The sequence below is a fragment of the Streptomyces sp. NPDC014891 genome (genome assembly GCF_043081085.1).
Lineage (GTDB): Bacteria > Actinomycetota > Actinomycetes > Streptomycetales > Streptomycetaceae > Streptomyces.
In genome coordinates, this window is the sequence record NZ_JBIBWF010000002.1 from 168,489 (window position 1) to 280,654 (window position 112,166).

Sequence of the window (112,166 nt, forward strand, 5' to 3'; positions counted from 1 at the left end):
TCACCGCGCTGACCTGGATCGCCGCCCACACCAGCAGGATCAGGCTGGGCACCGCCGTCGCGCAGATGGCCGCCCGCGCCCCCACGACCACCGCGATGCACGCGCTCACCCTGGACCACCTCTCCGGCGGGCGGGTCATGCTCGGCCTCGGCCTGTCCGGACCGCAGGTCGTCGAGGGCTGGTACGGGCGCCCCTTCCCCCGCTCTCCACTGACCGCGACCCGCGAGTACGTGGACGTGGTCCGCCAGGTCCTGCGCCGCGAGGCCCCGGTCCGGCTCGACGGACGCCACCACTCCCACCCGTACACCGGCCCCGACGGCACCGGCCTCGGCAAGGCCCTCAAGCCGATCACCCACCCGCTCCGGCCCGACCTCCCGATCCTGCTGGGGGCCGAGGGCCCGAAGAACATCGCGCAGACGCTGACCATCGCCGACGGCTGGCTGCCCCTGTACTGGTCCCCCGAGCGCTGGGCCGAGGTGTACGCCCTGCCCGAGCGGCTCCCGGAGGGCTTCCTGGTCGCCCCGATGGTCCGCGCCGCGCTCTGCGACGACGTGGCGGCCGGGCTGCTTCCGGTCAAGGCGATGCTCGGCTTCTACATCGGCGGCATGGGACACGCGGCCCGCAACTTCCACGCCGACCTGATGGGCCGGATGGGGTACGAGAAGGAGGCGCGGCGCGTGCAGGAGCTGTTCGCCGCCGGGCGGCGCGAGGACGCGGTCCTGGCCGTCCCGGACGCCTTCGCCGACGAGATCTCCCTGGTCGGGCCGCGGAAGCGGATCGCCGCGCGGCTGGAGGCGTGGCGGCGGGGTCCGGTGACGGACCTCCTGGTCACCTCACCGGACCCCGCGACCCTGCGGCTCCTGGCCGAGCTCAACGCCTGAGGGGTGCGGCGGTCAGCCGCCGCTGAGCTGTGAGGCGCTGGGGACCTTGTCCACGACCTCGGCCCCGGCGCTCTTGCCCGCGTCCTTGACGCTGTTGATGATGTTCTCGAAGGCGCCGACGTCCGCGTCGCCGGCCTCGCCCTTGCGGAGCTTCGTACCGAGGTCCTTGAGCGAGTCGATGCCGGCCGTGAGCGGTGCGACCGCCTTCGACAGGAGCGGGTCGCCCTTGGCGTTGTTCGTCGCCGCCTTGAGCCGGTTGTACGTGAACGCGCCCGCGAGGCCCGCCTTCACCAGGGCCAGGGTCCGGCCGTCCGCGCCCTTCTTGAACTTGCCCGCGCGGTACGGCTTCACGATCCACTGGTAGGTCGCTCCCGCGGCCAGACCCGCGTTGGCCACGAACCGCGTCTTGGCCAGCCTCTGCTGCTCGAAGCTCGCCGAAGCCGTCGGGGTCGCCGCGCTGCTCGTGTTCTGCGTGTCGTCACCACCACACCCGGCCGTGGTCAGGAGCAGGGCGCAGGAGAGCAGCAGCGCCACGACGCCGCGGGAGACGGGACGCGAAAGGGAACGGGACACGGGTCTGGGCACGGCGGGACCTCCCTGGGGCTGGTGGCGCCAGCCTCACCCCGGCCCCCCGCGCCCGCCACCCGGGCGGCTCCGTCCGGGTGCGTGCGCTCAGGCCCCGCAGCAGTCCGGCTCCAGGCCGGCCGGGAGGCGTTCGCCGCCGAAGACGGCCACGGTGGCCTCCTCGCCGCCGAGGGCCGCCACCGCGAGCAGCAGGGAGCCGGCGGTCCAGGCGGTCTGCTCCTCGGGCCAGACGGCCTTGTCGTCCTCCGTGTCGCCCTCGAAGACGTATCCCGTCCAGTACATGCCGTTCTCCGCGCGCAGGTGCCGGATGTCCTGGAGGACGGTCAGGGCGCGGTCGGACTCGCCCATCGCCCAGAGGGCGAGGGCGAGTTCACAGCTCTCGCCGCCGGTCACCCAGGGGTTGGGGGTCACGCAGCGCACGCCGAGACCGGGCACGACGAAGGTGTCCCAGCCGGCGTCGATGCGGGCCTTGGCCTGGAGTCCGGTGAGCGCGCCGCCGAGGACCGGGTAGTACCAGTCCATCGAGTAGCGGGACTTGTCGAGGAAGCGCTCGGGGTGGCGGCGGATCGCGTGCCCCAGCGCACCGGCGGCCAGCTCCCAGTCGGGCTGGGGCTCCTCCCGGGTCTCGGCGATGGCGAGGGCGCACCGGAGCGCCTGGTGGATCGAGGAACTCCCGGTGAGGAGGGCGTCGGTCACCGGGGTGCCGTCCGCCTCGCGCTTCCAGCCGATCTGGCCGCCGGGCTGCTGGAGCCCGAGGACGAACTCGACGGCCGCGTAGACGGCGGGCCACATCCGGTCGAGGAAGGCGTCGTCACCGGTGGAGAGGTAGTGGTGCCAGACGCCGACGGCTATGTAGGCGACGAAGTTGGACTCCCGGCTGCGGTCGGTGACCCGGCCGGGCTCGCCGTCGTGGTAGGCGGCGTACCAGGAGCCGTCGGCGTTCTGGTGCCGGGCGAGCCACGCGTAGGCCCGGGCGGCGGCGGCGTGCTCGCCGGCCGCGTCCAGGGCCATGGCGGCCTCGGTGTGGTCCCACGGGTCGAGGTGGTGGCCCCGGAACCAGGGCAGGGCGCCGTCCTCGCGCTGCACGGCGAGTATCCCGGCGACGGTCTGGGCGGCCTGCTCGGCGGTCAGCACTCCCGGCAGGACGAGGTGCTCCGCGATCCGCTCGGGGGAGGTCACCGGGAGTCGACCTCGGGCTGGTGGGGCTTGGTCGCGTACGCCACGAAGCTCTTGCCGACCACCGGGTTGAGCAGCTGCTCGGCGACCCGGGTCAGGGCGGGCTTCTTCATGATGTCCCAGACCAGGAGCTTGTGGTAGGCGCGGACCGGCAGCGCCTTGTCGTTGTCGACGCCGAAGGCGCACTTCAGCCACCAGTACGGCGAGTGCAGGGCGTGCGCGTGGTGGGTGCCGTACGGCCGGAGCCCGGCCTGGCGGATCTTGCCGAGGAGCTCGTCGGCCTTGTAGATGCGGATGTGGCCGCCCTCGACCTCGTGGTACGCGTCGGAGAGCGTCCAGCAGACCTTCTCGGGGCCGTAGCGCGGGACGGTGACGGCGATCCGCCCGCCGGGCTTGAGGACGCGGACCATCTCGGCGAGGACGCCCTTGTCGTCGGGGATGTGCTCCATGACCTCGGAGATGATGACGACGTCGAAGGACTCGTCGGGGAACGGCAGGTTGAGCGCGTCCCCCTCCATCGCGGTGGCCGTGGCGCCCGCGGGGGCCTCGCCGGCCTCCTTCATGGCCGCGAACCACTTGGCGACCTCGCGGATCTCCTCGGCGTTCTGGTCGAGGGCCACCACCCGGGCGCCGCGCCGGTAGCACTCGAAGGCGTGCCGGCCGGCCCCGCAGCCCAGATCGAGCACACGGTCGCCGGGGGCGAGCGGGAAGCGGGTGAAGTCGACGGTCAGCACGAGGGCCTGCTTTCGCGGTGGAGGGAAGGTTGTGGGCAGGCGTTCCGCGGGGCGGAACGGGTGGGCACAACCGCCCCACCGGGCCGCGTCCGGCGAACGGCACGAGGTGTCACCGGGCGCCCCCGGGCGCCCCGGCGCCGCGGCGGGCGATCGCCTCGCGGTACAGCTCCGCGGTGCCCTGCGCCGCGCGGGACCAGGTGAAGCGGTCGAGGACCCGGGAGCGTCCGGCGGCGCCCAGCCGGGCGCGCAGCTCCGGATCGCCGAGGACCCGTCCGAGTGCCGCGGCCAGGGCGCCCGCGTCGCCCGGGGGCACCGCGAGGCAGGTCTCCCCGTCGGCTCCCGCGACCTCGGGGATGGCTCCGCCGGTGGTGGCGACGAGCGGGGTGCCGGTGGCCATGCCCTCGGCGGCGGGCAGCGAGAAGCCCTCGTAGAGGGAGGGGACGCAGGCGACCTGGGCGGAGCGGTAGAGGTCGACGAGCTCGGCGTCGCTGATGCCCTTGACGAACTCGACGGCCCCGGCGAGACCGTACCGCTCGATGGCGGCGGCGACCGGGCCGTCCTCGGCGCGCTTGCCGACGACGACGAGGTGGGCGTCCGGGTTCTCGGTGCGGAGCTTGGCGAGCGCCTCGACGAGGTGGACGAGGCCCTTGAGCGGGACGTCGGCGCTGGAGGTGGTGACGATCCGGCCGGGGACCTCGGCGACGGCCGGGTCGGGCGACCAGAGGTCGGTGTCGGCGCCGATGTGGACGACCCGGATGCGGTCCTCGCGCACCCCGAGGTGCTCGACGATCTCCTGCCGGGAGGTGCCGGAGACGGTGAGGACGGACGGCAGCCGGCGGGCGACGCGCTTCTGCATGCGGGTGAAGGCGTACCAGCGGCGGACGGAGGCGCGGCGCTTCCAGTCGGCGGCGGCGTCGAGTTCGAGCTGCCGGTCGACGGTGATGGGGTGGTGGATCGTGGTGACGAGCGGGGCGCCGATCGCCCGCGGTCCGCCGAGGAGCCCGTATCCGAGGGTCTGGTTGTCGTGGACGACGTCGAAGTCGCCGCGGCGGGCGGCGAGCATGCGCCGGGCCCGGAGGGAGAAGGTCAGCGGCTCGGGGAAGCCGCCGGTCCACATGGTGGCGACCTCGAGGCCGTCGATCCAGTCCCGGTACTCGTCCCGCTTGGGGGTGCGGAACGGGTCCGGCGAGCGGTAGAGGTCGAGGCTGGCGAGCTCGGTGAGGGTGGGACCGGCGGGGTCCGTGCCGTCGGCGATCGTGTCGAGGACGGGGTACGGCTGGGAGCCGATGACCTCGACGCGGTGGCCGAGCCGGGCGAGTTCGCGGGAGAGATGGCGGACGTAGACGCCCTGGCCGCCGCAGAAGGGATTGCCCTTGTACGTGAGGAGAGCGATTCGCAACGGTCCGTCACCGGCAGCCGTGACGCCCTGCCGGGGGCTTGCCTCTATGGCCTCAGCGGTCATGCGCGACCCCCTTCGAGCGTGGTTTCGCCGGAGCGTAACCGCTCGCGCTAATCTAGAACAAGTTACAGACTTGATCGTTCTTGATCTTCTGGCCTGATCTTCTTGATCCTTCAAGGAGGACAGAATCTACCGGCAGGTAGCTCTGTGGTGAGAGCCGGAACAGGTGATTCGCGCCACGGCCCGCGCACCGCCATACTGTCGCTCCCCACCGCACGGAACGGGACCTCATGACCGCAGACATCAGAGCGGACCACAGACCCGCGGCGCCGCCCCTCACGGAGCGCCAGGAGGCACGCCGCCGCCGCATCCTGAACGCCAGCGCCCAGCTCGCGGCGCGGGGCGGCTTCGACGCCGTGCAGATGCGGGAGGTCGCGGAGGCGGCCGGGGTGGCGCTGGGGACGCTGTACCGCTACTTCCCCTCCAAGATCCACCTGCTGGTCGCCACGATGCAGGACCAGCTCCAGCACCTGCACACGACCCTGCGCAAGCGACCTCCCGCGGCCTCCGATCCGGCGGAGCGGGTGGCGGAGACGCTGATGCGGGCCTTCCGCGCGCTCCAGCGCGAGCCGCAGCTCGCCGACGCGATGGTGCGGGCGCTGACCTTCGCGGACCGCGGGGTGAGCCCGGAGGTCGACACCGTCTCGCGGCTGACGACGGCGATCATCCTGGACGCGATGGGCACGGAGCACCCGACCCCGGAGCAGCTCTCGGTGGTCCGGGTGATCGAGCACACCTGGCACTCGGCCCTGATCACCTGGCTGTCGGGGCGCGCCTCGATCGCACAGGTGAAGATCGACATCGAGACGGTCTGCCGGCTGATCGACCTGACGGGCCCGGAGGCGGCGGCCCGCCGCTGACGCACGCGCCCCGGCGACCGAGGTGCCGGGGCGCGGGCGGGACCGGTGGATCAGGACGAGGGCGTGGCCTTGTTGGCTCCCGCGATCGCCGCCGCGCACTGCGGGCTGCCGTCGACGGCCACGAACATCACCAGCTTGAGCGGGCCGGCGGAGTGGTTGCTGGCCTGGAGCTGCCAGCTGCTCTTCTTGAGGGACTTGATGACGGAGCCGCTCTGCTCGGTCTTCCGCTCCTCGTTCCAGCCGCCCTCGGCCAGCGCCGCGACCGTGTCCGCGTAGGACTTCGCCGGGTCCTTGGCCTTCTCGGCGTCGGCCGTCCAGCTGACCATGCAGTCCTTGGCCTCGGCCGGGATCTGCTCGCCCGAGGCGTCCTGGGTGAAGCCGGCCGCGGTCGCCGCGTCCGTGAGCTCCTTGGTGACGGCGTCGCCGGTGAGCCGCTCGCCGTCCGAACCGCCGGAGCCGCCCGTCGAGGAGGAGCCGGCCGACGGGCCGGCCGAGGCCGAACCGCCCTTGTCCGCACCGCCCTCACTTCCGCAGCCGGCGACCAGCAGCACCACACCGGTGGCCGCGGCCACCCACGTCAGCTTGCGCACAACACTCCCGAAATCCGCACGTACGACGGCCTCTTGCCCCCGTTTTTCAGGGCACAGTTTTGCACGTGGGAACGGAATGCGTACGCAAGGACGCCGTTCCTCAGCCGTGTTCGGCGTCCTGCCCCAAGGTCGGGGTCCGCCGGCCGGCATGCCCGGCCGGGCCCGCCGGGACGGGCCCGGCGGGGCCGGGCGCCGCGGCCCGCTACTCCTCCGGCGGGAAGACCGGCTCCCCGCCGTCCGCCAGCGTGATCGTGATCGCCTCCACCGGGCACCCCTCGGCCGCCGCCAGCAGCCGCTCGCCCGCGTCCGCCTCCCCGTCGCGCGGGTGCGACTGGCGGGCGGTGTCGAGGCGGAAGCCGTCCGGGGCGTGGTTCACGCACATGCCGGAGCCGATGCAGACGCTCCGGTCGACCTCGACGTGCCAGCGGTCCCCCATCACGCGCCGCCCTCGTAGCCCGCCGGGAGGTGGATCATCTTGTGCTCCAGGTACTCCCCGAAGCCCTCGGGCCCGAACTCCCTCCCCAGCCCGGAGTTCTTGTAGCCGCCGAACGGGCCGAGCATGTCGAGGCTGAAGGTGTTGACGTTGAAGGTGCCGGTGCGCACGCCGCGGGCGAAGTCGACGCCGTGCTCCACGTCCCCGGTCCATACGCTGCCGCTGAGCCCGAAGTCGGAGTCGTTGGCGAGGCGCAGGGCCTCGGCCTCGTCCCCGTACGGCAGCAGGCAGATGACCGGGCCGAAGATCTCCTCGCGGGCGATCCGCATGGAGTTGTCCACACCGCCGAAGAGGGTCGGCTCGACGTACCAGCCCCGGTCGAGGCCGGCCGGGCGGCCGCCGCCCGCGAGGACCTTGGCGCCCTCCTCCTGGCCGATCCGGATGTAGTCGAGGGAGCGCTGCTGCTGCCGCCGGGCGACCAGCGGACCGACCTGGGTGGCCGGGTCGAGCGGGTCGCCGACGACCAGGGCGCCGGCCGCGGCGGCGAAGGCCTCGGCGGTCTCCTCGTACCGGGAGCGGGGGACGAGGATGCGGGTCTGGGCGACGCAGGCCTGGCCGTTGTTCATCCAGGCGGCCGGGACGATCCCGGCGACGGCGGTCGCGAGGTCGGCGTCGGGCAGGACCACGGCGGCGGACTTCCCGCCGAGTTCGAGCGTGACGCGGGTGAGGTTGCGGGAGGCCACCTCCATGACCCGCCGGCCGGCCGCGACGGAGCCGGTGAAGGAGACCTTGTCGACGCCGGGGTGGCCCACCAGGTACTCGCCGACCTCCCGGTCGGCCGGCAGGATGCTGAGCACGCCCTCGGGCAGCCCGGCCTCGGCGGCGATGTCGGCGAGGATGTACGAGTCGAGGGGCGACTCCGGCGAGGGTTTGAGGACCACCGCGCAGCCGGCCAGCAGCGCGGGCCCGAGCTTGGCCGCCGCGGTGAACTGCGGCACGTTCCACGGGATCACGGCCGCGACCACGCCCACCGGCTCGCGGCGGACGAGCAGCGGGCCGAGGACGCCGCCGCGCCGCTCCTCGTACGTGAAGTCCCGGGCGACGGTGATCGCCGCGTCCCAGACCATCATCGCGCCGAGGGCCTGGGCGAGCACGGACCAGGAGTACGGGGAGCCGTTCTGGGCGCTGATGGAGCGGGCGATCTCCTCGTGGCGCACCGCGATCGCGTCCTTGATGCGGCTGACGACGGCGATCCGCTCCTCCAGCGTCGCCCGGGGCCAGGGTCCTTCGTCGAAGGCCCTGCGGGCGGCCGCCACGGCCCGGTCGACGTCGGCGGTGGAGGCGTGCGGGACGCGGCCGATGACCTCCTCGGTGTGCGGGGAGACGACCTCGATGACGTCCTCGCCGAGCGGGTCGGCCAACTCCCCGCCGATGAACAGCTTTCCGTGCTCCACAAGCTCGGTCATGACCGCCGCCTCCATGAGGGGATGGATTCCCTGACGTGCCTGACGTTCCCTGGCGTTCCCCGACGCACCTGACGATGCCTCAGATCAGAACTGATACCAGTTCTAGTTATCGGGAGCAATGCTCCGGACCGAGCCCGCCCCGCGCGCTCCCCCGGTCCGCACCGACCCGGCCGCGCCCCCGCACCCCCGTCCGTCCGGCCATGGCCGAAGCCCTGTCCCCGCGAAGGTCAGCTGACGTATCGTCAGTTGGCGTCCGGCCGAACTTCCGCCCCGCACCGCGGTGGAGAGACGAGGATCCATGCCCGCTCGACAGGGACCCGCCCCGCAGGCGACCGCGCACGGCGGAGGCGTCTGGTCGCTCCGGGTGCCCATCCCGGACAACCCGCTCGGCCACACCCTGGTCCACGTCCTCGACACCGACCGCGGCCCGGTGCTCGTCGACACCGGCTGGGACGACCCGGCCTCCTGGACCGAGCTCACCGCGGGACTCGCCGCGCTGCGGATCGACGTCGCCGACATCCACGGCGTCGTCATCACCCACCACCACCCCGACCACCACGGCCTCTCCGGCAAGGTCCGCGAGGCCTCCGGCGCCTGGATCGCGATGCACGCCGCCGACACCGCCGTCGTACGGCGCACCCGCGACGCCGAACCGGGCACCTGGCTCGACTACCTCGCCCGCAAGCTCGCCGCCGTCGGCGCCCCCGAGGACCACCTCGCCCCGCTGCGGGCCGCCCGCGCCTCCGGCCGGATGCGCACCCTGCCCGGCCTGGGCTCCGCCCTCCCCGACCGGGAGATCGTCCCCGGCGAGCTCCTCGACCTCGCCGGACGGCGGCTGCGGGCCGTCTGGACCCCCGGCCACACCCCCGGCCACGTCTGCCTCCACCTGGAGGAGGAGCACCCCTCCCGGCTCCCCGGCCACGGCCGGCTCTTCTCCGGCGACCACCTGCTGCCGGGGATCACCCCCCACATCGGGCTCTACGAGGACCCCGACGACGACGCCGCCACCGCCGACCCCCTGGGCGACTACCTCGACTCCCTCGAACGCATCGGCCGCCTCGGCGTCGCCGAGGTCCTCCCCGCCCACCAGCACCCCTTCACCGACGCCGCCGGCCGGGTCCGCGAGCTCCTCGACCACCACGAGGAACGGCTCACCGGGCTCCTCGGTCTGCTCGCCACCCCGCTCACCCCGTGGCAGCTCGCCGAGCGGATGGAGTGGAACCGCCCCTGGGACCAGATCCCCTACGGCTCCCGCAACATCGCCGTCAGCGAGGCCGAGGCGCATCTGCGCCGCCTGGTGAAACTGGGGCGCGCCGAAGCGGTGCCGGGCTCGGAGCCGGTGCGCTACATCGCGGTGTGAGGCGCCTCGCACCCGCCGGGCCGCGGGCCTACGGGCCGGTAGAGTGGCCCGGTCGTCATCACGCCCGTACGGGGGGAAGCCGGTGCGAATCCGGCGCTGACCCTTCCCCGAGCTCTCGGCTCCGCTCGAGCAGGGGAGACCCCATCCGTACACGGCCCCTCCCAGGGGAGCCGTGAGTCGGAATGCCCCGTCCGGGCGTGACCGCCGGCACCGTCGAGGAATACGGAGCCGGAGCCTGGTGCCCCTGAGGCGTGCCGGTGCCCGGCCGCAGGAGAGGGCCCCATGAACACCGTCCGCCGCGGCGCCACCGCGCTCGCCGCCGCCACCGTCCTGCTCTGCACCGGAGCGGCCGGGGTGGCGGGAGCAGCCACCGCCGCGCCCTCCCCCACCCCCTCTCCCGCCGCGGTCCCCGACGGTCTGTACGGCACGAAGGACCCGACGTACGACGGGGTGTGGCGGCAGTCGCTCGCCTTCCTCGCCCAGCGCGCCACCGGCTTCCAGCCCTCCGACGAGGCCGTGCAGTGGCTGCTCGGCCAGCAGTGCGCCGACGGCTCGTTCAGCTCCTTCCGCGCGGACGCCGCCGCGCCCTGCGACGCGAAGACCATGCGGGACAGCAACGCGACCGCCCTCGCCGTGCAGGGCCTGCGCGCGGTCCGCAAGCAGTCCGCCTCCCCCGAGACCGTCGACAAGGCCGTCAAGGCGGGCTCCGACTGGCTGCGCACCGTGCAGAACAAGGACGGCGGCTGGGGCTACAGCCCCGGCGGCCCCAGTGACGCCAACTCCACCTCGGTCGTCGTCGGCGCGCTCGCCGCCACGGGCGTGCGGCCGGGCTCCTTCACCTCCGCCGAGGGCCGCACGCCCTACGACGCGCTGCTCACCTTCGCGCTGCCCTGCTCGGACAAGGAGGGCCCGGGCGCCTTCGCGTACCAGCCCGACAAGGCCGGGAAGCTGCTCGCGAACGCCGACGCCACCGCCGCGGCCACCCTCGCGGGGCTCGGCAAGAGCGTCGTCGCCACCAAGGCCTCGCCCGAGCAGCCGCCGGTCTGCAACGACCTGTCGAAGCCGACGGTCGAGCGGGCCGCGCTCAACGGCGCCTCCTACCTGGCGAAGACGCTCGGGAAGACCGGCCACCTGAACCTGCCGCCGATGCCGGGCGCCGCCGACACCGCCGAGCAGCCGGACGTCGGCAACACCGCCGACGCCGTCGTCGCGCTCGCCGCCTCGGGCGCCTCGCAGGAGGCGAAGCCCGCCCTGGAGTGGCTGGAGAAGAACTCCGCCGCCTGGGCGAAGGAGGGCGGCCCCGCCGCGTACGCGCAGCTGATCCTGGCCGCGCGGGCCATGGAGACGGACCCGCGCGAGTTCGGTTCGGCGGACCTGGTGGAGCAGCTGAACGCCACCGGCCCGGCGCCCAAGACCCCCGACACCTCGGCCTCCTCCACGAGCGACGACGAGGGCGGCTTCGACATCTGGTGGATCATCGGCATCGGCACGGTCGTCGGCGTCGGCATCGGCTTCCTCGTGAGCGGCCGCAGGAAGTGACCGGCGCGCGAGGGGACGGCGCGCGAGGGCCCGCCGCCCGGGGCCGCGGAGGCCGTGCCGCGGGAGCCGCCGCCGGGGCCCTGCTGGCGCTCTCCGCGGTCGTCGCCGCGGCGGCCCCGGCCCAGGCGGCCGGCTACCGCTACTGGTCGTTCTGGGAGAGCGGCGGCGGGTCGTCCTGGTCGTACGCCACGCAGGGTCCGGCGACCGCCCGCCCCGCCGACGGCGACGCCGTCGGCTTCCGCTTCGCGCTCAGCGGCGGCACCGACGACACCTCGCGGCCGTCCGCCGCCCCCGACTTCGCGAAGATCTGCGGGGACGTGGCGGAGAAGGACGGCACCAAGCGGGTCGCGGTGGTCGTCGACTTCGGCGGCCCGGCGGACGCCCCGCCCGGCGAGGCCCCGCCGGCGCGGCCGGTCGAGACCGGCTGCGCGCAGGTCGGGGCCGACGCGACGGCCGCGGAGGCCCTCGCCGAGGTGGCGAAGCCGCTGCGGTACGACGGCGCGGCGATGCTGTGCGGGATCGCCGGCTACCCGGCGCGCGGCTGCGGCGAACCGGTCGCGGAGAGCGGCGGCACCGACGGGACCGCGAAGACCCCGGCGCCGAGCGCGTCGGCGGCGGCCGACGGCGAGGGGGGCGGCCCGTCCTTCGGCGTGCTCGCCGGCGGAGCGGCCGTGCTGGTCCTGGGCGGCGCCGCGGTCTGGAAGGCCCGCCGGCGCGGATGAGCCGCGCCGCGAGCCCGGCCTGACCGCCGTGACGTCCCCCGCTCCCCGGACGAAGACGAGCCCCGTATGAAGGTGAGTACCGCCCTCCGCGCCCCGGAGGCGACCCGGTCCAACGCCCTGCACGCCGGTGCGTGGTGGGTGTGGGCGCTCGGCCTGGCCGTCGCCGCCTCCCGCACGACGAACCCGCTGCTGCTCGGCATGCTCGTGGGCGTCGCGGGCTATGTGGTGGCGGCCCGGCGCACGGACGCGCCCTGGGCCCGCTCGTACGGCGCGTTCGTCAAGCTCGGCCTGTTCGTGGTGTTCCTGCGGGTCGTGTTCTCGCTGCTGCTCGGCTCCCCGATCCCGGGCACCCACCTGCTGTTCACCCTGCCCGAGGTGCCGCTGCCCGACTGGGCGCAGGGGGTGCGGATCGGGGGGCGGGTCACGGCCGAGCAGCTGGTGTTCGCGCTGTACGACGGCGCCAAGCTGGCGACCCTGCTGATCTGCGTGGGCGCGGCGAACTCGCTGGCCAACCCGGCGCGGCTGCTGAAGTCGCTGCCGGGCGCGCTGTACGAGGCCGGGGTCGCCGTGGTCGTGGCGATGACGTTCGCGCCGAACATGGTCGCGGACGTGGTCCGGCTGCGGACCGCCCGGCGGCTGCGCGGCCGTCCCACGGGCGGGGTGCGGGCGGTCCTGCAGATCGGCCTGCCGGTCCTGGAGGGGGCCCTCGAGCGGTCGATCGCGGTCGCGGCGTCGATGGACGCCCGCGGGTACGGGCGCACGGCCCACGTCCCCGCCTCGGTGCGCCGGACCACGAACGCCCTGACGCTGGGCGGGCTGCTCGGGATCTGCGCCGGGTCGTACGGGCTCCTCGCGGCGGAGGGCGCCGGGTACGGGCTGCCGCTGCTGGGGGTGGGGCTGCTCGCGGCCATGGCGGGGCTGCGGCTCGGCGGCCTGCGGACGGTCCGCACCCGGTACCGGCCGGACCGCTGGGGCGTACGGGCCTGGCTGGTCGCGGGCTCCGGGGTGGCGGTCGCGGTCCTGATGATCTGGGCGAACGCGTACGCGCCGGAGGCGCTGCACCCGGGAGTGGTGCCGCTGGAGGCGCCGGAGCTGCCGCTCTGGCCGGCGCTGTCGGTCCTGGTGGGTCTGCTGCCGGCGTTCACGGCCCCCGTACCCGCTCCCCTCCGGGGGCCCGCGGCCGATCCCGGTCCCGGGACGGCGTCCGCTGCGAAGGAGAAGGCGTGATCCGCTTCGAGAACGTCTCGGTGACCTACGAGGGCGCCGAGCCGACCCTGCGGGATCTGAGCCTGACCGTCCCCGAGGGGGAGCTGGTCCTGCTCGTCGGCCCCTCGGGCGTCGGCAAGTCGACCCTCCTCGGCGCGGTCTCCGGCCTCGTCCCGCACTTCACGGGCGGCACGCTGACCGGCCGCGTCACGGTCGACGGCCGCGACACCCGGACCCATCCGCCGCGCGAGCTGGCGGACGTGGTGGGGACGGTCGGCCAGGACCCGTCGGCGCACTTCGTCACCGACACGGTCGAGGACGAGCTGGCCTACGGCATGGAGTCCCTGGGCCTCGCCCCGGGCGTCATGCGCCGCCGGGTCGAGGAGACCCTGGACCTGCTGGGCCTCGCGGAGCTCCGCGACCGCCCGATCGCCACGCTCTCCGGCGGGCAGCGCCAGCGGGTCGCGATCGGCTCGGTCCTGACCCCGCACCCGAAGGTGCTGGTCCTGGACGAGCCGACCTCGGCCCTCGACCCGTCGGCGGCCGAGGACGTCCTGGCGGTGCTCCAGCGGCTGGTGCACGACCTGGGCACCACCGTGCTGCTCGCGGAGCACCGGCTGGAGCGGGTGGTGCAGTACGCGGACCGGGTGCTGATGCTCCCGGAGGGCGTGCTGGGCTCCCCCGCCGAGATCATGGCCCTCTCGCCGGTGCACCCGCCGGTGGTGGGGCTGGGCCGGCTGGCCGGGTGGGAGCCGCTGCCGCTCTCGGTGCGGGACGCGCGCCGGCGGGCCGGAGGCCTGAAGGAGCGGCTGGCGGGACGGGTCCCCGAGGGGGCCGCGCCGGCCCCCGCTCCGCCCGTCGACGGCGGACCGCGCCCCCGGCCCTCCGGCGGCGGGAAGGAGTGGGGCGGCCTGCCGTTCCTGCGCCGCCGCCCCCGGCCCGCGGCCGCCCCGGCCGCGTCCCCCCTCGTGCTGACCGAGCGCCTCGGTGTGCGGCGGGGCCGCGTGGAGGCCCTGCGCGCCGTGGACCTGCGGGTCCGGGCCGGCGAGACCATCGCCCTGATGGGGCGGAACGGCGCCGGGAAGTCCACGCTCCTCTCCACCCTCGTCGGCATGATCGCCCCGACCTCCGGCTCCGTCCTGGTCGGGGGCCGCACCCCGCACGGCACCAGCCCGCGCGAGCTGATCCGGCAGGTCGGCCTGGTGCCGCAGGAGCCGCGCGACCTGCTGTACGCGGACACGGTCGGCGCGGAGTGCGCGGCGGCCGACGGGGACGCGGGCGCGGCGCCCGGGACCTGCCGGGCCCTGGTGTCCGAGCTGCTGCCGGGCGTCGCGGACGACACCCATCCGCGGGACCTGTCGGAGGGGCAGCGGCTGGCCCTGGCGCTCGCCGTGGTGCTGACCGGCCGGCCTCCCCTGCTTCTCCTGGACGAGCCGACCCGCGGCCTGGACTACGCGGCGAAGGCCCGGCTGGTGACCCACCTCCGGGCGCTCGCCGCCGACGGACACGCGATCGTCCTGGCGACGCACGACGTGGAGCTGGCGGCCGAGCTGGCGCACCGGGTGGTGATCATCGCCGACGGCGAGGTGGTGGCGGACGGGCCGACGGCCGAGGTGGTCGTCTCCTCCCCCGCGTTCTCGCCGCAGGTGGCGAAGATCCTGGCGCCGCAGCCGTGGCTCACGGTCGAGCAGGTGGAGGGGGCGCTGCTGTGAGCACCCGCCCCGCCCGCCCCGCCCGCCCGCCCCGGCCCGCCCGCCCGGTCCGGCTGGGGCCCCGCTCCGTCACGGCGCTGGCCCTCGTCTCGCTCGTCGGGCTGTTCGCCTTCTGCTGGCCCCTCTTCGCGGACGCCGGTTCCGCCGTGACCTCGCACGCCGGGGACGCGCCCTGGCTGTTCGCGGCCCTGCTGCCGCTCCTGGTCGCGGTGGTCGTGGCGACGATCGCGGACTGCGGCATGGATGCGAAGGCGGTGGCGATGCTGGGCGTGCTGGCCGCCGTCGGCGCCGCCCTGCGGCCGCTGGGCGCGGGCACGGCCGGCCTGGAGCCGATGTTCTTCCTGATGGTGCTCAGCGGCCGGGTCCTCGGGCCGGGCTTCGGGTTCGTCCTCGGGGCGGTGACGATGTTCGCGTCGGCGCTGCTCACCGGGGGTGTGGGGCCGTGGATGCCGTTCCAGATGCTGTCGATGGGCTGGTTCACCATGGGCGCCGGGCTCCTCCCGGGGCCGTGGCTGCGGGGCCGGGGCGAGCTGCTGATGCTGTCCGCGTACGGGTTCGTGGCGGCCTTCGCGTACGGCACGATCATGAATCTGCAGGGCTGGGTGCTGCTCCAGGGCCTGAGCAGCGGCATCTCCTTCCAGCCGGGCGCGCCGCTGCACGAGAACCTGGTCCGCTTCCTGGCCTATGTCACCGCGACCTCCCTGGGCTGGGACCTGGGGCGGGCCGTCCTCACCGTGGTCCTCACCCTCACCGTCGGCGGCACGCTCCTGAAGGCGCTCCGCCGGGCCACGCGGCGGGCGAACTTCGAGGCCCAGGTCACATTCGAGGGCCCCGGGAGGTCCTCCCCGGGTGAGCCGCCCCACAGGACCTACGTCACGTACGACGCGGAATAGTAGTCGGGCGGTATCGGAGCAAACCGCCCACTACCGGGCATGACCTGCGGAAACATCCCGTACTCCCTCCGCGGGACCTCCTGCCCGGGTCCGAACCTTCCTCGTACAGGGGGTCGTTGCATCGGCGTTCCGGCCCTGCTTGTCTGGTGGACGTCGCCAGGCAGCCGGTGCTCACCGCAGCGCCTCGGACGGCCGGTTCCCCCCAGTTCCCGGGTTCCCCGGGCTCTGGTTCCGGCTTGCCGAAATCGCCTGACGCCGTCCTGGTCCCCGAAGTTAGGTAGAGATCTTGATCCGCTCGATCACCACCCGTGTCGCCGCCCGCAAGAAGACCCTCGCCGCCTCCGCGGCCGTGCTGCTGAGCGCGTCGGGTGCGGTCCTCGGCACGACGGGCGCGGCCTCCGCCGCCAGCCCGCAGGACATCGCCCGGCAGATCGTCCCCGCCTCGCAGTACGCCTCCTTCAGCAAGATCGTCTCGCACGAGTCCGGCTGGAACCACAAGGCCACCAACTCCGCCAGCGGCGCCTACGGCCTCGTCCAGGCCCTCCCGGCCTCGAAGATGTCCTCGGCCGGCTCCGACTGGAAGACGAACCCCGCCACCCAGATCAAGTGGGGTCTCAACTACATGAACGAGCGCTACGGCTCCCCGAACGCCGCCTGGTCGTTCTGGCAGACCCACGGCTGGTACTGAGTCACCCGCCGCACCGCGCTCACCCGCAAGGCCCCGCCTCCCGTCAGGGAGGGCGGGGCCTGCGGCGTCTCCGGACGCTTCCGCGCTCTCCCGGGACGCTAGAGCCGCTGGATGATCGTCCCGGTCGCCACGGCCCCGCCGGCACACATCGTGACCAGGGCGAACTCCTTGTCGGTGCGTTCCAGCTCGTGCAGGGCCGTGGTGATCAGCCGGGCGCCGGTGGCCCCGACGGGGTGGCCGAGGGCGATGGCACCGCCGTTGACGTTCACCTTCTCCAGATCCTGGTCGAAAACCTGGGCCCAGCTCAGGACGACCGACGCGAAGGCCTCGTTGATCTCGACGAGGTCGATGTCCCGGAGCGACATCCCGGCCTTCCCGAGGACGGCGCGGGTGGCGTCGATCGGTCCGTCGAGGTGGAAGTGCGGGTCCGCGCCGACCAGGGCCTGGGCGACGATCCGGGCGCGGGGCCTGAGCTTGAGGGCGCGGGCCATGCGCTTGGAGGCCCACAGGATCGCGGCGGCGCCGTCGGAGATCTGGGAGGAGTTCCCGGCGGTGTGGACGGCCGTCGGCATGACCGGCTTGAGGCGGGCGAGGCCCTCCATGGTGGTGTCCCGCAGGCCCTCGTCCCGGTCGACGAGCCGCCACATGCCCTGCCCGGCCGCCTGCTCCTCCTCCGTGGTGGGGACCTGGACGGCGAAGGTCTCGCGCTTGAAGCGCTCCTCGGACCAGGCCCGCGCGGCGCGCTCCTGGGAGAGCAGGCCGAGGGAGTCGACGCGCTCGCGGCCGAGGCCGCGGTGGCGGGCGATGCGCTCGGCGGCCTCGAACTGGTTGGGGAGGTCGACGTTCCACTCGTCGGGGAAGGGCTTGCCGGGCCCGTGCTTGGATCCGGAGCCGAGCGGAACGCGGGACATGGCCTCGACTCCGCAGCTGATCCCGATGTCGATGACGCCGGCCGCGACCATGTTGGCGACCATGTGGCTCGCCTGCTGCGAGGAGCCGCACTGGCAGTCGACCGTGGTCGCCGCCGTCTCGTAGGGGAGGCCCATGGTGAGCCAGGCCGTGCGGGCGGGGTTCATGGACTGCTCGCCGGCGTGCGTGACGGTGCCGCCGACGATCTGCTCGACGCAGTCGGCGTGGATGCCGGTGCGCCCGAGGAGTTCCCGGTAGGTCTCGCCCAGGAGGTAGGCGGGATGGAGGTTGGCGAGCGCGCCTCCGCGCTTGCCGATGGGGGTGCGTACGGCTTCGACGATGACGGGTTCCGCGGCCATGAGCTCGTCCTCTCCTCGACCGGACGGGGCGTCCCGGCATCCCGTCGGTCGGCGTCACGGGGGAACTAGTACGCGTTCTAGTTCTGAGTGCAGTCTTATGACTGCTACCGCGGGTACGCAAGGGTCCGGGAGGCAACACTTCCCGTTCCAGGCCTTGCTACTTGTAGAACTCGTTACTAACTTTCCCGGCAACTTCTGATGGTCCATCAGATATGGAGAGTGTTGCCGATGGCCGCCTGCCCCCACCTCCCCGACGGGCGTCTTCCCGAGGGGTTCGACGCCACCGACCCCGACCTGCTCCGCGACCGCGTCCCGTTCCCGGAGTTCGCCCGGCTGCGGCGGACGGCGCCCGTGTGGTGGTGCGCCCAGCAGCCCGGCGTCACGGGCTTCGCGGACGGCGGGTACTGGGCCGTCACGCGCCACGCCGACGTCAAGTACGTCTCCACGCACCCCGAGCTGTTCTCCTCGAACGAGAACACGGCCGTCATCCGCTTCAACGAGCACATCTCCCGGGACCAGATCGAGGTACAGAAGCTGATCATGCTCAACATGGACCCGCCCGAGCACACCCGGGTCCGCCAGATCGTCCAGCGCGGCTTCACCCCCCGGGCCGTCCGGAGTCTGGAGACCGCGCTGCGCGACCGGGCGCACGCCATCGTCGCCGAGGCCCGCGACGGCGCGGACCCCGACGGCACCTTCGACTTCGTCACCCGGGTCGCCGTCGAACTCCCCCTCCAGGCCATCGCCGAACTCATCGGAGTCCCCCAGGAGGACCGTTCCCGCATCTTCGACTGGTCGAACAAGATGGTCGCGTACGACGACCCGGAATACGCCATCACCGAGGAGATCGGCGCCGAGGCGGCGATGGAGCTCATCGGCTACGCGATGAACATGGCCGCCGCGCGCAAACAGTGCCCGGCCGCCGACATCGTCAGCCGGCTCGTCGCCGCCGAGGGCGAGGGGAACCTCTCCTCCGACGAGTTCGGCTTCTTCGTGCTGCTGCTCGCCGTCGCCGGGAACGAGACCACCCGCAACGCCATCAGCCACGGCATGCACGCCTTCCTCACCCACCCGGACCAGTGGGAACTCTTCAAGCGGGAACGGCCGGCGACCGCCGCCGAGGAGATCGTGCGCTGGGCGACCCCCGTCGTCTCCTTCCAGCGGACCGCGACCCAGGACACCGAACTCGGCGGCCAGAAGATCGCCAAGGGCGACCGTGTCGGCCTCTTCTACTCCTCCGCCAACAACGACCCCGAGGTCTTCACCGCACCCGAGCGCTTCGACATCACCCGCGACCCGAACCCCCACCTCGGCTTCGGCGGCGGCGGACCCCACTTCTGCCTGGGCAAGTCCCTCGCCATCAAGGAGATCGAGCTGATCTTCCACGCGATCGCGGACGCCCTGCCCGACCTGACCCTCGTCGGCGAACCGCGCCGGCTGCGGGCCGCCTGGCTGAACGGCGTGAAGGAACTCAGGGTCCGCGCCGGGGCCTGAACGAGCGGAGGGACGGGCCGGGGCCTGAACGAGCGGAGGGACGGGCCGGCCGCCGGGGAACCGGAACCTCCGCCGGCACGTCCCACCCCGCATGCGGGGGACACACAGAATCCTGACCACCATCGTCGCGCTGCTCGCGCTCCAGCTCGGCTCGCTCGTCGCACCGGCGTACGCCTGCGGCTGCGGCGCCATGATCCCCACCGCGGACCAGCGCATCGGCGTCGACCGCGAGGAGTCGGCCGTCCACTGGGACGGCCGCACCGAGACCGTCGTCATGCGCTTCAACGTCCACGGCAACGCCTCCCAGGCCGCCTGGATCATGCCCGTACCGCGGCGCGCCGACGTCACCCTCGGCGAACCGGAGCTCTTCGACGCGCTCGACCGGCTCGCCGCCCCCGAACAGCGCGACCGCACGTACTTCTGGCCGCGCACCGGCGACTGGCCGTTCGACACCGGCCACGGCGACGGCTCCGCCGCCGGCGCCCCGCCGCCCGGCGCGAGCGGGGTCGGCGTCGTCGGACGCGAACGCCTCGGCCCCTTCGACGTCGCCCGGCTGACGGCGACCGACCCGAAGGCCCTCGGCACCTGGCTGCGCACCCACGGCTTCGCGCTCCCCGAGCGGCTGACCGACGCGCTCCAGCCCTACGTGGAGCGGAGGTGGGAGTACGTCGCCGTCCGCCTCGCCCCCGAGGAGGAGAACACCGTCCTCCGGGGCGAGCTGACCCCGCTCCGCATCACCTTCAGCTCCACCGAACTCGTCTACCCCATGCGGCTCTCACGCCTCGCCAGGAGCTCCCAGAGCCTCGGCCTCTCCATCCTCTCCGAGCACCGGATGGAGCCCCGCTCCGCCATCGGCGGGGACGCCCCCGAGGTGACGTTCGCCGGCCGGATCGAGAGGCCCGACGGCGCCGTCGCCCGGCTGGCCGGGGACCGGCCGGTCCACCTCACCGTCCTGGAGCAGGAGTTCCCGCACCCGGAGCGGATCGACGACGACCACCACCTGCGCGCCGTCGCCGACACCCCGTACCGGCGGGTCGAGTACACCGACCGGCTGCTCACCGTCGCCGGCGGAATCCCCGTGTGGCTGCTGACCGTCGGCGGCGGCCTGCTCCTCGCGGCGCTCCTGGCCGCACGGGTCGCACGGCGCCGCCCGGCATCCGGGACCGGTGTACGTTCGGCGGCATGACGAACCCTCAGTGGAACGAAGTCGACGCCTACTTCACCGATACCATCGCCCCCGCCGACGAGGCGCTGACCGCCGCGCTCGACGCCTCCGCGGCGGCCGGACTCCCCGAGATCGCCGTCGCCCCCAACCAGGGCAAGCTGCTCCAGCTGCTCGCCCGGATGCAGGGCGCCCGGAACATCCTGGAGATCGGCACCCTCGGCGGCTACAGCACGATCTGGCTGGCCCGCGCCCTGCCCGCCGACGGCCGGCTCATCACCCTGGAGTACGACCCGGCGCACGCGGACGTCGCCCGCGCCAACATCGCCCACGCCGGCCTGGACAAGCTCGTCGAGGTCCGGACCGGCGCCGCCCTGGACAGCCTGCCCGTCCTGGAGGCGGAGGGCGCGGGCCCGTTCGACCTGGTCTTCATCGACGCCGACAAGGTCAACAACCCGCGCTACGTGGAGTGGGCCCTCCGGCTCTCCCGCCCGGGCACGGTGATCGTCGTCGACAACGTGGTGCGCGGCGGCAGGATCACGACGCCGGACCCGGACGACCCGGCGATCACCGGCACCCGCGCACTCTTCGAGCTCGTCGCCGCCGAACCCCGCCTGGACGCGACGGCCGTCCAGACCGTCGGCACCAAGGGCCACGACGGCCTGCTGCTCGCCCGCGTCGTGAGCTGACGTCCCGCAGCGCCCGCGTACCCGGCCTCCGAGGACGGGGGGCGGCGCGGCCGGTGCCCCGTCCTCACATCGCCTCGACCGGCGGATGTACGAGACTGCACGTATGCGATCAAGGCTCGGCACAGCGCCCGGCCCGTGCTTCCCGAGAGGTGTCAAGTGCCCAGTGTGGTGAAGATCAACGTCCTGACCGTGCCGGCCGAGCAGCGTGAGGTCCTGGAGAAGCGGTTCGCCTCGCGGGCCGGGGCCGTCGAGGGGTCCGACGGATTCGAGTGGTTCGAGCTGCTGCGTCCGGTGGAGGGCACCGACCAGTACCTCGTGTACACGCGCTGGCGCAGCGAGGAGGACTTCCAGGCCTGGATGAACGGCTCCATGAAGGCCGCGCACGGGGGCGGCGCGGACGGTTCCGAGGACGGCGAGCGGCCGAGGCCCGCCGCCTCCGGATCCACCCTCTGGTCCTTCGAGGTCGTCCAGCAGGCGTCCCCGCGGGCCTGACCCCCGCCGCCCGGAAAACCGGGCGCGCCCCGGGCCGTGCGCGCCGCACAATGGCGCGCATGACCTGGACCTTCTCCCCCGAACACGTCGACACCCCGGACGCCGCCGCGCTGCGCCGCGACTACCTGGACGACGTGGCGAGCCGCTACTGGAAGCGCCCCGTGACGCGGGAGGAGCTCGACGAGGGCCTCACCGGCGACGGCGCCGAGCTGCTGACCCCGCCGACCGGCCGGTTCCTGGTCGCGCGGTACGGGGGCGAGCCGGCCGGCTGCGGCGGCGTCCTCCTCCTCGACGGGGACCGCGCCGAACTGACCCGGGTCTTCCTGCGGCACGCCTTCCGCGGCCGGGGCGGCGCGGGCGCGCTCCTGGCCCGCCTGGAGGACGAGGCGCGCGGGCTCGGCGCCCGCCGGATGGTCCTGAACACGCGCCTCGACCTGGTCGAGGCGCGCGCCCTGTACACCCGGCACGGGTACGGCGAGATCCCGGCGTACTGCACCGGCCCGTACATGGACATCTGGTACGGCAAGGACCTCTGAGGGCTCCCGTCCCGCGGGGCGCCCGGGGGTCAGGAGCGGGAACCGCCGGGCGGGTCCGGGTCGTGGGGCCGTTCGGCGTCCGATCCGCTGAGTTCCGCGGTCAGTTCCTCGACGAGTTTCACCAGGTCGGTGGGCCGGTCCGGTCCCCACCAGTCGCCGAGCAGCTCGGCGAGGGACTCCTCGCGGGCCGCGGCGAGCCGGGTCGCCGCCCCCACGCCCTCCTCGGTGAGGATCAGCTGGGTGCCCTCCCGGAGGACCAGGCTCCGCTCCTCCACCTGGCGTGAGGCCCGGGTGATCACCTCCAGGGGCACCGGCACGTGCTCGGCGAGCCGGACGGGTTCGACGGTGCCGTGGCGGCGGATCCGGAGCAGCAGCCAGCTCGCCGCGGGCAGCAGGTCGAGCCCGGCGCGGGCGGTGATCTTCTCGTAGACCGCCTTGCGGCCCTCGCGGGAGCCGAGGACCGACAGGGCGCGGGCGCACTCCTCGTACGAGGAGCGCTCGACCGGGTTGGACGCGAGCGTCTGGCTGGTGTCGGGCGCGGTGACCGAGCCCCGCAGCTTGTCCTCCTTGAGGAACCAGGACACGACGAAGGCGACCAGGACGACGGGCGCCGCGTACAGGAAGACGTCGGTGATGGACGTGGCGTACGCGTGGAGGACGGAGGGGCGCAGATCCGCCGGGAGCCGTGCGACCGTGCGCGGGTCGGCGGCGACCTGCTCGGGGCCGATGCCGGGCGGCAGGGCCCGACCCGCGGCGGTGGCGGCGGTGAACACCTCGTCGAGTTTGCCGGTGAGCCGGCCGGTGAAGATCGTGCCGAAGACGGCGACGCCGAACGACGCCCCGATGGAGCGGAAGAACGTGGCTCCGGAGGTGGCGACGCCGAGGTCCGCGTACGGGACGGAGTTCTGCACGACCAGGACGAGGACCTGCATCACCAGGCCGAGGCCGGCGCCGAAGACGAAGAAGCAGACGCTCATCTCCCAGGTGGAGCTGTTCTCCGTCAGCCCGTGGAGCAGGAGCAGTCCGATGCAGGTGACGGCGGTGCCCGCGATCGGGAAGACCTTCCAGCGGCCCGTGCGGGAGACGATCTGCCCGGAGCCCGTCGACATGATCAGCATGCCGGCCACCATCGGCAGCATGTGCACGCCCGACATGGTGGGCGTGACGCCCTGCACGACCTGGAGGAAGGTCGGCAGATAGGTCATGGCTCCGAACATGGCGAAGCCGACGACGAAGCTGATCACCGCGACCAGGCTGAACGTCCGGATCCCGAAGAGCCTGAGCGGGATGACGGGCTCGGCCGCCCGTCGCTCGACCCGCACGAAGCAGACGAGCAGGACCGCTCCGAGCACGGCGAGTCCGATGATCTGCGGCGAGTCCCAGGCCCAGGTGGTGCCGCCGAGCGAGGCCACGAGGACCAGGCAGGTGGCGACGGAGGCGATGAGGAAGGTGCCGAGGTAGTCGATGGTGTGCCGGGTGGAGCGGACCGGGATGTGGAGGACGGCGGCGATCACGAAAAGGGCGACGATGCCGATGGGCAGGTTGATGTAGAAGACCCAGCGCCAGGAGAGCTGCTGGGTGAAGACCCCGCCGAGCAGCGGACCGAGGACGCTGGTGGTGCCGAAGACGGCGCCGAAGAGGCCCTGGTACTTGCCGCGCTCCCGGGGCGACACCAGGTCGCCGACGATCGCCATCGACAGGACCATGAGGCCGCCGCCGCCGAGGCCCTGGATCGCGCGGAACGCGATGAGCTGCGGCATGTTCTGGGCGATGCCGCAGAGCGCGGAGCCGATGAGGAAGAGGACGATCGCCGCCTGGAACAGCTTCTTGCGCCCGTACTGGTCGCCGAGCTTGCCCCACAGCGGGGTGGCCGCCGTGGACGCCAGCATGTACGCGGTGACCACCCAGGACAGGTGCTCCATACCGCCGAGCTCGCTGACGATGGTCGGCAGCGCGGTGGAGACGATGGTCTGGTCGAGGGCCGCCAGCAGCATGCCGAGGAGCAGCGCGCCGATCGCCACCAGGACGGTGCGGTGCCCCTGCCCCTGCCCGGGCCCCGGGGCGCCGCCGCCGACCTCGGAGGGGCTGACGTGCTGGGCCATGGGCGCCTCCTCGGGGCGTCGCGTCGGGCGTCCCGCCGGACGCGCCATGGGACGGCGTCTCCATCCTGGTCCGAATGTCCGGATACGGCCTGGCGGAGGGGGCAGCCGGGTGCAGTCCGCCGCCGCTCCGTCCGTCCGGCGGCGGCGCGTCGGCGACCGCCCGCCGACCGGTCGCCCGCCCTCTCACCGGTGTGTTCGTGCGCGGGTCCACCGGCCTGTTCGGCCGCCTGTCCGTTGCCCCGCGGGGGACGGGCTGCATAATCGCCAGCAGTTGTCTCGGGGAGGGGACCCATCATGACCGGACTCATCTGTCCTGAATGCGGTGTACAGAGACCTGGCTGCGCCTGCGCCCAGGCGGAACTGGCTGCGGCGGAGGACTTCGATCCGCTCCGGATCAGGCCTTACGTGACGCTGGACGCGCCGGACGGCGGCGCGGGGGCGGAGGACCCGCCGACGGCACGACTGGCGGCGATCCGGCCGGACGGGGGCAGGGCCGGGGCGGGGGTAGGTTCCGGTGCCGGGGCCGGGGCGGGGGTAGGTTCCGGTGCCGGGGCCGGGACCGGGGCGGGAGCCGGTGGCTCGTACGGCGCCGGTCCGCATGCCGGCGGCTCGTACCGGGCCGGTTCCGATGCCGGCGGCTCGTACGGCGCAGGGAACCTTCCGGCGGCGGGGGCGCACCCCGGGGGCGACCCCTCCGAGACCATGCCGCTCCTGCTGCGCGGGGTCGGCGACGTACCCCCGCCGCCCGGCAGCGGGTACGGGTACGGGCAGGAGGACGACCGCGGCCGGGGGCGGGGACGCCGGCGCGGCGCCCTGGTCGCGGTGGTGGCCGCCGTCGCCGTGGCGGGCACCGCGGCCCTCGCGGCGGCCGCGCTCGGCGGCGGGGAGGGCTCGGACGACCGCGCGGCCGTCCCCGACGTGACCACGAGCGCGTCCCTGAACCTCGGCGTGTCCGAGGCTCCCTCCCCCTCCGCCTCCTCGCGGACTCCGGAGCCGACGTCCTCGTCGCCCACCCCGCGCGAGACCACCGCGTCGGCGTCCCCGTCGTCCACGGCCCCTTCGGCGACCCCGACGACCGCGTCTCCGAGCGGTTCCGCGTCCGCGAGCGGCGCGCCGGCCCCCTCCGCCTCCTCGTCCGCCCCGACCACGGCGCCGACGACGGCCCCGCCGACCGCGACGCCGTCGGCCGAGTCGCCGGAGGAGGGCGGGGAGGACGTCACGACCCTCAGCCTGGGTTCCTCGGGCCACGAGGTGCGGGAGCTCCAGCGACGGCTGGCCGCGGTGTGGGTCTACTTCGGCCGCATCAACGGACGGTACGACGAGGAGGTCCGCGACGCGGTGGCCCGCTACCAGTCGTGGCGGTACATCCCGGGCGACCCGGAGGGCGTCTACGGCCCCGAGACGCGCCGGATGCTGGAGGAGAACACCCCCGACATCTGAGCCGGCGGCGGTACGGGGCCGGGACCCGCGGCGGTCTCCGAGGTCCCGGCATGCGGACCGGTTGGCCAAGTCGGCCCCCGGTTTTGTATCGTGGAAAAACAAAGTGGCCCCGCCCGCACTCCCTGACCGGTGGGCGGGACCGCTTCGTTCTCCGTACCACCCCCTCTGGAGACCCGATGCCTGCCACCACCCCGGCAACGCTGACCGCCCGCGCCCTCCTCCTCGACATGGACGGCACCCTCGTCAACTCGGACGCCGTCGTCGAACGCTGCTGGCGACGCTGGGCCGAGCGACAGGGCCTCGACGGGGACGCCGTGCTCAAGGTGGTCCACGGGCGCCAGGGGTACGCGACCATGGCCGTCCTCCTCCCGGACCGCCCGATGGCCGAGAACCACGCCGACAACCGGGTCATGCTCGCCGAGGAGACCGCCGACCTGGACGGCGTCGTGCCCGTCCCCGGCGCCCCCGCCTTCATGGCCGCGCTCGCCGAGCTGCCGCACGCCCTGGTGACCTCGGCGGACGAGGCCCTCGCACAGGCCCGGATGGGCGCGGCGGCGCTCCCGATGCCGACGACCCGGGTCACCGCCGAGCTCGTCGGGGCCAGCAAGCCGGACCCCGAGGGCTTCCTGAAGGGCGCGGCGGAGCTGGGCTTCGACCCGGCGGACTGCATCGTGTTCGAGGACTCGGAGGCCGGTATCCAGGCGGGCCGCGCGGCCGGCATGCGGATCGTGGGCGTCGGCCCGCGCGCGGGGGCCTTCGCGCCGGACGTGCACGTCGCCGACCTCACCCGACTGCGGGTCGAGCCGGCGGCCGACGGTTCGATCACGCTGACCGTACTGCCGTAACCACCAGAACCGAACGAGACCCCGGGCCCGACGGGCCCGGGGTCTCGTCGTACCCGCACCCACCCGCCGCACCCGCCGCACCCGCCGCACCCGCCGCACCCGCCGCACCCGCCGCACCCGCCGCACCCGCGCATAACTGCTGAACCCGGGCGCGAGTGCCGTACCACCCCATACGTACGCGAGCGCGCCAAGCCACCCCAACCCCGCACCGCCGGGCGGAACCTGGCGCTCCATCAGACACGTCGCACCCCTTGATGTGACGTGCCCATGTCGCCACGCTGTTACCTGGCGCACCCCCCGACGAAACCTCGCGCCGCCACGATGACCGGGCCGCCGCCCGGCACACCCGGGGACGGCACCCGCCAAGGTCCCCCCACATCAAGGGAGTTCCCATGCCCGTCGGCAACGTCTACGCGCGTCGACTCGCCGTACTCGCCACCTCCGCCGCGCTCACCGTCACCGGTCTGCTCGCCACGGCCCCGGCCGCCCAGGCCGCCATGCCGACGCCGGTCAGCGCGTCCACCGCCCGCACCTACCTGGCGTCCCTCACGGTCAAGGCGGAAGGTTCCTCCTCCGGCTACAGCAGGGATCTCTTCCCGCACTGGATCACCCAGTCCGGCGCCTGCAACACCCGCGAGACCGTCCTCAAGCGCGACGGCGTGAACGTCGTGACGGACTCCAGCTGTGCAGCGACCAGCGGCAGTTGGTACTCGGAGTACGACGGTGCCACCTGGACCGCCGCCGCCGACCTGGACATCGACCACATGGTCCCGCTCGCCGAGGCATGGCGCTCGGGCGCCAACGCGTGGTCGACCTCGCAGCGCCAGTCCTTCGCGAACGACCTGACCCGTCCGCAGCTGATAGCCGTGACGGACAACGTCAACCAGTCGAAGGGCGACCAGGACCCCGCCGAGTGGATGCCCTCACGGACCGCGTACCGCTGCACGTACGCCCGCGCGTGGGTGCACGTGAAGTACCACTGGAACCTCAGCGTCGACTCCGCCGAGAAGAGCGCCCTCCAGTCCGTCCTCAACGGCTGCTGAGGACAGCCTCGCTGACTTCACGTCGACAAGGGCCACCGGGAAGTGAACCTCACCACACACGTCCCGGTGGCTCGATGTTGAACTTGCAAGCACTAGTGAGGGAAGCCTAACCTTACGGCCTCATCGGTTTCCGTCCCCACCTCCCGTCCACCTCACGGGGGGTCAGGCCGAAGGAGTCCCCCCATGAACACCCCGAACACCCCCGCCGCCCCCCACGATCAGAGCAGCGCGAACGGCATGGGCGACGCGAACGGCACCGGCGCCCCGAGCGGCGCGGCCGGCCGGCCGTACGCGAAGGCCCCCGGCGGCCCGAGCGGCCTCGCGGGCCGCCTCGACCAGTCCCAGCCGTACGCGCTGGGCCTCTTCCGCATCGTCGTCGGCCTCCTCTTCGCCTGCCACGGCGCCGCCTCGCTCTTCGGCGTCCTCGGCGGCGCGATGGGCGGCGGCACGGTCCCGGCCGGAACCTGGCCCGGCTGGTACGCGGCCGTCATCCAGCTCGGCGCGGGCGGCCTGGTCCTGCTCGGCCTGGGCACCCGCAGCGCCGCGTTCCTCGCCTCGGGCTCGATGGCGTACGCGTACTTCAAGGTGCACCAGCCGGAGTCCCTCTTCCCGCTCCAGAACGGCGGCGAGACCGCAGCCCTGTTCGCCTGGGCGTTCGTGCTGCTGGTGTTCACCGGACCGGGCGCCCTGGCCCTCGACGGCCTGTTCCGCGGCCGGGTGGGCGCGGGCGCCACGGCGAGCCGGACGAAGCAGGAGCGCGAGGAGCAGGCGACCCCGGTCACGGCCTGACGTCGCTGCCCGTCCCGGGAGCATCCGGCACCCAGGTCCCGGCCCGGATACCGCCGGCGGGGCCCTACTCCGCCCGTCACCCCGGTGGGCGCCCCGTCACCCCGGTGCGAGCGGAGCCGGGCTCGACAGGGACGGGCTCGACAGGGACGGGCTCGACGGGGACGGGGGAAGCCGGGTCGCCTACCGCAAAGGTCTGGACCACGCAACGCGCGTTCCGGCCCTTCTCACCGCGCCCCTCACCCGGGACCTGCACCCGACTCCGGCCACGTTCCCGCAAAGTCGCACACGTTCGCGCGGGCCCGTCCGCGCCCGGCACCCACCGGCCGGGCGGGCCACGCCCCCGCGTAGGCTCTGCCCCTGTGAATCTGCTCGACAGCCTGGGCTCGCTGCGGTCGCTCACCGCCGGTCCGTGGATCTACCCGGTGGTGGCGACGTCGATCCTGCTCGACGTCTTCCTGCCCGTGCTGCCGAGCGGCTTCCTGGTGATCACCGCGGCCACGGCGGCGGCGTCGGCCACCGCCGCCGACCCCGACGTCCCCTCCGTCCTCCTGCTGCTCGTCTGCGCGGCCACGGCCTCGGTGGTCGGAGACTTCCTCGCGTACCGGCTGGCACGGCGGGGCGGGGCCCGGCTCGACCGGACGATCGCCCGGTCGCGGCGTCTGTCGATGGCGCAGGAACGTCTCGGCACCGCACTGGCCCGGGGCGGCGGACTGCTCGTGGTCCTCGCCCGCTTCGCTCCGGCCGGCCGCTCGGTGGTCTCGCTGGGCGCGGGCGCGGCGAAGCGGCGCGTGGAGGAGTTCCTGCCGTGGTCGGCCCTGGCGGGCGTGACCTGGGCCTCGTACAGCGTGGGGCTCGGCTGGCTGGGCGGCCAGTGGCTGGGCGCGACGTGGTTCAGCGCGGGAGTGTCGACCCTCGCGCTCTTCCTCGCGGGCGGGCTCGCCGCCTACCTCATACGGCGTCCGGCTGATGCTCCCGCGCCTGCCTCCTGACGCCGGAGTGCCCACCGCGGACCTCCAGGTCGTCGAGGAGTCTCGCGGTCGCCTCGGCGATCTCGTCCACGGCCCGGTCGAAGACCTCGCGGTTGTGGGCCGCCGGGTGGTGGAAGCCCGAGACCTTGCGGACGTACTGCAGGGCGGCTGCGCGGATGTCGTCCTCGGTGGCCTCCTCGGGCAGCGCGGGAGGTCGGAGCGTCTTGATGCTGCGGCACATACCTCCAGTGTGGCGCGCCCCACTGACAACCGCCCCGCACGAGGCGGCCGCGCCGGCCGCCGGGAGACGGCCGGGCCTCAGGACAGTCCGCGCCGGCTCCGTGCGTTGATCTCGGCGGCACGGGCGCGCAGCTCGCGCAGCGGGGTGGCCGGCTGGACGTCGACGGGGTCGGCCTCCCACTCGGCGCCGCCGTGGACGGCCCGGATCAGCCAGCGCCCGGAGACGCTCCCGGCGTAGAAACCGACCCGCCCGGTGGCGGTGTCACGGACGAGGTCACCGACCTCGGGCAGTGGTTGCACGCAACCCCTCCGTCCCGATTCCTGAAGCTGGGGAGAACCAGAGAAGCCCTCCGCCCCCTCCCTGTCAACGTATCTCTAGAGATGTCCCCCGATGGATGGATCGACCGGGCGGGGCGGCGCACACGTGTGCACCCTGGCCTCGGGGTGCGCCGTAGGGTGTCCGCAGATGAAGGGAGTGGTCCACCCGTGACTGACCAGGACAGTGCTCGTCGGCCCAAGTACCAGCGCATCGCCGACGAGTTGAGAACCGCGATCCAGTCGGGCGACTTCGCGCCGGGTGACCGGCTCCCCGGTGAGAACGACCTCATGACGACGTACGCGGTGGCCCGGATGACGGCACGCCAGGCCCTCTCCGTCCTGCGGACCGAAGGCCTGACCGAGGCCCGCAAGGGCGCGGGGGTCTTCGTCCGCGCCTTCCGCCCGCTGCGCCGGCGGGGCATCCCTCGGCTGGCCGGCGAGCAGTGGGGCAGCGGGCGCTCGGTCTGGTCGGCGGACGTGGAGGACCGGGACCTGGTGGTCGACCAGATCGAGGTGGGCGAGACGGAGGCGGGGGCGCGGGTGGCAGGGGCGCTGAACCTGGCGCCGGGTTCACCGGTGTGCGTGCGCAGCCGCCGGTTCGTCCTCGACTCCCGACCGGTGCTGCTGTCGGTCTCGTACCTGTCGGCGGACCTGGTGCGCGGGACGCCGATCGCGGAACCGGACACCGGTCCGGGCGGAACCTACGCCCGGCTGGCGGAGCTGGGGCACCGGCCGGTGCGGTTCCGCGAGGAGATCCGCTGCCGGATGCCGACGGCGGACGAGTCGGACCGGCTGGCACTGGACTTCGGAACGCCGGTGGTCCTGATCGGACGTACGGCGTTCACCGGGCCGGGGGTGGCGGTGGAGCTGAACGAGATGACGCTGGACTCGTCGTCGTACGTGCTGGAGTACGACTTCGAGGCGTGAGGGGCCGGGGGGTTACGAGGGGCGGGGCGGCGGTCCGCTCACCGCACGTCCGACCACCCTCCCGGACAGATCTCCGCCCTGAAGCCTGAGTCGGAACCCGACCGGGGCTCAGCCGGGGCGCCGGTCCGGGAGCCGGGCAGGGAGCCGAAGAGGACGTCGGGAGCGGTGCCGGAGAGGGCGTACGCCGGCGCGCCGGGCAGGACGTCGAAGCGCAGCCCCGGATCGGCATGGGTGATGTCGCCCGCGAAGGTCAGCGCGGCCTCGGCGACGGCCCGGTCGACAGCGCGCATGACGGCAGCCTGCTCCCCCACCCGCCCGCCGCCCCCTCCCGGCGACGGCGCATTCGGATGCGGACGGGACCCGACATGGGTCAGGAGGAGCCGCCCGACCCCGGCCTCGGCCGCGACGCGACCGGCCTGGGCGGCGGAATGGTGCCCGGGGCCCTCGCCGTCGGCCTCGCACAGGAACAGGTCGCAGTCGCGGGCGAGTTCGACGAGCGAGGGACAGGGCTCGCAGTCGCCGGAGTAGACGAGCGAGGCCCCGTCCTGGTCGTCCACGCGCAACGCGAAGGCGGGAGGCCCGTGTTCGACGACGCGGGAGGTCAGGGTCAGTCCCCCGATGCGAGCGACGTGCCCGTCGTACAACTCCTGGACGCGGAAGGCCCTTTCGACGGGGCTGCGCTCGGGGCCGCTGGTGAGAAAGCCGGCGAGCCGGTCGGCGATCCCGGCGGGGCCGAGGAGGGGCACGGGCGGGCGCGGCGCGAGGCCCGCGTAGAGCAGGGCGTAGAAGTAGGTGAGCAGGTCGGCGGAGTGGTCGGCGTGGAGGTGGGAGATCCACACGGCGTCGATGTCGCCGAGGTCCGTGTGCCGTTGGAGTTCGGCGAGCGTGCCGGTGCCGGCGTCGACCCAGACGCGGACGCCGCCGCCTTCGACGAGGTACCCCGAACAGGCGTTGCCGGGACGGGGAAAGGGGGTGGCGGAACCCAGAACGGTGAGCCGAAGGGACCTGTCGCTCATGAGCCAAGATTAGCGGCCTTGAACGCCAACTGTCGGGAAGTTGTGCGGAAGAGGTGAAGAACGTGCGTATCGTGTGTGATCGCCGAGGCCCATCGGCGGGCTCCCGGCAGAAACTGAGGGACATTCATGCTTCGCGCACGCACGTTCGCGGCCGTCACCGCGGCCGCCGCTTCCGGCGTCCTGCTGCTGCCCACGCAGGCACAGGCCGCCGGTTCGGTCCACCTGTACAAGATCTACTACGACAGCCCGGGCACGGACCACCGCTCGAACACGAGCCTCAACGCCGAGTACGTGCAGATACGCAACACGACCAGCGCGGCGGTCAACCTGCGCGGCTGGACGCTGACGGACGCGGCGAACCACAAGTACACGTTCGGCAACTTCGTCCTGGGCAAGGGCAAGATCGTGACGGTCCGCACGGGCCGCGGCACGAACTCGGCCGCGAACGTCTACCAGAACCGCAGCGCGTACGTCTGGAACAACGACCGCGACACGGCGACGCTGAAGAAGTCGAACGGCGCGCGGGTCGACACCTGCTCGTACAACTCGACGCGGGTCGACTACAAGTGGTGCTGACCCGCCACGCGGGCTGACATCACGGGGGGTGACCGTCCGGATCACCGGGTGACCACCGGGGGGAAAGCCCCGCGCAGGACGAGAAACGGCGGCCCCGGGGCACGGACCCCGGGGCCGCACGCGTACGCGGCCGCCCTACTTCACCCCGGCCGCAGGCTCCCGCGCGGCGGGAACCGCGCGCGGCTGGACGTCGGCGGTGACCTGCCCGCCGAGGGTCATGACATTGAGAGTCGCGGAGTTCTCGCCGGCGATGGCCTTCTCGACCCGGGCGACGAGCGTCGCGAAGGCCTCCCGCTTCGGCAGGTCGTGGTACGGCCCGACCCTGGTCTCGAAGTAGACCCGCTCGTGGCCCAGGAGTTGCTCGGTGGACCGGTAGTTCTTCCACTGCTCGCGGTACCGGTAGACGCTCTCCAGCGACACGGCGGCGACGACCACGACGCTCAGCACGGTGGCGGTGACGCGGGCGAAGGTCAGATCGAGGTTCACGAACACGGGCACGAGCGCCCCGCCGACGACGGACACGGTCCGCATCCGCAGATGCATCGCCTTCATCCGAGTCGCCTTGGCGTCGTACCAGTCCTGGTACTGCGAGAGCCGCGTCTCGATGTACCGCTGTGGCGTCATCTCGCCACCCTGCACCCCGGGTTCGGGCGCGTCCCCCACCTCAGCCATGCGTCGAGTACACCGGCCCCACCAGGTCCCCGTCAATTCCCGCCGCACCCACGGCGCGTGGTCCGAATGGGGGGCAGGGAGCGGATCGAGTGGAGGAACGGGTACCCGGAGCCGGAGCATGCTGCCAGGACCGTGCGGCACGAGACAGGGCCTACCCTGCCGAGGTCGAGATCGCGCGGGTGCCGACGCCCAGGACTGCGAAGGACGAGACCGATGCCCCACCCCGACCCCGCACGCGATCCCGCGGAACGTCCCGCGGGCAACGGACGCCCAGCGCCCCGCGCCACACCGAGCCCCCCAGGAACGCGGCCGACCCACGCCACGACCGCAAGGACACGACCGTGAGCGGGTGGACCTGGCTGGCGATCTGGCTGGCGACCCCGTTCGTCCTGGCGGCCCTGTGGATCACGACGATCGAGATCACCCGAGCGATCACCCGCCACCGCAACGGAAGACGCGGGTGATGACACGAGTCCTTGGACAGTCCTCCGGGCACGCGGAACCCCGCTCACCGACTCCGGCGGCGGTCACGAGGGCCGGTCACTCCTCTTCGCCACGCTCCAGAACGAGGCCGAAGGACCCGTCCTCAAGCCCGTTGCTGTCTTCGAGGTGCAGATGCGCCCCGTCGGGAACTCCTTCGCCGGCCAGCACGAGAAGATGTCCGGCAAGCGTCCTGAGGCCGGCGGCGTTCGCCTCGATGACGACCTCGGACCCGAGGTTCCGCACCGTGATCCGGGCATCGGTTGCCCAACTGAAGCGGAGCCCAGTGCCCTCGACGGTGGCGGTGACGTGAGTGGTTTCGATCGGCGCTGACCCGCTTGCGGATGTCATGAGATGCATGATGCCGCTGCACGGAACCAGGCGTCCGCGCCGTCGGCGCGGTGGACGCCCTCCTGCCCGCCGATTCACGGTCGCCGAGGGGCCGACGACTCAGGCCGGTCGTGCACTGGCGTCGATGTCAGACCGGCCTGACATCCTGAGCCGATGAGAATGACATGGGACGACTTCTGGACGCTGATAGCCATCCTGGACGGCGAAGCGACCCAAGAGAGCTGCGGACGCCTCATCGAAGAGCTGAGCAACCGTCCCGTGCCCGAGATCATCGGCTTCGCCGAACGGCACGCCGAGGCCCTCTACCGCCTGGACCAGGAGAAGTTCGGCACCCTCCCCGTGGCCGACATGACTGACCGGGACGGCAGCCCGTTCCCTCAGTCGTCGGACGTGTTCCTGTACACCCGCTGCGCCGTCGTGGCCGCGGGCCGAACCGTCTGGGAGAGCGTCTTCTCCGACGTCGACGCGTACGCCCCGTACACCTCCACCGAGTACGACGGTGAATGGCTGCTCTCCGTACCGGACAGGGCGTACGAACTGGCCACCGGCACGGAATGGAAACGGTCCACTCGGTACTGCGCCGAGAGCTACTCCAACCCCGACGGCTGGCCACACCTACGAGGCTGAACGGGCCACCGCCTGCCGGAATCCACGCTTGACGAGCAGCGACGCAGAACGCCGCCCTTCGTGCCGCCCGCCACGGCACGGCGACGCTCCTCACCGCTGCCGGCGTCCTGCCCCGCGTCGTGATGGAGATCCTGGGGAACGGCCAGATCCGCCGTACCGTGCCGGGCGTCGTGAAGCCGTACGCCCCATGGATCGGCTGCTCAGAAGCCGTCCGCGGGCTCAGGTCCTTCAAGGGCGGCCGCCGGCCTGCCTGATCGGCTACCCAGCGGGGGACGGCATCAAGGAGTGCACCCACGAACCCCTTCGTCTGCTTCCCCTCCCGAAGCCACTCCTTCTGCTGGACGGTCCCAGATGAACGGTAGCGAGTCGAGAGATTCTTCTGGCCCTTTCAGATGAAGGCATTATCCGACCAGCAGCACTCAGAACCCGTAGATGTCCCTGAAGATGGAATCGACTTCAGGCCGAACGGAACTGAGAAGCGTCAACGAGGGAGCCGTCGAAAGTTCTTCGATTACGCGAGATACAAGCCCATCGATTCTCTCCAGCACAGAATCCTCCGGGATAATCACTGGAACCTTCTTCAAGTAGTTTGCAGAATTGTTCACCGTCGGGTTGATCGTCCTGACGAGAGTGTTTCCAGTTGCCGAATTCAAGAAGGCCAGCAGGTACGGAATCAGCCTCGGATCCCTCGGGAAGACTCCGACGATTGATTGGTCGAACAGCTCCTCTTGAATGAGTGCGGCTTTGATCCGGGTCGAGGAAACCATCGGCACGCCGATCCCGCTACGAAAGTAGTACTGAGAATTCTGGTAGCGCGATTTTTTGTCGGTCTTATAGTGATGAACAGCGTCAGGCGACCAGTCCATGTACCACTTATCCACAGTCACGTACTCCGCGGATCCACCTTTGCGAATCGGGACATAGTGCCGAGGCCCAGCGATCCCAAGCATTTTCTCTTCGCTGGATGGCGAGAAATTCACTGACTCTTCATTGATTTGTTCGTAGCGCTTGGCGCTTCGAGCGCCAGGGCAGTTATGACGAAGGAACCGGAGATCATTTCCGGAATAGAAACCGGTGACACAGTCAGCGAGGTCACCCAGCCTTGATGTTGCCGATCCAATAAGCTCTACGACCCCCGGGATGCTATGGAGATGCAGGGCATGATCAGCCGACGCGTAGATATCCCTTTGCTTGCGCAGAACTCTGGTGCCTGAAAACGTAACACCCTCGAGTAGTTCACGAGCATCTGAAAAATCATACCGGATGGACACTTCATGATCCGAAAGACCGTCCAGGATTCCCGCCTTCTCCAAGGTGATGATGCACAGTTTGGCGTACCCGAAATTCACTCCCGGAAAGTAGGCGGACGGGAAGATCGAGATCTCTTGGATTGTGCAGGTTTCCAGGACGAAACGACGCAGATTCTGATGCCGATGCAGAGTTAGAAAAGTCTCGGGGATAATGAACACAAGTCGCCCACCCGGCTTGAGCAATTCGACGCACTTGGCCAAGAATAGGCCATACGTCTCATTCACGTACATGCCGGGGAAGAGGGTTTTCAGGTTGGACCGTTCGCTGTAATCCAACCAAGCACCATACGGCGGATTCCCGATGATTTTATCGTATACCTCAGAACCCTTCTCTTCCTCGCCAAAGGAGCGCTGAAGCAGCGTGTTCGCATGAATCACACTGACCTCGTCGTTGTGGGCGTACTTCTCTTCGAGGTGGAGTACCGATTCCTCGTTGAGTTCGTACGCGTCAATAGACGCACGTGGCTCAGACTTGATGGTCGAATCAATGAGGGCACCCTGGCCGGCCGAAGGCTCTAGAATTCGATCTCCAGGCTTGGGCGACAGCATGCGACTCATGTATTCCATGATTGGAGAAGAGGTCGTATAGTACTCCTGAAATCGCTTCTTTTCCTGCGTCACCACTCTACATATCCCTTCATCCCTGATTCTCGGATCAAATTTGCGGTGTCTTGGTTGAGGTGTTCCAGCCAGTCAACATGAGAATCGATCCACGTCCGCAGATCGAATCCGGTGAATTCCCCGATCTTTTCATAGGCTCCAGGCCCCGAGTAGGCCTCCCAAACCTTGGAATCTCGAAGCGATCTGAAGTAGTGATTATTCTGATCCTCGGGAGATCGCACCAGTAGAAGGCATCGATATTCTTCAACCAGTGTTTTATAGATTGTCGCTACCAACAAGAGTCGATTGGTATTCCCTTTCTCGTTCGAGCCGAATCCACTCTTGAAGTCTACCACTACATTCTGGCCGTCTTGTTCGAAGTGGAGGTCAAGTTCCAGCTTTATCTGGCCGGAGTCTACGAGCAGCCACACCTTGTCATAGAAACCGTGAAGCTGGCTTTTTTCGGCAGCGGCAAGGTCGAGCGAAGATACATACTCTGCAAGCTCTCCCTGTAGTTCTCTCCTGACGTCCTGAAATACGGGTGGAGCGATCAGCTTCAGTTTTCTCAGCGGGTGATCGAAGGCCAGCTGACAGAATCCCTGCCAAAGCTCGCCCATCCGGCGCGAAAAGGCCATGTACTCATACGGCCATATTGCGTTTCGGCCTTCAATCATGGCGACGCAGCCGGTGTAGTGGGCCATGAGTAGCGCCGACAGCCGTTCCGTACCTGCCCAGTCCTGACTGCGCGCGGCGGCGTCGATCATTTGCTTGGCATTACCTATGATCTTGGCAGCCGATTTATTGAACTCTGCGGCGTGCGTCTTATATTGCGAACTTTTGTATTCGAGACCTAGACGGGTTGCCGTGGTGGAGAATTCGTTGCGGAAGTAAGTAAGGAGAACGTGTGGATCTTTGCCGAGGTTGGCATCAAAATGCAGCATGGCGTCCTTCGTCAGGGGTTGCAGTTTCGCCAGAAAGTGGTTGCCTGCGACTACCTCTTGATCATCTTCTGTCTACTCGCGCTGAGTTTGCTGAGAGAGGCTGGCCCGCGTGCAGAAGTGTATGCCTGAGAGCGGTTCGTCTTCGGGCTGATCTGCCCGATACTGCCGTACGGCCCCGGCCTGTTGGACATCAGTGCCAGTCCGTGCGGCCGAGGTCACCGCAAGTGGAGGGCCAGCAGAGGCGAGGGCCGCGCAGCAAGTCGGACGGGCGCCGCGTCAAACTGTGCCGCGGCGGGGCAGGAGGGGCCTGATCTGAAGTCGTGAGGCTCCGGCACGCCTACGACGTTTTCCAAGTCGGCTTTCATGGGTGCCGAATCAGCGCCCACCAACCCCAGTGCCCCGGATCCCATGCCGTCTGCCGTCGACCCTCACACCGTGGAGCAGGCGCCGCGCCGGACGTAGGGCGTTCGTCCAGTTGGACGCACCACCTGCACGCCGGGTGCCGTGTCTGCTCGGCTCTGCCTGGATCGATGGCGGACGGGATGGGACTCCCCATCTCCACACCTCACCGGTCGACACCCGCCCACGGGCCCCTTCAATCCAGGAGCCTGAACGTCCCCGCGGAGGCATCGTCCTGACCTGGGCACTGCGGACTCACCGTGGTCACGTCGTGGTTGTGACCCATCAACTGTGAACGTCTTACCGCGCTGCCGCCACGGGGCGAACGGTTGTGCTGGCACGGCGCCCCTCCCCCGCCTTCCCGGCCGGGCAACGGACAAGGCCCAGGTTCCCGGTGCAGTACCGGTGACCTGGGCCTTCGTCGTTCAACCTGCTGGTGGGCGCGGACGGTTTCGAACCGCCGACATCTGCTTTGTAAGAGCAGCGCTCTACCCCTGAGCTACGCACCCGTGGAAGAGGCAACAGCCTACATGGCGGACCGGTGGGTGCTGCAAACCGATACCCGGGCTGGGGGTAGCCCCACCCCCCGGACGGTGGGTCGCCGGATCGTGGGCGGGGGTGGCGTGGTTCTACGGTCGTCGGACTGTCCTTCCTCGTCTCCGGTTGCTGTGGGGGTCTCGGCGTCATGGGTGTTGTTCGTCGTCCGTTGCGGGTCCTGGTCGCCTCCGGCGGGGCGCTCGTCGCCGTCCTCGCCCTCGCCGGGTGCGGCTCGGCCGATGTCGGGGACGCGCCCGTGGAGCGGAAGTCCTTCGCCTTCGGCGGCGGCGCGCTCACCGTCGACTCCGACGACTCCGAGCTCGTGATCACCCCCGCCGACATCGACGACGTGCGCGTCGAGCGCCAGGTCGACGGGTGGGTGTTCATGGGGTCGGGGCCCGACCCCGAGTGGAAGCTCGTCGACGGGAGGCTGACCCTGCGCCTCGGCTGCCACGGCGTCAGCTCCGACTGCGACGCCGTCCACCGCGTCCAGGTCCCCCGCGACGTCGCCGTCACCGTCGAGAACGACAACGGCCGCGTCACCGCCGAGGGCTTCGCCACCCCTCTGAAGGTGCGCTCCGACAACGGGGACGTCCGCGTCCGCGAGGCCCGCGGCGCGCTCGACCTCGGCACCGACAACGGCGACGTCTCCGTCGACGCCGGGACCACCGCGCCCGAGGTCCTCGCCCGGTCCGACAACGGCGACGTCCGCATCACCCTGGGCGCCGCCCCCCGCCGCGTCGACGTCTTCACCGACAACGGCGACGTCCGCCTCTCCGTCCCCACCGCCGAGTACGCGGTGACCGGCGCCAGCGACAACGGCGACGTCCGCATCGACGTCCCCCGCCGCGACACCAGCGAGCGCTCCCTCGCCGTCCGCAGCGACAACGGCGACGTCTCCGTCCTCACGGCGAACTGACCGGCCCGTGTGTTCGTCCTTACCGGGTGGGAGAATGAACCGGACCGGGCACGGCGGACACAGCACGGGAGAGGTACGTGGCGAGCGACGCGAGGGGGGCGAGCGACGTCCGGCGTCGTGACGCGCCGAACCGGGGGCAGATCCGATCGGCGACCGACACCCCGCCGGGTGTCTCCGGGCTCCGGCTCGCGCTCGTCCTTCCGGTGCTCCTCGGCGCCCTGCTGCCGTACGCCTTCGCCGGCGGCGGCACCCGCCGCTGGTTCGGCGGACGCGGCGAGAGCCAGCGCGCCGAGGCCCAGGCCGCCAAGGACGCCGCCGCGGCCGCCTTCTACGAGCTCGACACCGCCCAGCGCGGGCTCCGCATCTCCATCGAGACCATCACCGCCGTCGACAGCTCCCCCGAGACCCGCCGCGCCGTCGAGGGCTTCGAGGCCCTCGGCCGGCGCATCGACGAGGTCAGCCACGGCTACATCAGCGCCGTCGACGCCCACGACCTCGACCGCGACGAGCTCGACGCCGCGACCGCCACCCGGGCCCGGGCCGAGCTGACCCGCGCCAAGGAGGAGCTCGACCGCGTCAAGGGCGAGCTCGACCGGTTCGAGGCCGGTCTCGCCCCGCTCCTCGGGCGGGCCGAGGTCCAGCTCGCCCGCCTCTCCCCCGCCGTCGAGCGGGCCCGGCAGGCCCTGCGCGGCGCGAGCGACGCCCTCGACTCCGTACGGGCGAGCGGGCTGCGCGCCGACGACCTCGCCGCCCGGCTCGCCGCCCTCGGCCCCGACCTCACCCGGCTCAACGAGGGCGCCGGCCGGCACGGCGTCCCCGAGACCCTCCAGCGCGCCGACACGGTGCTGCGCGACGCCGAGGCCGTACGGGTCGAGGCCGAGCGGCTGCCCGAGCGGGCCGCCGAGATCGACCGGCGCCTCGTCTCCCTCCGCACCCGCACCGAGGCGCTCACCACCCGCACGGGCGGCGTCGAGCCCGTCCTGTCGGAGTTGCGCCGGCGCTTCACCGCGCCCTGCTGGCAGGACCTCCAGCACGTGCCCGAGCAGGCCGCCGACACGCTCCGGCAGGCCGGGGAGCGGCTCGCGGAGGCCGGGGAGGCGCGGACGGAGCAGCGCTGGCCGGACGCCACCTCCCTGCTCTCGACCGTCCGCGCGCTCCTCGACTCCACCGACGAGGCCGTCTCGGCCGCCGGCGACCGGCTGCGGCGTCTGGAGGCCGTCGCCAAGGACCCCAGGGCCGAGATCGACCGCGCCCGCTTCGCGGTCCGCGACGCCCAGCGCCTCGCCATGGCCGGGCGCAGCACCCCCGACCCCCGTCACGCCCGTCCCCTCGACGAGGCCGTCGCCCGCATCGACCGGGCGGTCGCCGGTCTGGAGGGCCGCCACCCCGACTACTGGCACTTCCTGACCGAGCTGGAGGGCGTCCGGAACACGGCCGCCCACGTCGTCGGGCAGATCCGCGAGGACCGGGGCGCCGGCGGTCACTGAGCCCCGCCCCCGCAGCCGCGGCCCCGGCGATGACCCGCGGCCCCGGTCCGGTCCGGTGCCCCCGGCTCGATGACCCGCGGCCCCGGTCCGGTCCCTTCCCACGGCTCGATGACCCGCGGCCCCGGTCCGGTCCCCCTGCCCCCGGCTCCTCGCAGGCTCTAGCCTGTCCCCATGCCTCGTTACGAATTCCGCTGCCGGACCTGCGGCGACACCTTTGAGCTCAGCCGGCCCATGGCCGAGTCCTCCGACCCGGCGTCCTGCCCCGCCGGGCACGACGACACCGTGAAGCTGCTGTCCGCCGTGGCCGTCGGCGGCTCGGCCTCCGCCTCCCCCGCGCCGAGCGGCGGCGGGGGCGGCGGCTGCTGCGGTGGCGGTTGCTGCGGCTGATCCCGGGCCCGCGCCCGCGCCCGGGACGGTCGAGGACGTGGTCGCCGTCAGACGGCGGCGGCCGCCCGGAAGCGGCGCAGGATCTCCTCCCCCGCCGCGACCCCGCGTTCCGCGAGGACGTCGAGGTGGGGGGCCGTCCAGTCGCTGTCGGCCAGTTCGCCGTGGCCTGGGCGCCACGCCCGGTCCGCGGCGAGCAGCAGGTCCGCGTCGAGCAGTGAGTCCCCGGCGGCCAGGGTGAGCGACGCGCCGGTGCGGCGCGCCACCTCGCGGACCGCCGCGCTCTTGGTCAGCGGCTTCGGCACCGCGTACACCTTGCGGCCCTGGAGCGAGACGGTCCAGCCCCGCTCGCCCGCCCAGGCGCCGAAGCGCTCCAGCCAGTCCTCGGGCAGCCGCTCCCGCTCCACGACGAGGTAGGCGAAGAGGTCCTCCGCGACGCGGTGCTTGCGCACCCAGGACAGGTCCGTGGTCGCGGTGAGGTAGGCCCGGACCTCGGAGAGCGGCGCGCACTCCTCGGCGAGCCTGCGCAGCACGGAGGCGTGCCAGTCGGCGTCGGTGACGCCGTCGACGAGGATGTGACCGCCATTGGCGCAGATCGCGTACTCAGGTTCCCTGCCCGGGAGTTGGATGCGCTGGTACTGCTTCCGCGTCCGCGTGGTGGTGGGTACGAAGACGGCCTCGGCGGTGAGCCGTTCCAGGAGTCCGGCCGCCTCCTCGGTCATGTACGAGAGCGGCTTGGACTCGTGGACCTCGACGCAGAGCAGGCGCGGCGCCTGGGCGTCGGGCATGCCGAGGGCGAGCGCCGCGGACGAGTAGATCAGGGTGCGGTCGAGGTCGCTCGCGACCAGGACCGGGGCGACCGCGGCCGGGGCCTGCGCCGTGGCCGTGGTCTGCGCCGGGAGCGGCACCGGGGCCGGAGCCGGTACGGAGGCCTGGACGGGGGCCGGGATCGTCGCCGTCTCCGTGGCCGTCGCACCCGCGGTGACCGGGCGGGTCGCCGTCGTCGTCCGCCCCGCCGCGTCCGCGTTCTCCGCCGTGTTGTTCGTGCTCACTGGGACACCACCGCCTTGCCGTCGGCGCCCGTCGCGCCCCTCGTGTACTGAGGGTGTATCAGACCGACACAGCTGTACGGCAGTTCGTCGACCTCCTCGACCGGTACGCCGCGCTGCTCGGCGAGCAGGCGGACGTGCGCGAGGTCGGCCTCCGCGCCCCGCTTGGCCAGGATCTTCCAGGGGACGCGGCGGAGCAGCACGCGGGTGGTCTCGCCGACGCCGGGCTTCACCAGGTTGACGTCGTGGATGCCGTACTCCTCGCTGATCCGCTCCACGGCGGCCCAGCCCTCCCAGGTCGGGGTGCGGTCGGCGGCCAGGAGTTCCTTGACGTCCGTGTCGACGGCCGCGGCGACCTCGTCGAAGCGGGCGGCGACGGCGTCGAGGAAGACGCCGGAGACGTCCGCGCCGGCCAGCTCGCGGTAGAACTTCCCGCCGTGGAAGTCGTTCGGTCCGACCAGGTCGGCGCGGAGCACCGTGCGGGAGATCAGGCCGGAGACCGTCGAGTTGAGGCAGGCGGAGGGGATGAGGAAGTCCTCGCGCGTCCCGTACGTGCGGACGCAGGAGCCGGGGTCGGCGAGCACCGCGATCTCCGGGTCGAAGCCCGTGATCCCCTCGGTCGCCTCGAACTCCTTGATCGCGTCGGCGAGTTCGCGGGTGATGGCGCCCTTGCCGGTCCAGCCGTCGACGAACACGACGTCCGCCGGGTCGTGATGGGCGGCGAGCCAGCGCAGCGCGTTCGCGTCGATGCCGCGGCCGCGGACGATGGAGACGGCGTAGTGGGGCAGGTCCAGCTCGTGACGGGCCTGCGCCCAGCGGCGCATGAGGACGCCGACGGGCGTGCCGGCGCGCGCGAGCGAGACGAGCACGGGGCGGCGGCCCGGCCGCTCGGCGAGGACGGTCTCGGTGACGGTGCCGACGGCACGGGCGATCCGGGCCGCCGAGGCCTCCAGGGCCGCGTGGAACAGCTCCTGGTAGCGGTCGCTCGGCTGGTACTCGACGGGGAGCGACTCGGCGTAGTGCGCGCCGCCGCTCTGGATGGCTTCCTCGCGTTCCTCGGTGGGCGCCTCGAGCTCGACGTCCGAGAGGTCCTGGAGCAGCCAGCCGACCTCCTCGGGTGCGTACGAGGAGAAGGCGGGGCCGCGGAGGGGCTCGGGCAGCATGGAGCTCCTTTCGGGAGCTTCGGTGGCGTCGGTGACCTCGGGCGTGGCGTCGTGCGGAACGTACGGCGAGGCGGTGGGCGTGTACGAGGGGACGACGGCGAGCACGACGCGCGGGATGTGCGCGGCGAGCTGGGCGAGCAGGCCGTCCGGGGCGTGCAGGGCCGGGGTGTCGGCGGTGGAGTCGACGACGAGGACGACGGCGTCGAAGCCCGCGTCGGCCACGTTGTAGGCGTAGCGCTCGCCGGGACCGTCGGCGGGGTCGTCGTGCGCCGGGAAGACGAGCCGGGTGCGGATCGCGTAGCCCGGGTCGTCGACGGCCAGGACGGGCGAGCGGGTGGTGGTGGAGAAGCGGACGTCGTGCCCGGCCTCCTCCAGTGCGGTGCCGAGGCGCAGCGGCGCGTACATCAGCTCCTCGAAGCCGAGGACGAGCACGCGGGGGCCTGCGGCCGGCCGGGCCGGTCCGGGGGCGGGAGCGGTGGGCCGGGCAGCGCCGGCGGGGGCGGACGGCGCCGGGGCGAACAGCTCCGCCTCGGCAGGGGACACGGGCCGCGCCTCGGCCGGGGCCGCCTGCTGCGCCCCCTCGACCGGGGTCACCGGCTGGTCCTCGGCGGCGGCGGGCCGCGCCTCGTCGGCCGGGGCCGCCGCCCGTACCTCGTCGCCCGGGATCTGCGATACCCGGTCGGCCGGGGCCTGCGGGGCCTCGACGGCCGGGGCCTGCGGCGTCCCGTCTCCCGCGTCCGGCAGCACATCCGCGATCCTGGCCGCCATCCCCGGCAGCGCCGCCTCCAGGCGGTCCCGCTGGTCGGGCGTGAAGCCGTGCCGACCGCCGTCGGGCAGCCCCTCCGGCCAGTCGAGCGCCACCCGCACGTGCGCGTGCCCGCGCCCGGCCGTGGCATCCCCGCGCGCGTCCCCGCGCCCGGTCGTGGCATCGCCGTCCGCCTGCCTCCGGCCGGTCACGGCGTCCGCCCGCCCGGTCGCCGCGTCCCGGCCAGCGGTCCCGCTCACCGGCTCACCCACCGGCGGGCGCGCCGGCTCGTACGCCCGCTCGTGCTCCGCCACCAGCGCCTGGCCCTTCTCCAGGACCCCGTCCGGGAGGCGGACGGTGCCGGCGGCGCCGGATATCAGGTCCACCCGGGCGCCGATCTCCGCCGCGAAGGCGTCCAGGCGGCCCAGGTCGGCCGCCGAGCGCATATCGACGAGGGCGACGACGACGTACCGGTCGCGCGGGTAGCGCTCGTGCAGGGCCCGCACCGTGTTGAGGACGGTGTTGCCGGTGGAGAACTCGTCGTCGACGAGGACCAGCGGGCCGTCGCCGGCGAGCAGCTTCGGGTCCTCGGGCAGCAGCAGGTGCGAGGTGGCGTGCGAGTGGGACTCCTCGAAGCCGCCCGCGCGGGCGACCCCGGCCACCGGCCGCCGGGTGGAGTGGAGGTACGGGGCGAGGCCGAGGCCGTCGGCGACGGCGTGGCCCAGGGCCGTGGCCGTCTCGGCGTACCCGAGGACGACGGCGCGCGCCGCCTCCTCGTCGCCGAGGAGCGCGCGGACGCGCCGGCCCAGGTCGAGGCCGGAGCCGTGGACCACGGACGGCCGCTGGGGCACGTGCTTGCCGAGCACGCTGGAGACGAGCAGGTGCGCGCGCTTGGGATTGCGACGCAGCGCGAGGCCCAACAGGGTCGGTAGCGCCTCGTCGCCGATCAGTTCGACGCCCAGTCGCTCCGCGACCCACGTTCCGGTCCACACCACGTCGTCGACGTCCCTTCGTCAGCCGGCCAGTCCGGCGGTGAGCAGATCCACGAAGCCGACGTCCTCCTTGGCGACGCCGAAGACCTCGGCGCGCAGGAGGGTGCGCTCGGCCCACGCGCGATGCGGCTTCACTTCGTTCATCTTGTTCGTGTAGGCGGAGCGGAGCACGCCGCCACCGCCCTGTTCCGGCCGCAGGATGTCCTGGGCGTCGCTCCACTCCTCGTGGCTGACCACGGAGAGCGCGTGCACCGGCACCACGTGGGTGGGGTGGATGCAGGTCTTCCCGAGCAGGCCGTTGGCGCGGTCGAGTTCGATCTCGCGCAGCAGGCCGTCGAGGTCGTGCTCGATGAGGGCCGTGCGCAGGTCCTCGGCGCTGCCTTCGAGGAAGGGGCTGCGGCGCAGCTGGGGCTTGAACATGCGCTCGCCGGGGCGGAAGTACTCCCAGACGGGGCCGGTGACGGTGAAGCCGGTGCCGTCGGAGCGGCCGAGGACGTTGACGACGTCGGCGATGACGTGCGCGACGATCTTGACGTCGTAGGCGGTCATGTCCGGCGAGCGGCGGAGTCCGTAGGCGGAGCAGAAGTCGGTGACGCCGAGTCGCAGGGCGAGGACGCGGTCGCGGTACTTGTCGGTGATCGCGGCGATGCCGGCGAGGGTCTCGGCCCGGGTCTCCAGGTGGAGGAGGTCGGGAGACTCCAGCACGGGCATGGCGAAAAGACGCCTTCCACTCGTCCGTTCGGCGTGGACCAGCGCTTCGAGGAAGGCCTGCCCGCGTGTCTCGGTGAACTTCGGCAGTACGAATCCGGACAGGAGGCGGACCGTTTCTCCAAGCCGGGCGACGAGGTCGGTGATCTGGTGCGGATCACGGACCCGGATGAAGAGCAGGGGCAGGTCGGCGGCGGGGTCCGTGGCGGGGTCGGCGTCCGTCACGGTCCCGGCGGCGAGGTCGGCGAACTGGCGTACGAGGTTGTCCTCGCCCGCCTCGACGTCGGCGTCGCTGATGGAGTCCTCCAGGCAGAGCACCATGGAGACCACTCCACGGGCCGCCTGCTTGCGCACGTCGGCGGCGAGCCGGGGCCGGGTGGCCGGGCTGTAGAGCGTGGCGCCCAGGGCCACGGCGAGCGTGCGCGCGGGCGAATCCGCCGTGAACACCGCCGGTTCCCGATGGAAGAGACCAGCCCGCGTCGCGGACGGGATGTGCCCGAAATGACGCATATAACTCCCTAGCCTCTCTCTTAGGAACCTGACGACATGTGGCCGGTAATAGTACGTAGGTGCGGGTGTCCGCAGTTCCCTCCATGCATGAAATCCAGGTAACTCGTCGACGTCCGTCACGGCGACCCGGGACGGGTGACGCCCCCGCGTTGTCCGCGAGTCCTCCGGGAGGGCAGGATGACGGTCATGACGCACGCGATGCTGAAGGGCTCCAACGTCCCTCTCGACACCGCGGCCGTACGGGCCGTGCTCCGCTGGACCCCGGGCTCCGGGGTCCCCGACGTGGATGCCTCGGCCCTGCTCCTGGGGCCCTCCGGCCGGGTGCGGTCCGACGAGGACTTCGTCTTCTACAACCAGCCGCGCCATCCTTCGGGCCTGGTGCGACGGCTGCCGAAGAAGCGTGACTCCAAGGGTCTCACGGACACCGTGGAGGCCGATCTCGGCAGCCTCGACCCGTCGGTCGACCGGGTGGTGATCGCGGCCTCCTCCGACGGCGGGACCTTCCGCTCGGTCTCCGACCTGCGGATCCTGCTGTACGACGCGACGGCGGGGCCCGAGGCCGAGGCGCTGGCCCTGTTCTCCGTGACCGCGGAGACGGGCGAGGAGACGGCCGTCATCTGCGGCGAGCTGTACCGCCGCGGGGACGGCTGGAAGTTCCGGGCCGTGGGCCAGGGCTATCCGACGGGCCTGGTCGGCCTCGCCACCGATTTCGGCATCTCGGTCGACGAGGACGCGCAGGACGACTCCCAGGGCGCCCAGGACGGCTCCCAGGAGGCCCTGGGCGGCTTCCGCGAGGTCCCGGGCGGCCGGAGCACCCCCGCCGAGGCCCAGGGGGGCACCGCGGCCACCGTCGCCTCCGGCGGCGACCCGGACCCCGATCTGACCGTCGCCCACACCCCGGCGTCCGTGCCCCCGCAGCCGGCCGTGCCGCCCCGGCCCGACCGGGCCCCCGCCTACGGCTATCCCCAGCAGCCGGCGCACCCGGCCCCGGCGTACGGCTATCCGCAGCCGGTGAACGCCTCCGAGCAGAACCCCGCCCCGGACTTCCGGATGCCTCCGATGGGCCCCCAGTTCGTCCGGTCGTAGGAGCCGCGCGGCTACGCCTTGGTCTTGTAGCCGCGCCCCCACTGCAGGCCCCAGCCGTACAGCCGGTCCAGTTCGGCCTGGAAGCCGTACACGAAGCGGACCTCGCGGCGGACCGTGAGCTCGCCCTTGGCGTTCTCCACGGAGAAGACCGCGCAGGAGCGGGCCTGCGGGGCGCGCTCGTCGAGTTCGATCTCGATCCGGGGGCCGTTGCTCGGATAGAGCGTGATCTTGGCGTGCGTACGGTCGAAGGCCGGCGTCTGGTCGTAGATGTACACGAAGAACAGCAGGCGCTTGATCTCGTCCTTGTGATCCAGGTTGACGAAGATAGTCTCCCCCGAGGAGCCGCCGAAGCGGTCGTCGCCGCTGAGCTTCACGTACGGCGCGCCGTTCAGGTCCCCGAAGAAGCCGCCGAGCGGCTGCACCACGCCCTTGCTGCCGTCGGCGAGCTCATAGAGGCAGCCGAGGTCCAGGTCGACGTTGACCATGCCCTGGGTGTGGGCCTGCACGACCTCGGGCTTGAAGAGCTGGGACGGGTTGCGGAGCAGCCGGCCGCTCTGCCGGGAGCGTCCTTCGAGGTCGGAGGTCCGCATCCGCCAGGAGAGGTTCACCCGGAGGTTGCCGGTGGCCGCCCCCTGCTTGCTGAGCGAGACGGACGGACGCCGTTTCGTCAGATCGATCGTGTTCGACGCGGCGCTGCCCGAGTCGAACTGCGACGCCGCCCTTGCCGGAAACAGGTTGTCCCAGAAGGCCATGCCGCCCTCACCCCCACTGATCGTCGACCCGCCGGCGCCCCGAGGGGTCCGTACCGGCACCGCACATGACTGCGGGGCGGCCGGGTGCTCCGGCCGCCCCGCAGGAAAGCGTTCCTCAATACCGGGGGTGTCACACCCCGGACGGCACCTCGGTCTTGTCCCCCGAGGAGCCGGACCCGCCCTCGGCCGCCGCCAGCCTGCGGTTGCGGCGGACGGAGGACCAGAAGGACAGGGCGATCAGGGCGACGCCGATGAGGCCGGTGACGACCTCGGGGATCTGGTAGCGGATGGTGACCATGAGGATCACGGCCAGCGCGCCGATCGCGTAGTGCGCGCCGTGCTCCAGGTAGACGTAGTCGTCGAGGGTGCCCTGGCGGACCAGGTAGACCGTCAGCGAACGGACGTACATGGCGCCGACACCCAGGCCGAGCGCCATGAGCACGATGTCGTTGGTGATGGCGAAGGCGCCGATGACACCGTCGAACGAGAAGGAGGCGTCGAGGACCTCCAGGTAGAGGAACATGAAGAAGGCGGCCTTGCCGGCCAGCTGCACGGCGCCGACCTTCTTGCCGCTGCGCCTGGCCTCCTCCTCGGCCTCGTGCTCGCGCTCCTCCTCTTCCTCCAGCTTGTTCTCGAAGTAGCCGGAGAGCCCGCCGACGACGAGGTACGTGATGAGGCCGAAGACGCCGGAGAGCAGGACCGTCGCCGCCTTGTCGACGTGCGCGCCGCCGTGCTGGTGGGCCTGGGTCGCGAAGGTCATGGCACTGACGGCCAGGACGATCAGGGCGATGCAGACCGAGAGCATGTCGATCTTGCCGAGCTTGGCCAGCGGCCGCTCCAGCCAGCCGAGCCACTTGATGTCGCGGTCCTCGAAGATGAAGTCGAGGAAGATCATCAGCAGGAACATGCCGCCGAAGGCCGCGATCGACGGGTGCGCGTCGGTCACGAGCTGCTCGTAGCGCTCGGCGTCGTTGAGCGCGAGGTCGACCGCCTCGATGGGGCCGATCTTGGCGCTGATCGCCACGATCACGACGGGGAAGACCAGTCGCATGCCGAAGACCGCGATCAGGACACCGATGGTGAGGAAGATCTTCTGCCAGAAGGCATTCATCTTCTTCAGGATTCCGGCGTTGACCACTGCATTGTCGAAGGAGAGCGAGATCTCGAGGACGCACAGGATCGCGACGATCCCGAACGCCTCCCACCCCCCGTAGAGCACCGCTGCGACCAGGCCGAGCGCCGTGATGGCGAACGACCAGCCGAAGGTTTTCAGAACCACTGTTTGCCCCATCGTGAATTACATGGCTTTACGAGACATTGACCCCGAAGTCTAGAGCGATGCCCCGCAGACCCGACGCGTACCCCTGACCGACCGCGCGGAACTTCCATTCGCCGTTGTACCGGTAGAGCTCACCGAAGATCATCGCGGTCTCGGTGGAAGCGTCCTCGGAGAGGTCGTACCGGGCGAGTTCCTGGCCGTCCATCTGGTTCACGACGCGGATGAACGCGTTGCTGACCTGACCGAAACTCTGACCGCGATTGTCGGCGTCGTGGATCGACACCGGAAAGACGATCTTGTCGCAGTGCGCGGGCACCTTGGAGAGGTCCACGATCAGGGACTCGTCGTCCCCGTCGCCCTCGCCCGTGAGGTTGTCCCCGGTGTGCTCGACCGAGCCCTCCGGGCTGCGCAGCTGGTTGTAGAACACGAACTACTCGTCCCCGAGCACCCGTCCGGCCTGGCACAGCAGCGCGCTGGCGTCGAGGTCGAAGGGGGCTCCGGTGGTGGAGCGCGCGTCCCAGCCGAGCCCGACGAGGACCTGGGTGAGGTTGGGTGCGGCCTTGGAGAGGGAGACATTGCCTCCCTTGGCGAGCGTGACGCCCATGATTCGTTTCCTCCCCGGTGGTGATGAGGCACGTCCGGCGCCGCACGGGATGTGCGGCGCCGGACGGTTCGAGCTGTTCGGCTCAGACGTTGACGCCGAAGTCCTGCGCGATGCCGCGCAGGCCCGAGGCGTAGCCCTGGCCGACGGCGCGGAACTTCCACTCGTCGCCGTTGCGGTACAGCTCGCCGAAGACCATGGCGGTCTCGGTCGAGGCGTCCTCGGAGAGGTCGTACCGGGCGATCTCGGCGCCGCCGGCCTGGTTCACGACGCGGATGAACGCGTTGCGCACCTGGCCGAAGGACTGCTGGCGGTTCTCGGCGTCGTAGATCGACACCGGGAAGACGATCTTGGCGACGTCGGCCGGCACCGTGGCCAGGCTGACCTTGACCTGCTCGTCGTCACCCTCGCCCTCACCGGTGAGGTTGTCACCGGTGTGCTCGACGGAGCCGTCGGCGCTCTTCAGGTTGTTGAAGAACACGAAGTCCTGGTCGTTGCGGACCTTGCCCTCAGCGCTCACCAGGATGGCGCTGGCGTCGAGGTCGAAGTCCGTACCGGTGGTGGTGCGGACGTCCCAGCCCAGACCGACGGTCACGGCGGTGAGGCCAGGGGCCTCCTTGGTCAGCGAGACGTTGCCGCCCTTGCTGAGGCTGACTCCCACGAGTCCCTCCATGTGGTTTCCAGGGGCAGCGCCCCCAGTCGTGCGTTGGCATCGGATCAACGAGTGGATCCTAGTGACGGGTTCCCGCTCGAAACAGTCGATTCGCCCGGTGAATCCGGGTGTCGGGTCAGATCGGGGGCCGGAGCGCGTCGAGGGCCTTGACGTAGTCGCCGAGGTCGCGGGCCTCCGGCAGGCCGTTCACGACGGTCCACCGGACCACCCCGGCCCTGTCGATGACGAAGGTGCCGCGCACCGCGCAGCCCTTCTCCTCGTCGAACACGCCGTAGGCGCGGGAGGCCTCGCCGTGCGGCCAGAAGTCGGAGAGCAGCGGGTACTCCAGGGACTCCTGCTCGGCGAAGACGCGCAGGGTGTGGATGGAGTCGGTGGAGACGGCGAGGAGCCGGGTGTCGTCGTTGACGAACGTCGAGAGGTTGTCCCGCAGCTCGCCGAGCTCGCCCGCGCAGACGCTCGTGAAGGCGAAGGGGTAGAAGAGCAGCACCACGTTCTGCTCGCCGCGGAAGTCGGAGAGCCGCACGGTGCGCCCGTGGTTGTCCCTGAGCGCGAAATCCGGGGCCTCGGCGCCGACCTCGATCGCCATCGCGTACGCATCCCTTCGGCGGGGCCCTGACCTTGGGCCGAATCGGTGAACCCCACCCTACGGCCTGTGTGTGCGGGCCCCCGGGAGGCCCGGCGCGGCGACGCACGAAAGCCCCCGCCGGCGGACCGGCGGGGGCTGATCGCAGCGTGGGGATCAGCGCTTGGGGGCGGTCAGGCGGGTGCCCGTCCAGTCCTTGGCGACACTGATGCTCTTGGTCTGGGAGAGACCAGCTGTCTGCGCGGCATCGTTGATGTCGCTCGGCTCGATGTAGCCGTCGCGGCCGGTCTTCGGCGTCAGCAGCCAGATGGTGCCGCCGTCCTCCAGAAGACCGATGGCGTCCACCAGGGCGTCGGTGAGATCGCCGTCCTCGTCGCGGAACCAGAGCACGACGGCGTCGGCGACGTCGTCGTAGTCCTCGTCCACGAGCTCGGCCCCGATGATGGACTCGATGCCTTCACGGAGATCGTGGTCGACGTCGTCGTCGTAGCCGATCTCCTGGACCACCTGTCCGGGCTCGAACCCCAGCCTGCCGGCCGGGTTGGTCCGCTCCTCCGCGTGGTCCGCGGTCGCGCTCACGGCTTGCCTCCTGCTCATTCGGTAAATGCTTGGGCCGCGCGTATGCGCGCGGCGCTGGCCGTAGTCCACACGTGCCGGGGTGGATCGCGCAAGTACCCGGCCGCGGAGACCGCCGAAACGGTGACGTTTGGGGCCGTCTCGCCGCAACTTCCGGCGCCCCGGTCACCCTGCTCCGTGATCAGGCACACATGATTCGTGCCGGTTTGAGGACTTCTGAGGTTTCAGTCTGCCGAACGCCCGGACGAAACGCATGCGCGGGTTGAGCGTAAGGTTGCGATTTGACCGCACCCAGAGTCGTGGAGGACACCGCCGGGTGTTACCCCTCGGTAAATGTGACGTCTGGCGCACACGGGGTACACGATGGACATCCCGACCACTTCGTGGCCCCGTGGGCACCACCGAACAGCGAAGGAAGAGCGTGGCTCCCGGATCCGATCGCAACCCGATCATCATTGGCGGCCTTCCCAGCCAGGTCCCGGATTTCGACCCGGAAGAGACCCAGGAATGGCTCGACTCCCTCGACGCGGCCGTGGACGAGCGGGGCCGTGAGCGAGCCCGCTACCTCATGCTCCGGCTCATCGAGCGGGCCCGCGAGAAGCGCGTGGCCGTGCCCGAGATGCGCAGCTCGGACTACGTCAACACGATCGCGACCAAGGACGAGCCCTTCTTCCCCGGCAACGAGGAGATCGAGCGCAAGGTCCTCAACGCCACCCGGTGGAACGCGGCCGTCATGGTCTCGCGCGCCCAGCGTCCGGGGATCGGCGTCGGCGGCCACATCGCGACGTTCGCCTCCTCCGCCTCGCTGTACGACGTCGGCTTCAACCACTTCTTCCGCGGCAAGGACGAGGGCGACGGCGGCGACCAGATCTTCTTCCAGGGCCACGCGTCGCCCGGCATCTACGCCCGCGCGTACCTGCTGGACCGGCTGAACGACACGCAGCTCGACGGCTTCCGCCAGGAGCGCTCGAAGTTCCCGAACGGGCTGTCGTCGTACCCGCACCCGCGCCTGATGCCGGACTTCTGGGAGTTCCCCACGGTGTCCATGGGCCTCGGCCCGCTCGGCGCGATCTACCAGGCGCGGATGAACCGCTACATGGAGGCGCGCGGGATCGCGGACACCTCCAAGTCGCACGTCTGGGCCTTCCTCGGCGACGGCGAGATGGACGAGGTCGAGTCGCTCGGCCAGCTCTCCATCGCGGCCCGCGAGGGGCTGGACAACCTCACCTTCGTCGTCAACTGCAACCTGCAGCGGCTCGACGGCCCGGTGCGCGGCAACGGCAAGATCATCCAGGAGCTGGAGTCGATCTTCCGGGGCAACGGCTGGAACGTCATCAAGCTGATCTGGGACCGCTCCTGGGACCCGCTGCTCGCGCAGGACCGCGACGGCATCCTGGTCAACCGGTTGAACACCACCCCGGACGGCCAGTTCCAGACGTACGCCACCGAGACCGGCGGCTACATCCGCGACCACTTCTTCGGCGACGACCACCGGCTGCGGGCGATGGTCGAGGGCATGAGCGACCAGCAGGTGCTGCACCTGGGCCGCGGCGGGCACGACCACAAGAAGATCTACGCGGCCTACGCGGCGGCGAAGGCGCACGCCGGCCAGCCGACGGTGATCCTCGCCCAGACCGTGAAGGGCTGGACGCTGGGCCCGAACTTCGAGGGCCGCAACGCGACCCACCAGATGAAGAAGCTGACGGTCGACGACCTGAAGCGCTTCCGCGACCGGCTGCACATCCCGGTGACCGACCGGCAGCTGGAGGACGGCCTGCCGCCGTACTACCACCCGGGCCGGAACTCCGAGGAGATCCAGTACATGCACGACCGCCGCAAGGCGCTGGGCGGGTACGTCCCCACCCGGGTCGTGCGGTCCAAGCCGCTGGCGCTCCCCGACGACAAGACCTACGCGGCCGCCAGGAAGGGCTCCGGGCAGCAGTCCATCGCCACCACGATGGCCTTCGTCCGCATCCTGAAGGACCTCATGCGGGACAAGGAGATCGGCAAGCGCTTCGTGCTGATCGCCCCCGACGAGTACCGCACCTTCGGCATGGACGCGTTCTTCCCGAGCGCCAAGATCTACAACCCGCTGGGCCAGCAGTACGAGGCGGTGGACCGTGAACTGCTTCTCGCGTACAAGGAGTCGCCGACCGGCCAGATGCTGCACGACGGCATCTCCGAGGCAGGCTGCACGGCCTCGCTGATCGCCGCCGGCTCGGCCTACGCCACCCACGGCGAGCCGCTGATCCCGGTGTACGTCTTCTACTCGATGTTCGGTTTCCAGCGGACCGGCGACCAGTTCTGGCAGATGGCCGACCAGCTCGCCCGCGGCTTCGTGCTGGGCGCCACCGCCGGCCGGACGACCCTGACCGGCGAGGGCCTCCAGCACGCGGACGGCCACTCGCACCTGCTGGCCTCGACCAACCCGGCCTGCATCGCCTACGACCCGGCGTACGGCTTCGAGATCGCGCACATCGTCAAGGACGGTCTGCGCCGCATGTACGGCTCCGAGGCCGAGGACGTCTTCTACTACCTGACCGTCTACAACGAGCCGATCCAGCATCCGGCCGAGCCGGACGACGTGGACGTGGACGGCATCCTCCAGGGCATCCACCGCTTCAAGCCGGCCGAGGCCGGCGCGATCCCGGCGCAGATCATGGCCTCCGGCGTCGCCGTGCCGTGGGCGCTGGAGGCGCAGCGGATCCTCGCCGAGGAGTGGAACGTCCGGGCCGACGTCTGGTCCGCGACCTCCTGGACCGAGCTGCGGCGCGAGGCCGTGGCCGTCGAGGAGCACAACCTGCTCCACCCGGACGAGGAGCAGCGCGTCCCGTACGTGACGCGCAAGCTCCAGGGCTCCGAGGGGCCGTTCGTGGCGGTCTCGGACTGGATGCGCGCGGTGCCGGACCAGATCTCCCGCTGGGTGCCGGGCCCGTACAGCTCGCTGGGCGCCGACGGCTTCGGCTTCGCCGACACCCGGGGCGCGGCCCGCCGCTACTTCCACATCGACGCCCCGTCGATCGTGCTGGCCGTGCTGACCGAGCTGGCCCGCGAGGGCAGGATCGACCGCTCGGCCCTGAAGCAGGCGGTGGACCGCTACCAGCTGCTCGACGTGGCGGCCGCCGACCCGGGCGCCGCCGGCGGCGACGCCTGATCCGACGGCCCCCCGGGACCCCCGGGAAGCCTCCCGGCACCGCCCGGACGGCACAGCGCACCTGGTGAGGGGCGGTGGGACCTCGATCCCGCCGCCCTTAGGCGTTCTCTACGATTCCCCGCATGAAGGATCGCTGGGAAGCCCGTACACAGATGCCGCTGCTCGTCCTGGCCGTGGCCTTCGGCATCGCGTACGCCGTGCCGATCGTGGCTCCCGACGCCGCGCCCTGGGTGCACCGGCTGTGCAACCGGGTCGAGTGGGCGGTGTGGGCGGCCTTCGCCCTCGACTACCTGGTGCGGCTGGCGCTCGCCCCGGCCCGCTGGGCCTTCGTCCGCTCCCACCCCCTCGATCTGCTCTCGGTCCTGCTGCCGCTGGTGCAGCCGCTGCGGCTGCTGCGGGTCGTCTCCACGCTCCTCCTCGTCGGCCGGCGGGCCCGGATGGCCCCGCAGATCACGCTGACCACCTATGTGGCGGGAGCGGTGGTCGGGCTGATGATGTTCGGCTCGCTGGCCGTGCTCCACGTCGAGCGGGACGCTCCCGACGGCAACATCAAGACGCTCGGGGACGCGGTCTGGTGGTCGTTCACGACGATGACCACGGTCGGCTACGGCGACCACGCCCCCACCACGGGGCTCGGCCGGATCCTCGCGGTGGGCCTGATGCTCTCGGGCATCGCCCTGCTCGGTGTCGTCACGGCGAACATCGCGGCCTGGTTCATCTCCCGCTTCGACCGCGACGACGCGGTGGAGCGCCGCCAGACCGAGCTGCTGGAAGCGCTGACGCGGGAGGTCCGCGAACTGCGCGCGGAGGTCGCCCGGCTGTCGGCCCCGGCGGGCGCCGCCGCGGACGGCCCCGCCCTGCCGGCGGTGCCGGCGCCCCCCGCAACCCACGTCCCCCGCGACCCCACCGCCCCGCCCGTCTCCGCGGCTCCTACCGCCTCCACCGCTCCTACCGCTCCTACCGCTCCTACCGCTCCCAGAGCTTGAACGCTCTGACCTCGTAGGGCGTCTGCGGCACCCACGTGCCGCGCCCCGGGTAGGTCTCGAACTCCCCCGTCTCCGCGCACTCGGCGGACTGGTACGTGGTGACGGGCCGTCCCGTGCGGTTGGCGAGGGACTGGGCCGATGCGCCCGGCGGCAGCGCGACACAGCTGTCGATGTCGGTCGTGGCCAGTTCGTGGGTCTGCACCCTGCCCTTGAAGTCGGGCTTGGGCCAGAGGCAGAGCCGTCCCGGACCGCAGGCCCCGAGCGCGGTCCCGGCCGGCGCGGCCGCCGCCGGGGCCGCGAGGCAGGCGGCCAGGACGGCCGCGAGGAGCAGAGCGGTCTTCGTGACCGATCGCGTCGCCGACTTCGCAGTCGCCGACTTCGTATACGTGTACATGCTGATGAACCCCCGCTTGGTGACTCTCCGTAACCGAAAGCATGGCGGAGGTCACCCCGGGACGGAAGAGGGGCCGCCCCCGTTCACGCGATCGGGTGACGGCCCCTGAGAAGGCCCGAGGTCCGGCGTCCCGCGGACACCCGCGGGACGCCGGGCCGGACGTCAGATGTGGCCGCCCATGCCACCGGCCTCGGCGTTCTCGCCGCGCTTGGTGAGCGTGGCGACCAGGGCCGCGACGACGGCGACGACACCGGCGACGGTGAAGGCCAGGCCCATGCCGTCGAGGAAGGTGTCGTGGATGACGCCGGTGATCTGCTGGAAGACGTCGGGGGTCATCCCCGGCGCCTGGGCCAGCTCCGCCGGGGCCATGCCGAACTCGGCGGCCTGCTCCAGCTGCGGGTCGGCCGGGGCCGGGATGCCGGCGGCGACCCAGTTGGACTCGAAGGTGGCGGCGACCTTGGAGGACATGACGGCACCGAGCACGGCCGTGCCGAGCGCGCCGCCGACCTGCATCGCGGCCTGCTGGAGTCCGCCGGCCACGCCGGAGAGCTCCAGCGGCGCGTTGCCGACGATGACCTCGGTGGCGCCGACCATGACCGGCGCGAGACCGAGGCCGAGCAGGGCGAACCAGAGCGACATGACGAGGGTGCCGGTGCCCGACGAGAGCGTGATCATGCCGAACATCGCGACGGCCGTGCAGACCATGCCGCCGACCAGCGGGACGCGCGGGCCGAACCGGGTGATCAGCGCGCCCGCGAGCGGCGAGGAGACGATCATCATCGCGGTCAGCGGGAGCAGGTGCAGACCGCTGTCGACCGGGCTGAGCCCCTTCACGCCCTGGAGGTAGAAGGTCACGAAGAAGAGGCCGCCCATGAAGGCGAAGGCCATGAGGACCATCAGGACCACGCCGGCCGAGAGCGGCACGGAGCGGAACATGGCCAGCGGGATGAGCGGCTCCTTGACCTTGGTCTCCCAGAAGGCGAAGACCGCGAAGAGCAGCACCGCGCCCAGCAGACCGCCCCACGTCTTGCCGCTCGACCAGCCCCAGGACTCCCCGGCCTTGATGAGGCTCCAGACGAGGGAGGCCATGGCGCCGGAGAGCAGCAGGATGCCGAGGATGTCGAAGGAGCGGGGCGCGTTCTCCGCGCGGTGGTCCTTGAGGATGACCAGGCCGAGGACGAGCGCGACGACGCCGACCGGCACGTTGATGAAGAAGACCGACTGCCAGCTGACGTGCTCGACGAGCAGGCCGCCGACGATCGGGCCGCCCGCGGTGGACGCGCCGATGACCATGCCCCAGATGCCGATGGCCATGTTCAGCTTCTCGGCGGGGAAGGTGGCACGGAGCAGGCCGAGCGCGGCCGGCATCAGCAGGGCGCCGAAGAGGCCCTGGAGGATGCGGAAGGCGATCACGGCCCCGATGGAGTTCGAGAGGCCGATGGCGCCGGAGGCCAGGGCGAAGCCGGCGATGCCGATGAGGAAGGTCTGCCGGTGCCCGAAGCGGTCTCCGAGCTTGCCGGCGGTGATCAGCGCGACGGCGAGCGCGAGCAGGTAGCCGTTGGTGATCCACTGGACCTGGGCGAGGGAGGCGCCGAGGTCGGTCTTGATGGCGGGGTTGGCGATGGCGACGATGGTGCCGTCGAGCGCGACCATCATCACGCCGACCGCGACTCCGAAGAGCGTCAGCCACGGATGGCCGCGCAGTCCCTTCGCCGGGGCCGGTACGGGTTCCCGGGCATCCCCCTGACCCTGCGGGGCCTTTTCCACGGTGGTCTGACTAGTCATACGAACGAGGCTAGTGACAGTCACTGACAATTGACAAAGCGATTCACGCGCCGGTAACTGTCACGTAGCTCACAGGTACGCTGAGCAGGAAGAAATGCGTGAGAAACGTGAAGTAGGGGACCCTGACGTGACCTTGCCCGGCCTGCGGGAGCGGAAGAAGCAGCGAACGCGCGAGGCACTGGTCAAGGTGGCCCTCGAGCTCTTCACCTCGCACGGCTACGAGCGGACGACCGTCGACGAGATCGTCGACTCCGTCGAGGTCTCCCAGCGGACCTTCTTCCGCTACTTCTCCTCCAAGGAGGAGGTCGCCTTCGCCGTCCAGCAGATGGTGGAGGAGCGCTTCGTGGAGGCGCTCCGGCGGCGGCCCGCCGGCGAGGGGCCCTTCGACGCGCTCCGCAACGCCGTGCTCTCCGGCTGGGACACCATCGGCGACGCCATCACCGCGGTCGTCCCGCTGGAGCTGTATCTGCGCACCTTCCAGATGATCGAGTCGACGCCCGCGCTCCTCGCCGTCCATCTGCGCCGCTCCATGGAGATGGAGGAGACCCTCGCCGGGATCATCGCCGAGCGGGAGGGCCTCGACGTCGACGCGGACCCGCGCCCGCGGATCGCGGTGGCGGCCTTCAGCGGTGTGATGCGCGTGACAGGGCAGATGTGGGGCCGGGGCACGGATCAGAGCCTGGAGGCCATCCGTGCCTTGACCGAGCGGTATCTGGATCACCTCGGGCCGGCTCTCGCACCCCGCTGGCGCGACGGGGCGTAGGTCACGATCGGTCGGATCGTCCGCCCGCGCCCCGTAGGGTGGCCGCCCGTGACACCCGTCGAAGCCGACTCCCCCTCGCTCGTCGTCCTGCGCACCCTGCTGGCGCTCGCCGTCGTGTTCGTGATGCTCGCGACCACCGGCTGGACGACGATCACGCACCGTCCGGTGCCCGGCCCGTCCCGCGAGGCCGCGCTCGCCGCCTGGGCGCGCGACCGTGTCGACCACCGCCCGCTGCCGGCGCCGACCGCCTCGGCCGGGGTCGTCGCCGCGTACTTCGCCCGGCTCGGGTCCGCGCGCGCGACGGCGCTCGCCGTGCGGCACCCGCTCGTCGTCGGCAATCTCGACGGCGTGCCGGTGGCGCTGCGCTACCGCGCCAACCGGATCACCCTGGGGCGCGCGCTCGACGCCGAGCGGGACCTCGTCCGCGACGCCCGGCTCTCCGCCGAGGGCCGGCACGAGGCGCAGCGGCGCCTGGACCGGTTCGTCTCGCTGCTGCGGCCCGGCCGGCAGGTCCTCGCCTTCGATCCGACCGGTACGGGCCGTACGGCCGAGGTCCTCGGGGATCTGACGCGGGCGCGGCACGTCTCGGTGATCGTGCCCGGCGTCGACACCAACCTCCTGACCTTCCAGAAGACCCACGGCCGGTACGGGGCTCCCGCCGGCATGGCCCGGTCGCTGTACCGCGCCGAGCGGGAGGCCTCCCCCGGCGCGAGGGTCGCCGTGATCGCCTGGGCCGACTACACCGCGCCCGCCGGGGTCGGCGTCGACGCGATGACCGGCCGCCTCGCCGAGGGCGGCGCCGCGCGGCTGGTCCGGCTGACCGAGGGCCTGCCCGGCCACGCGCGCGTGGCCCTGTTCTGCCACAGCTACGGTTCCGTGCTCTGCGGGGTCGCCGCGCCCCGGCTCCCGGCCCGGGTGACCGACGTGGCGGTGGCCGGAAGTCCCGGGATGCGGGTGGAGCGGGCGGCGGAACTCCGGACCCCCGCGCGCGTGTGGGCGATGCGGGACGCCGACGACTGGATCGCGGACGTGCCGCACCTGGAGGTCGGCGGGGTCGGGCACGGCGCCGATCCGGTGGCCCCGGAGTTCGGCGCCCGGCTGCTCTCGGCCCGCGGCGCCGTCGGCCACAGCGGCTATTTCGCGCCGGGCACCGAGAGCCTCGGCAACTTCGCCGCGATAGGCGTCGGCGCCTACGGCGAGCTGGTCTGCGCCCGTGCCGACAGCGCTTGCCACGGGGGAATATCCGGTACGGAAGGGCGCTGACGCGCGTAGATCACGTAATTTCGGGACCTTTCACGGGGGCGACGCACAGGCACACGCCGCATACGATGAGGCGTATGGGTGATGTGCTGGCCGGAATTCATGCCACCTGGGAGTTCGAGAGTGACGCCCTCGTCATCCGCTTCGACCGGGGGAACCGTGCGCCGAGACTCTTCGGCGTGCTGCGCGAACGACGTGTACCGCACGAGGCGCTGGCGTCCGTGACGCTCTCGCCCGGCAAGCGGGGCACCGTCGTGCTGCACGCCGTGCCGAGACCGGGTGCCGATCCGCTGATGGAGGCGGCCGCGGGACAGCTCCCGGAGGCCTGCGACCCGTACCGTCTGGTGCTGCCGGCGGACCGGGAGACGCTCGCCGAGTACTACCGGGACGAGCTGCGGGCCGTCCTCGGGACAGGGGCCTACTCCGGCGACCCCTCGGACGGGCTCGGCGCGGAGCCCGCGGACCGCTTCCTCGTGGCGCCGCCGCAGGGTCCGCAGTCCTTCAAGGCGTACGACGGCAAGGCGAGCTTCGACGGGCAGTCGGAGGTCTCGTTCCGCTGGTCGTGGACGGGGGCCTCCTCCGAGAAGTGGAAGGCCGGCGACCAGTTCTTCCACGTACGGGACCTCTGCGGGATCGAGTGGCGCTCGCCGGACGTCCTGGACGGGCACCTGCGGCTGGTGCCGCGGGGCGGCGAGCCGCGCGCGTCCCAGCCCGACCACGATCCGGCGTCCGTCGTGTTCGGCCTCGGCTACGGGCCGGTGCACCTGTCGCTCCCCTTCGCCGCGGCGGTCCTCGCGGCGATCAGGACCGCGGACCGCGTCCCGGCCCGCACGGCCGCCGCTCCCGGGGCGGTCGCCGAAAGGATTCGGCACCTGGGTGAACTGCACGAGGCGGGACTGGTGACGGACGAGGAGTTCTCCGCGAAGAAGGCGGAACTCCTGGCGGAGCTCTAGGGAGTGTCTCGCCGGGCCAGAGGCACGGGAGCGGACGCGGGAACACCCTGGCCGCGTGCGAACCCCGGCCAGGGCCGGAGCCGGCCCGAGCGCACCCGGAGCGGTCGGGCGCGGGGCCGGCGTCCGGGCCCGGTGTCATACCCGGGTATCAGGCCGGAGCCCGGTCCCCGGTATGACGTCGGGGGCCCGGCCCGCTGCCTACCCTGAGCGGGTCATGGCTACCGAACCGCGGCACGAGCCGCCCACCCCCGCCCTGCGGCGGCTCAGCACCCGGACGCGCGAGACGTTCCGGGGGCTCGGGACCGCGCTCACCACACCCACGGCACCGGGAGCACCGCTCCTCGCCGACGCCTCCTCGCGCTGGGTGCGGCTGCTGCCGTACGCCGTCGCCGTCGCGTTCGTCGCCTCCCTGCTCCCCACCACCGTCCACCTCCTCGCCGAGGACTACGGCGTCCACGGGGCACTCGCCGGAGCCATCGGCACCGCCCAGACCGCGCCCCTGCTGCTCGCCGTCGCCCGCCCGCTCCAGGCCTGGTGGATCGTCTTCACCGCCGACGTGCTGGGCGCGCTCGTGCTCCTCGTCGCCGACGGCCCGCGCGCCGAACTCTGGCCCTGGACCCCGCCGGTCGTCGTCGGCTACTGCGCGCTGATGGTCGCGCTCGGCCTGCGCGAGTCCCGCCGGGCCCTGTTCGGGGTGTGGCTGGCGACCGGGGCGGCCGGCTACGTCCTGGAGGCCTTCCGCCCCTCCGAGTACACCAGCGTGCACACCCTGCTCGTCGTCCTCAGCGGGGTGCTGCTCCTCCTCACCTCGGCGGTACGCGCGCGGGGCGACGCCCAGCGGCGGCTCGTCGAGCAGGAGACCATCAGCGAGGCCGAGCGGGCCCGCCGCACGCTCCTGGAGGAGCGCGCCCGGATCGCGCGCGAGCTGCACGACGTGGTCGCCCACCACATGTCGGTGATCACCGTGCAGGCCGACTCGGCCCCGTACCGCATCCCCGGCCTCCCGGACGCGGCGCGCGAGGAGTTCAGCTCGATCGCGTCGAGCGCGCGCGAGTCGCTGGCCGAGATGCGACGGCTGCTGTCGGTGCTGCGCAGCGACGGCGGGGAGGGCGAGCGCGCCCCGCAGCCGGGCCTCGACCGGGTCCAGCAGCTCGTCGAGGCGACCGTACGGGCCGGGGTGCCGGCCGAACTGCGGCTCGCCGCCGACCTCGGGAACGTACCGCAGGCGGTGGACCTGTCGGCCTACCGGATCGTGCAGGAGGCCCTGGCGAACGTCGTCCGGCACGCCCCGGGGGCGCCGACCCGGGTGTCCGTCCGGGCGGACGGCGGCTGGCTGACGGTCCTGGTCGTCAACGGGCCCTCGACCGAGGCGGGTTCCGCGGTGGAACGCGGCGCGGCCGGCACCGGGCACGGGCTGGTCGGCATGCGGGAGCGCGTACGGTTGACGGGCGGCTCGCTGGACACCGGGCCGCTGCCGGACGGCGGCTTCCGGGTCGCCGCGCGGCTGCCGCTGACCCCGGACCCGGTGCCCGCCGCGGCGGAGCCCGGGAAGCCGGCGCCCGCCCCGCGTGCGACCCCGCCCGCCGTCTCGCCCCCGTCTCCGACCCCGCCCCCTGCTTCGCCCCCGACCGCCGAGGACCCCGAGTGACCATCCGCGTGATCATCGTCGACGACCAGGCCATGGTGCGGGCCGGTTTCGCCGCACTGCTCGCCGCGCAGCCCGACATCGACGTCGTGGGCGAGGCCCCGGACGGGCGGCAGGGCGTCGACGTGGCCCGCTCGACGCACCCGGACGTGGTCCTCATGGACGTGCGGATGCCGGAGCTGGACGGCCTGGCCGCGGCCCGGGAGATCCTCCACCCGCCGGCCGGGGTCGTGCACCGGCCGAAGGTCCTCATGCTGACCACCTTCGACGTGGACGACTACGTCTACGAGGCGCTGCGCGCCGGAGCCTCCGGCTTCCTCCTCAAGGACGCGCCCCCGGCGGACCTGATCGCGGCGGTACGGATCGTGGCCGCGGGCGAGGCCCTGCTCGCCCCGTCCGTGACGCGCCGGCTCATCGCCGACTTCGCGGCCTCCCGGCCCGCTCCGCGCAGGGACACCACGGCGCTGCGCCTGAACGGTCTGACCCCGCGCGAGACCGAGGTCCTGGAGCTCATCGCGCGCGGCCTGTCCAACCAGGAGATCGCGGACCACCTCGTGCTCGCCGAGCAGACGGTGAAGACCCACATCGGCCGGGTGCTGGCCAAGCTGGACCTGCGCGACCGGGCGCAGGCGGTGGTCTTCGCCTACGAGTCGGGGCTGGTGACCCCGGGCACGGCGTCCTGACCCCGGCCTCCCGGGGGAAAACCCCACCCTCCTCCTGGTGTTGTCCGCTCCACCACCCCCTACCCGGGTATCAGGCGGGAGTTGGCCCCTCGGTGTGACGTGCCGTCACCCGCCGTCTTCCTACCTTCCTCTCGCCAGCGAACGAGCGAGTACCGGAGAGGGAGGGCGGCCCCATGCGCCGTATTTCGAGGACCCTGATCACCGCGGCCGTGGTCACCGCGGTGGTCGGCGGGACGGCCGGCTGGGCGTCCGGAGACAGCCAGGAGGCGGTCACCGGGGCGCCGGTCGGGACGGCGGAGTGGCGGGCCGCGGGGCTGCCGGACCCGGAGCGGACGGACCCGGCCGGAATGGCGCGGTTCTTCGCCGGGCTGAGCCCCGCACGGCAGCGGGAACTGGCCCGGACGCACCCGACGGTCGTCGGGAACCTCGACGGGGCGCCGCCGGAGCTGCGGTACGAGGCCAACGCCCGCACCACGCGCGGGGCGTTCGGCGACGCGCGGGTCCTCGCCCACGACGCCCGCGGCCGCGGCCAGGTGGTCCTGGTGTACGGCGACCTGGCGCGGGCCGCGCACGTCGCGGTGATCGTGCCCGGATCGGACGTCGCCGCGGACCGCGTGCGGCCGCTCACCGACATGGCCACCGCCCTGCGGAAGGCCGCCGGACCCGACACGGCGGTCGTCGCCTGGGCCGGGTACACCACTCCCGTCGGCGTCGGCGTGGACGCGGCCACCGGCCGCCTCGCCGAGGCCGGGGCAGACCGGCTCACCCGCTTCGTGGACGGTCTCGCGGCCGTCGGAGCGGCCGAGCCCTCGCTGTTCTGCCACAGCTACGGCTCCGTGGTCTGCGGCCTCGCCGCCCACGACCTGAAGGCCAAGGACCTGGTGGTCTTCGGCTCCCCCGGGATGCGCGCCGCGAACGTGGCCGAGCTCGGCACCTCCGCCCGCGTCTGGGCGGCGAAGGACCCCACCGACTGGATCGACCGGATCCCGAACGTACGGGTCGGCGACCTCGGCCACGGCACCGACCCCGCCGACCCGGCCTTCGGGGCGCGGCGGATCGCGGCCGACGACGCGGCCGGCCACGGCGGCTACCTCGCGCCGGGCACCTCCTCCCTCCGCACCTTCGCCGCGATCGCCGACGGCTCCGTCCGCACGGCCGGCGAGCCCCGTCCCGTCACCGTCCGCGCCGCCGCCGGCGCCCGTACCGGGGGAGAGGTCCGATGAGCGCCCTCGCCACCCTGGCCCGCCGCACCGCCCGGACGATCGAGGCGGGCACCCCCGCCCACCGCGACCGGGCGATCGACGGGCTGCGCGCCCTGGCCCTGCTCGCCGTGCCCACCGGGCACTGGCTGCTCGGCGGCTTCACGCGCTCCGCCGACGGGGCGATCCACAACGCGAGTCCGCTGAGCGGCTTCGCGGGGCTCGCGCCGGTCAGCTGGGTCCTCCAGATGCTGGGGATCTTCTTCCTGGTCGGCGGCTACGCCTCCGTCCTCTCCTACCGGCGCAGAAGCGGCTCCACGCGCGCGTGGCTCGGGGGCAGACTCGCGCGGCTCGGCCGCCCCGTGCTCGGCGTCACCGCCGTCTGGGCGGGACTGCTGCCCCTGCTCCGCTTCGGGTTCGACGTGCCCGTGGACACCCTGCGGACCGCGTCCACGCTGGTGATCCAGCCCCTGTGGTTCGTGGGGGTGTACACGGTGGTCACGGCGCTCACCCCGCTGTGCGTGCGGGCGGCCCGCCGCCTCGGGGTGTGGGCCGCGGCGCCGCTGCTCGGCTCGGTGGCCCTCGTCGACTTCCTGCGCTACGGCCCGTACGCGGACGCCGTGCCGTCCTGGCTGAGCCTCCTCAACATCCTGCCGGGCTGGCTCTTCGCGTACCAGCTCGGCGTCTCCTGGGGCGAGGGCCGGGTCACCCGGCGGCACGCGCGGGCGCTGCTGGCCGGCGGGGCCGTGCTCTTCGCCGTCCTGCTGCTCGTCTTCGGCTACCCGGCGTCGATGGTCGGCGTCCCCGGCGAGGCCCGCACCAACTCCCATCCGCCGTCGCTGCTGGTCCTCGCCCTCGCGGCCGCGCAGAGCGGCGCGGCGATCCTGCTCAGGGACCGGCTCGGGCGGCTCCTGAGGCGGCCCGCGCTGTGGGCGCCGGTCGTGGTCGTGAACCTGTCGGCCATGACGATCCTGTGCTGGCACCAGACGGCGATGCTCGCCGCGGCGGTCCCCGCCGCGTACCTCGGCGAGGTGCCGGGGCTGGTCGGCGCGCCGGACTCGGTGGGCTGGATCCTGGCGCGGCTGGCGTGGATGCCGGTCTTCGCCGGACTGCTCGTCCTGATCGGGCGGTACGCGCGCGGGTTCGAGTCGCCGTGGGCGAAGACCGGGCCGGGGCGCCGCACCCTGGCGGGGCTGCTCGCCGCGGGGTTCGCGGTCTTCGCCCTGGGGCTGGCGTGAGGCGCCCGGGGGCGCGGGATCAGACCTCGCGGGCCGCGGACGTCGAGCTCATGTCCGGGTAGCGGTCGCCCGTCACCAGGCCGGCGATGGGCTCCAGCGCCGCGAGCTCGTCGGCGGTGAGGACGATACGGGTGGCGGCGGCGTTCTCCTGGAGGCGGGAGCGCTTGCGGGTTCCGGGGATGGGGACGACCGTGAGGCCGTGGACGGCGGCCCGCTGCTGCACCCAGGCGAGGGCGATCTGCGCCGGGGTCGCGCCGTGCGCGGCGGCGATCTTGCGGACGGGGTCGAGGAGGGCGGCGTTGCGCTCCGCGTTCTCTCCGGTGAACCGGGGCTGGTACCGGCGGAAGTCGCCGCCCGACAGGTCCTTGGCGGCGTCGGCGAAGGCCCCGGTGAGGAAGCCGCGGCCGAGCGGCGAGTAGGGCACGAAGGTGACGCCGAGTTCGGCGGCGGCGCCGACGGCGCTGCGCTCGACGTCCCGGGAGAAGAGCGACCACTCCGACTGGAGGGCGGCGATCGGGTGGACGGCGTACGCCTCGCGGAGCTCGGGCCCGGTGACCTCGCTGAGGCCCAGGTGGCGGACCTTGCCCTGCCGGACGAGTTCGGCCATGGCGCCGACGGACTCGGCGAGGGGGACCTCCGGGTCGCGGCGGTGCATGTAGTAGAGGTCGATGGTCTCGATGCCGAGCCGGCGCAGGCTGTCCTCGACGGCCTTCCGGATGTAGGCCGGGTCGTTGCGGACGGCCCGGTAGGTCGGGTCGTCGGCGCGGCGCTCCACGGCGAACTTGGTGGCGAGGGTGACCTCGTCGCGGTGGGCGGCGAGGAAGGGGGCGAGGAACTCCTCGTTGGCGCCGCTGCCGTAGATGTCGGCGGTGTCGATCAGGGTGACGCCGGCCTCCAGGGCCGCGTCGAGGGTGTCGCGGGCGGCCGCCTCGTCGGTGTCGCCGTAGAACTCGCTGATACCCATGGCTCCGAAGCCCTGGACGCCGATCTCGGGGCCGTCCTGGCCGCCGAGGCGTACGGTGTCGATCCTGTTCGCGCTGGTCATGAAGGTGTTCCTCCGCATGCGGTGCCGTAGTGGCCGATCTTGATGTCGAGCACGGCGAGCGTGTCCTGGAGCTCGGTGATCCGGGCGAGCACGTCCCTCCTGGTGGCCTCCAGGAGTTCCCGCCGGGCGTCCCGGGTGTGGTCGCCCTCCCGCACCAGCTCCGCGTACCGGACCATGTCCGCGACCGGCATCCCCGTGAGCCGCAGCTTGCCGACGAACGCGAGCCAGTTCAGGTCCTGCTCCGTGAAGCGGCGCTGGCCGGTGTGGGAGCGGTCGACGTGCGGCATGAGGCCGATCCGTTCGTACCAGCGCAGGGTGTGCGCCGACAGGCCGGTCAGCGCGGAGACCTCGCTGATGGTGTGGTGGGTCCGGGGCCGGCTCGGGCTCGTGCTCGCCATCGCGCTCATGCCTCCACGCTAAAACGTTGGAGTGCACTCCAAGCAAGTAGGCTCGGCCCCATGCAGAGCAGCGTGCCGAGTCTGGCGTCGATCGAGAACTGGCCCGTCCCCACCGCGGCGGCCGCCGTGGTCCGCGCGGACGGCACCCTGGCCGGGTCGTACGGCCCCACCGGGCAGCGTTTCCCGCTCGCCTCCGTGACCAAGCCGCTCGCGGCGTACGCCGTCCTCGTCGCGTACGAGGAGGGGGCGGTCGACCTCGACGAGCCGGCCGGGCCCGAGGGCGCGACCGTACGCCACCTCCTCGCCCACACCTCGGGGCTCGCGTTCGACGAGAACCGGGTGATGGCCGCGCCGGGCACCCGCCGGATCTACTCCAACACCGGTTTCGAGGCCCTCGGGGACCACCTGGCGAAGGCGACCGACATCCCGTTCGCCGAGTACCTGCATCAGGCGGTCCTGGAGCCGCTGGGCATGGCGTCGACGACGCTGGACGGCTCGCCCGCCAAGGACGCCGTCTCGACCGTCGACGACCTGGTGCGGTTCGCCGCCGAGCTGCAGGCTCCGCGGCTGCTCGACCCGCGGACCGTCCTGGAGGCGATGAGCGTCGCGTACCCCGGTCTGACCGGCATCCTGCCCGGGTACGGGCACCAGCGGCCCAACGACTGGGGTCTCGGCTTCGAGATCCGCGACGGCAAGTCGCCGCACTGGACGGGCGCCGGGTCCTCGCCCCGCACCTTCGGGCACTTCGGGCAGTCCGGCACCTTCCTGTGGGTGGACCCGGACGCGCGCGCGGCGTGCGTGGCGCTGACCGACCGGCCCTTCGGGGCGTGGGCGGTCGAGGCGTGGCCGCCGTTCACCGACGCGGTCCTGGCCGATCTGCGGGCGGCCTGAGACCCGGTCCGGCAGCGCCTCCGCACCGCCCGACCTCCGCGCACCGGTGCGCGGGCGGGCCGGGGACGGCCGGGGGCGTCTCCGGCTATCCGTCGCAGCGGGCGGTGGGCAGGATCCCGTCCGGGCCGCTGAGCGACACGTCGACCAGGCCGGCCGCGTCCTCGGCGTAGGCGGTGGTGCACACCAGCTGGTGGACGCCCGCCTCGGACAGCTTCTTGACGGGGAACGGCGTCCGGACCCAGACCAGCCGGCGCGTCCTGGTGCCCGTCGCGGGGTCCCCGGTCGAGTCCTGCAGCACGGTCGGGCTCCCCGCGCCCGCCGTCGGCAGGGCGGTGGTGACGCCGGCCGCGGCCTCGTTCGCCCGCGGGCCGGCCACGAGCATGGCGAGGATCTTGTCGGTGGCGGCCCCGCCGCGGCGCAGCTCGTCGCGGGAGATCTCGTAGTCCGGGCCGAACAGGTCGGTCGGGGAGCCCGTCCCCGAGCCCTCCCACGGGGAGCCGTCGGCCGGCCCGGGGACGCCGAGACCGCGGGCCACCGGCATCGAGCGGCCGTCGGGGCCGACGAAGTACAGCACGATCCGTTCGTTCGGCGGCGGCTGGGCCTTGACCGTGGCCGCCCCGCCCGCCTCGACGACGTCGGTCTTCTGTATGCCGCAGCCGGCCACGGCGGTCGGCACCAGCAGGGCGAGCAGGGCGGCGGACGCGCCGCGGCGGCGCCCGTCGCCCCGTGCCGGCCGGCGGCGCCGGGCGCGCGCGGTCCCCGTTCCGGTCACCGTGGCGTCCGCGCCGGTCACAGCGGCATCCGCACCGTGAAGACCGCTCCGCCCTCCGGGGAGTTGGCGGCGGTGACCGTGCCTCCGTGGAGCCGTACGTTCTCCAGGGTGATCGCGAGGCCGAGGCCGCTGCCCGCCGAGCGGGTCCTGGCCTGGTCCGCCTTGTAGAAGCGGTCGAAGACGTGCGGCAGGACGTCGGGGTGGATGCCGGGACCCCGGTCGGCGACCTCCGTCACCAGCTGCTCCTCCTCCGCCCACAGCCGGACCGTGACCGGCGCCGCGCCGTGCCGGAGGGCGTTGCCGACGAGGTTGGCGACGACGACGTCGAAGCGGCGCGGGTCGAGCCGGGCCCGGATCCCCTCCCCGAGGTGCGGGACGACCTGGGCCGGATCGGTCCAGTGCCGGTGCTGGAGGGTCTTGCGGACGCAGTCGGCGGCGTCGACCTCGTCGGTGTGCAGCTCCGCGGCGCGGGCGTCGAAGCGGGAGATCTCCATGAGGTCCTCGACGAGTACGGCGAGCTTCCCGGTCTCGGCGCTGATGAGGCGGACCGCGCGGGCCGTGTCGCTGTCGAGGGCGCCGGCGTCCTCGTCGAGGACCTCGGTGACGGCGAGCATCCCGGCGAGCGGGGTGCGGAGTTCGTGGGAGACGTCGGAGGCGAAGCGGCGGGCCCGGGCCTCGGCGTCGCGGAGCTCCGCGACGGAACGTTCCAGCTCGGCGGCGGACTCGTTGAACGTCCGGGCGAGGTCGGCGAGTTCGTCGCTGCCCGTGGCGTGGATCCGGGTGTCGAGCCGGCCGCGTCCCATGCTGCGGGCCGCGTGGCGGAGCTCGCGGACCGGCCGGAGCACGCCGCGCGCGGCGATCAGGGCGGGGATCAGGGCCACGGCGAGGGCGGGCAGGGCGCCGTCCCGGGCGGCGGTGACCATCGCCTCGATGTTGGCCTCCTCCTCGTCGAGCTCCATGACGGCGTAGAACACGAGGCCGGTGCGCTGCGGCGGGCCCTCGGGCGAGTGGGCCAGGAAGACGGCGGGGACGGCGATGGTGAGGTACGGGGTGCCGTTCCTGACCACCCGCTGGAAGCTGCCGTGCGGGACGGCCTCGTCGTCGGCGGCGCGGGCCCGCAGCTCCGGCGTGATGACGGAGGAGGTGGGCCGGTCGGTGGAGGAGACACGGAGGGTGCCGTACTCGGCGTAGACGCGCCAGGCGCGGGGCTTGCCCTGGCGGGCGACCAGCATGAGCGCGTCCCGCAGCATGTCCGGTTCGACGGGCAGGGTGACGCCGAGGGCGGCGACCTGCTCACGGAAGGCGGAGACGGCGGTGTCCTGGGTCTGCTCCAGGATCGCGTTGCGGGCGGCCCGGTAGGTGAGCGCCGCGGTGGTGCCGCAGCCGACGGCGGCGACGAGCAGGAAGGCGAGGACGAGCCGGGTGCGCAGTCCGAAGGGGTGCGGGCGCAGCCGCGGGCTCCGGCCCTCGCGCCGGGCGGTACGCCCGCGGCGCCGGCGTCCGGCAGCCCCTCGGTCGGGGCCGTGGCCGTGGCCGCCCGACCCGCCGTCATGGCCGTGGCCGGAGTGCCCGCCGGGCCCGCCCTCCCGCCCGGTGTCCTCGTCCGGGGCGACGCAGGCCTTCACTGCGGGCCCAGCGGGCCGAAGCGGTAGCCGAAACCGCGCAGGGTCTGGATGTAGCGCGGGTCGCCCGGGGTGTCCTCGATCTTGTTCCGCAGCCGGCGTACGCAGGCGTCGACCAGCCGGGCGTCGCCGTGGTAGCTGTGCTCCCAGACGTGTTCGAGGAGCTGCTGCCGGCTGAACACCTGCTCCGGTGCGGCCGTGAGGTGGAGCAGCAGCTTCAGCTCGGAGGGCGCGAGGGCGATCCGCTCCCCGGCCTTGGCGACGGTGAGGCCGGCCCGGTCGACGGCCAGCTCCCCGTGGAACTCGACGGCGGCCCGGCCGCCGGCCGGCTCCTCGATGCGCCGCAGCACGGCCCGGATGCGGGCCTCGATGACCTCGGTGCGGGCGGGCTTGACGATGTAGTCGTCGGCGCCGGCCTCCAGGCCGATGACGACGTCGAAGTCGTCGCCGCGGGCCGTCAGCATGATGATCGGCAGCTGGCTGTTCTCGCGGACCCGGCGGCACACCTGGACGCCGTTGATGCCGGGCAGCATCAGGTCGAGCAGCAGGAGGTCCGGCCGGAACTCCGCGAGCGCGTCGAGTCCGGCCTCCCCGGTGGCGGCGGTGCGCACCTCGTGCCCGCGGCGCCGGAGTCCGAGCTCGACGCCTTCGCGGACGGAGGGGTCGTCTTCTATCAGGAGCACGCGGGGCATCTGTGAAGTATCCAAGGTCGAAGGGCCCCTCCGGCCGGAGGGGGTGTGCTCAGCGGCGGTGGGCGAGGCCGCGCAGCCGGCCGCCGCCGGCCCCGATGAGGGCCTGGAGCTCGGTGAGCCGCAGGGGCTTGGCGAGGACGGCGAACACGGTGAGGACGGTCAGCGCGCCGGCCGCCCCGGAGGGCACGGCCCCGGCGGGGCCGGTGAGGTCGGTGACGAGGAGTCCGTAGCCGGCGGCGGGCACGGCGGCGGCCAGCAGCCGCACCAGGGCCCCGGCGGAACCGCCGGAGACCGGGGCGCCGGGCGCCGGGCCGCTCACCCTGAGCCTCCTGCGCAGCACGGAGGCCGTGAGGGCCCAGCCGGCCCAGAGGGCGAGCGAGTATCCGGCGGCCATGCCGGCGACGGCCCAGCGGGTGGGCAGGTACTGGTAGGCGGCGAACGACAGCCCGGCGTTGAGCCCGGCGATCACCAGGTTCAGCAGGAACGGGGTGCGGGTGTCCCGCAGGGCGTAGAAGGCGCGGTTGCACACGTACTGCCCGGAGAGGGCGACGAGGCCGGGGGCGAAGGCCATCAGGATCCAGGACATCGCGCGGACGTCGTCGCCGGTGGTCGCCCCGTACCGGAAGACGGCCGTCAGCAGCGGGACGGCGAGCGCGAGGAGGGCGCAGGCCGCCGGGACGACGGCCGCCTGGCTGGTCCGCAGGGCGTACGAGACGTCCCGGCGGACCCCCGCGAGGTCGCCGTCGGCGGCCGCGGCGCTCATCCGGGGCAGCAGCGCGGTGACGAGGGAGACCGTGATGATGCCGTGCGGGACGGACCACAGGAGGTAGGCGTTGTTGTACGCGGCGAGGCCGCCGCCGCTGACCGTGCCGCCCGCCGAGGTGGCGAGCAGGGTGGTCACCCAGTACGCGCCCTGGTTGGTGAGGACGAGCAGGACCAGCCAGCCGGCCGAGCGCAGCGGTGCGGCGAGGCCGCTGCCGCGCCAGTCGAAGCGGGGCCGCCAGCGGAAGCGGGCGGCGCGCAGCGAGGGCACGAGGGCGAGGGCCTGGAGCACGATGCCGGCGGTGGTGCCCCAGCCGAGCAGGGCGGTCTCGCCGGGGGTGAGGGCGCCGCCGTCGGAGACGACGAGGAAGAGGGTGAAGACGGCGACGACGACCACGTTGTTGAGGACCGGGGTCCACATCATGGCGCCGAAGCGGCCCCGGGCGTTGAGGACCTGTCCGAGCAGGGTGAAGAGGCCGAGGAAGAAGATCTGCGGCAGGCACGCGCGCGTGAAGGCGAGGGTCAGCTCCCGCTGCGCGCCGGTGTAGTCGGTGTAGGTGTCGACGATCAGGGGCGCGGCGAACACCGCGGCGGCGGTGAGGACGGCGAGGGCGAGCACGCAGAGGGTGAGGAGCCGGTCGGTGTAGGCGGCTCCGCCGTCCTCGTGCTCCTTCGCGGCCTTGACCAGCTCGGGGACGAAGACCGCGTTGAGGGCGCCGCCGAGGAGGAGCGTGTAGATGATGGTGGGGACGGTGTTGCCGACCGCGTAGCCGTCGGCGACGGCGGCCGCGCCGAGCGCGGCGGCGACCACGGAGGCGCGGACGAAGCCGGTGGCGCGGGAGACGAGCGAGCCGGCGGCCATGAGCGCGCCGCTGCGGAGCGCCGACGGGCGGGACGCCGCCCGTTCCCTGCCGGGCTGTTCGGCGGTGAGCGTGGCGGTCATCGGCGGGCCAGGTACGCCTGGAAGGCGCGGTACAGCGCGTGGTTGGTCGTGCCCTGCATCGGTGTCTCCCACTCCCCCAGCGTCTCGACGACCTGTCCTCCCGTGCCGAGCTTCCAGCGGAGCAGCCCGTGGGCACGGTCGCCCGGGTCGAGGGTGGAGGGTACCCCGCGCAGGTCGTAGACGGCGGCGCCGAGGGCGTGGGCGTCGAGCATCATGCGCCACTGGAGGGCGTTGGACGGCCGGACCTCGCGGCGGTGGTCGGCCGAGGCGCCGGTCTGGTACCAGACCCGGCCTCCGACGGTGACCATGGTGTGGGCGGCGAGGATCTCGCCCTCGTGGCGGGCGAGGTAGAGCTTCATCCGGCCGGGCTGCTCGGCGTTGAGGACGGCGTACTGGCGCTCGTAGTAGGCGAGGGAGCGGCCGAGGCGGAAGCCGTCGCGCTCCTCGGTGATGCGGAGCAGCCGGTAGAACTCGGGGAGGTCGGCGGCGGATCCGACGGTGATCTCGACACCGGACTTGCGGGCCTTGCGGACGTTGCGCCGCCATTCCTGGTTGAGGCCGGTCCACAGGTCGTCGGCGGTGCGGCCGGCGAGCGGCACCTGGAAGACGTGGCGTGGCTGGGCGTCGGCGCCGTCCTCCGACTCCCCGCCGCAGCGGCGCCAGCCGCGGGCGCGGAGCCGTTCGGCGACGGCGGTGCCGAGGGGGTCGACCTCGTCGGCGAGGACGTCGGACAGCCGGCGGCCGGGGCCGGCGGCGGCCTTGACGGTGGCGGCGTTCCACCGCCGGTAGGCGGGTCCGGGGCCGATGCGGACGGCGAAGGCGCCGCAGGAGCGGAGGTGGGCGAGCAGGGGGGTGAGCCAGCCGTCGACGTCGGGGTCGGACCAGTCGGCGACGGGGCCCTCGGGCAGGTAGGCGAAGTACTTGCGGGTGCCGGGGAAGGGGCGCAGGAGGACGAGGGCCACGCCGGTCGTGCCGCCGGACTCCGGCCCCCAGCCGATGAGCCGGTGCTGCCAGCCGTCCTTGACCTGCGCCCAGGCGGGGACCTGGAGGAAGCTGGGCCCGTCCGCACCGGAGCGGGAGGCGAGGAAGGCGCGGTAGACCTCGGGGGTGACGGGGCCGAGCCGCAGGGTGCGGCGCTCGGCGGGTGCGGCCGTCACGAGCAGGGCTGACACAACGGAGCCTCCTTGTTCCGCCCCTCGGTGGTGGGGCGCACAGCAGGCTCACAGCCGAATTCGACGGAGTCGCGCGTCGTATGTGACCGGACGATGACCGTTGTGCCGCAGCCCCCGTCATACGGGGCCCGGGGCCGCCGCGGGGGGCGGGGAGCGACCTAGAGTCCGAAACATCCCACTCGCTTCCCACCACCCCTGCGGAGGTCTCCCGTGCTGCGCATACGCACAACCCGTCCCGTTCTCGCGGCAGTCGCGCTGGCCGTCTCCCTGACGGCCTGTTCGGCGCAGGCGGCGAGCGGTCCCGGGGGAAGCGGGGCTCCCGCCGCGGACGGGTCGGCGTCCCCGCCGAAGGTGACGGTCGTGGAGCCGGCCGCCGGCGTCCCGGTGACGGTGACCGCGGCGGGCGGCACCATCTCCGAGGTGAAGGTCATGGACGCGGACGGCGGTTCGCTCGCGGGCCGGGCGGCCGGGGGCGGCACCCGCTGGGTCTCCGACCGCAAGGCGGCGCCGGGGACCCGGTACACGGTGGAGGTCACCTCGCGCACGGCCGACGGGAAGGAGTCGACCACCCGGTCCTCCTTCGAGACGGCCCGGGCCGACAAGGTCAACAAGCTGACCCTGGCCCCCGGCAAGAACACCACCGTCGGCATCGCCCACCCCCTCTCGATCGTCTTCGACCTGCCCGTGACGAAGAAGGCCGACGTGGAGAGGCAGCTCAAGGTGACCACCTCGAACGGGACCGAGGGCTCCTGGGGCTGGGTGAAGGACCACTCGGGCCGCGACCGGGCGGACTGGCGGCCCCGGGCGTACTGGAAGCCGGGCACGAAGGTCACCCTGCGGGCGGACCTGAACGGCACGGACTCCGGCGGCGGCTGGTTCGTACGGGACTACCGCACGGGCTTCACGGTCGGCGCCGCGCAGGTCGTGAAGGTCGACCTGGACCGCCACGAGCTGACCCTCTCCAGGGACGGGCGCACGGTCCGCACGATCCCGGTGTCCGGCGGCACCCCGGGCGGCGACAAGCGGTCCTGGCGGGGCACGGCCGTGCTGATGGCGAAGGAGGGCACCATCAACATGAACTCGGAGACGGTCGGCCTCGGGGACGCCTACGACAAGGACGTCGACTACTCGATGCGGCTGACCTGGTCGGGGATGTACGCGCACGCGGCCCCGTGGAACGCCCGGTACTTCGGCAAGGCCAACATGAGCTCCGGCTGCATCGGCATGAGCGACGCCGACGCCGCCTCCTTCTACGGCGCGGTGCACGTCGGCGACCCCTTCGAGATCACCGGCCGGGACACCAAGGGCACGGTCGCCGAGGGCAACGGCTACGGGGCGTGGAACCTCAGCTGGGAGCAGTGGCGGAAGAAGAGCGCGCTGGCCTGAGGGGCCGGGCCCCGGCCGGTCAGCCGAGGGCCCTGCGCCAGTCCCGCATCTCCCAGACCAGGACCTCCGCACCGGTCGTGGCGACGAGGGTGCGGTCCCCGGGCCCGGTGAGGCGGACGGCGTCGCCGGGCCCCAGCGGCTCCTCGCCCGCGCCGTCCGCTCCGGTCTCCCCGCCGAGCGCGACCGTGCCGCGCACGACGTGGACGTAGACGAAGTCGGCGGCCGGTACGGGGATCGTCCCGCCCGCTTCGGCCCGGCGGACGTGCAGCCGCGCGTCCGCCGCCGGGAGGTCGTAGGTGCCGGACGCGCCGGTCCCCCGCACCACCTCGTACGAGGGCTCCCCGCCCGGCGACAGCGGTGCGAGCCACATCTGCACGAAGACGAGCGGCACGTCGCCGTCGTTGCGCTCGACGTGCCGGACCCCGCCGGCCGAGCTCAGCCGCTGGAGGTCGCCGGGGTGGACGAGGGTGGTGTGGCCGGCGGTGTCGTGGTGGGTGAGCTCCCCCTCGACGACCCAGGTGACGATCTCGGTGTGGCTGTGCGGGTGCTCGTCGAAGCCGGCCCCGGGCGCGAGCCGCTCCTCGTTGCAGGCGAGGAGCGCGCCGAAGCGCAGGTTGTCGGGGTCGTAGTGCGGGCCGAAGGACAGGGCGTGCCGGGTCTCGATCCCGGCTGCCCGGTCGCCCCCGGGGTACCGCTCCGCCGCGCGCTGGATGCGTATCACGGGTCCTACGGTAGTGCGCCGGGCCGGAGGCCCCGGGGGGCTGTGCCGGGGCCGGACCGCCGGGGCCGGCGGGGGCGAACCCGCCCCGACCCCGCACGCCGCCGTCCGGATAAGGCAGTCTTGTCCCCGTGCCAGAACCCACGAACGCCCCTCACCCGCACGCCGCGACCCTGAAGCGCCTCGAACAGTCCTCCGGGCGGCTCGCCGCCAACGCCATTGCCCGCATGGACGAGACGCTGCCGTGGTACCGGGCGATGCCGCCCGAGAACCGGTCGTGGATCGGCCTGGTCGCGCAGGCCGGCATCGCCGCGTTCACCGAGTGGTTCCGGCACCCGGAGACCCCGCAGGCCATCTCGACGGACGTCTTCGGCACCGCGCCGCGCGAGCTGACCCGCGCGATCACCCTGCGTCAGACCGTCGAGATGGTGCGCACCACCATCGAGGTCATGGAGACGGCGATCGAGGAGGTCGCCGCCCCCGGCGACGAGTCCATCCTCCGCGAGGCGCTCCTCGTCTACGCCCGGGAGATCGCCTTCGCGACGGCCCAGGTGTACGCGCAGGCCGCCGAGGCGCGGGGCGCCTGGGACGCGCGCCTGGAGTCGCTGGTGGTGAACGCGGTCCTGTCGGGCGAGGCGGACGAGGGCGCGGTGTCCCGCGCCGCGGCGCTGGGCTGGAACTCCCCCGACCACGTGTGCGTGATCCTCGGGACGGCGCCCGACGGCGACAGCGAGCTGACCGTGGAGGCGATCCGCCGCGCGGCCCGGCACGCCAAGCTCCAGGTCCTCACCGGGGTCCTCGGCAACCGGCTGGTGGTCATCGCCGGCGGCAACGACAACCCGCTGGCCGTGGCGAAGGCCCTGATCGGTCCGTACGCGGCGGGACCGGTCGTCGCGGGCCCCGTGGTCCCCGACCTGCTGGCGGCCACGCGCTCGGCACAGGCCGCGGCGGCGGGCCTGAAGGCCTGCTCGGCGTGGCAGGACGCGCCCCGCCCGGTCCTCGCGGACGATCTCCTGCCGGAGCGCGCCATCGCGTCCGACCCTTCGGCGCGCGAGCAGCTGGTGGAGGAGATCTACAGACCGCTGGAGGAAGCGGGCTCGGCGCTGCTGGAAACTCTCAGTGTCTATCTGGAACAGGCCAGCAGCCTGGAAGGCGCGGCCCGCATGCTGTTCGTGCACCCGAACACCGTGCGCTACCGGCTTCGACGTGTGACCGACGTCACCGGTTGGTCACCCTCCGATGTCCGTTCGGCGTTCACGCTGCGGATCGCGCTCATTCTCGGACGCTTGGCCGACGGAGATCCGCAGTCCTAGACTTTTGTCGAACACCAACAATTCCCCCGACGGTTCTTCGTCCCTGTCCCCACGGGCGCTCGAAGCCGTCCGCAAGAGAGAGTGTGAGGGTGCTCGTACTCGTCGCTCCCGGCCAAGGCGCCCAGACGCCCGGCTTCCTGACTCCCTGGCTCGAACTCCCCGGCGCCGCCGACCGCATCGCGGCCTGGTCGGACGCGATCGGACTCGACCTCGTCCACTACGGCACGAAGGCCGACGCGGACGAGATCCGTGACACCGCCGTGGCGCAGCCGCTGCTCGTCGCCGCCGGCCTGCTGTCGGCCGCCGCGCTCGGCGCGGTGTCCCCCGGCGTCGTCGCCGGTCACAGCGTCGGCGAGTTCACCGCGGCCGCGTTCGCGGGCGTCCTCGACGACACCGCCGCGCTGCGTCTCGTCCGGACCCGCGGGCTCGCGATGGCCGAGGCCGCCGCGATCACCCCCACCGGCATGTCCGCGCTGCTCGGCGGCGACCCCGAGGTCACCGTCCCGCACCTGGAGAAGCTCGGCCTGACCCCGGCCAACGTGAACGGCGCGGGCCAGATCGTGGCCGCCGGCACCCTGGAGCAGCTGGCCGCCCTGGAGGCGGACAAGCCCGAGGGCGTCCGCCGGGTCGTCGCGCTCAAGGTCGCCGGCGCCTTCCACACCTCCCACATGGCTCCGGCCGTGGCGCAGCTGGAGGCGGCGGCGAAGGAGCTGTCCCCGGCCGCCCCGGCCACCCGCTACGTGTCGAACAAGGACGGGCAGGTCGTCACCGACGGCGCCGAGGTCGTGGCGCGCCTGGTCGGCCAGGTCGCGAACCCGGTCCGCTGGGACCTGTGCATGGAGACCTTCCAGACGCTGGGCGCGACCGCGCTGATCGAGGTGTGCCCCGGCGGCACCCTGACCGGCATCGCCAAGCGGGCCCTGCCGGGCGTGGCCGCGGTCGCCCTCAAGACTCCCGACGACCTGGACGCGGCCCGTACGCTCATCGCTGAGCACGCGGCCGTCTGACAAGGAGTGTCGAGAAGCATGTCGAAGATCAAGCCCAGCAAGGGCGCCCCGTACGCGCGGATCCTCGGTGTCGGCGGCTACCGCCCCACCCGGGTCGTGCCGAACGAGGTGATCCTCGAGAAGATCGACTCGTCCGACGAGTGGATCCGCTCGCGCTCCGGTATCGCCACCCGTCACTGGGCCTCTCCCGAGGAGACCGTCGCCGCCATGTCGGTGGAGGCCTCGGGCAAGGCCATCGCCGACGCCGGGATCACCCCCGAGCAGATCGGCGCCGTGATCGTCTCCACGGTCTCGCACTTCAAGCAGACCCCGGCCGTCGCCACCGAGATCGCCGACAGGATCGGCGCCGGCAAGCCGGCCGCGTTCGACATCTCCGCCGGCTGCGCGGGCTTCGGCTACGGCCTGACGCTCGCCAAGGGCATGGTCGTCGAGGGCTCCGCCGCGTACGTGCTCGTCATCGGCGTCGAGCGGCTCAGCGACCTGACGGACCTGGAGGACCGCGCGACGGCCTTCCTGTTCGGCGACGGCGCCGGCGCCGTGGTCGTCGGCCCGTCGGACGAGCCGCACATCGGCCCCACCGTCTGGGGCTCGGAGGGCGACAAGTCCGAGACGATCAAGCAGACCGTCCCCTGGAACGAGTTCCACGTCGGCGACGTCTCGAAGCTTCCGCTCGACAGCAACGGCGAGATCAAGTTCCCCGCCATCACGCAGGAGGGTCAGGCGGTCTTCCGCTGGGCCGTCTTCGAGATGGCGAAGGTCGCCCAGCAGGCCCTGGACGCCGCCGGGATCTCGGCGGACGACCTCGACGTCTTCATCCCGCACCAGGCGAACATGCGGATCATCGACTCGATGGTGAAGACGCTGAAGCTGCCGGAGCACGTCACGGTCGCCCGTGACGTCGAGACCACCGGCAACACGTCCGCGGCCTCGATTCCGCTCGCCATGGAACGACTCCTGGCGACCGGCAAGGCGAAGAGCGGCGACACGGCCCTCATCATCGGCTTCGGGGCGGGTCTCGTCTTCGCCGCCACGGTCGTTACCCTCCCCTAGGCACTCCGGTTCTCCCGGACGCCTTTTCACAAGTAATCACAAGAAGGAGCGCCACCATGGCCGCCACCCAGGACCAGATCGTCGAAGGCCTCGCCGAGATCGTCAACGAGATCGCCGGCATCCCGGTCGAGGACGTCGAGCTGGGCAAGTCGTTCACCGACGACCTGGACGTCGACTCGCTCTCCATGGTCGAGGTCGTCGTCGCCGCCGAAGAGCGCTTCGACGTCAAGATCCCGGACGAGGACGTCAAGAACCTCAAGACGGTCGGCGACGCTGCCGACTACATCCTGAAGCACCAGGCCTGATTCGGCCCTCGCTGACTCGGTCCGCCACCCGGCGGTGGCGCCGTATTCCGACCATCACACACATGGAGAACGAATTCCTGTGAGCTCGACCAATCGCACCGTGGTCGTCACCGGTATCGGCGCAACCACACCGCTGGGTGGCGACTCCGCGTCGACCTGGGAAGGTCTTCTCGCGGGGCGCTCCGGCGTCCGGCCCCTGGAGGGCGAGCGCTTCGCCGAACTGCCCGTGCAGATCGCCGCGACCGCCGCCGTCGACCCCGGTGACGTCCTGCCCCGCCCGCTCGCCCGCAAGCTGGACCGCTCGGCGCAGTTCGCGCTGATCGCGGCCCGCGAGGCCTGGGCCGACGCGGGCTACACCGCCCCGGCCGGCGAGGACGCGTCCGTCGCGCCCGAGCGGCTCGGGTCGGTCATCGCCTCCGGCATCGGTGGCGTAACGACTCTGCTGGACCAGTACGACGTGCTGAAGGAGAAGGGCGTCCGCCGCGTCTCCCCGCACACCGTGCCCATGCTCATGCCGAACAGCCCCTCCGCGAACGTGGGTCTGGAGGTGAACGCCCGGGCGGGCGTCCACACTCCGGTCTCCGCCTGCGCGTCGGGTGCCGAGGCCATCGGCTACGCCGTCGAGATGATCCGTACCGGCCGTGCCGACGTGGTCGTCGCCGGCGGCACCGAGGCGGCGATCCACCCACTGCCGATCGCCGCCTTCGCCAACATGATGGCGATGTCCAAGAGCAACGACGAGCCGACGAAGGCCTCGCGCCCCTACGACACCGGCCGTGACGGCTTCGTGCTCGGCGAGGGCGCCGGCGTGGTGATCCTGGAGTCCGAGGAGCACGCGAAGGCCCGTGGCGCCCGCGTCTACTGCGAGGTCCTCGGCCAGGGCCTGTCGGCCGACAGCCACCACATCGCGCAGCCCGAGCCGACCGGCCGGGGCATCGCCGCCGCGATGCAGAACCTGCTCGACGCGACGGACCTCAAGCCGTCCGAGGTCGTCCACCTCAACGCGCACGCCACGTCGACGCCGCAGGGCGACGTCGCCGAGATCAAGGCGCTGCGGAAGATCCTGGGCGACGACCTGGACCACGTCGCGATCTCCGCGACGAAGTCGATGACCGGCCACCTCCTGGGCGGCGCGGGCGGCATCGAGACCGTCGCGACGGTCCTGGCCCTCCACCACCGCCTGGCCCCGCCGACGATCAACGTCGACGAGCTGGACCCGGAGGTCGACGCCGACATCGTCCGTGACGAGCCCCGCGAGCTGCCGCAGGGCACGATCGCCGCGATCAACAACTCGTTCGGCTTCGGCGGCCACAACGTGGTGCTGGCGTTCCGCACGGTCTGACGCGCGACGCACGGCCCGAAGGAGGCCCGCCCCCTGACCGGGGGCGGGCCTCCTTCGCGTTCCCGGGCCCGGTCGGGGCGCGCCTCGGCGACCGGGGGCGCGGTCGGGCGCCGGCCCCGATGGCGGGCCGTGACGGCGGGTCAGACGACCTGGTGGAGCCAGCGGACGGGGGCGCCCTCGCCCGCGTAGCGGAAGGGCTCCAGTTCGTCGTCCCAGGGCTTGCCGAGCAGCCGGGCGATCTCCGCCTCCAGCTGCGTCTCGCCCTGCGCGGAGCGGGCGAGCGCGGCCCTCAGCCGGTCCTCGGGGACCAGGATGTCCCCGTGCAGGCCGGTGACGGCGTGGAAGATGCCCAGGTCGGGGGTGGCGCTGTAGCGCTCCCCCTCGGCCGTGGGGCAGGGCTCCGCGGTGACCTCGAAGCGGAGCATCTGCCAGCCGCGCAGCGCGGAGGCGAGTTCCGAGGCGGTGCCGGTGCGGCCCTGCCAGGAGAACTCGGCTCTCCAGGTGCCGGGGGATGCCGGCTGGCGGATCCAGTCGAGCTGGACCCTCGCACCGAGGACACCCGCGACCGCCCATTCGACGTGCGGGCACAGCGCGCGCGGTGCGGAGTGAACGTACAGGACTCCACGTGTCGTCACCGGGACCTCCAGTGTGGGACGAGGTTCGCCTTTTCCCAGCGGCCTCAGTAAACAGCATCAGGAGCAAAAGGTCACAAACCATCAAAAAGGGGACAGGAAGTGACGTGATGTAATTTACCGGAGCCGGTCGGCAAAGGTGCCTCTGGTTCGACGGGGGAAAAGCTACCGTGCCGCGCCGTCATCGGTGTGACGTACGGTCGGTCCGGGGGCGGGCGAGCACGAGGCTTTCACCCGCCAGGACGCCGAAGGAGGGGGCCGGGGATGCGCGGCCGACGCAGGATCCGTACCGCCGTCGCGGCACTGCTGTGCGCGGGGGCGCTGGCCGGCTGCACCTCCGGGGAGCCCGCGGCGCGGGCCCCGGGGACGACGGCCACGCCGAGGACGACCCCGAAGCCCGTCCCGAGTCCGAGCCCGCTGTGGGACGTCTCCCCCGCGTCCGTCGCGGCCGTCGGCGACTCCGTCACCCGCGCGTTCGACGCCTGCGCGATCCTCGCGGACTGCCCCGAGTCGTCCTGGGCCACGGGCACGGACACCGCCGTGAACAGCCTCGCGATGCGCCTGCTGGGCCCGGAGAAGGCCGCCGCCCGCAGCTGGAACCTGGCGCGGTCCGGGGCGCGGATGGCGGAGCTTCCGGAGCAGATGGCGGCGGCCGCCGCCGAACGGCCCGAGCTGGTCACGGTGATGATGGGCGCGAACGACGCCTGCCGGGCCACGCCCGAGCTGATGACCCCGGTCGCCGACTTCCGGACGCAGTTCGAGACGGCGCTCGCCCGGCTGCGGAAGGGCGCGCCGAAGGCGCAGGTGTACGTGGCGAGCGTGCCGTCCCTGATGCACCTGTGGTCGACGGGGCGGGTCCTCCCGATGGGTCTCGAGGTGTGGAAGCTGGGCGTCTGCGGGGCGATGCTGGCGGACGCGGCGGACCTGGGCGCCGCGGCGGAGCGGCGGCGCGCGGAGGTGCAGGACCGGGTGGTGGCGTACAACCGGGTGCTGTCGGAGGTGTGCGCGAAGGACGAGCGCTGCCGGTACGACGGCGGGGCGGTCTTCGGATTCCGTTTCGACAGGGCGCAGTTGAGCCCCTGGGACTTCTTCCATCCGAGCCGGGACGGACAGGCGCGGCTCGCGGAGCTCGCGTACCGCCGGATCACGGCGGAGTGAGGACCCCGGGGCGGCTGTCAGGTGCCGCCCCGGGGCCGGTCTCGGGGGCCTCCGGGATCAGATCTCGACGGTGGCGGTCAGCCGGGCGTCCGTGAGGGAGCGGGCCGCCACGACCTCGTAGCGTCCGTGGACGAGGGTCCAGGCGCCCTTCTCCTCGTCCCAGATCTCGAAGGCGCGCCGGGGCAGCGCGATCCGGGCCTCCACCGTCTCGCCGGGGTCCGCCCCGACGCTCGCGAAGCCGGCCAGCCAGCGGGCCGGGCGCTCCACGGTGTCGTCCACGGGCGCCAGGTAGACCTGGACGACCTCGCGGCCGGCGCGGTCGCCGGTGTTGGTGAGCCGGACGGACGCGGTGCCGGGGCCCGCGGCCAGGGCGTCGTACGACCAGGTCGTGTAGCCGAGGCCGTGGCCGAAGGCGTACGCGGGGACGGCGGCCGCCCGGTCCCAGGCCCGGTATCCGACGAACAGGCCCTCGGCGTAGTCGAGCCGGCCCCCGGTGGGGGTGGTCTCGGTGACGGGGACGTCGGCGAGGGCGACGGGCCAGGTGGTGGGGAGGCGCCCGCCGGGCTCCTCGGCACCGGTGAGGACGTCGGCGAGGGCGGCGCCGCCCTCCTGGCCGGGGAACCAGCCGAGCAGGACGGCGGCCACGTCCCCGCGCCAGGGCAGCTCGACCGGGGAGCCGGCGTTGACCACCACGACGGTGTTCGGGTTGGCGGCGGCGACGGCCCGTACGAGGTCGTCCTGGCGGCCGGGCAGGGCGAGGTCCTTGCGGTCGAAGCCCTCGGACTCGACCCGCTCGGTGGTGGCGACGACCACGACGGCGGTGTCGGCGGTGCGGGCCGCCTCGACGGCCTCGGCGATCAGTTCGTCGGGGTCACGGCGCGGACCGAGGTGGACGAAGGAGAACATGACGGCCGGAAGCGGGGCCGCGAACTCCTTGTCGAGGGTGTGGAGCAGGGAGACCTCGACGGTCTCGCCCGCGGTGAGCGTCACCTTCGCGCGCTCGACCGGGGAGCCGAAGAAGGCCTCGAAGGGGTCGGTCTCGGGGCCTATCGCCTGCACGCCGTCGTAGAGGGTCTCGCCGCCGACGGCGAGGGTGAAGGCGCCGAGGCCGCGGGTGCCGAAGGAGTGCTCGCCGGACTCGCGCGGGGTGAAGGTGCCGGTGACCTCGATGGAGGCGAGGGCCTCGTGGGTGACGCCGGCCGGGAGGTCGTCGCCGATCCACTGGACCTGGCCGTTGGGCAGGGAGCCCTCGCCGAGCACGGCGCCGGAGGCGTCGCGGCAGCGGGCGCGCAGCGTGAAGCCGGGCGAGACGGAGCCGGCGGGGGTGAGTTCCTCGCTGGGGTCGGCGCCGAGGTGGTAGGTGAGCGCGCCGTCGGCGAGCGCGGCGGTGAGGCCGTCGAGCGGGGACACGACGTGGTCCGGGAAGACCTGGGCGGAGCCGCCGCCGAGGATGCGGGCGTCGCGGGCCGCGGCGCCGGAGAGGGCCACGGTCGCGCCGGGGCGCAGGGGCAGCGCGCCGTTCTCGTTGCGGACGAGGACGAAGCCGCGGCGGGCGATCTCGCGGGCGAGCGCGTCGCCGTCGATCGCGGCCGGCGGCTCGGTGACGACGGGCGGGGCTCCTTCGAGGGCGCCGACGCGGGCGGCGAGCCGCAGGACGTTCCGTACGGCCGCGTCGACGGCGGACTCCTCGGCCTCGCCGGCGCGGACGGCGGCGGCGAGGGCCTCGCCGTAGACGGTCCGGGGGCCGGGCATGGCGACGTCGAGGCCGCCGGCGATGTCGCCGGTGGTGGAGCGGGCGGCCATCCAGTCGGAGACGTTGCAGCCGTCGAAGCCCCACTCGCCGCGCAGGACCTCGTTGACGAGCTGGTGGTGCTCGGTCATGGTCACGCCGTTGACCTGGTTGTAGGCGGTCATGATGCCCCAGGGGCGGGCGTTCGCGACGATGGCCTCGAAGGGGGCGAGGTAGAGCTCGCGGAGCGGCCTCGGGGCGATCCGGTTGTCGACGGTGAAGCGGTCGGTCTCGGCGTCGTTGGCGACGAAGTGCTTGACGGTGGTGCCGACGCCGCCGTCCTGGACGCCCTGTACGTAGCCGGTGCCGATGGCCCCGGTGAGGAGCGGGTCCTCGCTGTAGGCCTCGAAGTGGCGGCCGCCGAGCGGGGTGCGGTGCAGGTTGACCGTGGGGGCGAGCACGACGTGCACGCCCTTGCGGCGCGCCTCCTGGGCGAGGAGGCGGCCCGCGCGGCGGGCGAGGGCGGGGTCCCAGGCGGCGGCGAGCGCGGTCGGGGACGGCAGGGCGACGGACGGGTCGTCGGCGGTCCAGCGGACGCCGCGGACGCCGACGGGGCCGTCGGACATGACCACGGACGTCAGGCCGATCTCCGGCAGGGCGGGCAGGGACCACATGTCCTGGCCGCCGAGCAGCCGCGCCTTGGTGTCCAGGTCGAGCGCGGCGAGCGCCGCCTCGACGGCCTCCTCGCGGGCCGCGTCGGCCGCACCGTCCACCGCCGTGTCCGCTGCCGTGCCCGCGCTGGTCTCCGTCATGGCCGTACCTCCTCGTTGACGTACCGATGACCCCGATGACGCCATCGTGCACCGCGTTACCTGTAGATCGGTAGGTGATGTTACCTCTTCGTTATCCATGGGCGGGGTACGGTCCTGGTGCGGAAGCGACGAGCGGAGAGGGGCAGGGCGATGGCGCGGGCCAGGAGCGAGGAACGGCGGGCGGAGATCCTGCGCGCGGCCCTCGAGGTGATCGCCGAGCGCGGCTACCGGGGCGCCACCCTCGGCTCGGTCGCCGAGCGCGTCGGCCTCACCCAGCAGGGACTGCTGCACTACTTCCCGACGAAGGAGGCGCTGCTGGTCGCCGTCCTGGAGGAGCGCGACCGCTGGGACACGAGCGGCGGCCGGGACCGCGAGGGCTGGCGGCTCGACCTGATCGAGTCGCTCGTCGAGTACAACGCGATGCGGCCCGGCATCGTGCAGACCTTCTCCGCGCTCCTCGGCGAGAGCGTCACGGACGGCCATCCGGCCCGGGAGTTCTTCACCGAGCGGTACGCGCAGGTCCGGACGAACATGGCGCAGGTGCTGCGCCTGGAGTTCGGCGACCGCCTGCCGAGCGGGCTGAGCCCGGAACGGGCGGCGCCGCTCCTGACGGCGGTGATGGACGGCCTCCAGTACCAGTGGCTCCTGGACCCGGCGGCGGTCGACATGCCGGCCGCCTTCCGCGACTTCCTGCGCCTGCTGCGCGGAGGCGCGGACCACGAGCCGCCGCCGGGACGACGGGCGGCATGATGGGGGCATGATCGTCGCAGCCACCCAGTTCGCCCCGGTCGCCGGGGACATCGCCGCCAACGTGGACACCGTCGCCGGGCTGGTCCGGGCCGCCGGCGCCGAGGGCGCCCGTGTGGTCGTCTTCGCCGAGCTCTGCCTCAGCGGGTACGAGCCGACCCTGATACGGGACACCCCCGAGCTGGTCCTCACCGAGGACGACCCCCGGCTCGACCCGGTGCGGGAGGCCTGCCGCGCGGTGTCGGCGGCGGCCGTCGTCAACGGGCCGGTGCGGACGGCGGACGGCCGGCCCGCGATCACGACCCTGGTCGTCGGCCCGGAGGGCGGGCTCCTCGCCCGCTACGACAAGCAGCACCTGTACGGGATCGAGCGGGAGGTCTTCGCCGCGGGGACCGCCGACGGGCGGTTCACGCTCGACGGGGTGCGGTTCGCGACGGCCACCTGCTACGACAACCGCTTCCCCGAGCTGGCCGCACGGGCCGCCGACGACGCCTGCGCGGTGTACCTGGCGAGTTCGGTGCTCGCCGCCGACAACGACTCGTTCACGACGGTGTACCCGGTACGGGCCCGGGACTTCGGCCTGTCCGTGGTGCTCGGCAACGTCCTCGGGGCCAACGAGGACGGTGTGGGCGGCGGTTCGGCCGGCGCCTGGGGACCGGACGGGGCCCGGATCGCAGACGCGGGCGGTACGGAACCGGGGTTCGTCCTCGCCGAGGTCGGCCCGCCGCGCCGGTGACGGACGCGGAGAGCCGGGCGGCCGCGGGACGACGGCCGCCCGGCTCCGGGGAAGGCCGTCACGGAACCCCCTGGTCCGTGACGCCTCCCCGCCCCCGCTACGGGGCGCTCAGGCCCAGCGTGTACGCGCCGGAGCCGCTGTACGCGTGGACGATGTACCGGTAGTAGCCGGCGGTGCCGGTGTAGCTGGTGTTCTCGTCGGCCGTCGCGGTGCCGCCGACGGCGACGTCGACCCAGCTCGCGCCGTTCCACTTCTGCAGGTAGAGGTCGTAGTCCTTGCCGGCCGGGCCGCGCAGGCAGCCGACGTGGGTGCCGGAGGTCGCCGAGTAGTAGTAGGAGCCGTCCGGCTGGACCGCCCGCTGGCCGGAGGTCAGGCTGCCCTGGTAGGTGTGCTCGGAGTTCGCGCAGCCGGCGGGCGGGGTCGTGGTGCCGACCGACAGCTGGTACGTGACCGTGTGGGTCGCGGAGCCCGTGCCGGTGACGGTGATCGGGTAGGTGCCGTTGGCCGTGCCCGCCGCGACCTGGACGGTCATCGTCGACGCGTTGCCGGAGGTCACCGAGGCCGGGCTGAAGGAGACGGTGACACCGCTCGGGGCGCCGCTCGCGGAGAGCTGGACGGTCTGCGCGCTGCCGCCGGTGGTGCTGGTGTTCACCGTGGAGGTGACGGAGGCACCGGGCTGGACCGAACCGGAGGAGGGGTTCAGGGCGAGCGAGAAGTCCGGGGTGGTGGTGCCGCCGCAGTCGGTCTCACCGGACTGGGCGGGTACGCCGACCGCGTTCCAGGCCGCCTTCACCGCGTTGCACTCGGTGCTGCCGTAGGTGTTCTTGGCGCTGGTCAGGGTCGCCCTGCGGGCGGCCAGGTGGTTCCAGGAGGAGGTCTTCATGAGCAGCGCGCCCATGAAGATCTTGCCGGCCTTCTGGATGCCGACACCGGTCACCGAGGACGGACCGCCGGAACATATGGGGCTGCTGGGCTTTCCGCCGCCCGGGTTCGACCCCTCGGCGAGCAGGTAGAACCAGTGGTTCTGCGGTCCGGCCGCCGCGTGCACCTCGGTGCCCGAGTTCAGCTGCGGGTAGCAGTTGGGGTCGTTGCCGACGAGCGAGGGGTTGTACATGTTCCGGATCGGCTTGCCGTCGCCGAAGAAGTTGACCTCCTCGCCGACGGTGTAGTCCGGGGTGTCGTTCGGGTTGTTGGCGTAGTGCTCGGTGAGCGCGCCGAAGATGTCGCCGGTGGACTCGTTGAGCCCGCCGTTCTCGTTGGAGGAGCCGGCGCTGCCCGGGGTCCGGTCGAAGATCTCGTGGCCGTACTCGTGCGCCACGACGTCGATGCCGGTGAGCTGGTTCGAGCCGGTCTGGGCCCGCCCGTAGGTCGTCTTCGTACCGTCGTAGTACGCGTTGACCTCGGAGAGTCCGGCGCGGGCCGGGACCATGCCGCCCTGGCCGTTCTGCCCGTTGTAGCCGAACCACTCCTTGAGCATGGAGTGTTCCTTCTGCGCCGCGTACATGATGTCGACGCAGGCGGTCACGAGGTCGTTGGCGCCGTTGTTGCCCCAGGGCGAGGAGCCCGTGTACGCGCTGCCGTTCTGCCCGCCGCACTTGAAGCCGCCGCGGCTGGTGTCGGTCATGGAGCTCGCGGCGGTGTCGATGGTGACGTTGCCGTTGTGGTAGCCGCGGCCGTCGGCGTGCAGGATCTTGTCGGTGGCGCGGGCCACGGAGCCCGTACGGGCGTCGACGTAGGTGTCGAGGGAGCTCGGGGTGTCCTTCGCGGTCCGGCCGACGACCAGGGTGTGCCAGGTCAGGACGGCCTTGCCGCCCTTGAGCAGCACGGTCAGTTCGGGGGTGCTCGCGCTCTCCACCGAGGCGAGCTGCCCGCGGGCGGTGGCGAGGGCCTCGGCCGCGGTGACCTTCGCCGTCGTGGAGACCCTGATGGCGGGCGCCGGGGCGCCGGTGACCTCGCGGACCTTGCCGGAGCTGTCGGAGAGGACGACCGCGTCGCCGCCGCCGGCGACCGGAAGGCCGCGGTAGGTGCGCTCGTACGACGCGTAGTAGAGGCCGTTCGTCCACGGGGTGACCGAGGTCCGGACGAGCTCCTCGTCGGTGCCGTGCCGGAGCTCGTCGAGTCCGCTGGCCGCGGCGCCGTCGGCGGCGGCGAGCGCGAGGGACCGGCCCTGGCCCGGGGGTACGGGCTGCGCCTTCGGGGCCGCGGTGGCGGTGCCGGCGAGGGCGGTCGCGAGGCTCGCCGAGAGCGCCAGGGCGGCCACGGCCGCCGTGAGTCTGCTGGGGTGCAACGTCTGCTCCGATCGGGGTGGGATCGTGGTGGGGGAGACGGATCGTCGCGCCGAGTATGGGCGTGCACATGACTTGTTCGGGACATCTCATCCGGCATAAGACGCGGGTTATGGTGCGGCCGCGCGGTGCTGCGTACGCTGCTGAAATGCAGCTGGAGTTGAGGCATCTGGAGGCTGTCTGCCGGATAGCGGAGGCAGGCAGTCTGGGACGCGCGGCCGGCCGGCTGGGGGTCTCGCAGCCCGCGCTCTCCGCGCAGCTCCGGCGCATCGAGCGGGTCGCCGGCGGGGAGCTCTTCCTCCGCGGCCGCCACGGCGTGGAACCCACCCCGCTGGGCGAGTTCGTCCTCGCCAAGGCGCGGCTCGTCCTCGGCGAGATGGACGCGCTGGCCGCCGGGGCGCGGGCCGTCAGCCACGACACCCCGCTGCGCCTCGGCTGCATCCTCCTCGTCCTGGTGGACGGGCTGCTGGGGCAGCTGGAGCGGGTGATGGCCGGTCAGGACATCGCGGTGACCGTGGAGCACTCGGCCACCACCCTGACCCGGCAGCTCGGCGCGGGCCGGTACGACGCCGTGCTGTACGGGGAGGTCAACGACCACGAGGTGACCCTGCCCGAGGGCACCACGGCCCGGACCCTGGTCCCCAGGGAGCCGTTCTGCGTCCGCCTCTCGGCCGCGCACCCGCTGGCCGGGAAGGAGCGGATCGCGCTGGCGGAGCTGGCCGGCGAGTCCTGGATGACGCTCGTCGAGGACGACGACGGCGGGCCCGAGGCGCTGGTCGCCGCCTGCGCGAAGGCCGGGTTCACGCCCTCGCTGCGGCACCGGGTCGCCGACCGGAAGATGCACTACGACCTGATCGCCTCGGGCCGGGCGATCTCCCTGAGCCAGCCCACCGCCCCGCACGCCGAGGGCACGGTCCTGCGGCCGCTGGAGGGCGATCCGGTCCTGGGCCGGATCCGGCTGGCCTGGAACAGGGCGGCGGTCCCGGCCCGGCAGGCGGAGCTGCTGTACCGGGCCGCGGTCCACGCCTATCTGGCGAACGTGGACAACAACGCCTTCTACCGGGAGTGGTGGGACGCCCGGCCGGAGCTCCACCCGGTCCTCGACGCCTGAGCCCGGGTCCGGGACCGGACGGACCGGGTCCCCGCCGCGTGAGGGCCTCGGGCGGAGTGCGCGGCGCCCGCGTCACGGCCCCGTCAGCGGGGCAGGTGCGGCACGCCCTTGCCCCCGGGGGCGGGCAGACCGCCGTCCGCGCGGCCGTCCTCCGGGGAGTTCTCGTCCCGGTCGTCGCGGCCGGTCTCGCCGCCCAGCTCGCGGGCCATCAGGGTGGCGCCGGCGACCGCTCCCGGCATCAGGAAGACGGCGACGAAGGGCACGAGGAACGCGAGGGTCAGCGGAACGCCGAAGCCGAGGACGGCCAGCCGGCGGCCGCGGAGCAGCGTCAGGCGCTCCTTGAGCTCGACGCCGCGGCGCTGGAACGCGACGGCCGTCAGCTCCTCGGCGAGGAAGAAGCCGGAGACGCAGAAGCCGAGGACGGGGACGACGGTCTGGCCGACCACCGGGATGAAGCCGCAGGCGAAGAGCAGGACCCCGTAGAAGGCGACCCGCGCCAGGACCCGCAGGCTGTCGCGGGCCGAGATCCACAGCTCCCGCCAGAGCGGCAGCCCGGACTCGGGCACCTCGCCGCCCTCGGTGCGGTCGACCTCCTCGGAGAGGGACTCGTAGAAGGGCTGGCCGACGAGCAGGGTCACGGCGGTGAAGGTGATGACCGCGAGGAAGAGGCCGAAGGCGAAGACCAGCGCGGTCAGGGCGCCGCGGAAGGCCGCGAGCCAGGGGGAGGTCCAGTCGTCGGCGAAGGGGGTGACCCAGGAGACCAGGTCGTCGGCGCCGTAGCCGAGGCCGACGAGCGCGCCCGCGTAGAGCACGAGGGTCACGAGTCCGGGCAGCAGCCCGAAGCCGAACCACCGTCCGTGCGTGCCCACCCACTTCTGGCCCTTTACCAGGTAACCGAAACCCACCCCGAGATCGCGCATGGGGCTCACCCTATCGGTGGACCCCGGAGCGCCCGGGGGTGCGGGGACCCGGGCTCCCGGGGAGGCGGGGGCGCCGGGCATGCGGCGAGGACCGCACCCCGACGGGTCGGGGTGCGGTCCTCGCGGATCGGCCGGTGGCCGGCCGGTGGCTCAGACGGCGAGCTCGACCGTGATGTTGCCGCGGGTCGCCTTGGAGTACGGGCAGACCTGGTGCGCCTTCTCGATCAGGCTCTTCGCCGTCTCGGCGTCCACGTTCGGGATCGACGCCGAGATCTTGACGATGATGCCGAAGCCGTCGTCGTTCTTGCCGATGCCGACCTCGGCGGTGACCGTCGAGCCGGTGATGTCGGCCTTCTCGTTGCGGGCGACGACGCCGAGCGCGCCCTGGAAGCAGGCGCTGTAGCCCGCCGCGAAGAGCTGCTCGGGGTTGGTGCCCTCGCCGGAGCCGCCCATGGCCTTGGGCGGGTTCACGACGACGTCGACCTTGCCGTCGTCGGTGGCGACACGACCGTCACGCCCGCCCTCGGCGGTGGCGACGGCGGTGTACAGGACGTCGGAGTGCTGGATCGGCATGCGAGGTACTTCCTTCATGGGTTCGCCGCGACTCGCGCCCACGATCGCGGCGGCTGAGGGAAGACTAACCGGTCACCGAGACGATCATCTTTCCGGTGTTGTCCCCGCGGAGCAGACCGAGGAAGGCGTCCACGCCGTTCTCGACGCCCTCGACGAAGGTCTCGCGGTGCTTGAGCTCGCCGGAGGCGAGCCAGCCGCCGACCTCCTGGACGAACTGCTGCTGGAGCCCGTAGTGGTCGCCGACGAGCACGCCCTGGAGGCGGAGCCGCTTGCCGATGATCATGGCCATGTTGCGCGGGCCGGGGACCGGCTCGGTGTCGTTGTACTGGGCGATCATGCCGCAGATGGTGGCGCGGCCGTGCACGTTGAGCGAGGAGATCGCGGCTTCGAGGTGGTCGCCGCCGACGTTGTCGAAGTAGACGTCGATGCCGTCCGGGGCGGCCTCGCGGAGCTGGTCCCTGACCGGGCCGTTCCGGTAGTTGAAGGCGGCGTCGAAGCCGAGCTCCTCGACGAGGAACTTCACCTTCTCGTCGGAGCCGGCCGAGCCGATCACGCGGGAGGCGCCCTTGAGGCGGGCCATCTGGCCGACCTGGCTGCCGACGGCACCGGCGGCGCCGGAGACGAAGACCGCGTCGCCCTCCTTGAAGGAGGCGACGTCGAAGAGGCCGGCGTAGGCGGTGAGGCCGGTCATCCCGAGGACGCCGAGGTAGGCGGAGAGCGGGGCGAGCGCCGGGTCGACCCTGGTGGCGTGCTGGGCCGGGACGTCGGCGTACTCGCGCCAGCCGAGACCGTGCAGGACGTGGTCGCCGACGGCGAAGCCCTCGGCGTTGGAGGCGACGACCTCGCCGACCGCTCCGCCGTCCATGGGGCGGTCGAGCTGGAACGGCGGGATGTACGACTTCACGTCGTTCATACGGCCGCGCATGTACGGGTCGACGGAGAAGTGCAGGTTCCTGACCAGGATCCGGCCCTCGGCGGGCTCGGTGACGGGGGCCTCACGGAGCGCGAAGTCCGCGGGGGTCGGCCAGCCGTGCGGACGGGCGACGAGGTGCCACTCACGGCTGGACGCGGGAAGTACGGACATGAGCACGGCCTCCAGAGAGTACGAAAAGCTTCAGATCACAAAAGATTCACTACCTGAAACAACCATGCACCTGGATATTTTACGTTGTCAAGTATCCGGGTAGGATGGCGGGCATGGCCACCCCACGCACGGACCCCCTGACCCTCGAAGTCGTCGAGCTGATCGGCACGGTCGTCGCGCGCTACTACGAGGAGTACGAGCAGGCCGCCGCGCAGCACGCGCTGACCGGCGCGCAGGCCCGCGTCCTCGGCCTGCTCGCCCTGGATCCGCTGCCGATGCGCCGCATCGCCCAGAAGCTGAAGTGCGAGCCGTCCAACATCACCGGGATAGTGGACCGCCTGGAGGCCCGCGGCCTGGTGGAGCGCCGCCCGGACCCGGCGGACCGCCGCGTCAAGCTGGCCGTCCCGACCGAGGAGGGCCGCGCGACGGCGCACCGGCTGCGCGAGTCGCTGGACTTCGCGCGGGAGCCGCTCGGCGAGCTGACCGAGGCCGAGCGGACCCTGCTGCGGGACCTGCTCAAGCGGATGCTGGGCGTCCAGCCGGACGTCTAGGGCGGCCGAAGGGGGCCGGGGCCGGAACCCGTTCGGTCAGGCGGGGACGGACTCCCGGCCGTTCGGTCAGGCGGGGACGGACTCCCGGTCGGAGCCGTCGAAGGGCGGATAGTTCTCGGCGCCCGTGCGCTCGGCCGCGTCGATGTAGACGGCGAGGGCGTCGCGGGACCGGGCCAGCCGCTCCATCTGGTCCTCGATCCGCCCCATCCGCGACCGCATGGCGGCCAGCAGCTCGGGACAGCCCGCCAGCTCCGGAACCTCGCCGACCGCGCACGGCAGCAGGTACGCGATGTCCTCCGAGGACAGCCCCGCGGCGAGCAGGTGCCGGATCTGCCGCACCCGCAGCACGGCGCTCTCGTCGTACTCCCGATAGCCGTTGGCCCCCCGGCCGGCCTCCAGGAGGCCCTGGGCCTCGTAGTAGCGCAGCTGATGGGTGTGGACACCCGTCCGACGGCTCAACTCCCCTATCCGCACAGCAACCCCGCCCTCGATCCCGCACGCGCCCGCTTGACCTTCACACCGGTATCAACGTTCACGATGCTGCCATGACCGACAGAGCAGCCGCACCCGTGAACGCATCCGCCGCCGCACCCGTGACCGTCGTCGGACTCGGCCTGATGGGCCGGGCCCTCGCCGGCGCCCTCCTCGGCGCCGGGCACCCCACCACCGTCTGGAACCGTACGCGTTCCAAGGCCGCCGACCTGGTGACCCGGGGCGCGCACCTGGCGCCCTCGATCGGGGACGCGCTCGCCGCGAGCCCCCTGACGATCGTCTGCCTCACCGACTACGACGCCGTGCACGAGCTGCTGGGCGCGGAGGGCGTGCCGCTCGACGGCACGACCCTGGTCAACCTGACCTCGGGCGACTCGGCGCAGGCGCGCGCGACCGCCCGCTGGGCCGGGGAACGCGGCGCCCGCTACCTGGACGGCGCCGTCATGGCCGTCCCGCCGGCGATCGGCACCGCCGAGGCGATCGTCCTGCACAGCGGCCCCCGGGCGGACTTCGACGCCCACGCTCCCGCCCTCGAAGCGCTCGGCACCGTCAGCCACCTCGGCGAGGACCACGGGCTCGCGTCCCTGTACGACGTGGCCGGACTGGCCATGATGTGGAGCGTCCTGAACGCCTGGCTCCAGGGCACGGCCATGCTGGGGAGGGCGGGCGTCGACGCGGCCGCCTACGCGCCGTTCGCCCGGCGGATCGCCGCCGGGGTCGCCGACTGGCTCCCGGGGTACGCCGAGCAGATCGACGCCGGCTCCTTCCCGGCCGAGGTGTCGGCCCTGGAGACCGACGCGCGGGCGATGGAGCACCTGATCAGCGAGAGCGAGGCGCTGGGCGTGAACGCCGAACTCCCGAAGCTGTTCAAGGCGATGGCCGACCGGGCGATCGCCGCGGGCCACGGCGGGGAGCAGTACCCCGTCCTGATCGAGGAGTTCGGCAGGCCCGGGACGGACTGACGCCCCGCGCTCCCGGCCCGGGAGTGTCCGGCGGGCCGGGAGCGCTCAGACGCACCACCAGAGGAAGGGGGTGCACTCCTCCTCGGTGGGCGTGGGCGAGGGGGTCGGGGCGGGGGCCGTCGCCGTGGTCGAGGCGGTCGGAGTCGGACCGGTGGCGGTCGGCGTGCCCGAGGGGGGCGTCTGGGCCTTCGTGGCCGAGGGGCTCCCGGTGGGGGTCGCGGGCCGGGTCACCGGGTCGGTGGGCGCGGGCGGGTGCTGCGGGGCGTCCCCGCCGCTCCCGGTCCCCGTGCCGGAGCCCGTCCCGGCACCCGTACCCGTACCCGTACCGGAGGCCGTGCCGGTGCCCTTGCCCGCGCCGGATCCCGCGCCCGTGCTCGTGGTCGCGCTCACCCGGCGGGGGCGGTTCGGCGCGGAGGTGACCGGCGACGGGTCGCCGCCGCCCGGGGCCCCGGTGCTCTCCACCGGGTCCGGGGCGAGCGGGGACCGCGTGACGTCGAGTTCCTCCACCGCCGTCGCGGCGCCGGCCCGCTCCGGGTCCTCCAGGGCGAGCCGGGCCATGCTGAGCGAACCGGCCGCGATCACCAGACCGAGCGTGCCCACCAGGACCACCCGGCCCCGGCGGCTCCGTCCCCGGCGCCCCTTCCGCGCGGCGCGGCCCTGCGCGGCGCCGCGCGCGGCACGCCGGCCGCCGGGGGCCGGGCGGGGCGGTTCGAGGACGTCCAGTTCGTAGACGTGCTCGGGAGCCGGCGCCTCCTCGCGCCCGTCCCGCCCGCCGGCCCCGTACGCCGCACCGGGTCCGTCCTGCGCACCGGGCCGGTCCTCGGCACCGCGTCCGTGCCCGGCACCGCGTCCGTCCTGCGCACCGGGCGCGTACGCCGGTCCGGGCGCGTACGCCGGTCCGGGCGCATACGCGGGACCGGATGCGTACGCCGGTCCCGGCCCGTACGCGGGACCAGGCCCGTACGCCGGTCCGGTCGGCGCCGGCGTTCCCGCCGGCGGGAACGCCCGGGCGGGCGCGGCCGGAGGGCCGGGTGTGCGGGGGGTCTCGTACCGCAGTTCCTCGACGGGAGTCCCGCACCCGGCACAGGCGAGGGCCCCGTTGAGATGCCGCCGGCACGCGTGGCAGTAGTCCATGGGGCCCGCAGGCTATGCGGCCCGACACCGCCTCAGGTAGCCACGGACGTGAGGATTCTGTGAGGAAACCGCAGGTCGTCGGCGGTGCGTCGTGAATCTCCCGCTTCGGTACGTGCTGCGAGGCGCGGCGCCGCGGGCCCCGGGCGGCGCAGCCCAGCGCGCGCCGCGCCCCGGACGGCCGGACGATTCCAGGAGGACCGCGTAACGCGAACCCCCCTCGCCCGTGCCAGCACCGCACTCCGGAGGATCCGCCGTGACCGTCAGCCTTGAGCAGCTGCGTCGTTGCCATGTCGCCGTCGACCTGGGTGCCGCCCGCACCCGGGTCTTCGTGAAGGGCGCCGGACTCGTCGTCGACGAGCCGAGCGTCGCCGCCGTCAACACCCGTACCGGAGCGCTGATCGCCGTCGGCGCGCTGGCCGAGAAGATGACCGGCCGCACCCCGGACTACATCAGGGTCGTCCGCCCGGTCTCGGGCGGCACGGTCGTCGACATCGAGATGGCGCAGCGCATGCTCCGCCACCTCCTCGGCGAGAAGCTGCGCCGTCAGCTCCGCCGCAAGCCCCGGCTGCGCGCCGCCGCCTGCACCCCGCACGACAGCGACCCGCTCGCCCAGCGCGCCGCCGTGGAGACCCTCGTCGGTCTCGGGGCCCGCCGCGTCGAACTGGTGGACACGCTGATCGCGGCGGCCGTGGGCTGCGGACTTCCGGTGGAGCAGCCGACCGCGACGATGATCCTGGTGTGCGGTGCGGCGACCACGCAGGTCGCGGTCCTGTCGCTCGGTTCGATCGTCACGGCGGAGCGGATGCCGGTGGGCGGCGACGCCATCGACCACGCCGTCATCCAGCACCTGCGCCACCACCACGAGCTGATGCTGCCGAGCCAGTCGGTCCGGCCGCTGCAACTCGCCCTCAGCGGGAACGGCCTGACGCCGCACGGCCCGGCCTCGACCGAGATCCACGGCCGGGACGTCGCCACGGGCCTGGCCCGCTCCGTGACCGTCGACACCGCCGCCGTGCGGGAGGCCATCCACACCCCGCTGACGGCCGTCCTCGACGGCATCGGGAAGGTGCTGCGGGACTGCCCGCCGGACCTGGTGGCCGACCTCGCGGACCGCGGGATCATGATGGTCGGCGGCAGCGCCCTGCTGCCGGGCCTCGACCAGATGCTGCGCGAGGCGACCGGCATGCCGGTGCACATCGCCGAACGGCCCGACGTCTGCGCGGTCCTCGGCCTGGGCGCGATGCTGGAGGGCAAGGTCCAGCCGATGGTCCTCGACCCGCTGTCGGAGCGGAACCCGCTGGTGGACGAGGACTGAGCCGCCGTCGGACACACCACCGCGAAAGCGAATGATTCGTACGACGATGAGACCATGACGATCATGGACGAGGACACGGACGAGGTCGCGCTCCGCCTGCCCATGCTGCTCGAAGCGGTCCTCAGCGTCGGTACGGACCTCGAACTCCGCGCCACCCTCCAGCACATCGTGGACTCCGCCGCCCTCCTCATCGGGGCGCGCTACGGCGCGCTCGGGGTCGTCGACCCCGAGCGCGGCCGCATCACCGAGCTGTTCACCTGCGGCATGACGGACGCGGAACGGCAGCGCGTCGGCCGCCTCCCCGACGGCCACACCGGGGTGCTCGGCGTGCTCGTCCAGGAACGGCGGCCGCTGCGGATCGACGACCTCGCGGCCGACCCGCGCTCCTCGGGCGTGCCCGCGGAGCACCCGGAGATGCACTCCTTCCTCGGCGTCCCCATCCGGGTCCACACCGAGGTCTTCGGCAACCTCTACCTCACGGAGAAGCGCGAGGGGCGCTTCACCGAGGAGGACCTGTCGCTGCTCCGGGTCCTCGCCTCGCAGGCCGGCATCGCCATCGGCAACGCCCGGCTGTACGAGACCGCCCGGCAGCGGGAGCGCTGGATCGAGGGCGCGGCCGCGGTGACGACCGCCCTGCTCACCGGCGCGTCCGCCGAGAACGCCCTGATGACGGTAGCCGAGCAGGCCCGCATCCTCGCCGGGGCATCGGCCGGCGTCGTCCTCCAGCCCACCCCCGAGGGCGGGATGGAGATCGTCGCCGCCTCGACGACGGACGACCCCGGCGACCTGATCGGGACGGCGATCGCGCCCGGCTCCCCGGTGCTCGTCCAGCTCCTCGGCGGGGAGCCCGTGTTCGTCGAGGACTCGGCGACCGACCCCCGGATGACCACCCACGTCCGGTCCCGCTTCGGGCCGTCGATGATGCTGCCCCTGCAGAGCGGCGGGAAGCTCATCGGCACGCTCGCCCTCCCCCGGCGGCGCGACGACCCGGCGTACACGGCGGTCGACCGGCTGCTGGCCTCGCAGTTCGCCTCGCAGGCGGCGCTCGCGCTGGTCCTGGCGGACGCGCGGCACGACCGGGAGCGGCTCGCGGTGTTCGAGGACCGGGACCGGATCGCCCGGGACCTGCACGACCTGGTCGTCCAGCGGCTGTTCGCCACGGAGATGATGCTGGAGTCCACCCGGCGGCGGGCGGCGGACTCCACCGACCCGTCGGACCCGGCGGGCGACGGAGCGCTGCTGGAGCGGGCCGTGGACGAGCTGGACTCGACGATCCAGGAAGTCCGTACGACCATCTTCGCGCTCCAGCAGCCGCCGGCCGACGCCCCGGCCTCCTTCCGGGGGAGGGTGCTGCGGGAGACCGGCGGGGCGGCGGTCCTGCTGGGCTTCCAGCCGTCCGTGCACTTCGCCGGTGCCGTCGACACCCTGATCGGCGAGGAGACCGCCAACCGGCTCCTGGCCGCCCTGCGCGGGGCGCTCGCGGCGGCGCACCGGCGGCCGGGGATCGGCGCGATCACGGTCGACATCTCCGTCGGAGAACGGGGCGGCGGGGACGCGGAGGGGGACCCGGAGGCCCGCCTGCGGGTCACGGACGACGGCACGCCGCCGACCACGGTGGACTGGCCTTAGGGGGGTGTGTGGCCGCTCAGGCCGGGCTCGCGGGGCCTGAGCGGTGAGACACCCCCAGGGACCTCCGGGCGACCGGGCCGGTGGCGGGGCACGGCGGGGCACCCGTACGGAGCAGCACCGCGCGCCGCGCGTCCGGTCCCGATCTTGACTGGGGGCGTGGACACCGAGACCAAGCCCCCGACCGCGGCGGCCTACCGCAACCTGGTGACGGCCACCATCGGCTTCACGCTGACCTTCTGGGCGTGGGACCTGATCGCGCCCCTCGCCAGCTGGTACGGCGACCGGCTCGAACTCAGCTCCTTCGAGCAGTCGCTGCTCGTCGCGGTCCCCGTCCTGGTCGGCTCCCTCGGCCGCATCCCGGCCGGCGCGCTGACCGACCGGTACGGCGCGAAGCTGATGTTCCCGCTGGTCTCGGCCCTGACGATCGTCCCCGTCCTGCTGCTGATCGTGGTCAAGGACACGTACGGCCTGCTGCTGGTCGTCGCCTTCCTCCTCGGCCTCGGCGGCACGACGTTCGCGATCGGCATCCCGCTGGTCAACTCCTGGTTCCCGCCGGAGAAGCGCGGCCTGGCGCTCGGCGTGTTCGGGATGGGCATGGGCGGTGTCGCGCTCTCCGGCTACTTCACCCCGCGCATCGCCAAGCACGGCGAGAACCTGCCGTTCATCGTGGTCGCGATCGCGCTCGCGGCGTACGCGGTGCTCGCCGCGTTCCTCATCACCGACCGCCCCGACCGGCCCGTCCCCACCGCCTCCCTGGCGACCCGGCTCGGCTCGGCCGCGCGGCTGCGGGTGACGTGGGAGCTGTCCGCGCTGTACGCGATCGGCTTCGGCGGCATCGTGGCGTTCGGCGTCTACCTGCCGACGTACCTGAAGACCTGGTACGAGCTCGACCCGACGGACGCGGGCACGAAGGCGGCCGGTTTCGCCCTGGTGACCGTGGTCTTCCGGCCCATCGGCGGCTGGCTCTCGGACCGGGTCCACCCGGCGCTCGTCACCGCCGGGGCGCTCGGCGTGGTCGCCCTCCTCGCGATCGTGCAGGCCTTCGACCCGCCGCTGAACCCGGGCGGCACGATCGCCCTCCTCGTCATGGCGGCCGGCCTCGGCACGGCGAGCGGCTCGGTCTTCGCGCTGGTCTCGCAGGTGACCCCGCAGGCCAAGGTCGGCAGCGTGACCGGCATCGTCGGCGCGATGGGCGGGCTCGGCGGGTTCCTCCCGCCGCTCGTGATGGGCGCGATCTACAGCGCGAAGGGCTCGTACTCGATCGGCTTCATGCTGCTGTCGGACCTGGCGCTCGCGGGCTGCGTCTACGCCTGGGGCCGGATGCGCGGGATCCGCCCGGAGGGCGGGGACCCGACGCCGGAGCCCTCGAAGATCACGACGGGCCGCCCCTGACGGCGGGCCTCCGGGCACAATGGGCCACCGGCGACCGACGCCCTCGACGACCACGAGGAGTACGACCGGTGAGTGCGCTCTTCCCCGCCCTGGAGGCCCCCTCCGACCGGCCCGCCCTGAGCTGCGGGCCGGTCGCCCTGACCTACGAGGAGCTCGCGCGGGCCGCGGGGGCCGTGGCGGCCCGGATCGAGGGCGCCGGCCGGGTCGCCGTCTGGGCCACGCCGACCGCGCACACGGCGGTCGCGGTGGTCGGCGCCCTGCTCGCCGGGGTCCCCGCCGTACCGCTCAACCCGCGGACGGGCGAGCGGGAGCTGGCGCACATCCTCGGCGACAGCGAGCCCTCGGCGGTGCTCGCGGGCGCCGCGGACGAGCTGCCCGCCGGGCTCGCCGGACTCCCCCGGATCGTCGTGGACCCGGCGGCGAGCGGCCCGCCGGTCACGGAGACGGCCGATCCCGAGTCGCCCGCCCTGATCGTCTACACCTCGGGCACCACGGGCCCGCCCAAGGGCGTCCTGCTGTCCCGGCGGGCGATCGCCGCCTCGCTCGACGCGCTCGCCGGGGCCTGGTCCTGGACGGCCGACGACGTCCTCGTGCACGCCCTTCCGCTGTTCCACGTGCACGGGCTGATCCTCGGGATCCTGGGGCCGCTGCGCCGGGGCGGCGGGGTCCGGCACCTCGGCACGTTCTCGGTGGCGGGCGTGGCCCGGGAGCTGGGCGGGCCGGGCGGCGGCACGATGCTGTTCGGCGTGCCGACGATGTACCACCGGCTCGCGGACGCGCTCGCCGACGACGCCGCCCTGGCCGGGGCGCTGGCCGGCGCGCGGCTGCTGGTCTCCGGGTCGGCGGCGCTCCCGGTGCACGACCACGAGCGGATCGCGGCGGCGACCGGCCGGACGGTCGTGGAGCGGTACGGGATGACCGAGACCCTCATGAACACGAGCGTCCTGCCCCGCGCCGAGCCGCGCCCCGGAACCGTCGGGGTGCCGCTCGCGGGCGTGGAGCTGCGGCTCGTGGACGAGGACGGCTCGGTGTCCGGGGCGTACGACGGGGAGACGGTCGGCGAGGTGCAGGTGCGCGGCCCGAACCTGTTCTCCGGCTACCTCGGCCGGCCCGCGGCGACGGCGGAGGCCTTCGACGGCGACTGGTTCCGCACCGGCGACATGGCGGTCCGGGAGGCGGACGGCACCGTGCGGCTGGTGGGCCGGAAGGCCACCGACCTGATCAAGAGCGGCGGCTACAAGATCGGGGCGGGCGAGATCGAGAACGCGCTGCTCGACCACCCCGGGGTGCGCGAGGCGGCCGTCACCGGCGAGCCCGACCCGGACCTGGGCGAGCGGATCGTGGCCTGGGTGGTGCCGGAGGACGCCGGGAGGCCTCCGACGACGGAGGAGCTCGCCGACCACGTCGCCGGTCTGCTCGCCCCGCACAAACGGCCCCGGGTGGTGCGCCGGCTGGACGCCCTGCCGCGCAACGACCTGGGGAAGGTCCTCAAGAAGGCACTGATCGAGAGGGGTTGAGGGGCCGGGGCCCGTCCGGTGCGCACCGGGCCCCCTCCCGCGCGGGGCGGGAGGGGGCCCGGCCTTCCGGGGGTGCCGGCGGGCTACTTCACGCCCACCGCGCGGATCAGCTCCTGCGTGACCGAGCCTCCCCGGTCGTCGCTCGCCCCGGCCCGCAGCGAGACGTATTCGGCGCCGGACGGCACGCGGAGTTCGCCGTCCCAGGCGGCGCCGTGCCGCGCCTTCCGGAGGGTCACCTTCGTCCAGGTCCTGCCCTCGTCGTAGGAGACCTCCAGGGTGGCGCCCTTGATGGTGCCGGTGCCGGAGGCCCCCTTCACGTACTCGGCGGAGATCCCGACGGGCAGCCTGTGCCCGGCGCGGACGTCGCCGTGGAGGTCGGTGTCCACGTCGAAGCCGAGGTTGAGCATCGGCAGGTAGGTGATCCTGTCGTCCGGCGTCTCGGCGGACCGGAAGGTCCACTCGCTGTGGCCCCTGGTGGCGAGCCGCCAGCGCGCCGGGTCGAGCGTGGTGTCGGTGACGACCCTGAAGGTCGACTCCTCCGCCGGGGCGTCCCAGGCGTAGGCGCCCGAGCTCATCTTGCGGTCGACGCGGGTCCCGTTCACGTACACCTCGGTGTACTGGGTCATCGACTCGTCGTTCCAGACGTTGCCGAAGCCGGTGTGGTCGGCGCCGGAGTCGCCCCAGCCGGGGGTGTTGAACCGCAGGTCGTTGCCGGTGCGCTGCTGGCCCCAGCCGAGGCCGGTGCCCAGCCAGGGGTGCCAGACGGGGCCGAACCAGTCGAGGTCCACCCGGCTGCCGCCCCGGTAGGACGGGGTGCCGCCGCGCTGCTCCAGGGACTCGCCGAGGTCGACGGACTCGTGCCAGCGCTGGCCGGTTCCGGTGGAGACGTACTCGGTGCGCTCGGTCGGGAAGGCGATCCACTCCTTGAAGCCGAAGCCGATCGGGAAGGTGTCGGTGATCGAGAAGCGGAACTCCCCGCCCAGCTCCTCGCGCCTGGTCGGCATGCGGAACGTGGAGCGGATGGTGGCCAGTTCGTCCTTGCCGGGTCGGAAGACGAGGTCCTTGCCGATGGCGCCGGGGTGGCCCTCGGAGAGGTCGTAGGTGTACGGGGTGAAGCGGGTGCCGGTCAGGTCGACGCGCTTGCCGCGGGCGGCGCCGGCGGCGAGGCGGCGGCCGTCGGCGGCGTTGACGGTGGCGACGGCGAGCGGCCGGTCCTGGTAGTCGGCGGTGCCGAACCACTTCATCAGCCGGCCGGGCCGGTCGTCGGTGACGAACAGGGCCTTGGCGCCCGCGTCCTGGGCGGTCTGGGCGATCTGCGCCGGGTCCGCGCCGTCGGTCAGGCGGACGAGGACGGCCTTGCCCGTGACCTTCCTGCCCTCGTACTCGGCGGGGGTGCCGGTGCCCGCGTCGACGAGGCCGAGGCGGTGGCCGCCCTCCAGAAGGGCGGCGCCGGCCTGCGGGGTGGCGTCGGAGAGGCGGGAGCCGTCGACTCCGGCCTCCAGCATCGGCTTGCCGAGGCGCCAGACGGTCCGGTACTCGAAGGTGCCGGTGGCGGGCCTGCGGGTGGGCGCCGCGAAGATCGAGTCGTACACGGCCGGGACCTGGACGGCTCCGCCGTAGGAGGCGCCGCCGGCCTTCCGGTCGAACTCCATGAGGAGCTGGCGGGTCTCGGTGCGCTTGTCGACCTCGGCGCGGATCTCGCGGAGCCGCCGTCCGTCGAGGGTGATCTCGCGGTCGCGGTCGAGGGTGATCTCCGGCTCGGACAGGAAGCCGAGGCCGAGGGAGTCGGCGCCGTGGGAGCCGCGGACGTCGAGGAAGGTGTCGACGGCGTACGTGCCGGGCTTCAGGCGGAGTTCGAGGGTGCCGGACTCGCCGACCGCGGCCGGGAAGGGATCGACCCCCTCGGTGAGCTGCTGCACGCCGAGGGAGGCGGGGGCGGGGGCGCCGTCGCGGTCCTTGACGTGGACGGTGAGGGTGTAGCGCTCCTCCTCCTTGACGAGGCCGAGCGCGGTGTGGGCGACGACCGCGCCGGCGGCGGTGGCGGTGACCCGGCCGGAGGACTGGCCGACGGGCGCCTTGGCGCCGTCGCCGGTGACGGTGGTGCTCGCGGTCCCGTGGGCGGGGACGGTGAGGGTGGTGTCGGCGAGCGCGGCCACTCCGGCCGGCATCCCCTCGACGGCCAGGGCCAGCTCCACCGGGGCGTCGGAGGAGTTGGTGTAGGTGACGGTCCTGGTGACCGGCTCGTTCGTCTCGTACGGCCAGGCGACGAAGCCGAGGTCGGCGGAGCCGGTGGCGGTCACGTCCGCGGCGATGGCGGCGGGCACGTCGACGCGGCCGGAGCCGAGGGCGTACGAGGAGGCGTCGAGCGTCTTCGACGAGGACATCAGCGCGTTCTTGAGCTGGGCGCCGGTCCAGTCGGGGTGCTTCTCGGCGAGCAGCGCGGCGACGCCGGCGACGTGCGGGGTCGCCATGGACGTCCCGCTCATGGAGGTGTAGAGGCCGCTGCCGGGGACGAGCTGGGAGCGGGCGGCGAGGATGTCCACGCCGGGCGCCGACAGGTCGGGCTTGAGGGCCTGGTCGCCGTAGCGGGGGCCCTGGCTGGTGAAGTAGGCGGCCTCGTCGGCGGAGTCGACGGCGCCGATGGTGAGCGCGGAGTCGGCGGCGCCGGGCGAGCCGATGGAGCCGGGGGCGCCGGAGTTGCCGGCGGCGATGACGAAGAGGGCGCCGGTCTCGGCGGTGAGGGTGTCGACTGCCTGGGCCATCGGGTCGGTGCCGTCGCTGGCCTCGCGGGAGCCGAGGCTCATCGACACGATCTTCGCGTCGACGTCCTTGGCCGCCCACTCCATGCCGGCGATGATCTGCGACTCGCTGCCGGAACCCTCGTCGCTGAGGACCTTGCCGACGGCGAGGGTGGCGCCGGGGGCGACGCCCTTCTCCGCGCCGTCCGAACCGGCGCCGCTGCCGCCGACGGTGGAGGCGACGTGGGTGCCGTGGCCGTCGCGGTCGGCGACCTCCTGGCCCTCGATGAAGGACTTCGACTCGGCGACCCGGCCCACGAGGTCGGGGTGGCCGAGGTCGGCGCCGGTGTCGAGGACGGCGACCTTCACGCCCTTGCCGGTGAGCCCGGCCTCCCAGGCCTTCGGGGTGCCGATCTGGGCGTTGGACTCGGCCATGGCGGCCTTGACCCGGCCGTCGAGCCAGACCTTGGCGGGGGCGGCGGAGCGCGCGGTCGGGGCCGCGGTGAAGCCGCGCCAGAAGGCGGCGGGGTCGGTGGCGGTGACGGCGGCGCCGTCGATGCTGGGCAGCGGACGGACGGTCTCGGCGCCGCGCGGGGCCGTCGCCGCGGCGCGGGCGGCCTTGCCGCCGTACGTGACGATCAGCGGGAGTTCGCCGGTGACGCCCTGCTCGACGAGGCCGGTGACGTCGAAGAGCCGCGGGTCGAGGGCGCCGGAGTCCAGGTAGGGGCGGGCCTCGTCGGGCACGACCGTGACCCGGCCGTTCGAGATCCGGCTGCGTATCGCGCCGGTGGCGCCCGCGGCCCGGTCGACGGTGACGGTCTGCCGGCCGCCGCCGAGGTCGGTGAGGGTGACGCGGTCGCCGGTGACGAGGGTGACGGTGCTGCCGGCCGCCGTCCTCTTGAAGGTGTCCGGGACGGCTGTGGCGGTGGTCCCGGCGGCGGCGGTCTGCCCGGCCGAGAGCATCACGAGGGAGACGCCCGCGGCGATCAGCGCGGCTCTCCCCCTGTCGAAGGGTGTGGTCCTCGACGTCATCGTTCGAACTCCTCGTGGACCCGGGGTCGGGGGTGTTTCCGGGTGCCGCGAGGAGTCTTGGCCAGGTGGACGGGAGTTGACTCCGCTCCGCGCTGGCGGTTATGCGCCGTGGCGGCCAACCGCCAGAACAGGACGTGTCGTTCGGGGAGAATTGATCACGGAGTCGGGTCGAGCGCGTCGTACCGGCGGAAACCGCGCCCGTACAGCGCGAGGGCGCCGACGGCGAGGACACAGGCGATCCCGCCTCCGGTGACGGCGACCGCGGGCGAGGTCAGGTCGGCCACGGAGCCGGCCAGGAAGTCCCCGAGCCGGGGCCCGCCGGCGACCACCACGATGAACACGCCCTGGAGCCGGCCGCGCATCTCGTCCGGCGCCGCGACCTGCATCATCGTGTTGCGGAAGATCATCGAGACGGTGTCGGAGTACCCCGCGACGGCCAGCAGGAGCAGCCCCAGCCAGAGGTTCCGGGTGAGTCCGAAGGCGGCGATGGCGGTGCCCCAGCAGGCGACGGCGAGCAGGATCGCCTGGCCGTGGTGCCGGACGCGTCCCTGCCAGCCGGAGAGCACCCCGCCGAGCAGCGCCCCGCAGGCGGGCGCGGCGACGAGGAGTCCGGCGGTCTTCGCGTCGCCGCCGAACCAGAGCACGGCGACGGCGGGGAACAGCGCGCGGGGGTGGGCGAGGATCATCGCGCAGAAGTCCGAGAAGAACGTCATGCGCAGGTTGGGCCGGGTCGCGAGGAACCGCAGCCCGTCGAGCACGGAGGCCCGCTTCCCGCCCTCCTTGCGGTCCGGCAGCATCGAGGGCAGCCGCCACATCGCGTAGAGGCTCGCGGCGAAGGCGAGGGCGTCCACGAGGTACGCGGTCTGGTACCCGGCGAAGCCGACGATCAGCCCGCCGAGGCTGGGCCCGACGAGCATGCCGAAGGTGGTGACCATCGAGTTCAGCGCGTTGGCGGCCCGCAGCTGCTCGGGCGGCAGGAGCCGCGGGATCATCGAGGACCGGGCGGGCGCGTTGAGCGCGGCGCAGACGGCCTGGAGGGCGACGATCCCGTAGAGGAACCAGACCCGGTGGAAGCCGGCGAAGGCGGCGGCGGCGAGCCCGGCCGACAGGACGGCGGAGCCGCAGGCGCTGTAGAGCCCGAGGCGGCGGCGGTCGACGGTGTCCGCGATGGCGCCGCCGTAGAGCCCGAAGACCACGAGCGGCACGAGCGAGAACAGCCCCACCAGCCCGACGGAGAAGGGCGACCGGGTGATGTCGTACACCTGGAGGGAGACGGCCAGCGAGGTCATCCCCTGGCCGACCCAGGAGACGGCGCCGCCGAACCAGAGGCGGCGGTAGTGGGCGGAGGTCCGCAGCGGTGTGAGGTCGGCGAAGAGCCGGCGCCGCTCGGGAGCGGGAGCCCCGGGGGGCGGGGTCGCGGCGGGCGGGGGTTCGGGGGGCTGCTGCCGGGAGCGCGGCCGGGCGGCGGTCACGCGACGTCGTACCGGAGCTCGGGACGCTCCCAGTGGATGCGGCCGCCGGGCGGGACGGTTCCGGTCCGGACGGCGCCGGTGCGCAGGTAGAACGCCTCGGCGGGCGGGTGCGCGACGACCCGCACGGCGTCGAGTCCGGCGGCGGCGGCCTGCCCGGTCATGTGCGCCATGAGCAGCCGCCCGATGCCGAGGCCCTGGGCGCTGTCGGCGACGAACGCGAGGTCGAGCTCCGCGTCGTCGACGAGCAGCGCGTAGAACCCGAGCACCCGGTCGGTCGCATCGACGGCGACGAACACGGAGTGGTGCTCGATGTACGCGCCACCGACCTGGTACCCCTCGACCATCGTGGCGTAGTCCCCCCGATAGGCCCGGGAGTTCCTGACCAGCCTGGTGAGGCGCTTGGAATCGTCGGCGTCGGCACGCCGGACGGTGAACTCGGACATGGGGCGAGTATAGGGGCGCCTATGGCTTTCGATCCTTACGTTTTGGTCAAGGGCGGGGCGGTGGCGGCGCGACCGGTACCGGGGCGGGGCGTGGGGACGGTGCTGCCGGGGTCGGGCCGGGGCGCGAGCCGGGGCTCCTTCTATCCGGGCAGCTCCGCCTCCGGCACCGCCTTCTCGTGGGGCAGGGCGGTGCCGCGGGCGTGGGCCCGCGCGTAGCCCTCGGCCCCCAGTGCCGCGCGGGCGGCCGCCTCCGCCGCGTCGACGTCGGCCCGCTCCGCCGGGGGCAACGGCGCGCCCGTCGAGGCACGGAGGGCCGACGCGGTGCCCAGCAGGAGCGCGGCCCCCGTCGGCCGCCCGGCGCCCGCGTGGGCCGCGGCGAGGCCCTCCAGGGCGAGCGCGACCGCCCGGGGGTCGCCGGAGGAGAGGGCCGTGCGGTAGCCCTCCTCGTGGAGTTCCCGCGCGGCCGCCGCGTCCCCGCGGGCGAGCGCCGAGAAGCCGAGCTCGGCCAGGATCAGCGCGTTCGCCGCGTCGAGGCCGACCGCGCGGTGCCAGTCGAGGACCTCCCGCATGTGGTCCTCGGCCTCGTCGAGCAGGCCCTCGCGCCGCGCTCCCAGGCCCAGTCCGAGCACCGCGTTGATCTCGCCCGCCCGGAACCCGACCTCGATCGCCCGCTCCCGCGCCGCCGCGTGGTACGCCCGGGCCTCGGCCAGGTCGCCCCGCAGGAGGGCCGTACGCCCCAGCCCGGCCAGCAGGTCCGGCACCTCGGTCGTCAGGCCGAGGCTCTCCGCGGCCGCCAGTCCGGCCCGCTTGAGCCGGTCGGCCCGCTCGTACCGTCCGTGGATCTCGGCGACGGTGGCCAGCGGGTACACCGACCAGAGCCGGCAGCAGGCGTCACCGACCTCCTCGAACAGCGCGTCGGAGCGGGACGCGTCCCGCTCCGCTCCCGCCACGTCGCCGCCGAGCAGCCGCTGGACCGAGCGGTCCGCGAGCGCCGCCGCCTCGACCCAGCGGTCCCCGTGGGCCCGGGCGGCGTCGAGCGCCTCCCCCGTCAGCCGGGTGCCCTCGCTCTGGCTTCCGGTCCCGCACAGCGCGTGGGCGAGGAACCAGCGCGCCCGGGCGCGGTCCGCGGGAGGCGGCGCGGCCCCGTCGTACGCGGCGAGCGCCGCCTCGATCCGCTGGAGCCGGTCCGTGCCGTCGCCGCCCATGATCGCGAGGCCGGTGCGCCAGACCTCGACGCGGGCGCGGAGCGCGGCCGGTACGGGGCGCGCCGTGTCCTGCGCGACGGCCGCCCGCAGCGCGGCCGTCGCCGAGCGGAGCGCCTCGCCGAGGCGGCCCCGCATGACCCGGTACCAGGCGAGGGCGTCGACGAGCCGGAGCGCCGCCTCGGCATCGCCCCCGGCGCCGGGTGCGGCGAGCGCCCGCTCCAGGGCGGCGCGCAGGTTCGGCGCCTCGGCGTCGAGGCGGGCGAGCGCCCGGCGCTGGCCGGGGCCGCGCAGGCCGGGCTCGGTCTCCACGGCCAGCCGCAGGTGGTGGGCCAGGTGCCGGTCCCGTACCTCCGCCGTCTCGGCCGCGTCCTCCAGCCGTTCGAGGCAGTACGCGGCGACGGACTCCAGGAGCCGGTAGCGGGGCCCGTCCGGGCCGTCGACCGCCACGACGAGCGAGCGGTCCACGAGGCGCGCGAGCAGCCCGAGGACGTCCCCGGCGGCCACCTCCGTGCCGCCCGCCCCGGCGTCCGCCGTTCCCCCGGCCCGGGGCGCAGCCCCGACGGGCCCGCCGGGCGCGGAGGCCGTCGATGCGGGCCCGCCCGGCGCGGAAGCGGCCGATGCGGGACCGGCTGGCGCGGAAGCAGCCGATGCGGGCCCTGGAGCGGAAGCCGCCGGCGCGGAAGCGGCAGGCGCGGGTCCCGGCGCGGCGGCGGCCGGTGCCCCCGCTCCCCCCGGCGCCGCGTCCGCGCACACCTCCTCCGCGGCCGCCAGCGAGCAGCTCTCCGCGTGGACCGCCAGGCGCCGCAGCACCGTGCGCTCCCGTGCGCCGAGCAGTTCCCAGCTCCAGTCGATGACCGCCCGCAGCGTCTGCTGCCGGGCCGGCGCACCGCGCAGCCCCGCGTCGAGCAGCCGGAACCGGTCGTCGAGCCGCGCCAGCAGCCCGTGCACGCCGAGGGCGCGCACCCGGGTCGCGGCCAGCTCCAGGGCGAGCGGGATGCCGTCGAGGCGGCGGCAGACGGCCCGTACCGCCTCCTGGGTGGCGGGGTCGGGCGCCGCGGAGGCGAACCCGGGGGCGGACGCCGCCGCCCGTGCCGTGAAGAGTTCCACGGCGCCGTCCGCGTCGAGCGGTTCCACCGCCCAGAGCGTCTCGCCCGCCAGCGCGAGCGGCTCCTGGCTGGTCGTCAGCACCACGAGTCCGGGCGCGGTCCGCAGCAGCAGTTCGGCGAGCGAGGCCGCCTCGTCGACGACGTGCTCGCAGTTGTCGAGGACGAGCAGCGTGCGCCGGCCGCGCAGGACGTCGGCGAGCCGCTCCGACGGGGTGAGCGCCCTCTCCCCCTCGGGCCGCAGCCCCCACGCCCCGTCGTCGCGGAGTTCCAGCGCGGCGGCCACGACCTCGGCGAGGTCCCCGCGCGCGCCGGCGAACTCGACGAGCCAGACCCCGTCGGCGAACTCCTCGCGCAGCCGCCCGGCCGCCTCGACCGCGAGCCGGGTCTTGCCGACGCCGCCGGGTCCGGTGAGCGTCACGAGCCGCCGTTCGGTGAGCAGCCTCCGCACGTCGGCGACGGCCGCGTCGCGTCCGACGATGCCGGTGAGCGGCGCGTACAGGTTGCCGCGGACGGCGCCGCCGGTCGCCGCCGGGGCGGACGGCGGGGCGGGTGCCGAGAGCGAGGCGTCCTGCCGCAGCATCGACGCGTGGAGCGCGGTGAGTTCGGGGCTCGGGTCGAGGCCGAGCTCCTCGGCGAGGAGGGTGCGCAGCTCCTCGTACCCGGCGAGGGCCTCGCTCTGCCGTCCCGCCTGGTACAGGGCCCGCAGCTGCACCGCCCGGAGCCGCTCGCGGAGCGGGTGGAGTGCGACGAGTTCCGCCAACTCGCCTGCCAGGAGATCGTGTTCGCCGAGCTCCAGCCGCGCCTCGGCCATCGCCTCGCGGACGACGAGCCGCTCCTCCTCCAGCCGGTCCGCCGCCGCCCGCGCGAACGGCTCCCCGGCGAAGCCGGCGAACGCCGGTCCGCGCCACAGGTCGAGCGCCCCGCCGAGCAGCGCGGCCCGGGCTCCCGCGTCCGTCGTCCCCCGCGCACGGGCCGCGAGCCGGGTGAACTCGTGTGCGTCCAGGGCGCCTTCGGGTACGTCGAGCAGATATCCGGGGGCCCGGGTGACGACCAGGCCGCGCCCGCCGGGCTCGGCCTCCTCCAGCGCCCGGCGCAGTTGGGAGACCTTGGCCTGGAGGGCCCGCAGCGGGTTGCCGGGCGGTTCGTCGCCCCAGAGGTCGTCGACGAGCCGGAACGCGGCGACCGGCCGGCCCGCGTCGACGAGGAGCGCGGCGAGCAGGGCCCGCACCTTGAGCTCCGGGACCCGGACGGGCGTGCCGTCCTCGGTCCGTACGGCCGTCTCCCCCAGCACCGCGAATCGCATGCGGCCACCGTAACCCGGCCTCGATCACCGGCCGATGGAGCCCGAACACCCCGGCGCCGCCCGCCGGAACCGGCCCGAACAGAACCCGAGCCGTTCCCGAACACCGGGCCGTCAGAGTCGTCCCCGTCAGCAGGAAACGGCACCGGGAACGACCAAGGAGCAGGACATGAGCAGCAGCAAGCCCCTCGCCGGCAGGACCGCGCTCGTCACCGGCGGCAGCCGCGGCATCGGCCGGGCGATCGCCCTCCGCCTCGCCGCGGACGGCGCCCGGGTCGGCGTCCACTACGCCGCCAACGAGGCGGCCGCGAAGGAGACGGTGGCCGCGATCGAGGCGGCCGGCGGCTCCGCCTTCGCCCTCCGCACCGAGCTGGGCGTCCCCGGCGACGCCGACGCCCTCTGGGCCGCCTTCGACGCCGGGGCCGGGGACGACCACGGCCTCGACATCCTCGTCAACAACGCGGGGATCGCCGGCCCGGGACTGATCCACGAGGTGGAGGAGGCGGACTACGACCGGGTGTTCGCGGTCAACGCGAAGGCGCCGTTCTTCATCGTCCAGAAGGGCCTCGACCGGCTCCGCGACGGCGGCCGGATCATCAACATCTCCTCCGGGGTCACCAAGGTCGCCTTCCCCGGCATGACCGCGTACGCCGCCGCGAAGGGCGCCGTCGAGGTCCTGACCCTGACCCTCGCCCAGACGCTCGGCTCCCGGGGCATCACGGTCAACGCGGTCTCGCCGGGCACGATCGAGACCGACATCCATCCGTGGCTGGCCGACCCGGCCGCCAAGGCGCACGCCGCCGGGTTCTCGGTCTTCAACCGGGTCGGACAGCCGGGTGACGTGGCCGACGTGGTCGGGTTCCTCGCCTCCGACGACGCCCGCTGGGTCACCGGCCAGAACATCGACGCGAGCGGCGGCTCCGGCCTGGGCCTCTGACGGCCCCGTGCCGTCCGCCCCGGGGCGGGCCCGCGCCCGCCGC

The 112,166-nt window shown here is 73.1% G+C and carries 100 protein-coding genes, 1 tRNA gene, 1 pseudogene and 1 riboswitch (1 of these 103 only partly in view); of the genes and pseudogenes, 54 read left to right on the top strand and 48 right to left on the bottom strand.

Going from position 1 to position 112,166, the window contains the following annotated elements; translation table 11 throughout:
• Window positions 1–881: the 3' portion of an LLM class F420-dependent oxidoreductase gene (locus ACF09E_RS05385; protein ID WP_392203986.1), read on the top strand. Its footprint begins 130 nt before the window's first position; 881 of the gene's 1,011 nt are visible here — the last part of the coding sequence; the start codon falls outside the window, past its left edge; its stop codon occupies window positions 879–881.
• 12 nt (window positions 882–893) lie between these two features.
• Here ACF09E_RS05385 and ACF09E_RS05390 read toward each other — a convergent pair whose 3' ends face one another.
• From ACF09E_RS05390 to ACF09E_RS05405, 4 genes are all read right to left on the bottom strand, one after another.
• Window positions 894–1,466 carry a hypothetical protein gene (locus ACF09E_RS05390; protein WP_392203987.1) on the bottom strand — a complete coding sequence of 191 codons (573 nt, stop codon included), beginning with the start codon at window positions 1,464–1,466 and terminating at the stop codon, window positions 894–896.
• Between the two features lie 87 nt (window positions 1,467–1,553).
• Window positions 1,554–2,645 carry a prenyltransferase gene (locus ACF09E_RS05395; RefSeq protein WP_392203988.1) on the bottom strand — a complete coding sequence of 364 codons (1,092 nt, stop codon included), beginning with the start codon at window positions 2,643–2,645 and terminating at the stop codon, window positions 1,554–1,556.
• Window positions 2,642–3,376 (bottom strand): class I SAM-dependent methyltransferase, encoded by a 735-nt coding sequence (locus tag ACF09E_RS05400; RefSeq protein ID WP_392203989.1) that lies wholly within the window; start codon window positions 3,374–3,376, stop codon window positions 2,642–2,644. The genes ACF09E_RS05395 and ACF09E_RS05400 overlap by 4 nt, the downstream gene beginning before the upstream one ends.
• A 109-nt stretch (window positions 3,377–3,485) precedes the next feature.
• On the bottom strand, window positions 3,486–4,838 hold the full coding sequence (locus ACF09E_RS05405; protein ID WP_392203990.1) for a glycosyltransferase family 4 protein: 1,353 nt from the start codon (window positions 4,836–4,838) through the stop codon (window positions 3,486–3,488).
• 227 nt (window positions 4,839–5,065) lie between these two features.
• Between ACF09E_RS05405 and ACF09E_RS05410 the strand changes: the two genes are divergently transcribed.
• The gene (locus ACF09E_RS05410; protein ID WP_392203991.1) at window positions 5,066–5,695 is read left to right on the top strand and encodes a TetR family transcriptional regulator; all 630 of its coding nucleotides are present in this window, start codon (window positions 5,066–5,068) and stop codon (window positions 5,693–5,695) included.
• Window positions 5,696–5,745: 50 nt separating this feature from the next.
• Here ACF09E_RS05410 and ACF09E_RS05415 read toward each other — a convergent pair whose 3' ends face one another.
• The 3 genes from ACF09E_RS05415 to ACF09E_RS05425 form a co-directional block, all read right to left on the bottom strand.
• Window positions 5,746–6,285 carry a hypothetical protein gene (locus ACF09E_RS05415; protein ID WP_392203992.1) on the bottom strand — a complete coding sequence of 180 codons (540 nt, stop codon included), beginning with the start codon at window positions 6,283–6,285 and terminating at the stop codon, window positions 5,746–5,748.
• Between the two features lie 202 nt (window positions 6,286–6,487).
• Window positions 6,488–6,721 carry a ferredoxin gene (locus ACF09E_RS05420; RefSeq protein WP_392204424.1) on the bottom strand — a complete coding sequence of 78 codons (234 nt, stop codon included), beginning with the start codon at window positions 6,719–6,721 and terminating at the stop codon, window positions 6,488–6,490.
• Window positions 6,721–8,184 carry an aldehyde dehydrogenase gene (locus tag ACF09E_RS05425; RefSeq protein WP_392203993.1) on the bottom strand — a complete coding sequence of 488 codons (1,464 nt, stop codon included), beginning with the start codon at window positions 8,182–8,184 and terminating at the stop codon, window positions 6,721–6,723. Before ACF09E_RS05425 ends, ACF09E_RS05420 begins: the two co-directional genes overlap by 1 nt.
• Window positions 8,185–8,482: 298 nt before the next feature.
• On the opposite strand from ACF09E_RS05425, the gene ACF09E_RS05430 reads away from it, so the two are divergent.
• The 7 genes from ACF09E_RS05430 (at window position 8,483) to ACF09E_RS05460 (ending at window position 16,304) form a co-directional block, all read left to right on the top strand.
• On the top strand, window positions 8,483–9,544 hold the full coding sequence (locus ACF09E_RS05430) for an MBL fold metallo-hydrolase (RefSeq protein WP_392203994.1): 1,062 nt from the start codon (window positions 8,483–8,485) through the stop codon (window positions 9,542–9,544).
• 72 nt (window positions 9,545–9,616) lie between these two features.
• A riboswitch (cobalamin riboswitch) is annotated at window positions 9,617–9,732 on the top strand.
• Window positions 9,733–9,826: 94 nt separating this feature from the next.
• A complete protein-coding gene (locus ACF09E_RS05435; RefSeq protein ID WP_392203995.1) occupies window positions 9,827–11,083 on the top strand; it encodes a prenyltransferase/squalene oxidase repeat-containing protein in 1,257 nt (418 codons plus the stop codon).
• A complete protein-coding gene (locus tag ACF09E_RS05440) occupies window positions 11,080–11,805 on the top strand; it encodes an SCO2322 family protein (protein WP_392203996.1) in 726 nt (241 codons plus the stop codon). Before ACF09E_RS05435 ends, ACF09E_RS05440 begins: the two co-directional genes overlap by 4 nt.
• A gap of 66 nt (window positions 11,806–11,871) precedes the next feature.
• Window positions 11,872–13,032, top strand: a complete 1,161-nt coding sequence (locus tag ACF09E_RS05445; RefSeq protein ID WP_392203997.1) for an energy-coupling factor transporter transmembrane component T — start codon at window positions 11,872–11,874, stop codon at window positions 13,030–13,032.
• Window positions 13,029–14,723 (top strand): ABC transporter ATP-binding protein, encoded by a 1,695-nt coding sequence (locus ACF09E_RS05450; RefSeq protein ID WP_392203998.1) that lies wholly within the window; start codon window positions 13,029–13,031, stop codon window positions 14,721–14,723. The genes ACF09E_RS05445 and ACF09E_RS05450 overlap by 4 nt, the downstream gene beginning before the upstream one ends.
• Window positions 14,720–15,616, top strand: a complete 897-nt coding sequence (locus ACF09E_RS05455; RefSeq protein WP_392203999.1) for an ECF transporter S component — start codon at window positions 14,720–14,722, stop codon at window positions 15,614–15,616. Before ACF09E_RS05450 ends, ACF09E_RS05455 begins: the two co-directional genes overlap by 4 nt.
• A gap of 286 nt (window positions 15,617–15,902) precedes the next feature.
• Window positions 15,903–16,304 (top strand): transglycosylase SLT domain-containing protein, encoded by a 402-nt coding sequence (locus ACF09E_RS05460; protein WP_361850501.1) that lies wholly within the window; start codon window positions 15,903–15,905, stop codon window positions 16,302–16,304.
• A gap of 98 nt (window positions 16,305–16,402) precedes the next feature.
• On the opposite strand, the gene ACF09E_RS05465 is transcribed toward ACF09E_RS05460, so the two are convergent.
• The gene (locus ACF09E_RS05465) at window positions 16,403–17,572 is read right to left on the bottom strand and encodes a steroid 3-ketoacyl-CoA thiolase (RefSeq protein ID WP_392204000.1); all 1,170 of its coding nucleotides are present in this window, start codon (window positions 17,570–17,572) and stop codon (window positions 16,403–16,405) included.
• Window positions 17,573–17,800: 228 nt separating this feature from the next.
• Here ACF09E_RS05465 and ACF09E_RS05470 point away from each other — a divergent pair, with 228 nt between their 5' ends.
• From ACF09E_RS05470 to ACF09E_RS05490, 5 genes are all read left to right on the top strand, one after another.
• Window positions 17,801–19,066 carry a cytochrome P450 gene (locus ACF09E_RS05470; protein ID WP_392204001.1) on the top strand — a complete coding sequence of 422 codons (1,266 nt, stop codon included), beginning with the start codon at window positions 17,801–17,803 and terminating at the stop codon, window positions 19,064–19,066.
• A gap of 91 nt (window positions 19,067–19,157) precedes the next feature.
• Complete coding sequence (locus ACF09E_RS05475; RefSeq protein WP_392204002.1) at window positions 19,158–20,252, top strand: DUF2330 domain-containing protein; 1,095 nt, start codon at window positions 19,158–19,160, stop codon at window positions 20,250–20,252.
• A complete protein-coding gene (locus ACF09E_RS05480) occupies window positions 20,249–20,917 on the top strand; it encodes an O-methyltransferase (RefSeq protein ID WP_392204003.1) in 669 nt (222 codons plus the stop codon). Before ACF09E_RS05475 ends, ACF09E_RS05480 begins: the two co-directional genes overlap by 4 nt.
• 156 nt (window positions 20,918–21,073) lie before the next feature.
• Window positions 21,074–21,409 (top strand): antibiotic biosynthesis monooxygenase family protein, encoded by a 336-nt coding sequence (locus ACF09E_RS05485; RefSeq protein ID WP_392204004.1) that lies wholly within the window; start codon window positions 21,074–21,076, stop codon window positions 21,407–21,409.
• Between the two features lie 50 nt (window positions 21,410–21,459).
• Window positions 21,460–21,945 (top strand): GNAT family N-acetyltransferase, encoded by a 486-nt coding sequence (locus ACF09E_RS05490; protein WP_392204005.1) that lies wholly within the window; start codon window positions 21,460–21,462, stop codon window positions 21,943–21,945.
• A gap of 29 nt (window positions 21,946–21,974) precedes the next feature.
• Here ACF09E_RS05490 and ACF09E_RS05495 read toward each other — a convergent pair whose 3' ends face one another.
• Window positions 21,975–24,047, bottom strand: a complete 2,073-nt coding sequence (locus ACF09E_RS05495) for a DHA2 family efflux MFS transporter permease subunit (RefSeq protein ID WP_392204006.1) — start codon at window positions 24,045–24,047, stop codon at window positions 21,975–21,977.
• A gap of 702 nt (window positions 24,048–24,749) precedes the next feature.
• Here ACF09E_RS05495 and ACF09E_RS05500 point away from each other — a divergent pair.
• From ACF09E_RS05500 to ACF09E_RS05520, 5 genes are all read left to right on the top strand, one after another.
• The gene (locus ACF09E_RS05500; RefSeq protein WP_392204007.1) at window positions 24,750–25,487 is read left to right on the top strand and encodes a peptidoglycan-binding protein; all 738 of its coding nucleotides are present in this window, start codon (window positions 24,750–24,752) and stop codon (window positions 25,485–25,487) included.
• A 176-nt stretch (window positions 25,488–25,663) separates the two neighbouring features.
• The gene (locus ACF09E_RS05505; protein WP_392204008.1) at window positions 25,664–26,332 is read left to right on the top strand and encodes an HAD-IA family hydrolase; all 669 of its coding nucleotides are present in this window, start codon (window positions 25,664–25,666) and stop codon (window positions 26,330–26,332) included.
• Window positions 26,333–26,724: 392 nt separating this feature from the next.
• A complete protein-coding gene (locus ACF09E_RS05510; protein WP_392204009.1) occupies window positions 26,725–27,375 on the top strand; it encodes an HNH endonuclease family protein in 651 nt (216 codons plus the stop codon).
• Between the two features lie 237 nt (window positions 27,376–27,612).
• Complete coding sequence (locus ACF09E_RS05515; protein WP_392204425.1) at window positions 27,613–28,164, top strand: DoxX family protein; 552 nt, start codon at window positions 27,613–27,615, stop codon at window positions 28,162–28,164.
• Between the two features lie 359 nt (window positions 28,165–28,523).
• The gene (locus tag ACF09E_RS05520) at window positions 28,524–29,153 is read left to right on the top strand and encodes a DedA family protein (protein ID WP_392204010.1); all 630 of its coding nucleotides are present in this window, start codon (window positions 28,524–28,526) and stop codon (window positions 29,151–29,153) included.
• Here the strand turns inward: ACF09E_RS05520 and ACF09E_RS05525 are convergent.
• Together ACF09E_RS05525 and ACF09E_RS05530 are read right to left on the bottom strand one after the other, a co-directional pair.
• Entirely contained in the window at window positions 29,113–29,373 is a 261-nt protein-coding gene (locus tag ACF09E_RS05525) for a DUF2277 domain-containing protein (protein WP_392204011.1), read from the bottom strand. The genes ACF09E_RS05520 and ACF09E_RS05525 overlap by 41 nt on opposite strands.
• 77 nt (window positions 29,374–29,450) lie before the next feature.
• Window positions 29,451–29,672, bottom strand: a complete 222-nt coding sequence (locus ACF09E_RS05530; RefSeq protein WP_392204012.1) for a hypothetical protein — start codon at window positions 29,670–29,672, stop codon at window positions 29,451–29,453.
• 186 nt (window positions 29,673–29,858) lie between these two features.
• Between ACF09E_RS05530 and ACF09E_RS05535 the strand changes: the two genes are divergently transcribed.
• Window positions 29,859–30,617 (top strand): GntR family transcriptional regulator, encoded by a 759-nt coding sequence (locus tag ACF09E_RS05535; RefSeq protein WP_392204013.1) that lies wholly within the window; start codon window positions 29,859–29,861, stop codon window positions 30,615–30,617.
• 38 nt (window positions 30,618–30,655) lie between these two features.
• Here the strand turns inward: ACF09E_RS05535 and ACF09E_RS05540 are convergent, their stop codons facing one another.
• Entirely contained in the window at window positions 30,656–31,633 is a 978-nt protein-coding gene (locus ACF09E_RS05540; protein WP_392204014.1) for an MBL fold metallo-hydrolase, read from the bottom strand.
• A gap of 126 nt (window positions 31,634–31,759) precedes the next feature.
• Between ACF09E_RS05540 and ACF09E_RS05545 the strand changes: the two genes are divergently transcribed.
• Window positions 31,760–32,209 (top strand): lamin tail domain-containing protein, encoded by a 450-nt coding sequence (locus ACF09E_RS05545; protein ID WP_392204015.1) that lies wholly within the window; start codon window positions 31,760–31,762, stop codon window positions 32,207–32,209.
• Window positions 32,210–32,344: 135 nt separating this feature from the next.
• Here ACF09E_RS05545 and ACF09E_RS05550 read toward each other — a convergent pair whose 3' ends face one another.
• A complete protein-coding gene (locus tag ACF09E_RS05550; RefSeq protein WP_392204016.1) occupies window positions 32,345–32,881 on the bottom strand; it encodes a DUF4231 domain-containing protein in 537 nt (178 codons plus the stop codon).
• Window positions 32,882–33,222: 341 nt separating this feature from the next.
• On the opposite strand from ACF09E_RS05550, the gene ACF09E_RS05555 reads away from it, so the two are divergent.
• Entirely contained in the window at window positions 33,223–33,345 is a 123-nt protein-coding gene (locus tag ACF09E_RS05555) for a hypothetical protein (RefSeq protein ID WP_388799256.1), read from the top strand.
• 76 nt (window positions 33,346–33,421) lie between these two features.
• Here ACF09E_RS05555 and ACF09E_RS05560 read toward each other — a convergent pair whose 3' ends face one another.
• Window positions 33,422–33,712, bottom strand: coding sequence for a hypothetical protein (locus ACF09E_RS05560; protein WP_392204017.1), 291 nt, complete (start codon window positions 33,710–33,712; stop codon window positions 33,422–33,424).
• Window positions 33,713–33,865: 153 nt separating this feature from the next.
• Between ACF09E_RS05560 and ACF09E_RS05565 the strand changes: the two genes are divergently transcribed.
• The gene (locus tag ACF09E_RS05565) at window positions 33,866–34,339 is read left to right on the top strand and encodes a DUF4240 domain-containing protein (protein ID WP_392204018.1); all 474 of its coding nucleotides are present in this window, start codon (window positions 33,866–33,868) and stop codon (window positions 34,337–34,339) included.
• A 419-nt stretch (window positions 34,340–34,758) separates the two neighbouring features.
• On the opposite strand, the gene ACF09E_RS05570 is transcribed toward ACF09E_RS05565, so the two are convergent.
• The 3 genes from ACF09E_RS05570 to ACF09E_RS05580 form a co-directional block, all read right to left on the bottom strand.
• Window positions 34,759–36,273, bottom strand: a complete 1,515-nt coding sequence (locus ACF09E_RS05570; RefSeq protein ID WP_392204019.1) for a class I SAM-dependent DNA methyltransferase — start codon at window positions 36,271–36,273, stop codon at window positions 34,759–34,761.
• Entirely contained in the window at window positions 36,267–37,190 is a 924-nt protein-coding gene (locus tag ACF09E_RS05575) for a hypothetical protein (protein WP_392204020.1), read from the bottom strand. Before ACF09E_RS05575 ends, ACF09E_RS05570 begins: the two co-directional genes overlap by 7 nt.
• A gap of 833 nt (window positions 37,191–38,023) precedes the next feature.
• Window positions 38,024–38,098, bottom strand: a tRNA-Val gene (locus ACF09E_RS05580).
• 176 nt (window positions 38,099–38,274) lie between these two features.
• On the opposite strand from ACF09E_RS05580, the gene ACF09E_RS05585 reads away from it, so the two are divergent.
• The 3 genes from ACF09E_RS05585 to ACF09E_RS05595 all read left to right on the top strand — a co-directional run bounded on the left by ACF09E_RS05585 (window position 38,275) and on the right by ACF09E_RS05595 (window position 40,919).
• Complete coding sequence (locus ACF09E_RS05585; protein ID WP_392204021.1) at window positions 38,275–39,045, top strand: DUF4097 family beta strand repeat-containing protein; 771 nt, start codon at window positions 38,275–38,277, stop codon at window positions 39,043–39,045.
• Between the two features lie 203 nt (window positions 39,046–39,248).
• The gene (locus ACF09E_RS05590; RefSeq protein ID WP_392204426.1) at window positions 39,249–40,532 is read left to right on the top strand and encodes a hypothetical protein; all 1,284 of its coding nucleotides are present in this window, start codon (window positions 39,249–39,251) and stop codon (window positions 40,530–40,532) included.
• Window positions 40,533–40,703: 171 nt separating this feature from the next.
• Entirely contained in the window at window positions 40,704–40,919 is a 216-nt protein-coding gene (locus tag ACF09E_RS05595; RefSeq protein ID WP_148004269.1) for a zinc ribbon domain-containing protein, read from the top strand.
• Between the two features lie 47 nt (window positions 40,920–40,966).
• On the opposite strand, the gene ACF09E_RS05600 is transcribed toward ACF09E_RS05595, so the two are convergent.
• The 3 genes from ACF09E_RS05600 to ACF09E_RS05610 form a co-directional block, all read right to left on the bottom strand.
• Window positions 40,967–41,824 carry an HAD family hydrolase gene (locus tag ACF09E_RS05600; protein ID WP_392204427.1) on the bottom strand — a complete coding sequence of 286 codons (858 nt, stop codon included), beginning with the start codon at window positions 41,822–41,824 and terminating at the stop codon, window positions 40,967–40,969.
• 140 nt (window positions 41,825–41,964) lie between these two features.
• The gene (locus tag ACF09E_RS05605) at window positions 41,965–44,868 is read right to left on the bottom strand and encodes a phosphoribosyltransferase domain-containing protein (RefSeq protein WP_392204022.1); all 2,904 of its coding nucleotides are present in this window, start codon (window positions 44,866–44,868) and stop codon (window positions 41,965–41,967) included.
• A gap of 18 nt (window positions 44,869–44,886) precedes the next feature.
• Window positions 44,887–46,083 (bottom strand): HpcH/HpaI aldolase/citrate lyase family protein, encoded by a 1,197-nt coding sequence (locus ACF09E_RS05610; RefSeq protein WP_392204023.1) that lies wholly within the window; start codon window positions 46,081–46,083, stop codon window positions 44,887–44,889.
• Window positions 46,084–46,260: 177 nt separating this feature from the next.
• Between ACF09E_RS05610 and ACF09E_RS05615 the strand changes: the two genes are divergently transcribed.
• Window positions 46,261–47,169, top strand: coding sequence for a TerD family protein (locus ACF09E_RS05615; protein WP_392204024.1), 909 nt, complete (start codon window positions 46,261–46,263; stop codon window positions 47,167–47,169).
• A gap of 11 nt (window positions 47,170–47,180) precedes the next feature.
• Here the strand turns inward: ACF09E_RS05615 and ACF09E_RS05620 are convergent, their stop codons facing one another.
• From ACF09E_RS05620 to ACF09E_RS05645, 6 genes and pseudogenes are all read right to left on the bottom strand, one after another.
• On the bottom strand, window positions 47,181–47,921 hold the full coding sequence (locus ACF09E_RS05620) for a Tellurium resistance (RefSeq protein ID WP_392204025.1): 741 nt from the start codon (window positions 47,919–47,921) through the stop codon (window positions 47,181–47,183).
• A 130-nt stretch (window positions 47,922–48,051) separates the two neighbouring features.
• Window positions 48,052–49,200, bottom strand: coding sequence for a DUF475 domain-containing protein (locus ACF09E_RS05625; RefSeq protein WP_392204026.1), 1,149 nt, complete (start codon window positions 49,198–49,200; stop codon window positions 48,052–48,054).
• A gap of 28 nt (window positions 49,201–49,228) precedes the next feature.
• Window positions 49,229–49,804, bottom strand: a pseudogene (locus ACF09E_RS05630) (TerD family protein).
• Window positions 49,805–49,886: 82 nt separating this feature from the next.
• The gene (locus ACF09E_RS05635) at window positions 49,887–50,462 is read right to left on the bottom strand and encodes a TerD family protein (RefSeq protein WP_015033386.1); all 576 of its coding nucleotides are present in this window, start codon (window positions 50,460–50,462) and stop codon (window positions 49,887–49,889) included.
• Between the two features lie 127 nt (window positions 50,463–50,589).
• Window positions 50,590–51,060, bottom strand: a complete 471-nt coding sequence (locus ACF09E_RS05640) for a peroxiredoxin (RefSeq protein ID WP_392204027.1) — start codon at window positions 51,058–51,060, stop codon at window positions 50,590–50,592.
• 153 nt (window positions 51,061–51,213) lie between these two features.
• Entirely contained in the window at window positions 51,214–51,636 is a 423-nt protein-coding gene (locus tag ACF09E_RS05645; RefSeq protein ID WP_041662345.1) for a DUF3052 domain-containing protein, read from the bottom strand.
• A gap of 418 nt (window positions 51,637–52,054) precedes the next feature.
• Here ACF09E_RS05645 and aceE point away from each other — a divergent pair, with 418 nt between their 5' ends.
• Together aceE and ACF09E_RS05655 are read left to right on the top strand one after the other, a co-directional pair.
• Complete coding sequence (aceE, locus tag ACF09E_RS05650; RefSeq protein ID WP_392204028.1) at window positions 52,055–54,787, top strand: pyruvate dehydrogenase (acetyl-transferring), homodimeric type; 2,733 nt, start codon at window positions 52,055–52,057, stop codon at window positions 54,785–54,787.
• Between the two features lie 122 nt (window positions 54,788–54,909).
• The gene (locus tag ACF09E_RS05655; RefSeq protein WP_392204029.1) at window positions 54,910–55,773 is read left to right on the top strand and encodes a potassium channel family protein; all 864 of its coding nucleotides are present in this window, start codon (window positions 54,910–54,912) and stop codon (window positions 55,771–55,773) included.
• On the opposite strand, the gene ACF09E_RS05660 is transcribed toward ACF09E_RS05655, so the two are convergent.
• Together ACF09E_RS05660 and ACF09E_RS05665 are read right to left on the bottom strand one after the other, a co-directional pair.
• The gene (locus ACF09E_RS05660; RefSeq protein WP_392204030.1) at window positions 55,754–56,167 is read right to left on the bottom strand and encodes a peptidase inhibitor family I36 protein; all 414 of its coding nucleotides are present in this window, start codon (window positions 56,165–56,167) and stop codon (window positions 55,754–55,756) included. The two genes, ACF09E_RS05655 and ACF09E_RS05660, sit on opposite strands and share 20 nt — an antisense overlap.
• 162 nt (window positions 56,168–56,329) lie before the next feature.
• Complete coding sequence (locus ACF09E_RS05665) at window positions 56,330–57,952, bottom strand: MFS transporter (protein WP_392204031.1); 1,623 nt, start codon at window positions 57,950–57,952, stop codon at window positions 56,330–56,332.
• Between the two features lie 94 nt (window positions 57,953–58,046).
• On the opposite strand from ACF09E_RS05665, the gene ACF09E_RS05670 reads away from it, so the two are divergent.
• From ACF09E_RS05670 to ACF09E_RS05700, 7 genes are all read left to right on the top strand, one after another.
• On the top strand, window positions 58,047–58,715 hold the full coding sequence (locus ACF09E_RS05670) for a TetR/AcrR family transcriptional regulator (RefSeq protein ID WP_392204032.1): 669 nt from the start codon (window positions 58,047–58,049) through the stop codon (window positions 58,713–58,715).
• Between the two features lie 123 nt (window positions 58,716–58,838).
• The gene (locus ACF09E_RS05675; protein WP_392204428.1) at window positions 58,839–59,978 is read left to right on the top strand and encodes an alpha/beta hydrolase; all 1,140 of its coding nucleotides are present in this window, start codon (window positions 58,839–58,841) and stop codon (window positions 59,976–59,978) included.
• Between the two features lie 74 nt (window positions 59,979–60,052).
• A complete protein-coding gene (locus ACF09E_RS05680) occupies window positions 60,053–60,928 on the top strand; it encodes a DUF4429 domain-containing protein (RefSeq protein ID WP_392204033.1) in 876 nt (291 codons plus the stop codon).
• A 214-nt stretch (window positions 60,929–61,142) separates the two neighbouring features.
• Complete coding sequence (locus ACF09E_RS05685; protein ID WP_392204034.1) at window positions 61,143–62,576, top strand: sensor histidine kinase; 1,434 nt, start codon at window positions 61,143–61,145, stop codon at window positions 62,574–62,576.
• Window positions 62,573–63,256: a response regulator gene (locus ACF09E_RS05690; RefSeq protein WP_388799208.1), complete on the top strand. Its 684-nt coding sequence runs from the start codon at window positions 62,573–62,575 to the stop codon at window positions 63,254–63,256. Before ACF09E_RS05685 ends, ACF09E_RS05690 begins: the two co-directional genes overlap by 4 nt.
• A 173-nt stretch (window positions 63,257–63,429) precedes the next feature.
• Window positions 63,430–64,479, top strand: coding sequence for an alpha/beta hydrolase (locus ACF09E_RS05695; protein WP_392204035.1), 1,050 nt, complete (start codon window positions 63,430–63,432; stop codon window positions 64,477–64,479).
• Window positions 64,476–65,693 carry an acyltransferase gene (locus ACF09E_RS05700; RefSeq protein WP_392204036.1) on the top strand — a complete coding sequence of 406 codons (1,218 nt, stop codon included), beginning with the start codon at window positions 64,476–64,478 and terminating at the stop codon, window positions 65,691–65,693. The genes ACF09E_RS05695 and ACF09E_RS05700 overlap by 4 nt, the downstream gene beginning before the upstream one ends.
• Window positions 65,694–65,712: 19 nt before the next feature.
• On the opposite strand, the gene ACF09E_RS05705 is transcribed toward ACF09E_RS05700, so the two are convergent.
• Together ACF09E_RS05705 and ACF09E_RS05710 are read right to left on the bottom strand one after the other, a co-directional pair.
• The gene (locus ACF09E_RS05705; RefSeq protein ID WP_392204037.1) at window positions 65,713–66,738 is read right to left on the bottom strand and encodes an aldo/keto reductase; all 1,026 of its coding nucleotides are present in this window, start codon (window positions 66,736–66,738) and stop codon (window positions 65,713–65,715) included.
• On the bottom strand, window positions 66,735–67,145 hold the full coding sequence (locus ACF09E_RS05710) for a MerR family transcriptional regulator (protein WP_361862327.1): 411 nt from the start codon (window positions 67,143–67,145) through the stop codon (window positions 66,735–66,737). Before ACF09E_RS05710 ends, ACF09E_RS05705 begins: the two co-directional genes overlap by 4 nt.
• A 51-nt stretch (window positions 67,146–67,196) precedes the next feature.
• On the opposite strand from ACF09E_RS05710, the gene ACF09E_RS05715 reads away from it, so the two are divergent.
• Window positions 67,197–68,027 carry a serine hydrolase domain-containing protein gene (locus ACF09E_RS05715; RefSeq protein ID WP_392204038.1) on the top strand — a complete coding sequence of 277 codons (831 nt, stop codon included), beginning with the start codon at window positions 67,197–67,199 and terminating at the stop codon, window positions 68,025–68,027.
• An 85-nt stretch (window positions 68,028–68,112) separates the two neighbouring features.
• Here ACF09E_RS05715 and ACF09E_RS05720 read toward each other — a convergent pair whose 3' ends face one another.
• Genes ACF09E_RS05720 through ACF09E_RS05740 form a run of 5 tightly spaced genes read right to left on the bottom strand, consistent with a single transcriptional unit; the run spans window position 68,113 to window position 73,990 of the window.
• Window positions 68,113–68,820 carry a hypothetical protein gene (locus ACF09E_RS05720; RefSeq protein ID WP_392204039.1) on the bottom strand — a complete coding sequence of 236 codons (708 nt, stop codon included), beginning with the start codon at window positions 68,818–68,820 and terminating at the stop codon, window positions 68,113–68,115.
• A complete protein-coding gene (locus tag ACF09E_RS05725; protein WP_392204040.1) occupies window positions 68,817–70,424 on the bottom strand; it encodes an ATP-binding protein in 1,608 nt (535 codons plus the stop codon). Before ACF09E_RS05725 ends, ACF09E_RS05720 begins: the two co-directional genes overlap by 4 nt.
• On the bottom strand, window positions 70,421–71,113 hold the full coding sequence (locus ACF09E_RS05730; protein ID WP_388799185.1) for a response regulator: 693 nt from the start codon (window positions 71,111–71,113) through the stop codon (window positions 70,421–70,423). Before ACF09E_RS05730 ends, ACF09E_RS05725 begins: the two co-directional genes overlap by 4 nt.
• A 49-nt stretch (window positions 71,114–71,162) precedes the next feature.
• Window positions 71,163–72,818 carry a murein biosynthesis integral membrane protein MurJ gene (gene murJ, locus ACF09E_RS05735; RefSeq protein WP_392204041.1) on the bottom strand — a complete coding sequence of 552 codons (1,656 nt, stop codon included), beginning with the start codon at window positions 72,816–72,818 and terminating at the stop codon, window positions 71,163–71,165.
• The gene (locus tag ACF09E_RS05740; RefSeq protein ID WP_392204042.1) at window positions 72,815–73,990 is read right to left on the bottom strand and encodes a lipid II:glycine glycyltransferase FemX; all 1,176 of its coding nucleotides are present in this window, start codon (window positions 73,988–73,990) and stop codon (window positions 72,815–72,817) included. The genes murJ and ACF09E_RS05740 overlap by 4 nt, the downstream gene beginning before the upstream one ends.
• Before the next feature lie 195 nt (window positions 73,991–74,185).
• On the opposite strand from ACF09E_RS05740, the gene ACF09E_RS05745 reads away from it, so the two are divergent.
• Window positions 74,186–75,376 carry an Ig-like domain-containing protein gene (locus ACF09E_RS05745; protein ID WP_392204429.1) on the top strand — a complete coding sequence of 397 codons (1,191 nt, stop codon included), beginning with the start codon at window positions 74,186–74,188 and terminating at the stop codon, window positions 75,374–75,376.
• Between the two features lie 19 nt (window positions 75,377–75,395).
• Here the strand turns inward: ACF09E_RS05745 and ACF09E_RS05750 are convergent, their stop codons facing one another.
• The gene (locus tag ACF09E_RS05750; protein WP_392204043.1) at window positions 75,396–76,097 is read right to left on the bottom strand and encodes a pirin family protein; all 702 of its coding nucleotides are present in this window, start codon (window positions 76,095–76,097) and stop codon (window positions 75,396–75,398) included.
• A 128-nt stretch (window positions 76,098–76,225) separates the two neighbouring features.
• Here ACF09E_RS05750 and ACF09E_RS05755 point away from each other — a divergent pair, with 128 nt between their 5' ends.
• From ACF09E_RS05755 to fabF, 5 genes are all read left to right on the top strand, one after another.
• On the top strand, window positions 76,226–77,407 hold the full coding sequence (locus tag ACF09E_RS05755) for a CdaR family transcriptional regulator (protein WP_073917732.1): 1,182 nt from the start codon (window positions 76,226–76,228) through the stop codon (window positions 77,405–77,407).
• Between the two features lie 89 nt (window positions 77,408–77,496).
• The gene (locus ACF09E_RS05760; RefSeq protein WP_392204044.1) at window positions 77,497–78,414 is read left to right on the top strand and encodes an ACP S-malonyltransferase; all 918 of its coding nucleotides are present in this window, start codon (window positions 77,497–77,499) and stop codon (window positions 78,412–78,414) included.
• A gap of 18 nt (window positions 78,415–78,432) precedes the next feature.
• Entirely contained in the window at window positions 78,433–79,464 is a 1,032-nt protein-coding gene (locus ACF09E_RS05765; RefSeq protein WP_392204045.1) for a ketoacyl-ACP synthase III, read from the top strand.
• Between the two features lie 56 nt (window positions 79,465–79,520).
• Window positions 79,521–79,769, top strand: coding sequence for an acyl carrier protein (locus ACF09E_RS05770; protein ID WP_030220891.1), 249 nt, complete (start codon window positions 79,521–79,523; stop codon window positions 79,767–79,769).
• Window positions 79,770–79,848: 79 nt separating this feature from the next.
• Window positions 79,849–81,111, top strand: coding sequence for a beta-ketoacyl-ACP synthase II (gene fabF / locus ACF09E_RS05775; RefSeq protein WP_361855840.1), 1,263 nt, complete (start codon window positions 79,849–79,851; stop codon window positions 81,109–81,111).
• A 140-nt stretch (window positions 81,112–81,251) separates the two neighbouring features.
• On the opposite strand, the gene ACF09E_RS05780 is transcribed toward fabF, so the two are convergent.
• Complete coding sequence (locus ACF09E_RS05780; protein WP_361855837.1) at window positions 81,252–81,746, bottom strand: DUF3145 domain-containing protein; 495 nt, start codon at window positions 81,744–81,746, stop codon at window positions 81,252–81,254.
• A gap of 261 nt (window positions 81,747–82,007) precedes the next feature.
• Here ACF09E_RS05780 and ACF09E_RS05785 point away from each other — a divergent pair, with 261 nt between their 5' ends.
• The gene (locus ACF09E_RS05785) at window positions 82,008–82,901 is read left to right on the top strand and encodes an SGNH/GDSL hydrolase family protein (RefSeq protein ID WP_392204046.1); all 894 of its coding nucleotides are present in this window, start codon (window positions 82,008–82,010) and stop codon (window positions 82,899–82,901) included.
• Window positions 82,902–82,958: 57 nt separating this feature from the next.
• On the opposite strand, the gene ACF09E_RS05790 is transcribed toward ACF09E_RS05785, so the two are convergent.
• Window positions 82,959–85,442, bottom strand: a complete 2,484-nt coding sequence (locus ACF09E_RS05790) for a glycoside hydrolase family 3 protein (protein WP_392204047.1) — start codon at window positions 85,440–85,442, stop codon at window positions 82,959–82,961.
• A gap of 150 nt (window positions 85,443–85,592) precedes the next feature.
• Between ACF09E_RS05790 and ACF09E_RS05795 the strand changes: the two genes are divergently transcribed.
• Both ACF09E_RS05795 and ACF09E_RS05800 read left to right on the top strand, forming a co-directional pair.
• On the top strand, window positions 85,593–86,192 hold the full coding sequence (locus tag ACF09E_RS05795; RefSeq protein WP_392204048.1) for a TetR/AcrR family transcriptional regulator: 600 nt from the start codon (window positions 85,593–85,595) through the stop codon (window positions 86,190–86,192).
• A gap of 7 nt (window positions 86,193–86,199) precedes the next feature.
• Window positions 86,200–86,925 (top strand): carbon-nitrogen hydrolase family protein, encoded by a 726-nt coding sequence (locus ACF09E_RS05800; RefSeq protein ID WP_388799166.1) that lies wholly within the window; start codon window positions 86,200–86,202, stop codon window positions 86,923–86,925.
• Between the two features lie 97 nt (window positions 86,926–87,022).
• Here ACF09E_RS05800 and ACF09E_RS05805 read toward each other — a convergent pair whose 3' ends face one another.
• On the bottom strand, window positions 87,023–89,212 hold the full coding sequence (locus tag ACF09E_RS05805; RefSeq protein WP_392204049.1) for a M4 family metallopeptidase: 2,190 nt from the start codon (window positions 89,210–89,212) through the stop codon (window positions 87,023–87,025).
• A gap of 146 nt (window positions 89,213–89,358) precedes the next feature.
• Between ACF09E_RS05805 and ACF09E_RS05810 the strand changes: the two genes are divergently transcribed.
• Window positions 89,359–90,321, top strand: a complete 963-nt coding sequence (locus ACF09E_RS05810; RefSeq protein WP_388799160.1) for a LysR family transcriptional regulator — start codon at window positions 89,359–89,361, stop codon at window positions 90,319–90,321.
• 83 nt (window positions 90,322–90,404) lie between these two features.
• Here ACF09E_RS05810 and ACF09E_RS05815 read toward each other — a convergent pair whose 3' ends face one another.
• From ACF09E_RS05815 to ACF09E_RS05825, 3 genes are all read right to left on the bottom strand, one after another.
• Window positions 90,405–91,241: an EI24 domain-containing protein gene (locus ACF09E_RS05815; protein WP_392204050.1), complete on the bottom strand. Its 837-nt coding sequence runs from the start codon at window positions 91,239–91,241 to the stop codon at window positions 90,405–90,407.
• Window positions 91,242–91,391: 150 nt separating this feature from the next.
• Window positions 91,392–91,814: an organic hydroperoxide resistance protein gene (locus ACF09E_RS05820; RefSeq protein ID WP_148004235.1), complete on the bottom strand. Its 423-nt coding sequence runs from the start codon at window positions 91,812–91,814 to the stop codon at window positions 91,392–91,394.
• Window positions 91,815–91,878: 64 nt separating this feature from the next.
• A complete protein-coding gene (locus tag ACF09E_RS05825) occupies window positions 91,879–92,898 on the bottom strand; it encodes an NADP-dependent oxidoreductase (protein WP_392204051.1) in 1,020 nt (339 codons plus the stop codon).
• 113 nt (window positions 92,899–93,011) lie between these two features.
• Between ACF09E_RS05825 and ACF09E_RS05830 the strand changes: the two genes are divergently transcribed.
• A complete protein-coding gene (locus tag ACF09E_RS05830) occupies window positions 93,012–93,449 on the top strand; it encodes a MarR family transcriptional regulator (RefSeq protein ID WP_361859982.1) in 438 nt (145 codons plus the stop codon).
• A 66-nt stretch (window positions 93,450–93,515) separates the two neighbouring features.
• Here the strand turns inward: ACF09E_RS05830 and ACF09E_RS05835 are convergent, their stop codons facing one another.
• Window positions 93,516–93,923, bottom strand: a complete 408-nt coding sequence (locus ACF09E_RS05835) for a MerR family transcriptional regulator (RefSeq protein ID WP_392204052.1) — start codon at window positions 93,921–93,923, stop codon at window positions 93,516–93,518.
• Between the two features lie 71 nt (window positions 93,924–93,994).
• Here ACF09E_RS05835 and ACF09E_RS05840 point away from each other — a divergent pair, with 71 nt between their 5' ends.
• A complete protein-coding gene (locus ACF09E_RS05840) occupies window positions 93,995–94,903 on the top strand; it encodes an NAD(P)-dependent oxidoreductase (RefSeq protein WP_392204053.1) in 909 nt (302 codons plus the stop codon).
• 45 nt (window positions 94,904–94,948) lie between these two features.
• Here ACF09E_RS05840 and ACF09E_RS05845 read toward each other — a convergent pair whose 3' ends face one another.
• On the bottom strand, window positions 94,949–96,037 hold the full coding sequence (locus ACF09E_RS05845; protein ID WP_392204054.1) for a hypothetical protein: 1,089 nt from the start codon (window positions 96,035–96,037) through the stop codon (window positions 94,949–94,951).
• 253 nt (window positions 96,038–96,290) lie between these two features.
• On the opposite strand from ACF09E_RS05845, the gene ACF09E_RS05850 reads away from it, so the two are divergent.
• The 4 genes from ACF09E_RS05850 (at window position 96,291) to ACF09E_RS05865 (ending at window position 101,890) form a co-directional block, all read left to right on the top strand.
• Window positions 96,291–97,352, top strand: a complete 1,062-nt coding sequence (locus tag ACF09E_RS05850; protein ID WP_361858026.1) for a rod shape-determining protein — start codon at window positions 96,291–96,293, stop codon at window positions 97,350–97,352.
• A 54-nt stretch (window positions 97,353–97,406) separates the two neighbouring features.
• On the top strand, window positions 97,407–98,981 hold the full coding sequence (locus ACF09E_RS05855; protein WP_392204055.1) for a GAF domain-containing protein: 1,575 nt from the start codon (window positions 97,407–97,409) through the stop codon (window positions 98,979–98,981).
• Window positions 98,982–99,137: 156 nt separating this feature from the next.
• On the top strand, window positions 99,138–100,373 hold the full coding sequence (locus ACF09E_RS05860) for a nitrate/nitrite transporter (protein ID WP_392204056.1): 1,236 nt from the start codon (window positions 99,138–99,140) through the stop codon (window positions 100,371–100,373).
• Window positions 100,374–100,441: 68 nt separating this feature from the next.
• Complete coding sequence (locus ACF09E_RS05865) at window positions 100,442–101,890, top strand: acyl-CoA synthetase (protein ID WP_392204057.1); 1,449 nt, start codon at window positions 100,442–100,444, stop codon at window positions 101,888–101,890.
• 83 nt (window positions 101,891–101,973) lie between these two features.
• On the opposite strand, the gene ACF09E_RS05870 is transcribed toward ACF09E_RS05865, so the two are convergent.
• From ACF09E_RS05870 to ACF09E_RS05885, 4 genes are all read right to left on the bottom strand, one after another.
• Complete coding sequence (locus ACF09E_RS05870; protein WP_392204058.1) at window positions 101,974–105,660, bottom strand: S8 family serine peptidase; 3,687 nt, start codon at window positions 105,658–105,660, stop codon at window positions 101,974–101,976.
• A gap of 155 nt (window positions 105,661–105,815) precedes the next feature.
• Window positions 105,816–107,132 carry an MFS transporter gene (locus ACF09E_RS05875; RefSeq protein ID WP_388799124.1) on the bottom strand — a complete coding sequence of 439 codons (1,317 nt, stop codon included), beginning with the start codon at window positions 107,130–107,132 and terminating at the stop codon, window positions 105,816–105,818.
• Complete coding sequence (locus tag ACF09E_RS05880) at window positions 107,129–107,575, bottom strand: GNAT family N-acetyltransferase (RefSeq protein WP_392204059.1); 447 nt, start codon at window positions 107,573–107,575, stop codon at window positions 107,129–107,131. The genes ACF09E_RS05875 and ACF09E_RS05880 overlap by 4 nt, the downstream gene beginning before the upstream one ends.
• A 140-nt stretch (window positions 107,576–107,715) precedes the next feature.
• Window positions 107,716–111,189, bottom strand: coding sequence for a BTAD domain-containing putative transcriptional regulator (locus tag ACF09E_RS05885; RefSeq protein ID WP_392204060.1), 3,474 nt, complete (start codon window positions 111,187–111,189; stop codon window positions 107,716–107,718).
• A gap of 166 nt (window positions 111,190–111,355) precedes the next feature.
• Between ACF09E_RS05885 and ACF09E_RS05890 the strand changes: the two genes are divergently transcribed.
• Window positions 111,356–112,123 carry an SDR family oxidoreductase gene (locus ACF09E_RS05890; RefSeq protein ID WP_392204061.1) on the top strand — a complete coding sequence of 256 codons (768 nt, stop codon included), beginning with the start codon at window positions 111,356–111,358 and terminating at the stop codon, window positions 112,121–112,123.
• The last annotated feature ends 43 nt before the right edge of the window (window positions 112,124–112,166 follow it).

Bases quoted from the DNA above. Each gene is read 5' to 3' on its own strand.
- ACF09E_RS05405 (WP_392203990.1), bottom strand. From the start codon at position 4,838: ATGACCGCTGAGGCCATAGAGGCAAGCCCCCGGCAGGGCGTCACGGCT.
- ACF09E_RS05410 (WP_392203991.1), top strand. From the start codon at position 5,066: ATGACCGCAGACATCAGAGCGGACCACAGACCCGCGGCGCCGCCCCTC.
- ACF09E_RS05420 (WP_392204424.1), bottom strand. From the start codon at position 6,721: ATGGGGGACCGCTGGCACGTCGAGGTCGACCGGAGCGTCTGCATCGGC.
- ACF09E_RS05425 (WP_392203993.1), bottom strand. From the start codon at position 8,184: ATGACCGAGCTTGTGGAGCACGGAAAGCTGTTCATCGGCGGGGAGTTG.
- ACF09E_RS05430 (WP_392203994.1), top strand. From the start codon at position 8,483: ATGCCCGCTCGACAGGGACCCGCCCCGCAGGCGACCGCGCACGGCGGA.
- ACF09E_RS05435 (WP_392203995.1), top strand. From the start codon at position 9,827: ATGAACACCGTCCGCCGCGGCGCCACCGCGCTCGCCGCCGCCACCGTC.
- ACF09E_RS05445 (WP_392203997.1), top strand. From the start codon at position 11,872: ATGAAGGTGAGTACCGCCCTCCGCGCCCCGGAGGCGACCCGGTCCAAC.
- ACF09E_RS05465 (WP_392204000.1), bottom strand. From the start codon at position 17,572: ATGGCCGCGGAACCCGTCATCGTCGAAGCCGTACGCACCCCCATCGGC.
- ACF09E_RS05470 (WP_392204001.1), top strand. From the start codon at position 17,801: ATGGCCGCCTGCCCCCACCTCCCCGACGGGCGTCTTCCCGAGGGGTTC.
- ACF09E_RS05475 (WP_392204002.1), top strand. From the start codon at position 19,158: ATGCGGGGGACACACAGAATCCTGACCACCATCGTCGCGCTGCTCGCG.
- ACF09E_RS05480 (WP_392204003.1), top strand. From the start codon at position 20,249: ATGACGAACCCTCAGTGGAACGAAGTCGACGCCTACTTCACCGATACC.
- ACF09E_RS05490 (WP_392204005.1), top strand. From the start codon at position 21,460: ATGGCGCGCATGACCTGGACCTTCTCCCCCGAACACGTCGACACCCCG.
- ACF09E_RS05495 (WP_392204006.1), bottom strand. From the start codon at position 24,047: ATGGCCCAGCACGTCAGCCCCTCCGAGGTCGGCGGCGGCGCCCCGGGG.
- ACF09E_RS05500 (WP_392204007.1), top strand. From the start codon at position 24,750: ATGCCGCTCCTGCTGCGCGGGGTCGGCGACGTACCCCCGCCGCCCGGC.
- ACF09E_RS05505 (WP_392204008.1), top strand. From the start codon at position 25,664: ATGCCTGCCACCACCCCGGCAACGCTGACCGCCCGCGCCCTCCTCCTC.
- ACF09E_RS05510 (WP_392204009.1), top strand. From the start codon at position 26,725: ATGCCCGTCGGCAACGTCTACGCGCGTCGACTCGCCGTACTCGCCACC.
- ACF09E_RS05515 (WP_392204425.1), top strand. From the start codon at position 27,613: ATGGGCGACGCGAACGGCACCGGCGCCCCGAGCGGCGCGGCCGGCCGG.
- ACF09E_RS05525 (WP_392204011.1), bottom strand. From the start codon at position 29,373: ATGTGCCGCAGCATCAAGACGCTCCGACCTCCCGCGCTGCCCGAGGAG.
- ACF09E_RS05540 (WP_392204014.1), bottom strand. From the start codon at position 31,633: ATGAGCGACAGGTCCCTTCGGCTCACCGTTCTGGGTTCCGCCACCCCC.
- ACF09E_RS05545 (WP_392204015.1), top strand. From the start codon at position 31,760: ATGCTTCGCGCACGCACGTTCGCGGCCGTCACCGCGGCCGCCGCTTCC.
- ACF09E_RS05550 (WP_392204016.1), bottom strand. From the start codon at position 32,881: ATGGCTGAGGTGGGGGACGCGCCCGAACCCGGGGTGCAGGGTGGCGAG.
- ACF09E_RS05560 (WP_392204017.1), bottom strand. From the start codon at position 33,712: ATGACATCCGCAAGCGGGTCAGCGCCGATCGAAACCACTCACGTCACC.
- ACF09E_RS05565 (WP_392204018.1), top strand. From the start codon at position 33,866: ATGAGAATGACATGGGACGACTTCTGGACGCTGATAGCCATCCTGGAC.
- ACF09E_RS05575 (WP_392204020.1), bottom strand. From the start codon at position 37,190: ATGCTGCATTTTGATGCCAACCTCGGCAAAGATCCACACGTTCTCCTT.
- ACF09E_RS05585 (WP_392204021.1), top strand. From the start codon at position 38,275: ATGGGTGTTGTTCGTCGTCCGTTGCGGGTCCTGGTCGCCTCCGGCGGG.
- ACF09E_RS05595 (WP_148004269.1), top strand. From the start codon at position 40,704: ATGCCTCGTTACGAATTCCGCTGCCGGACCTGCGGCGACACCTTTGAG.
- ACF09E_RS05610 (WP_392204023.1), bottom strand. From the start codon at position 46,083: ATGCGTCATTTCGGGCACATCCCGTCCGCGACGCGGGCTGGTCTCTTC.
- ACF09E_RS05615 (WP_392204024.1), top strand. From the start codon at position 46,261: ATGACGGTCATGACGCACGCGATGCTGAAGGGCTCCAACGTCCCTCTC.
- ACF09E_RS05620 (WP_392204025.1), bottom strand. From the start codon at position 47,921: ATGGCCTTCTGGGACAACCTGTTTCCGGCAAGGGCGGCGTCGCAGTTC.
- ACF09E_RS05640 (WP_392204027.1), bottom strand. From the start codon at position 51,060: ATGGCGATCGAGGTCGGCGCCGAGGCCCCGGATTTCGCGCTCAGGGAC.
- ACF09E_RS05655 (WP_392204029.1), top strand. From the start codon at position 54,910: ATGAAGGATCGCTGGGAAGCCCGTACACAGATGCCGCTGCTCGTCCTG.
- ACF09E_RS05660 (WP_392204030.1), bottom strand. From the start codon at position 56,167: ATGTACACGTATACGAAGTCGGCGACTGCGAAGTCGGCGACGCGATCG.
- ACF09E_RS05665 (WP_392204031.1), bottom strand. From the start codon at position 57,952: ATGACTAGTCAGACCACCGTGGAAAAGGCCCCGCAGGGTCAGGGGGAT.
- ACF09E_RS05670 (WP_392204032.1), top strand. From the start codon at position 58,047: ATGCGTGAGAAACGTGAAGTAGGGGACCCTGACGTGACCTTGCCCGGC.
- ACF09E_RS05675 (WP_392204428.1), top strand. From the start codon at position 58,839: ATGCTCGCGACCACCGGCTGGACGACGATCACGCACCGTCCGGTGCCC.
- ACF09E_RS05680 (WP_392204033.1), top strand. From the start codon at position 60,053: ATGGGTGATGTGCTGGCCGGAATTCATGCCACCTGGGAGTTCGAGAGT.
- ACF09E_RS05685 (WP_392204034.1), top strand. From the start codon at position 61,143: ATGGCTACCGAACCGCGGCACGAGCCGCCCACCCCCGCCCTGCGGCGG.
- ACF09E_RS05695 (WP_392204035.1), top strand. From the start codon at position 63,430: ATGCGCCGTATTTCGAGGACCCTGATCACCGCGGCCGTGGTCACCGCG.
- ACF09E_RS05700 (WP_392204036.1), top strand. From the start codon at position 64,476: ATGAGCGCCCTCGCCACCCTGGCCCGCCGCACCGCCCGGACGATCGAG.
- ACF09E_RS05705 (WP_392204037.1), bottom strand. From the start codon at position 66,738: ATGACCAGCGCGAACAGGATCGACACCGTACGCCTCGGCGGCCAGGAC.
- ACF09E_RS05710 (WP_361862327.1), bottom strand. From the start codon at position 67,145: ATGAGCGCGATGGCGAGCACGAGCCCGAGCCGGCCCCGGACCCACCAC.
- ACF09E_RS05715 (WP_392204038.1), top strand. From the start codon at position 67,197: ATGCAGAGCAGCGTGCCGAGTCTGGCGTCGATCGAGAACTGGCCCGTC.
- ACF09E_RS05730 (WP_388799185.1), bottom strand. From the start codon at position 71,113: ATGCCCCGCGTGCTCCTGATAGAAGACGACCCCTCCGTCCGCGAAGGC.
- murJ (WP_392204041.1), bottom strand. From the start codon at position 72,818: ATGACCGCCACGCTCACCGCCGAACAGCCCGGCAGGGAACGGGCGGCG.
- ACF09E_RS05765 (WP_392204045.1), top strand. From the start codon at position 78,433: ATGTCGAAGATCAAGCCCAGCAAGGGCGCCCCGTACGCGCGGATCCTC.
- ACF09E_RS05770 (WP_030220891.1), top strand. From the start codon at position 79,521: ATGGCCGCCACCCAGGACCAGATCGTCGAAGGCCTCGCCGAGATCGTC.
- ACF09E_RS05785 (WP_392204046.1), top strand. From the start codon at position 82,008: ATGCGCGGCCGACGCAGGATCCGTACCGCCGTCGCGGCACTGCTGTGC.
- ACF09E_RS05790 (WP_392204047.1), bottom strand. From the start codon at position 85,442: ATGACGGAGACCAGCGCGGGCACGGCAGCGGACACGGCGGTGGACGGT.
- ACF09E_RS05795 (WP_392204048.1), top strand. From the start codon at position 85,593: ATGGCGCGGGCCAGGAGCGAGGAACGGCGGGCGGAGATCCTGCGCGCG.
- ACF09E_RS05800 (WP_388799166.1), top strand. From the start codon at position 86,200: ATGATCGTCGCAGCCACCCAGTTCGCCCCGGTCGCCGGGGACATCGCC.
- ACF09E_RS05810 (WP_388799160.1), top strand. From the start codon at position 89,359: ATGCAGCTGGAGTTGAGGCATCTGGAGGCTGTCTGCCGGATAGCGGAG.
- ACF09E_RS05815 (WP_392204050.1), bottom strand. From the start codon at position 91,241: ATGCGCGATCTCGGGGTGGGTTTCGGTTACCTGGTAAAGGGCCAGAAG.
- ACF09E_RS05820 (WP_148004235.1), bottom strand. From the start codon at position 91,814: ATGCCGATCCAGCACTCCGACGTCCTGTACACCGCCGTCGCCACCGCC.
- ACF09E_RS05825 (WP_392204051.1), bottom strand. From the start codon at position 92,898: ATGTCCGTACTTCCCGCGTCCAGCCGTGAGTGGCACCTCGTCGCCCGT.
- ACF09E_RS05830 (WP_361859982.1), top strand. From the start codon at position 93,012: ATGGCCACCCCACGCACGGACCCCCTGACCCTCGAAGTCGTCGAGCTG.
- ACF09E_RS05840 (WP_392204053.1), top strand. From the start codon at position 93,995: ATGACCGACAGAGCAGCCGCACCCGTGAACGCATCCGCCGCCGCACCC.
- ACF09E_RS05845 (WP_392204054.1), bottom strand. From the start codon at position 96,037: ATGGACTACTGCCACGCGTGCCGGCGGCATCTCAACGGGGCCCTCGCC.
- ACF09E_RS05855 (WP_392204055.1), top strand. From the start codon at position 97,407: ATGACGATCATGGACGAGGACACGGACGAGGTCGCGCTCCGCCTGCCC.
- ACF09E_RS05870 (WP_392204058.1), bottom strand. From the start codon at position 105,660: ATGACGTCGAGGACCACACCCTTCGACAGGGGGAGAGCCGCGCTGATC.
- ACF09E_RS05880 (WP_392204059.1), bottom strand. From the start codon at position 107,575: ATGTCCGAGTTCACCGTCCGGCGTGCCGACGCCGACGATTCCAAGCGC.
- ACF09E_RS05885 (WP_392204060.1), bottom strand. From the start codon at position 111,189: ATGCGATTCGCGGTGCTGGGGGAGACGGCCGTACGGACCGAGGACGGC.
- ACF09E_RS05890 (WP_392204061.1), top strand. From the start codon at position 111,356: ATGAGCAGCAGCAAGCCCCTCGCCGGCAGGACCGCGCTCGTCACCGGC.